The sequence below is a fragment of the Rhodanobacter aciditrophus genome, assembly GCF_042679525.1.
Lineage (GTDB): Bacteria > Pseudomonadota > Gammaproteobacteria > Pseudomonadales > Marinomonadaceae > Marinomonas > Marinomonas aciditrophus.
In genome coordinates this window covers 346,029-461,371 of record NZ_JBHTMN010000018.1, presented here as the reverse complement: position 1 = coordinate 461,371, position 115,343 = coordinate 346,029, and the positions used below count along the sequence as shown (strand labels likewise).

Sequence of the window (115,343 nt, the reverse complement as noted above, 5' to 3'; positions counted from 1 at the left end):
AATAAAATACATCACTGGGCACAGCAGCGATGCCTTGGTCCAACAACCTATACGCTAAAGCCATGGTGTCGCAATCGGGTAAGGTTAACCAAACAAACATCCCCCCTTGTGTCGGCAAGGTACGACAGCCGTAATCTTCCAGAGCGGATAAGGCTTTCGCCAATACTTGGTAACGCCCTTGATACAGGTCACTTACTTTTGCCACATGGGCGTCAAAGTCTGGGTGTTCTAACAAGCCTAACAACATGGCCTGAACGGGCACACTGGAATGCAGGTCTGCCCCTTGCTTAACCTTGATTAAGGCATCCACCCAAGCCTCTGGCCCGGACACAACCCCCATCCGCAACCCAGGAGAGGCTATTTTAGAAAAGGAGCGTAATACCAAGGACTGATCTGGACAAAAGCTCGACACCATAGGTAACGCATCGCCACTAAAGCGTAAATCTCGATAAGGGGCGTCCTCGATCAAGGTCACCTGATAAGCCAGACAAAGCTCCGCTACCTTGTGTCGCGTGGCTAAGGACCAAGATACCCCTGTGGGATTATGAAAATCGGGGACGCCGTAAAATGCCTTGGGACGTTGCGTTGCAAAGCATACTTCTAAGGCCTCCAGATCCGGCCCCTCGTCCGTTTGCGGTACTTCCAAAATGCGAGCTTGTACCAAATCAAACACCTGCATGGCGCCAAGGTAGCTTGGTGCTTCCATAACAATCTTATCTTCTGGATCAAAGAAAGCCCGTGCGATGAGATCCAATCCTTGTTGGGAGCCCGTTGTTACTAATAGTTTATGATGATTCGGCACCTCATAACGGGCCGTTAAATGTTTCACCAAGGGCCCATAGCCTTGAGTTGGGCCATATTGAAACAATGAGACATCCTCAGGGATCTTAGTCATCACAGGCTTGAGAATATCGAGTGGGAAGGTTTTTTCGTCCGGCAATCCGCCTGCCAAAGAAATCACATTGGGATCGCTGGCCGCCGCTAATATTTCTCTGATAAAAGATGATTTCATGCGCAAAACCGGTGTCGACAACTTCATTGTATCCTTCCTTCGTTGGGTTAAGGGAGGCTTTATGCTACGGTTCTACCATCTAAAATAATTGTCCGTTTATGCTATAACTAATGTCCATTTATGCGATATACGTTGTCCATTTATGCTATTTTAGCGTTTTAACTTTTTTCAATTTTTAACAAGGCCATAAAGCGGATGTCAAAGCAGCACCTAAGCCGTATCAACGAAGTTTTGTTTTACATCCATCAGGACATCAGTCGTCCTTTGTCCGCAAAACAGCTTGCTGACATTGCCGCCTACTCTGAGCAACACTTTCACCGCTTGTTTAAGCAGATCGTAGGAGAATCCATCCACCAGTACATACGACGGGTGCGAATGGAATACGCTGCCAATCAGCTTATGTTTGATACCAGCTCTTCGGTGTTGGACATCGCCAATCGCTGTGGCTTTAGCTCAGCATCCTCTTTTAATAAAGCCTTTAAGAGCACCTTCCATTGCGCCCCATCCGCATGGCGCCAGCAGGATGAGCCCTCCACCGATAAGCCTTATTTAACGGACCCTGACGTGGCCCTTGGCTATCAGCGCATCAGTCATCAAACTTTACCTTCCCCTAAAATTATCGAGGTACCCTCTCGCTTGGTGGCCTACAAACGCCACCTTGGCTATGGGCGCTCCATTAAAGAAGCGTGGATGACCTTATTTGCTTGGGCCAATGCGGAACAGCGGGACACCTCTGGGCAATTTGGTTTGCATCACTCTAATCCAGCATGGGTGGAACTGAGCAAATGTCATTATGTGGCTTGCTTAGAAATCGACCGCCCTATCGGTCGCCAATCCCTCGTCAGTCAATTGACCATTCCTGCGGGACTGCACGCAGTGTTTCATTTAACAGGCAAGTATGGAGAGCTGCTGCCCCGCATTAGCCAAGTATTCGAAACCTGGCTACCAGCCTCTAAGTTCAAACTGCGTTCTACGCCGGGTTACGTGCGCTATCATAAAAACCAATTTATCGAAGCAGACGAAACCTTTGATCTTGAGTTCTATCTACCGATCAGTGTGTTCTAATTAGCTTTTCTTAACTTATCTAAGATTAATTAATTTTACTTACAATAACACCCATTGCATCATGCCCCCAGTTCATTGATTCAACTAGGGAACCTACATGCTTATTACCGCTATGCTATCGGGCTTTACCGCAGGCGCTGGACTCATTATCGCCATTGGCTCGCAAAACGCCTTTGTTCTGCGCCAAGGACTGCTAAGACATCACGTGGGTGTCATTGTCGCCATGACTTCCCTTAGCGATATGCTGTTGATTACTCTGGGGGTGGCAGGCATAGGCTTTTTAATCACTGAATGGCCCCAGTTGATAATAGCCTTGCAATACGGTGGTGCGGCGTTTCTCGCTTGGTATGGGCTGCTCGCCGCAAAACGAGCCATCACAGGCTCAGGGGCATTAGAAGCCAGTCAATCAGAAGCTCAAGCCTCCTTATCGAAAGTAGTACTCACCTGCTTAGCCTTCACCTTTTTAAACCCCCATGTGTATCTAGACACCATGGTGCTGTTGGGCAGCCTATCGACCCACTATATAGGATTAGGACAAATCGCATTTGCAGTGGGGGCTTGCCTCGCCAGTTTGGTGTGGTTTGTGGCGTTAGGTTATGGTGCGCGCTTATTGCGCCCCCTGTTTGGCAACCCTAACGCCTGGCGAGTATTAGACGGTTTTATCGCGGTATTTATGTTGCTGCTTAGCAGCTGGATGGCCTTTGGTACTCTTTAGCTAGTAAAACCAAACTAAATGGATCACCGCACGAACGAGCAATCCCAGTAACGCACCCAATATGGCATAACGAAACACCTTACCAATACGTGGGCCAATGGCTGAAAACAGCGCCAAGCCCACTAAATCCAATGGGTTACTGGCTAAACCAGCAATGATGTTTAAATCCCGTGGGGACAAGGTGCCATGTTGGGCTTGGTCAATGATCACACCTAGGTAAGCGGTCCCTCCCGCTACATATTTAGTGATAATGGGCAACACGGCTGCCCCAGGTAGACCAATGGCCTGAAAAGCCGGAGCCAGTAGATCCGTCAAAAATGCAATGACGTTTAAGTCTTTCAAAATGGTCAGAATAAAGATGGTAATGATCAACATCGGCAGCATACCGATGGCAATCTTCATCCCTTCCATGCCCCCGTCTGACAAGGATTGAACAATGGTTTTCTTAACAGCTGGCCCCTTTTCCACCACATCAATACTGTTGGCAGACGGAGACACATCACGCATCAGCACATAATAGGTAAACGCCGACGCAATGATACCGCCCACCAAGGACGAAAACAGCAATACCCAGATATTCAAGCCGTAGGCAATCAAAGGAAAGGAGATGTTACCCTGAGTCATGGTCATGACCAGAGCGATGGTAGCCGCCACTTTACGCTGATCGGGCTCCATGGCGTCCACTTTAATTAAGGCAGGAAACGGTGCCACAGAACTGACAAATAAAATCTTGATGGACGCGATAACCCCAATCCCTGATGCGCCAAAGGAATGGGTTACTTTCGACAGCTTAACTGAGAGCCAGGCCAACAGGCCCTTGTTCTCAAGCACCTTCATTAAGCCTCCCATCACCACAGTGATAGGTAGCATCAAATACAACACAAGATCGATGGCCAAACGACCTGAACTTTCGATGTTTGTAATAAATTCCATTTCGTCCTTCTTACTGCCCGCGCCACATGACTCGTTTAACAAGAGTAACAGTATACGCCAACCTTATTGGCAATACTTGTATCACGGCGCCAAACGAAAAAAAGCGCCCGATTACTCGGACGCTTGGTTAACGAAGGAGCGGAATAACTTCGTTAGAAAATCAGTAGGCCAAGGCCGATTACGACACCTGAACCTAACAATGCAAGTAAGCAGTAGCCCATCACGTCTTTCGCACCAAGACCTGCGATGGCTAATGCTGGCAACGCCCAGAACGGCTGGATCATGTTAGTCCAAGCGTCACCCCAAGCAATCGCCATGGCGGTTTTCGCCGCATCAACACCCAGCTCTGCCCCTGCTGGCATCATCACCGGTGCCTGTACTGCCCATTGACCACCACCAGACGGTACAAAGAAGTTCACAATGCCCGCACTTAAGAAAGTGAATAGTGGAAACGTAGTTTCATTAGAGATGGCCACAAACCCTTGAGAGATAAGACTGGCAAGACTGTCCCCAGTGCTGCCCACTGCCGTCATCATGCCCATGATGCCCGCGTAGAATGGGAATTGAAGCAAGATTCCAGAACAGTTTCTCGCACCGTCCGATACCTCTGACAACAAGCTCTTAGGTGTGCCATGAAGTAAAATGGCGGTGAACAAGAACACAAAGTTAACAATGTTTAGGTTAAGCGCGAAGCCATTTTTTATGAAATACACCACCACAAACACATAACCCATTAGACCGATCAAACCAGACAACACACGGCTGTTTTCCATGCGCTCTGCGGGGGTCATGTTAGCCTTGTCTAAGGGTTGCTCAGGGTTCTTGTCGATCAGCTCAGAGGTATCAAACTCGATGGTATCCTGTGGCGCTGGGTGCATGAAGCGGTTCAACACTGGGATGGTCACCAACATCACCAGCAAGATGGTAATGTTCATGGGAGAGAAAATGGTTTCCGACGTCGGAATGGCAGAGGTTACCGCACCATTGGTAACGGCTTCAATGTTTGAGCCACTGGCAATGGCTAATGGAATCGAGCCTGATAGGCCAGCATGCCAAAATAAGAAACCGCTGTATGCGGAGGCAATCAATAGACGGTAATCCACACCGCGTACTTTGGCGGCTAATTCACGGGCAAAGATGGCCCCAACAACAAGGCCAAAACCCCAGTTTACCCAACAGGCAATGGCACTGGTAACAGTGACGAGTAAGATGGCTTGGCTTGGGGTTTTGGCAATGCCTGCCATCATGGCAAGTTTGCGCTTAAAGGCGGGCGCGCTCGCCATAGCATGACCTGTTACCACAACCATAGCCATCTGCATGGAAAAGCTAAGTAGCTTCCAGAAGCCACCGGCCCATGCTTCAACCACCTGAACGGGGCCTTGGCCAGTACTTGGCATCACCAATGCAAACACCACAAGGGTCAGAACGATGGCAAAGATAAAAGGATCCGGCAGGTATCTTTGCAGGAGCGTCACGAAGAAATAGCTTAACCGCTGCAACGCAGTTTTTTGTGTCGTCAATTGAGACATGGTTTTTCCCTATTTTATAGTTATTTTAGGCAGGGCTTGTGGCCCTTTTTTAGTTTTTCATTTTTAGTGCTTAGCGCTGAACTGGCTTAATGTGCTTGGCTGATCAACATGGCAACACCCATGCCACCACCAATACACAAGGTCGCAAGTCCTTTTTCTGCTTTTTGCTTTTGCATTTCATGAATCAGTGACACCAACACGCGGCAACCTGAGGCACCGATGGGATGTCCTAGGGCAATCGCACCGCCATTGACGTTGACGCGATCAGCGGTCAGTCCTAACTCTTGGCTGACACATAGAGCCTGTACCGCAAAGGCTTCATTGGCCTCAATGAGATCCAGATCTTTTACTTCCCACTGGGCTTTGCTTAACGCTTTTTGGCTCGCAGTAATGGGGCCTGTACCCATGATTTGTGGATCAACCCCTGACGTGGCTGAGCCTTCGATGGTGGCTAAGATTGGCAAGCCCAAACGTTTTGCTTCTTCATCCGTAGTGACCACGACCATGGCTGCGCCGTCGTTCAGGGTCGAAGCGTTGCCTGCGGTCACCGAGCCAGTTTTAGTGAACGCAGGACGCAGACCACTCAAGGACTCCGCACTGCTATTGGGACGAATTTGTTCGTCTTCGCTCACTACAATGGGATCCCCTTTTCGTTGGGGGATAGCGATGGGCAAGATCTCTTCTTGAAAGCGTCCTGAGGCTTGAGCCTTGGCAGCTCTTTGCTGAGACATGGCCGCAAAGGCGTCTTGTTGCTCTCGAGTGATCTGCCATTGATCGGCAATGTTTTCGGCGGTTTGACCCATATGGTAATCATGGAAGGCATCCCAAAGGCCATCACTGATCATGGTATCAATCATGTTCCAGTGGCCCATTTTTTTGCCACCGCGGCTATTAGGTAATACATGAGGCGCTTGGCTCATGCTTTCTTGTCCGCCCGCGACCACCACTTTAGCGTCCCCATTGAGCACCGCTTGCGCCGCCAATTGAACCGCTTTAAGCCCTGAGCCACAGACCATGTTCACCGTCATGGCTGAGATATGATTAGGCAAGCCAGCATTTAACGCGGTTTGTCGAGCTGGATTCTGGCCACAGCCAGCGGCTAACACTTGACCTAGGATCACCTCGTCAATCTGCTTCACTAGGGCTGGATGCTTTTTCAGTAAGCCTTGCAATACTTGTGTGCCGATCTGAACCGCAGACAGAGGTGACAATGCCCCTTGAAATGCGCCAATAGCACTACGACCTGCTGCAACAATCACTGCTTTCATGGTCGATTCTCCTTGTCTCGTTGTCTTGTCAAAAGACGCTGCTTACGCAACCGCCATTTCTGGGACATGATCTGGGATCACCAGCTTGCCCGCTGTTTTTTCTTGGATCTCTTCAACCGATACGCCCGGTGCTCGCTCTTTTAGTACGAACGCCCCGTCTTCGATTTCGATCCATGCTAGATCCGTTAGCACTTTTTTAATGCAGCCTTTGCCGGTCAAAGGTAAAGCACAATCCGCCAAAAGCTTAGATTCACCGGTCTTTGATGCGTGGGTCATGGTCACAATGATGTTGTCCGCACCAGCCACCAAATCCATAGCGCCTCCCATGCCTTTCACAAGCTTGTTGGGAATCATCCAAGACGCAATATTGCCGTGTACATCCACTTCAAATGCGCCTAATACGGTGAGGTCCACATGACCACCGCGTATCATGGCAAAGGATTCTGCTGAGGAGAAAATCGATGCACCCTTGATCGCCGTAACCGTTTGCTTACCCGCGTTAATCATGTCTGCATCCAGTTGATCTTCGGTTGGGAACGCCCCCATACCCAGTAGACCGTTTTCTGATTGCAACATAACTTCCATGCCTTCAGGCACATAGTTGGCCACCAAAGTGGGGATGCCGATACCTAGGTTTACGTAAAAACCATCACGTAACTCTTGGGCCACACGTTGTGCCATTTGTTCTCTTGAAAGAGCCATAGCCACCTCTTGTTTTTGTTTAAATGGATAAATCGTTATGAGCGTACTGCGACTTTCTCAATGCGCTTTTCAAATGTGCCTTTGATCACACGGTTTACGTAGATACCCGGCGTATGAATTTGAGTAGGTTCTAGCTCCCCTACTTCTACGATCTCTTCCACTTCTACAACGGTAATCTTGCCTGCGGTGGCCGCGAGAGGGTTGAAGTTCTGTGCAGTATGGCGATATACCACGTTGCCAAAGCGGTCGGCTTTCCAGCCTTTCACAATGGCAAAATCACCTTTAATGGCGGGCTCAAGCAGATACTCTCTGCCATCAATTACACGGGTTTCTTTGCCTTCCGCCACTGGGGTACCCACACCTGTTGCGGTGTAAAATGCAGGAATACCTGCGCCGCCAGCGCGAATCTTTTCGGCCAATGTGCCTTGAGGGGTCAACACAACGTCGATCTCGCCGCTAAGCAGTTGCTGCTCGAACAGGTTGTTTTCACCCACATAGGACGCGATCATTTTTTGGATTTGTTTGTCTTCAAGCAAGATACCGAGTCCGAACCCGTCGGAACCACAGTTGTTGGACACTACGGTCAATTGCTTAGTTTGACGACGCTTAATCTCTGCGATTAAGTTCTCTGGGATACCGCAAAGGCCAAAGCCTCCGGCGATTATGGTCATGCCATCTTCCAGGCCATCCATGGCCTCTTCGTAAGATGTAACTACTTTGTCAAAACCTGCCATCACGACTCCTAATTATTATTGTGCGATGAATACTGTCTGGAATGTCTATGGCAAACAGTTTGACTTATCAGTTCGGATTAATTAATTTTATTTTTCATATATATTGATAAATAAATCAAATGAATATCAAGCAAATCAAGGCCTTTTTGGCGGTGGCTGAGTCCCTTAGCTTTGCCCAAGCAGCCCATCAATTACACCTTTCTCAACCTGCTCTAAGCCTTGCTGTTAAAGGCTTGGAAGACTCCTTGGGAGGCAAGTTACTGACCCGCACCACACGCACTATTTCCCTGACTCCAGAAGGGGATGCCCTAGTCCCCATCGCAAGGCGGCTGTTAGCACAATGGCAGGATGCGGAAGACGAAATGAAGCAACGCTTCGCTTTGCAGCTAGGCAAAATATCCATTGCAGCCATGCCCTCCTTTGCAGGCTCTTTGCTTCCCAAAGCCATCCAGCAATATCATCAGCGCTTTCCAAACATTCAAATCGCCATCGACGATGTCCTGTCAGACATGGTGGTGGAGCGAGTGGCAAACAACAGTGTGGAATTGGGGGTGACCTTTGAACCCAATCAAGCGGAAGGTCTAACGTTTTACCCCCTTTATCGAGATGAATTCATCGCCATTCTGCCTCAGGGACATGTGTTAGCAGAGCAAACGGAACTCACTTGGCAGGCGCTGTTAGCATACGATTTTATTACTCTGCAGCGACCATCGAGCGTGCGTACCATGATTGAAAAAAGCCTGAAAGACGCCCAGATTGATTTAGCCGTGGCATTTGATGCTCACCAACTTACGACGGTAGTGAGAATGGTCAGTGAAGGAATGGGGGTAGCGGTTGTCCCCGCAACCTGTCGTCAGCAAATCAGGGAACAGGGGGTACTGGAACGCCCTATTACCCATCCGACGATTGAGCGAACCGTGGGGGTCATCTGTAAACCTCGATCCATGTTATCCATCGCTGCTGCCGCTATGCTCGACACGCTTGTGGATGCCTACGCTCATACTCAACAATAAGCTGAGATGGCAAATCCTGGCTGGAAAACTGAAAATAGCAGAAAGCATCAATCCGCCTGCTTGATCGATGCTTTTTTGCTTTTGGGGCGCACTTCACTGAGCAATAACCCCGCCACCACAAACACGCCCCCAAGCATGGCAATGGCAGGCAAACGCTCCCCTGCAATACGACCCACAATGCCCGCCCAAACAGGCTCTCCCGCATAAATAATAGCGGCGGTAGAAGACTCCACACTGCGTTGCGCCCAGTTCATCGTGAGTTGGATCAAAGCACTGGCAAGCCCTAAGCCCACAATTAATCCCGTCAACTCCCAGGAAAAATCAGGCAACTGGGTTTCCCCCACAAACGGCATGGCAATAAAGGCAAAGATCCCTGCAAATAAAAGCTGCAGGATGGTGACATTTTTGAGATTCACATGGGGCGCGAAGTGGCTAATAAAGATGATTTCAAACGCCAACGCTATGGTGCCAAACGCTGTGATCACATGACCAAAATTCAGAGTCTGAGCACTGCTACCCACCCCAGATAACAGCATCAAACCTACAAATGCCACCAAGGCTCCCACACAGGTCATGTAATGGGGCACCTTTTTAAACACCATAAAGACAATCATTGGCACCAAGGGGACATATAACGCCGTAATAAACGCCGATTCACTACTGGTAATGTATTGCAAGCCCGTGGTTTGAGAGCCATAGCCCAGGGTAATGGACGCTCCAATGGCCATGGCTGCAACCACATCTGCACGACTGATGCGGCGCAAGGAATGATAAGAGATTAACGCAATGGCAAGAGAGGCTGCGGTAAAACGACTGCCCACAAAAAACATCGGCGTACTTAATGTGAGACCCACTTTAATCACGTAAAACGTGCCACCCCACACCATAGTGACTAGCACCATGGCTAATTTTGGGCCCAGCAATCTAGCCATTAAAGGGTGAGACAACACAGAAGACATAACCAACAACCTTGCCGAAAAGGCTCCTATACTGCCTGAGCGCGGCCTGAAAGGCTACGCCCTCACCTTTGAATCCAATTTTATAGGGGGTCAGCTAGGGTCTTGGCCAGTGCACATGGTGTTCGTCAATGACAAACTTATGCCGGTGTCGTTGCTTACTGTGATAATGGGGATGAATATGGGGCTCAGGGCCTTCCCAGCCTTGATGCTCATGCTGATGATGTTCATCGTGAACGTGGGGGTGTAAATGCTCCATGGCCGGATGTTCATGCCATAGGGTCTGTTGATCATCATGACGCCAAACCACCCATGCCAAAATGGTCGCGGCACCCGCTAACACAGCCAAACCTAAGAAGGCTCCGTTGATACCAAAGCGACTACCAAACCAGCCAGCTAGAAAATAGCCCAGCAACCACATGCCGTGAGTTAGAGCGAAATTTGCGGAGAAATAATCATTGCGATCACTCTCTTTACAGGAATGTCGAACCACCCGCCCCGTGGGAATCAAGATCAAGCTAGAGCCGAAACCAATGACCGCCCATAAGGGCATCATTTGCCAATAATTCGGCTCCCCTAGCCCAGCGAGTAAGGCCACTGTCAATAATCCAGCGCCACTAAGCATGACCCTTCGATCAGACCAATGATCTAGCACACTGGGCAAGATAAATGCCGCCAACATAGAACCCACACCCGCGGCCAGCATGAGCATAGGGACAAACTCCTCTCCCATGCCAAGCTTTACTCGCACATACACGACACTGTTGACGATCACCATAGCACCTGCTGCAGATAACACTAGGTTAAGTAGCAACACACCCCGTAAGCGTGGCGTCTTAAGGTAACTTTTTACGCCAAAAGTGACCCGTTGCCAGATCCCACCACTGCGATCACTTAAGGCCCCTTTGGGCAATGCTGCTGACAACAAACAACACGCCGCTAACACAAAGGCGATGGCATTTAATTCAAATAACAACTGATAGCTGGTGAACAATAATAAAAAGGCCGCCAATGCCGGGCTAAACAAGCTCTCCATCTCCATGGCAAGGCGAGATAAGGTCAACGCACGAGTGTAATCTTTGTCATCGGGTAAGACATCTGGCAGCAGGGCTTGATACACCGGGGTGTAGCCCGCCGCCATACTATTCAGGAGAAACATTATTAAGAAAAATTGCCAGACCTGATCGCAAAATGGCAGCAGTGCCACCAAACAAGCACGCCCCACATTCAGACCCGCAAGCCAAGCCTTGCGGGGCAACTGGCTGGCGTATCCCCCAACCACAGGCGCCACCAGTAAATAGGCCACCATCTTGATGGACAAAGCGATGCCCAATACCCAACCAGCCTGACTGGGGTCCAACTTAAAGGCAAGGAGCGCCAGCGCAACTGTGGTCAAACCCGTACCTAATAAAGACGTCACTTGTCCTAAAAATAGCCACCGAAACGTGGCGATTTTAAGTGGCTGAAGCATCTCCATTTCAAGCCTCCAAAACTAAAGTATGAACGATTAACGTCTTTGATCAACCAGCTTTCCGTCGACCAAGGTAACTTCCCGAGTGGCAAGTTGAGTCACCAGATCTCCATCGTGGGAAATAATCACCATCGCTTGAGGTAAGCATAGCAAGGTATCAATTAAACGCTGTCGTGCTTGGGTATCCAAGGCATTGCTCGGCTCATCCAGCAGTAACACATCAGGCTCCATGGCAAGCACAGACGCTAGGGTGATCATGCGCTTTTCTCCCCCAGAAAGCTGATGAGTAATACGCTCCTCAAACCCCGCCATCCCCAAAGAGGCCAACGTTTGCTTAGCAATCTCTAACGCTTGATTACGGGTTTTACCCAGATTCAATGGCCCAAAGGCCACGTCTTCCAACACCGTGGGACAAAACAACTGATCGTCAGGATCCTGAAATAAAAACCCGGCCCGAGCGCGCACTTCAACGAACTCTTTTTCCACATTGCGCTCTGCACCAAAGGCCCAAACCTGACCCGCCTTCGGCTTTTTCAACCCTACCAGAAGATGCAAAAAGGTGGTTTTACCTGCCCCATTTGGCCCAGTCAACGCGACTCGCTCGCCTTTCTTTAAGGTGAAATCCACCTGATCTAACACCACCCCACGTCGTGGATAACGATAACTAAGACCCATAACACTGATTAAAGCATCTGACTCAACCATAAAAATTCAGTCCAATTAAAAGGGTCAATAACACACTAAAAAAGCCACTAAACACAACGTCTGACCGTGTGACTCTCATGTCATCATAGAGGTAAAACTTGCCTTGATAACCTCGGCACTTCATGGCGTCCATGATACGTTCCGAGCGCTCAATGGAGTGCACCAACAGCATGCCGACTAAATAACCGATGGAGCGCCAAGTATGGCGATTGGTCGAAAGGACAAAGGCTCTTGCCTGCATGGCACGGCGCATGCGCTTATATTCTTGCCCAATCACATCCAAGTAACGCACAGTAAAAAGCATCAAATGCACCAGTTTATCTGGCACTCGCAACCGCGCCAAGGCATGACCTAGATGACTAGCACTCAAGGTTCCCAGCAAGGCTAATAATGCCAACACCACCGCATGGGCCTTAAGTAAAATCATCAAAGCATGCAAAAAACCGGCTTTGCTGGCAGACAAGCCAAGCAGGGTAAACCATGTTTCTCCTGGAGTCGTAAAAGGCAACAGAATGATCAAAAAGATCATAAACATGTCCATGGCGATGACCCGTCTCAAGGTACGCCTTAGATTTAACCGAGCCATCAAGGCCAATATCAGTGCCACACCCACCCCTGCGGTGAGTGCTATAAAGCTATGGGACAAGACCACGGTAAGGGCAAAAGCACACACCAACACCACCCGCACTCTGGGATCCAGACGGTCAATGGGAGACGGTCGATGTTTAACGGTCTGCCCTTGCCATGAGGTACCACTGTGCTCAAGATACTGAGGCATTATCCGTATCCTGCTGAGTGGTTTTTGGCTTGTTAGCGTTTAATTGTTGCTGACGGTGTCGCCACCAAATGCCTAACCCACAAAGCCCAAAAATGTATCCGATTCCCCCAATGATATCCTGAAGACCCGCTTTGGCTTGGTAAGCGGCCAATTCTTGGCGTAGAGGTTTTACCTGCTTGGCTACAGCGGCTTCAATCATTTCTGATAATTGAGCGTGATCAGTAGAGTTCACCGTTCCCCCTTGGCTGCTGGAGACGGGTTGAGATTGCCTTTTAGCCCCGCTCCCGCCCCCAAGAGAAGCCGGAAGCTGATCTGCAGGCAACAGCATCTCTGCCACATGCCCCGCACTCAGATTTGCATAAAATGCATAATCCATACGCTCAGAGGCTTGATAGGAAAACAGCCCCTCTCCATCGGTCTTAACACGATCTAGCTCATTTCCTTGTGCATCCGAGACAATCACCTCGGTGCCTTCAGGGGCCATATCTCCATTGGAAAAGCCAATCTCACCTTCGATGGTTGAGCCAATGGCATACACCCCACTGATGACGTTATGGGCATGAGCATTGTAAGACAGGCATATGAGCATCAGACAAGCCAGCCTTTGGCCCGTTGCAATCAATCCCTTAGCCATACACACGCTCCTCGTCTAGACCGAGGAATTCAGGCTTCACCTTACGAATCAGCAACACCGCCGCCGCGGTCACAAAACCTTCCACCACCATCACCGGAATATGAGCAACAAAGGTCGCTTTCGCCGCCAACACAAAGGCTTCCCCTGACATCATCAATGACAAGGCCACCATTAGGGTCGTGACAATGATGGCGCCCGCCCCGCCTATGGCTCCCCACACAGCAGCCACTTTGGGAGAGGACGCACTGATCCCATGACGACACAGGTAATACATCAACACCGCTGGCAAGGCGATATTAAGGGTGTTCACACCGAGCACCACAAAACCGCCAAAGCCAAAAAACACGGCTTGTAAAAACAAAGCTACTAATAACGCAGGGAACGCCGCCCATCCCAGAGCCAATCCAATCAAGCCATTTAAAATCAAATGCACACTGGAAAAACCAATGGGTAAATGAATGTAAGAAGCGATAAAAAAGGCAGCGGACAACACGCCAACCTGCGGCAAATGGTCATAGTCCATCTTCTTCAGACCCAAGGCGACGCCACCCAAGGTCAGTATGGCCCCTGTCGCCACCACGGGGATAGACAAAGCCCCATCAACTATATGCATGATGTCTTTCTCTGGTTAATTAACAGGATGGGCTTGCACCCAGATGACCGCATCTTGCGATAACTCTTTTCCTTGGTATTCGGTATCAGTGCCTACCCCAAGGGCAGCAAAGCCCCACTGCCCAGCCTTAGGAATGCCAAAGGTAAAGGTGCCATTGGCATCGGCAAAAAGAGTCATAGTGATAAAGGCATCCGCAGGAGGCTCAATTTTTGCCTCTTGAGCAAAGCCATTGGTCGCCATATCAGGCTCGTAGTTCACGTATTCCACTTCAATCTCTGCAAAAGGGACAGGTTCACCTTCGCTTCTGACGACACCGGTAAACGTGCCTCCTTCGTAAATGGCATAGGGCTTAGTCAAAGGCACGATTTCAGCCTTTAAGCCAAAATCTTGATTCCAGTCTGTTGGCAAACTGCCCACGTTGACGATGGATTTGGTGATCTGCTGGATATAGATATCTTCCGACGCTTCGTAATACGGCGCCATCTCATAGATGAACACGTAATCCCCCAAGCCACGCAAGCGTACATCTGCCTCATAGGCATCACCTGTATTGCTTGCACTGGTCCATTTGGCAGGCTTGACCGAGTTCAATAGATCCGTGGTCTTGCCTTTTTTAACCATATAAAAGGCCTGCGGCGGATCCACCGCCATCACATGCCCGCTTTCGGACGGATGGGTAAAAGGCAACTTTAAGGTGATCTGACCGCCGCTATCACGCAGTAGCTCCGGGGTATAAAGCATTTGAAAATGCGCTGACGCAGCACTGGCGTACACGCCCGCACCGGCCATCAAAGACAGGGTAAATTGTTTAAACAAAAGTACTCTCCAACAATATAAAACGTCGGAGTTGGGAGGATAAGTATTCTCAGCAGCGATGCATCCTTACTCGGTGAAGCCCTCCGCAACACCATGGTAAATCCTCATCAGGCTGGTATCCGGACTCATCAGCATGAGACTTAAATGCTCACAGTCCCCTCACCTTCCCATGACGAGCACAGTGGTCTTTGAAGGGGGCATAACCGATTTACCGTTGCGGGGGCAGTGTTGGGATAGCCACTAAATAGCGCACCAACTTCCCGAGTCTAAAAGACTTGTACAAAGTACGACCTAACGAATCCTAATAAGGTACGTTTGGCTCAAGCAAATTGCAACTGCGCGGTTTTGTCATTGGGATGAGTAGAATGCATACACCCGCCCCAATGTCCCGAACCCCTAAGGAAACTCTAAACTGCCTAAATACTCCTGAAACTCCCCAATCACCCTTTTCATTTCCACCTTAACATTATTCAGCAAGGGGGATTCCCGCCCTATTGCTTGGCAAAGGTATAAATCAGAGGTAATACCCGGAGGCAGATCAATGGCACGGAAACACAGATTTTCCATTCGTTGAGCACAGGCTGACATGGGCACTAATGCCAACCCAAGTCCCTGATTTACCATGGCCAGCATGGTTTGGGTCTGGGAGACTTCTTGGACAATGGTAGGCTGGGAATGGGTTAAAGCAAACAGAGCTTGATGCACCTTATGCAGCACCCCGCCTCGATACCATGAATACCCCACAAAGGGTTGTCCATCTAAATCCTGCATGGTCACTTTCGGCTGCACCGCCAAAGGATGATCCTTATGCACCACCAAGATGAGGTCTTCGGTCAGTACTCTAACGGACTCAATATCCTTGCCTGATTCATGGCTGCGGGTTAAACCAAAGTCAATTTCCCCACGGCGCAGCCCTTCAATGATTTCATAACTCATCATTTCCACCGATCGAATGGAAATGGTAGGCAAGGATTTATTCAGCTCAGACACCACTTTGGGCATCACGTCGATGGCGGAAGAAGGCACTGCCCCCACATGAACTTCTCCTAGTTCGCCACGCTCGGCCTGTCGGGCTTTAAGCACAGAATGCTCAGTACTGAGAAGAATTTCGGTGGCACTTTTGTACAGGCTTTCCCCTGCTGGGGTGAGTGTGACATTGCGGTTGGTTCGCTCAAATAAGCGACAACCAACGGCGTGCTCAAGCAGCTGAACCTGCCGTGATAAGGGAGGTTGCGTCATGTTTAATCGAACAGCCGCTTTGCGAAAATTCAGCTCTTTCGCCACCGCAACAAAGCAACGCAATTGATGTAATTCAATGTTTCCACTGGCCATGGTGTGATCCTTTTTTTGTTTTTATCCAAGCCTTGATTCAAATCTTATATCAAATCAATCCAACTTTGAAATATACACCTTGGCAGAAATTGCTAACCTCAATATCGCTGTCTCAACCACCTTATGCAGGCGTTGGGGGCAACAAGGCTACCTCCCAACGTGTAGGGAACCTGAAACGAAAAATCGAGGAGAATAAAAAAAATGAATTCGAAACGTATCATGCTAGCCACGGCGATTATCGCCACTACGACTTCGGGCTTCACCCTCGCAGCCAACCCATCTGATCTAACGGTTGTGCTGTCAGAGGAGCTGGATGTGGTAGAACCTTGCATGGCCGCACGCTCAAACATTGGTCGTGTTGTCTTGCAGAACATCTCTGAAACCGTGACTGAAATGGTACCAGGTGAAGGCCTAAAACCTCGCTTGGCCACTCAATGGGAAGATCAAGGTAATGGCACATGGCGCTTTCACTTGCGTAACGACGTGTCATTCAGCGATGGCACCCGCTTTGATGCAAAAGACCTAGCGCACACCTTGACCCGTCTCACCTCTGGCAAAATCGTATGTGAAACGGGTGCCAAGTACTTTGGGGGATTTGAACTAACAACTCAGATCCTTGACGACTACACCATTGATATTAAAACCGTTCCAGCCCAGCCAATTTTACCGCTGCTGATGTCAACCGTCGCCGTGGTGCCTAACGAAGCACCAGAGGATAAATTCATCACCAAACCAGTGGGAACAGGCCCTTACGTGTTTGACGAATACGCTCGTGGTCAACATATCAAGCTCTCTGCCAACCCTAACTACTGGGGCGAGCAACCTGCGGTGAAGAAAGCGACCTATGTATTCCGTTCAGACAGTGCCGTGCGTGCGGCTATGGTGCAAACGGGTGAAGCAGACATTGCGCCAAACATCGCCCTTCAAGATGCCACCAATGATAAAACAGACTTCTCTTACCCTAATTCAGAGACCGTCTACCTTCGCATCAATAATGGCACGGCACCGCTAAACGACACTCGCGTACGTCAAGCGTTAAACTATGCCATTGACCGCGAGGCCTTCATTGGCACCATCTTAGCGGATGGCACCTTGATCGCGACAGGCATCACACCTCCTTCAACCCTCGGTTACGACAAAGATTTGAAGCCTTATCCCTACGATCCTGATAAAGCTCGGGCGCTGCTTAAGCAAGCCAAAGCGGATGGGGTTAAAGTGGATACAGAAATCACCATGATTGGCCGCACAGGTAACTTTGGCAACGTGCTTGAAACCTTAGAAGCACTCCAGTCTATGTTCCAAGAAGTGGGCTTCAACGTGACCTTGCAAATGTACGAAGTGGGCGAATGGAATAACTTCTTCTCCAAGCCGTTTCCTACGGACAAAGGCCCCATGATGGTCCAAGCCCAGCATGATAATGCCAACGGCGATCCAGTGTTCTCGATGTTTTTCAAATACGGCAGTGACGGCCTCCAGTCCGGTGTAACCGATGCCAAATTGGACAAGATGATTGCCAAGGCAACGGCCGAGTCCGGTGAGACCCGTGAAGCCCTGTGGGGCGAGGCATTCCGCTACATCTATGAGGATGCCAAAGACGTGCTCTTGTTCCACATGGTGGGCTTCACCCGTGTCGGCGAAAACCTCGACTTTGTACCGACCATCAAGACCAATAACGAGCTTCAGCTCTCTCAAATTTCGTTTAAATAAATTTGTGGTCTAGCAGGCAGAGCGCCATGGGCTCCATGGCGCTCTGTCCTCACCCACTTGGTTAGGAAACTCTCATGAAACACGTTTTTTTAAAACGCGCCCTGGGCAGTGCGCTCTCACTTTTGGGCTTGGTTGTGCTGGTGTTCTTTTTATCCAGACTGACCGGTGACCCAACTGCTCTGTATTTACCGATTGATGCTTCCATGGAAAGCCGTGAGCAATTCCGTGAGTTACACGGCCTAAACGACCCGATTCTGATGCAGTTTGGCCATTACGCCACCGACTTATTGCAAGGGGATTTTGGGGAGTCTATTCGCCGCTCAGCGCCCGCATTAGATGTGGTGCTTGAAGCCTTCAGTTGGACCCTTCAACTGGCCGCTATCACCATGGTGCTGGTGATCTCAGCAGCCATCATCGTGGGCTCCCTTGCAGCGTTTCACGTAGGTGGATTGTTTGATCGTATTGCTACCTTCTTCTCTCTAGTCGGTGCTAGTGCCCCTGATTTTTGGATCGCCATTGTTGCAATTGTGGTCTTCTCCGTAGGGCTTGGCTGGGTGCCTACCTCCGGCACAGGGTCCATCCTTCACTGGATCTTACCGATTGCGGTGCTCTTCATCCGCCCCTTTGGTTTGATTGTGCAGGTGGTACGCGGCTCTATGATCAGCGCCCTTGGGTCTGCTTACGTTAAAACTGCCAAAGCCAAAGGCATTAAAAATCGCTCTATTATTTTCGTTCATGCCTTGCGCAATGCCATGTTGCCCGTCATCACGGTAGCAGGTGATCAGGCCGCCGCATTACTAAACGGTGCCGTGGTCATCGAAACCATCTTTGGCTTCCCTGGGGTTGGCAAGCTGATGATCGATTCCATCATGCAGCGAGATTTCACCGTGGTGCTTGCCGCCATCATGGTCACGGCGTTAGCGATTTTCATCATGAACCTCTTGATCGACATCGTTTACGCCATCTTGGACCCACGGATTAGGTACTGATTTATGACGACTTTAGTAACGCCTGCACAGGCGACTCCGACTCATCCTGCGCTGACCACATTACGCATGTTGTGGCGCAATAAAGTAGCCACCGCTGCCGCCATCTTTGTTGTGCTGGTGGTGATCACTGCAATATTTGGCTCCAGCATGCTGGAGGATATCGCCACCAAGCAGAATCTGCGTGGCCGTAACTTACCACCATTCGACTTTTCTAAGGATTGGTTGTACTGGCTGGGCGGGGATGCTCTGGGGCGTCCGTTGCTCGCACGCATCATAGTCGCATCAGGCAATACCATCCTAGTGGCCAGTGGCGCGGTATTTTTCTCATTGACCATTGGTACCCTGTTGGGATTAATCGCTGGCTATACCTCGAAGAACTTAAGCCAAGCCATCATGCGTCTGGCTGACGTGATCATGTCCTTCCCTTCATTGCTGTTGGCAGTGATCGTGCTGTACATGCTGGAGCCATCGGTTACCAACTTGATCATAGTGTTGGCAATCACGCGCATTCCGATTTACCTGCGAACCACCCGCGCGGAAGTACTGGAAATTCGTAAACGGATGTTTGTGCAAGCGGCACAAGTGATGGGGGCCTCAACCCTACGCATCGTATTCCGACACATTTTGCCAGTGGTGTTTCCAACCATTGTCACCATCGCAACCCTCGATTTTGCCTTTGTGATGTTGGCGGAATCTTCTTTGAGCTTTTTAGGTATCGGCATTCAGCCCCCTGAAATCACTTGGGGATTGATGGTGGCACAAGGTCGCTCTTATCTAACGACCGCATGGTGGCTGTCGTTTTGGCCAGGGCTTGCAATCATTTTAACCACTCTATCACTCAACCTACTGTCCAACTGGATGCGCATTGCCTTTGATCCAGTACAACGCTGGCGTCTTGAGATCGAGAGGAAGTAACCATGAATCATCTTTTAGAAACCAAAAATCTGTCAGTGGACTTTCATACCGCTGGTGGCACTGTGCACGCAGTACGTAATGTTAATTGGCACTTGGACGCTGGTGAAACCCTCGCCATTCTTGGGGAATCCGGTTCGGGTAAATCTGTTTCTGCGTCCGCCATCATGAACCTTATCGACACGCCTCCTGGGGAGATCGTCTCAGGGGAGATTCTTTACCAAGGTAAAGATGTGCTGAAAATGTCCACAGAACAAAGACGCCAGCTGAATGGACATAAAATCGCCATGATCTTCCAAGATCCCCTCAGCCATTTGAACCCTGTCTATACAGTGGGATTTCAAATCAGTGAAACCATGATGGCTCGTGGGGTTTCCAGGGCCGAGGCCCAGGAACGTACCCTACAGCTCATGGAGCGAGTCGGCATCATTGAGCCCCATATTAAGATTGATGCTTACCCCCACCAGTTTTCTGGGGGGCAACGTCAGCGCCTCATGATCGCCATGGCATTGGCCTTTGAGCCCGATGTCTTAATCGCAGATGAACCCACCACGGCATTGGATGTGACCGTACAAGAGCAAATTTTGAAACTGCTCAAAGACCTGCAACAAGAAACAGGCATGGGCATCTTGCTGATTACCCACGATCTGGGGGTGGTTGCCGAAGTGGCGGATCGTGTGGTGGTGATGAACAGTGGCGAAGTGGTCGAGACAGGCTTAGCCAATGATGTGTATCGTCGCCCTTCTCATCCTTATACACAAAAACTGATCAGTGCCATTCCTGGCAGTGGCGAGTTGGCTCAGCCCCTGCCCGATTCCACACCCAATATTTTGGAAGTGAACCAGCTCTGCAAAAGCTATGGCAACTTTCATGCCCTGCAAAACGCGTCCTTTACCATAGGTGAAGGGGAAAGCGTGGCCATCGTAGGAGAGTCTGGTTCAGGAAAATCCACCCTAGCTAAGTGTTTATTACGCTTAGAAGACACCAGTGAAGGCACAGCTCTGTACCGTGGCAAAGACCTACTTTCCCTCAAAGATAAAGAATTACTGAAGATACGTCGTGATATCCAAATGGTGTTTCAGGACCCTACCCAGTCCCTTAACCCACGTATGAGCATCTTTGACTTAATCTCAGAAGCCTTTGTGATTCACCCAGACATCTTGCCTAAAAGTCAGTGGAAATCCCGTGTGGCGGAACTCTTAGAACAAGTAGGCTTATCTGCTCAGCATATGAGCCGCTATCCCCATCAGTTTTCCGGTGGTCAACGACAGCGAATTGCCATCGCTCGAGCCCTCGCCCTAGAACCTAAGTTAATTGTCTGTGATGAGGCCGTTTCGGCATTGGATGTGTCGATTCAAGCCCAAGTAATCAACTTGCTCACGGACTTACAACAAAAGCTTGGCATCAGTTATCTGTTTATTGCCCATGATCTGCCATTGGTTCGAGATTTTGCCCATCGCGTGATCGTTATGCGCGGTGGACGAATCGTGGAACAAGGCACAGTCGAGCAAATTTTCGAACACCCACAAGAAAGCTACACCCGCAATCTATTGGCGGCTTCCCTTCATCCAGATCCAGAAGTCCAACAACAACGCCGCCAAGAACGTCTATTGGAGACCGCCTAATGTTAAAACCCAATGTACTGGTCATGTACCCCACTCGTCCAAACGCTATGGCGCAATTGGCTCAGACTTATCAGCTTCATCGCTACGATCTAGCAGAAGATAAAGACGCCTTCCTGCAAGCCCATGGACCAGATTGTGTCGCCATCGTAACCAACGGTCATACGGAATTGACCCGTGACCAGCTGGAATACTTGCCTAAGCTAGAAATCGTCTGCTGCTCTTCGGCTGGCTTTGAATACATTGATGTGGCCGCCCTCACCGAGCGCAGCATTCCTTTTACCAATTCTTCTGCGGCGTTATCAGACGATGTGGCGGATTTGGCCTTGCTGCTGGCTTTGGCTTGTCGACGTCAATTAGTCAAAGCACACCAGTATGTCACGTCGGGTGAATGGGGCAAACAGGGCATGTACCCCCTATTAAGTTCCATGGGTGGCAAAAAGGTCGGCATCGTTGGAATGGGGCAAATCGGCAAAGCCATTGCAACCCGATTCTCTTGTCTAAATGCCCATATCGGCTACACCGCCCGTTCCGAAAAGCCATTGGATTATCACTACTTCTCGGACGTCACAGCCCTTGCCGATTGGAGTGATGTCTTGATCGTGATCGTCCCCGGTGGCGCTGCCACAGATCGCATGATTAACCAACAAGTATTACAGGCTCTAGGACCAAAGGGTACTTTGATCAACGTGGCTCGGGGATCTGTCGTGGATGAGGCGGCACTGATCGATGCCCTATCGAACGGTACGCTTGGGGCAGCGGGGTTAGACGTTTACCAAAACGAACCCAACCCTGATCCGGCCTTAACCCAGCTCCCTAACGTGACCTTGTTCCCCCACCATGCGAGTGGCACCACCGAAACCCGAGATGCCATGGCTCAAACCGTTGTCGACAACTTGGCCGCCCACTTCGCGGGGAGCCCACTGCTCAACCAAGTGTCATAACACCCCATTCAAGGTGTCCTGTAGAGCGAATGACTGATTCGTTCTCGCTTCGCCCGAATGAGTCATTCATTCGGGCGTTTTTTTAGTTACCAGTCTCCTATTGGATTATGGCCAATCAGAAAATCCTGCTTCTGACAGCTCATTTTGTTCAGTGGTTTTGACCGCATAGTGACGCTTAAAATGACTGGGAGAATGTCCCATCTCTTTTTTAAAAAAATGACTGAATTGACTCGCGTTGGAAAAACCCAGTCGATTAGCAATCACTTGAATCGAGTCAGAAGACTTTTTTAATCGAAGAGTGGCTTCCATCAAGATGCGATGATTGATGAGCTGCAAAGGCGATTTTTGTAGGTTTCGTTGGCAAATAGCATGGAGGCGATCATAGGTCATCGCCATAGCTTCACAATAGAATGAGACCGTCCGACGATTGCGGTACTCCACTTCCACTAACTGGCGAAACTGCTGCAATACCAGCTCATCAGGAGAACGCACAATGGGTTTTGTATCCATATTACTCAAACGATAAATGCAAATCAGCAACACCCGTATTAATGAACAGATCACATTTCGAGAGCGCTTATTCGCCGTGGCAATTTCCACTTCAATCAAACGCAACAGAGGCAAAAACTCCTCTGTAATACTCTGCTTGTTGCATTGAGTGATAGAAAACTGGCGCATGAGCACATCCAACTTTACGCTGTCATGATCTGCTCCTGTCACCAATGCGGTCAGATCATCACTGTATCCCAGTATCCAAATTTGACTGCCCGGCGGCACAACGACCTTGGCGGATTTTTTATGGGGAATACAGAAAATGGAGGATTCAGTTACCTGATGGGTCTCATCCATGACGACAGACACCTCCCCCCATTGCACCCAGCCCATAAGGTTAAAATCCCTAAAACTGTCTTGCCCAGTACTAAAGGTACGAGTTTGTAGACTCGACTTAATGGACTCAAAACGCACCATCGAACCAATGATATTTGCCAGCATTCGGATACCTTTTGGGTTATTTTCGACTCAAAAACCAGAAATCAACAACATTAAACCATTTTTTGACATATCGAGAACAATAATTGCTGTTAACCTGTAAGAAATCACTCAGCTCGTTGACAATAAATTTAATAATAATCAGGGTGAAAACTTGAACATGGCATACACCAATATCGACCTAAATGACGCGCCTAAAGTGGATCTGTTTATCAATGGACAGTTCACTCCTGCCAGTGCAGGAGGCTACTTTGAACGACTTGATCCAAGCACGGATTTAGTGGCTTCAAGGGCTGCCTGCGGACGCCGAGACGATGCCGAACACATGGCAGCCGTCGCCTCTGCGAGCTTTCCAAAATGGTCGGCTATGCCAGTCACAGAGCGAGCCAAAATTCTACGCCGAGCGAAAGACCTCATACCAAGCTACCGGGATCGCTTTGCCACCCTCATGCTCCGAGAAATTGGCGCCGTGGAACAATGGGTCGACTTCAACATCAGAGTGGCCACAGAAGCATTAGAAGCCGCTGTGGATCTAGCCCTCAAATACCCAACCGCACCCAACGACAACGAGAACGAACACTCTTTTATCACCCGTCACCCAGCGGGAGTTTGCTTGGCTATTGCCCCTTGGAACGCCCCTATTGTATTAGCGGTAAGAGCCATTGCCTTTCCGCTGGCGTTTGGTAACAGCGTCATTTTAAAAGCATCCGAACTGTCGCCTGCCACCCATTCATTGATCGCCGAAGTCATGCAAGAAGCGGAGTTACCGAATGGTGTTCTGTCCATCATGACCAATGCGCCAGAGCATTCCGAAGAAGTGGTTGCGACCCTGATTGCGCACCCTTCCATACGTCGTATCAACTTTACTGGCTCCACACGAATTGGCCGCGTGATTGCGGGGTTGGGCGCACAGCACCTCAAGCGGTGCTTGCTTGAGCTTGGGGGGAAGTCACCACTCATCGTACTCAAGGATGCGGACCTTCAACTGGCGGCAAAAGAAGCCATCTATGGAGCCTTTTTAAATCAAGGTCAAATTTGTATGGCAACGGATCGGATCATTGTTGAGCAAGCAGTAGCCGATGAATTTATTGGTATTTTAAAACACTTGGCAGAAACATTGATCGCCGGTGACCCACGACACGAAGGGGTAAAATTAGGACCTGTCGCAAGCCCCTCCATTGCTTCAAGACTGTCCGCTCTGATCGAAGATGCACTGGATAAAGGAGCAACCCTAGTCTCTGGCACGCCCCGTCGAGGACAATTCATCGATGCCACTTTATTGGATCACGTGACCCCCATGATGCGTATCTACTCAGAGGAATGCTTTGGCCCCATCGCCGGAATCTATCGAGTAGATTCACCAGAAGAAGCCATTACGGTTGCGAACAATTGCGAATATGGCTTAGCCGCTGCGATTTTTACCCGCGACCTGACCCTAGCTAGACAACTGGCCAACCAGATTGAGTCGGGCATTTGTCACATCAACTCAACCACTGTCAAAGATAATCCTGCCATGCCATTTGGCGGGCTCAAATCGAGCGGCTATGGCCGTTTCGGTAGCGATGCATGTGTCGACGAATTCACCGAAATTCGTTGGATTACTTGCGCTCCACCCTCGTAAAGCTCTCCGTTTAAGACATTTCTAAAACAAAAATAACGCCAAGAGGTTCTTATGAAAGCACGTCTAATAGCCCCGTTCGCCCAAAATTTGGGAAAAACCTTGCTCTGCGCGGCAACTGCAACCGGCATGTTGTGGTCAGCCAATATTGTCGCCGCAGATGAGGACACCATTCGAATTGGCTTTATCAGCCCCAGAACAGGCCCACTCGCGAGTTTCGGTAAAACAGATGGTTTTGTCTTGGAACAAGCGCGCAAGTCTCTCGCAAAGGGTCTGACAATCGATGGCAAGCACTATCAGGTGGAAATTCTAGACCGGGATACGCAATCTGATCCCGCTCGGGCTGCACAACTGGCCAAAGAGCTGATTAACCAAGACATAGATTTGATGCTTGCTATTTCGACACCTGAGGTGATCAACCCAGTGGCTGATGCCAGCGAAGCAGCAGGGATTCCTTGTCTATCCACGGTGATGCCTTGGGAAGCTTGGTACTACGGCCGAGGCGCCAAGCCTGGAGAACCTAGCCCCTTTAACTGGACCTACCATTTTGGGTTCGGCACAAACGAGTTCTATCAGACCTATTTGTCCCAATGGTCCTTGCTTGATACCAATAAAAAAGTGGGGGTCATGTACCCCAATGATGCTGACGGAAATGCGATCCGCGCCGTATTAGCGCCACGCATAGCCGAAGCGGGTTACACAGTCATTGATCCCGGCGCTTATGAAACAGGTACATCTGACTTCTCTAGTCAAATCGCTCTGTTTAAAGCCGAAGGGGTCGATATCATTAACTCCTTCCCTATTCCGCCAGATTTCGCAGCATTTTGGCGTCAAGCAGCGCAACAAGGACTACATCGTCAAATCAAAATCATTCAAATCGCGAAGACCGGATTATTCCCATCGGACATCGAGGTACTGGGTTCCCTTGGACCTAAGATCGCATCTGCCGCCTATTGGCATAAAACCTTCCCTTACACCTCGCCACTTACGGGCTTGAACGGTGAGCAGCTAACGGACATGTGGGAAGCGGAAACCGGTGAACAGTGGACGCAACAGTTGGGAGCCACCCTATCCCTTTTGGATGCGGGGACGGAAGCACTTAAGCACTCAAACAACCCCAAATCCCATGATGCCATTCGTGATGCCATCGCAAGTCTCAATGTCACCACCATTGCCGGCAAAGTGGACTTCACCTCAGGCCCCGTTCCAAACGTTGCCTCTGGCCCTATTATCGGCACCCAATGGATCAAGGGAACCGGCAAACACAAGCTGGACTATGTGGTAACAGAAAACGTCACCGATCCGAATGTCGAAGTGTCTCACACCCTGCAACCTTATAACCGCTAACAGGACCCTATTGTGCAAAAAACGCCCTATTCACAATTAAAAGCAACGGGGATTCATAAGTCCTTTGGGCACGTTCAAGTGCTCAATGGGATTGATTTCACCATGGATACCAGCGATGCCATTGGCATCGTTGGACCCAATGGTGCAGGAAAATCAACACTCTTGAGTGTGCTATCAGGTGCTCAACCACCATCAAAAGGACGAATCCACCTTAACGATCAAGACATCACCCAACTGCCCGCCCGCCATAGAGCAAAACAAGGGCTGGTCAGGACCCATCAAATCCCTAAACCATTTTCGGGTATTAGTGTGTTTGAGAACGTCTTTGTCGCCGCGATCCATTCTGCGACCCCAAACCGTAGCGAAGCTTATGACATCGCCTTAGAGTCACTGGAACTGTGCGGCATGATGCACATTGCAAATCGTGAAGCAGACAGCATTGGCTTGTTAGATCGTAAACGCTTGGAGTTAGCCAGAGCGCTCGCCACCCAACCAAACCTGTTATTTTTGGATGAAATTGGTGGCGGCTTAACCGATGGCGAAGCGCTCCAACTGGTCGACACGATTCTCACACTGCGCGCCCGAGGGATTGGCATCGTATGGATTGAGCACATCGTCCATATACTGCTTCGGGTGGCAAAAACACTCATCTGTATGGACAACGGCCGGATACTCGCCCAAGGCCTGCCCAGCCACGTTATGGCCAACGAAGAGGTGATGCGCGCCTACATGGGAGGTTCTCAGCATGCTTAATATCTCTGATTTGGATGTTCGATATGGTCAATTTAGAGCGGTTCAGGGTGTGTCTTTATCGATTATAAAAGGGGAAACAGTGTCTCTCATTGGAGCGAATGGTGCGGGAAAATCTACCTTTCTTAGGGCCATCGCGGGGGCACTTCCCTGTCATCAGGGACGCATCACCTTTAAAGATGAAAATATCACCTTAAGTTCTGCCAGTCACCGGGTTCAACGTGGTTTAGCACTGGTTCCAGAAGGGCGTCGCCTATTCAGTGACATGACGGTGGAAGAGAACTTGTTATTGGGAAAAACCACCAATCGTGACGGGGAATGGACCCTTGAGCGCATCTTTGAGACCTTCCCAAATTTGGTCAAACGTCGTACCGCAAAAGCCGGCAATCTCTCTGGTGGGGAGCAGCAAGCCACAGCAATTGGCAGAGCCCTCATGTCCAACCCTGAGCTGTTGATTTTAGATGAAGTCAGCCTGGGTCTTTCACCATTAGTGGTCGATCAGGTCTATGACTCCATCGAAAAGCTTCGCCAGACTGGAACCACCATTGTGCTTGTGGAGCAAGATCTAGCTCGCGCCATTGCTTTTTCAAACCGCGCCGTATGCATGCTCGAAGGTCGCATAGTGCTTGATAAACCCTGCGCAGAAACAAACCGTGATGAAATCACTCAAGCCTATTTTGGTCTCGATCCATCACAGACTCAGGAGGCCATATGATCAATAGCTTAATTCAAGCCATACTGCTTGGGGGCTACTATGCACTGGTCGCCTGTGGATTAGCCTTTATGTTTCAAGTGATGCGCATTATTAACTTGGCCCATGGTTCCTTGGCGATACTAAGTGCCTACATCGTATGGGAGATCACTGATCTATTAGGCTTATCGCCGTTTATTTCAGTACTTATGGTGCTGCCCATCATGGCTATCATCGGGCTGATTTTGCAGCGCATCATTCTTGAACGCGCCGCAAAAGGTGGCGAATTGCTCCCGGTACTGACCACCTTTGGCCTAGCCATTGTGATCGATAACTTGTTGTTCCAACAATTTGGTGCCAATACCCGCTCCCTCTCCCCGTACTTGGGTGATTTAAGCTGGGAATCCTATGAAATCATGGGACTATGGATTGGCAAGCTACCGATCATAGTTTTGCTCACGGCGGTGGTTGTCATTGGCGGATTGGATCTTGTTCTGCGCTTTACGCCACTGGGGCGTCAAATCCGAGCCACGGCTTTTGATCCAGATACCGCGGGCTTGGTGGGCATTGATGCCAGAAAAGTAGCAGGCATCTCCGCTGCCATTGCCATGATGACTGTTGCCATATCCGGTACGGCGCTGGGGTTACGAGGGACATTTGACGCCTATGCTGGCGGGCCGCAATTACTGTTTGCCTTTGAAGCAACCATCATTGGCGGCGCAAGCTCCCTATGGGGGGTGTTCATTGGCGGAATCATTCTTGCCATGGCGCAAAGTCTTGGAGCGCTTATTCACCCTCAAGGGTTCTTATTAGGCGGCCATTTCGTGTTTCTCGTCTTTCTCTTTGCACGTATTTATCTTGGCAATCATGCATTGCTGTTTAAACACTGGCTCAGTAAGTGCTTTGCTAAAGGAGGTGTCCTATGAAGGTGACTCGTTCAAATGTGTATTCTAGGGGTGTCATCTTGAGTGTCGTGGTCATCACTCTACTCATGACAGTCCTACCCTTATGGGTCTCTAATAACGCCATTGAGCGCCTTACTGTGCTCTTTATTTATATTACCCTCGCGGCCATGTGGAACACCTTGGCTGGCTTTGGCGGACTCATCTCCATTGGGCAACAGCTGTTTTTTGGCTTAGGTGCCTATGCCACCATTAGACTTTCAGACCTTGGCGTTACTCCCTTCGTGGCCTTAGTGTTAAGCGCTCTTATTGTAGGACTGTTAAGTTGGCCTATCTCCCGCTTCATGTTGCGCTTGCGAGCTGGTGAGTTTGCCATCGGCATGTGGGTACTTGCGTCCATTGGTCACTTATTAGTGAACCTTGATCCGCTGATTCAAGGGGAAACCGGGATATCCCTGATCGCGTTGAATCAATACCCAATTGAAACCCGTCGTACGCTTATTTACTGGTCCGCATTAATTGGCATGCTGGGGCTGCTGTTAGGGCTATTCTGCCTATTGCGTTCCCGAGCAGGGATTGCCATGCAAGCCATCCGCGATAACGAAGAAGCAGCGGATTCCATTGGCGTCGATCCCGAAAAGGTAAAACGCTGGTTCTTCCTATTTGCAGCCTTTGGCACCGCTTTAGCGGGCGCCTTGTGGCTGGCCCAAGCGTCCACTTTTCAACCTAAAGCCTATTTCTCTGTGCAGTGGACAGCCTACATGATCTTTATGGTGTTGGTGGGCGGCATTGGACGTTTTGAAGGGGCAATTTTAGGCGCCTTATTGTTCTTCGTCGTAGAGACTTGGTTTGCAGCCACAGGGGTCTGGTATCTGGTTGGGTTAGGAGCTGTGGCTATGTTGTGCTCGCTATTTTTACCAAAAGGCTTGTGGGGTTTCATCGAGCAACGCCTCGGCATCCAGCTGATCCCCGTTGGCTATCAAGTGACCTCTCCAACCTCACAAATAGCAAAGCCCTCACCTAAGGAAACCCTATGCCGCCACTCGGAAAAACCCTCATCGTAACGAAGGGCTTGAAGCCTCAGTCACCGTTAAACTTGTAAAATAAAAAGGACATAAAATCATGACCGTACTATTAAGCATTGGGGGGCAGGATTGCTCCGCTAGTAATCATAACGTCTATGAGCGCACTGACCCGGTAACAGGTAAAACTGCTTCTACCTGTGCCGCAGCAACCCTAGACGATATTAAAGCCGTCACCGAAGCCGCTCAATCTGCCTTTGGCCATTGGGCTAAAAGTTTACCTGCTGAGCGCCGCACGTTATTGAATCGTGCTGCGGACATTATGGAGACCAAGCAAGCAGACTTTATCCAAGCCATGATCACGGAAACAGGTGCAACCAAACCCTGGGCGCAATTTAATGTGATGCTTGCAGCAGGCCATATTCGGGAGGCGGCAGCGCTCACCACGCACGTGGGGGGCGAGGTACTCCCTTCCAACAAACCTGGCACACTGGCTATGTCAGTGAATACTCCCAAAGGGGTTTGTCTGGCGATGGCACCTTGGAATGCGCCAATCATTTTAGGCTCCCGCGCCATTGCAACACCCTTAGCCTGCGGCAACACCGTCATTCTTAAAAGCTCTGAGTTTTGCCCATTAACGCACCGTCTTATCATTGATTGTTTCTTAGAAGCCGGCTTCCCATCGGGTACTGTGAATCTTATTTCAAATGATCCAAGTGATGCCCCAGAGATCGTCAAAGCCTTAATCGAAGCGCCTCAGGTGCGACACGTCAACTTCACTGGCTCCAGTCCAGTCGGTCGTATTATTGGTCGTTTAGCAGGTGAAAACCTGAAGCCAGCGTTACTGGAACTGGGTGGCAAAGCCCCCTTAGTGGTGTTGTCCGATGCGGACCTAGAGGGGGCGGTCAATGCCGCGGTCTTTGGCGCCTTTATGAATCAGGGACAAATCTGTATGTCCACAGAACGAGTCATTGTTGAACGCTCGATTGCAGATGAATTCGTTGAGCGTATGGCAAGCAAAGCGTCTAAATTACCTTGGGGGGACCCGCGTGATCAGGTCGTGCTGGGGTCTTTAGTTAACCCAGACGTCGCCGAAAAAATGCATGAGCTCATTCAGGACGCTACCAGCAAAGGAGCGACGCTTCTCTGTGGCGGCGAAAATCGTGGCACCTGCTTTGCCCCGACGTTATTAGATGGTGTCGACAGCTCCATGCGAATCTATAGGGAGGAAAGCTTTGGCCCAGTGAAGTCCATTATTCGAGTCGACAATGAAGAAGAAGCCATTCGTGTCGCCAATGACAGCGAGTATGGTTTATCCTCTGCGGTCTTCTCACAAGACATCAACCGAGCCATCAAATGCGCCAATGCGATAAACAGCGGCATCTGCCATATTAATGGCTCGACCCTTGCCGATGAACCCCACATGCCTTTCGGAGGTGTTGGTGATTCTGGTTATGGTCGATTCGGCGGTAAAGCGGGCATCAGTGAATTTACGGATATCCGCTGGATCACCATTGAAGACCCCAATCAGCACTATCCTTTTTAAATACTGACTAGTGAACGGCCCATTTGCCCGTTGGGACAAATGAGTCGTTCACTGAGTCCCCTGCATCCATATTCAGAAATATCACTATATTCATGACAAATGCCTTCACGGATGTGTACCGTAAGCTGCGCTACGACCACCAAAGATCTGAATCTCGATACTATTTAGAAAAGGTCACTAAAGCGAAGAAGAATTACCAATAACGAGAAGAACAATAGGGCAATAAGGAATCTATTTAAAATTAGATTTTCAAAGTAAAAGAGAAGAATGACCAGAAAGTGGTGGGTGTGGAGAGGTTCGAACTCCCGACATTCGCCTTGTAAGGGCGAAAAATCAAAAGAACTTTAACTTATCTCAACCAACACTTTGGGGAATTTCAAGTAAATCAGATTACAAATCAACAACTTATAAAATAACTTATTGGTTAAAACCGAAATAGAAAAGACTGCTCATTGCTGATTGTGACCAATTTTTTTAAAAAAATTGGTCACAAATCTAGGCATACCAATTATCAGAGTTTACACCAGTTTATGAGCTTCGCTCAACAACGAGCGCAGGTGATACAACATTGAATTTTTATAACTAGCTTTGAATAACAAATTTTTGAAAAAACTAACTCGTTGTTAATAAAGTAGAGTAAATTATTTTGGGAGAACTAGTTGCTACCGCTAAACCACCTCCCCAATGAAGAGAATGAGTCAGAGACTTCATTATTTACCTTAAGTAGAAGATCTCTCTCACCCAGGCGGTTTTTTATCAAGTAACGATTAGTTCTACAGCTATCACAATGTAAACTAAATGTACTATTAGCTTGGCTTTTTAGTGGTATATTTCTTGAATCACACACTGGGCATTGTTGCAGTACTTTAATCTCTTCTATTCGTAATATTAAAGAATCAGCTTGTTCATGAGCGTTATTTTCTCTTAATAGTTTTATCAACGCTGAGGAAAAATCATTAGAAACATCCTCAAGAACACATAAACTTGGCGGAATATCTCCAGTTAACTTCAATGACTTTTTATGTTTACTATTTGATGCACTTAAAAAGTCTAATAATTCCTGGGGGAGTTTCTGTATCGGCTCACCGTAGTTTGCAACTAAAAATTGGGTCATGGTGCGATCAACAAACCACCCCAACCTCTCTACACCGTACAAATCCATTGGTGATAGAGGTATTGCATTGTCACGATCAATAGAAGGCTTTAGCTCTTGGTCTATTGATGAGAAGGCAATCAGCGAGTTTGATTTTTCATAATTATGGTCATGAAAACCTAGCCATGTTTTGATCCGCAGCACATCAACCTGCTCTCTATTTTCTACTAATGTCCAGTCAAAACCTTCTCTGGTTAACTTAAACTCTCGTCCAGCCCAAACAAACACCTTCTCTTGTGATTCATATTTACACTCAACCTCAGCACTATAGGGTTTCAATGCATGCTGAAAATGGAGCCCAACATAACGACAATAGTATTCTGATAACTCTTGGTTACGGACAAATTGTTCTGCAGGTGAACTCTTTAATCTCTGTTGGTTTTTACTTAGCATTTCCCAAAGTATTGATAAATACCGATAGTGAGCATCGTGATTAAGGATGTTGGTACGGTGTAGTGCACCACCGATTTGCGTGTTACGGTTGATCAATAGATACAGACCGCTTTGTTTGAGGTTACAAATGCTGTGATGCATGGCCCGCAACGTGGTAAGGGTTTCTTCCAGTAACGTCAGTGTTTCCAGTGTGGCTTCTTCATCAAAAGTTTGTCCCCAAAGATCACATACTTTGTAGGACAAACGATGGTGAATATCACGGTTGTCGTAAAACCTGAGTGCCTTGTCCAGTGTGTCGTTCAGTTGCTCAACAGTGCGGATACGCTGGGTTAAATGAGTATCAAGCTTATCTAGCAGGCGTGCATACACCCGGTTCTCGTAGATGTGGAAGTCATCTTCACTAAAACGGGCTTTTACTTTTTTGGGAACGACGCCACTCAGGGTTTGGCGTTGCCAGCACTCTGAGTGGGATGCTAGGTGTACCAGCGCACCTTTGGCCAGTCGTTTGGCGCGGGCTACATCGGTGATTTCTTCTTCATAGCGAATATCCAAACGAGGCCGATGAGATATCTGATGCAGGTGGCCTTTTTCAAGAATAATCTGCAGTTTTTTTTCCAATGGCAACAGGTGAGAATCAGCATCAACGACTGCAGAAGGCAGCATGGGGGACATTAGTTTGCTATCATGCTCCAGTTGTCTGCCAATGGTGGCAATAGCGTTTTCAAACAGGCTGATGTCCTGCTGTCGGTTTTTGTCTGGCATCAAAAACTGATGGTTTGTCTGATTCAGGCTGCAGCGCTCTGAGCCATCGCTGACCAGTATCTCCCCTGGATAAATATCGGAGTGCCCGTTCAGACACTCGGCATGCTTTCCTTCCCAGACATAACGCCCGGAATCGATCTGCATTGGCAGATCGAAGCATTTGGTATTGGTGAATCGATCAAACCACATTAGCCACCGCGCTCCTTGCGTTGACGGTCTGTTTCCAGCAGTTGCAGGGACTTGTCTGGATCGCCCTTAAGGTCGGTTTTGCTCCAGAAATCCTGCAATGCATCGCTGAGCTTACCCACATCCTCGGCGGTAACATCGTAGCGGCCAGTCACCTTGCCATTACGCATCACTCGGGTAGACAGCAGGTGGTCGAGTGCTTCACCTTCTGTGGCTCCACAGGCCAGCATGACTGGAATAAAGCGCTTGGCCTGACGCTCAAAACGGTTGCCCCAGCCAAGGTCAAAGGTCTCAGCAAGTTGAGTGGTGATGTCGTGATCTGCCAATTGCTTGAGAAGCTCTTGCACTTGCGGCGTGTGCTGTTGGCTAGCTTGTTGAAAAGCTCTCTGTAAGGATGTGAATGAAAAGCTTGCTGAATCGTACTTGGTGATTTTGAATCGATTGTCCTGCTTCGGCAGCGTCATCACATGGGCGCGGTCGTAGGTCTTGTCGGCTAGCTCGTTGGTGGTTTCGTCGTGGTTGGCGGTGCCGATAAACCAGACGTTACTTGGCACCAAAATCTGGCGGCCTTCTTTCAATCCTTTAGGCGCATTGGGCAGCGCGGTTTCGGCCAGACTGATTAATCGTTCCTTGCGGTCGTTTTTCTCCAGTGCTGATAAAAACTCAGAGAAATACTGTTCCGGACGTGAAAGGTTCATCTCATCGAGCAGAATCACGTTGCAGGTATCACTCCAGCGTGGAGTCTGCGCCTGATACAGGGCTTGCAGGCAGTCCTTTTCGTAAAACTTGCGCTCAAAGGCGTTGTAATGACCCAGCAGATCATCACGATCGCGCCAACCAGCCTGAACAGCAATATCGGTACAGAAACCGCCCATAGCTTTGGCGAAAGCCTTGGCTAGGCTGGTTTTACCTGTGCCACTGATGCCCTGGAATACGTGTAACTGACTCATGGCCAGGCCACCGAGCAGTGTGCGGATATCCTCGATTGGATAGTAGAGTTTTACACGCTCGGCCAGGGCAATGCGGTGTTGGAGCTCTTCGGCAAAGGTGGACAGATCCGGGATATCTTCCAATTCCATAGTGGCCTGGAAATCCTTGCCAGTATCCATACCAGACATTGCTGGGAATGGTGTCTGGGTCTTGTGAGCATCGGTCAGCTGGCTGATACGGCTTTCAAGGTCATCGATATGAACCTGCAAGGTATTTTTATGCTGGGTCAGAAGTCGGTTTTCCTGCTCTTTACTGTAAAGCTCGGTTGCTGCAATTCGTTTATGAGCCGCTTCTGTTTGCGCTTGTAAGAGCTGGGGGCGCAGCTGGGAAAGTTCTGTTTCCAGATCAGACACACGACTACGCAGGAACTCGTTGGTTTCTTGCAGTTCGGCAGTGTCGGATTCATTCAGCTGACGTTCTAACTGGCGATTTTGATCTTTCAGGTTGTCCAGCTGCTGCAAAAACTCTTCTGCTGTTTGGGAGCCAAGCGCGTTTTCCAGATCTCTAAAGCTGGATAGCTGGTCTTTAAGGTCGTCGATTTTTCCCCAGTTGTCATCTAACTTGGCGTTTAGCTTGTCCAGCGCAATTGAGTGTGACTCGCGCTCACGCTCCATAGCTTCGTCTACCAATGCATCAAGGTTTTCTTTGGCTTGACGAAGATCCTCCCATTCGGCATCGATTTTTTGACGTTCAACAGACAGTGTGAACTCAATTTGCTGTCGGTCGTTTTCGATACGTTGTTGGGTAAATTCGTTGCCAAGGTCCAGATCCAGTTTGTAGGTCTGTTTATCCTGTTTCAGCGCTTGCCTGGCGTTTTCAAGCAAGGCTTTTTCTTTGGCAAATTTGGCCTGTTCAGTTGCAAGTTGAACGCTACTTTGCTCCAGCTGTAAGTCACGTTCATCCAAGGCTCGTTTACGTTCTTGTTCTGCCGCCGTCAGTTCTATTTGGGCCTTCTGAATCGCCAGTTCCAATTCGTATTTCTGTTTTTGCAGCTCTGCAAGAGCCGTCTTAAAAGTCGCTTTTTCATCTTGATGCTGCTGCTTCAGCTTTTCCAACGCCTTACGGTTTTGCTGTTCAAAATCGGCTTCAGCATTTAATTCGCGTGCACTGATTTCTCGCTCGCGTTTGGTCAATTCACCTTGTAGTTTGGCTTGTAGGGTTTGTTGTTGTTGAAGTTCTTCTTGTTGTTCTGAAAACTCAGCTTGGGCATCAGCAAGTTCCTGAGAGAGCTTTGCTTGCTCGCGTTCTTTGCTTTCGGCTTCTTGCCATTTTTGATTGCAGGTATCCCAGCGAGCACTGTATTCCTGCTCCAGGTTTTGCTGGTACCTGCCAATCTCCTTGCAGACGTCCGCAAACCTTTGAATCCATTTTCCGAACTCATTTGCCTTATCGGCGGGAATGGCGTTGATCAGCGCTTTCAGATATTGCTGATCAACATTAATGTTCAGTGAGTTATTGGTGCTTTGATAGATCTTGCTGGCGCTCTCAAAAGATGCCGTCCACATGGGCACCTGTTTTTCGAGGTTCATAGCAGGCGTTGGCTTCAGGGCTGCTGCTGTACTTCCCTGTGGCGGAGGGGTTGGACGATTTTGTTTCTTAGCCATTAATCCATTCCTTGAAGTGTTCGGTAAATTGCAGCGCGTAGTCGATATGTTGCTGCGCAATTTCCAGTGTTATTTCTGTGTACTGTTTGCCGGTATAACGGCTATTACCATGGCTGGTCTGATTGCGTAAATCCGCCAGATCGAGCAGTTTGCGAAGTTGTAGCCGTTGGTTGGTGAGCTGTTTAAACGGGTGATTGTCGTGGCCGAGTGAACCTAAGGCAGCGGCGAATACCAGGCCTTTTAAAGAGCTGGATGGTGTTCGTAAGGTACTGATGGCCACCTTCAGGCTTTGTCGTGACAAAGGCTCGATTACCTGATCGGTAAAAGCAGGCAAGGCCAATGCGGTCAGGAGCTTTTTATTCAGCTCGTGATTGTTTTTACTCTGCTTAGGTAATGAGCCTGTGTTGGCAGGAAAGGTTTTGATCAACCATTGCATCAAAACCTCCAGCAGTTTCTGGCTCTCGGTAACCGCCGTTTCCAGGTCATTTTTGTGATCCTGGCCTTGCTCGAGTGTTTCTTTACGGGTGAGCAGCACCGCAATGGCCGCAGCAATGTCTGGTTCTTTTTGTGCCCATGGATAGTTCACTAGAACATGCAACTGAGATTGCTCCTTCAAGCTCTGTAGCCATTCGGCGACTGTTTGTGTATCTGGCTCGGCTTGCCCAATCAGCTTCGCGAGCTGTTTAAGCAGGTGGTTATTGTTTTCCAGCAATTGGGGAAGGGTATCCTTCAGCCACCAGGCTTCGTCGCGAATATCGAATGGGTCTTTGATGCTCCAAAGATTTGAATCATGGCTGGGGGTCACCCAAACCAGAATCCAGGCAGACTCCGGTTGTTCAGTTTGAAAACGGATACCTGATAATTTGATCTGCTTTGGAATACCGCTACCGGAATGTAGCTGTTTGGCTGCCCGGTAATCAGCCCGGTAATCCTGCCAGGCATTCAGTGCGCCTTTGGTATCTGGCTGTGAGCAGTCTGATTTTGGGGGAGCTGGCTTAAAGGGTTTCAGGGTATATCCGGTCTTACGATCCTGAACAAATTCGGGGTATTTGGATTGGGGATTACTGGCTTCCATCACCTTGAGTTTGTTATCAATCCGTGGCCATAGTTTGCCGGTAACGGCATCCTGAAACAAATAACCGCTGGCCAGCTGCTCACTTTGATTGTCTTCCTCAGTGATGGCTTTGATGCCGTTATCAGTAAGTTCGGTTGCTTGATCATTAATCCAGCCACGACTTACTAGCTGAGCCTGAATCAGCTTGATCAAGTTGGTGTGTAGGCCAGTCAGCTGTGCAATGTCTTCGGCGTCGTGGTTTTTGGCCCGAATCAGGCGCAGCACGGCTTTCTGAAACAGGTTCATCGTGGGCTGTTTTACCTCTGGGTACAGCACTCGGTGAACCATAACTGGCCATAACACGGCTTGCACTTTATCGTGCTTGCCGGGCGGACGACGCCCATATTTCAGGTAGGTTGAGGAATCAACGAAGGCTGCCATGATCACCTCCACACAGTTGATAGAAGGCCTGCAGAGCAGGAACACCTTCTTCGGCATCCGGATTGGTGGCTAATTGAGCGTCGCCCACACAGATCAGCATCTGACGTTGACGGCTCATGGCCACGTTCATACGGTTAGGCAAGCGCAGGAAGCCAAACATACGGTTGAGTTGGGTTTCGTGGCTTTCCTCTGCCGACTTCTCTGATTCGTTATTATTGGGATGTTTTGCTGGTTTGGGTTTGTGCCAGGTGCGTACACAGGAGAGCAGTACAACGTCGAATTCTTTGCCCTGGAAGGCATCGACGGAACCAACGCGCAGTCCTTCCTCGCCTTTGGATGTCGTTGCAAACTCCGCTGAAGGCTCATATTGGCCATTCACTTTTTTCATCAAAGGTATGTCGTTGATACGGGTACGAGCGAGCTTTTCCATGATCAGCTCGCGCTGGGGAGCATAGAAGGTAATCACACCAATTGAGAGATTGTTTCCTGCGGCTTCAAATAACACCTTCACTTCTTCAGCAATTCGCTCGGCTTCTGCCTCGCGAATCCGGCTGGTGCCTCGTTTGGTCGATTTACCCTCTGATGCTGGTACATCAATCCATTGGCAAACCTTGTTCTCGTAGCTGGATTTGCGATTGCCAAGGGCTTTCAGAAACTCGGGCTTAAAGGCAAAGTAACTTTCCGGGCGACCGGATTTCACCTTGTCCATACCAATGGATTCGTAGAACTGCTGGCTGACAAAATCCCCCAGTATCGGATGCATACGGAACTGCGTATCGAGCATCACCACACGCTTGGTTTCATCCTGTTGCTGCAGTTTGCTCAGTAAGGAACGCATACGCTCGAACATGCTGGTGCGATAAGCCTCGAGTTGCTGTTCTGTCAGCTGGTGCTCTTCCTGAAGCTGGCCCTCGATATCAGGTTCCAGCATATGTGGAAGCTGGCGATCATCCCCGACCAGAATGATTCGGCGCTTCGCCATAGACATAGGGATGAACAGGTCCAGAGGATTGGCGCGAGCGGCTTCGTCGATAACGACGGTATCAAAGTCGATTTCTGAGCTGTCCAGCCCAGCCACGGACTTCAAGCTTGCCATCTTGTTGCCTGCGGCCTGCTGGCAGGTTGCGCCGACGACCATGGCGTATTCTTCTGTTGTCGTCAGCGCGGCCTGGCGATCTGTTTCGATACTGTTCGCCAGTTCCTGTAACGCCCAGGCAACGCCTTGTTTGTGTTGCTGCATCTGTTGATCAAGAGCGCTTTCGATCTGGTCGATCAGCTTTAGCCCAGCGTCATCCAGAGACTGTTTCAGCTCCGGTGGGCGGTAGTCGGGCAGATGCTGATCTAGTAATCGGTTTTGCAAATCTTCGAGTAATTTCAGTAAGCCGTCGTCTGCCTGTTGAGTTTGAGCAGCTTGCTCCAGTACCGCTTGGTCTTCGTGCTGGAAGCGGTAGAGCTGACGCTTCAGTTCTCGCAACAGGTCATCGGCACGCAACGATCCATCATCAGCAAAGCTGGTGGGCGTAATTCGCAACCCTCGGATAAACCGCAGCGTGTTTTGGTTATGTTCGATATTGCTGGTTTTTGGGGCTTTTCTTTTTTGCTCTGCAACATAGTCTTCAAATTCACTGATCAGCCGGGATGGCAATCTGACTCGATGCTGCTCCAGTTGCTGTAGCTGCTTAAGTAGCAGGCTCAGTTGCCTGACATATTGAGCAGGTGAATACTGGCTTACCCGCAACAGCGCCAGATTGGCGTTGAGTTCATCCAGTTGCTTTAGCAACGGCTGTTGTTGGTATTGCTGGTCAATTTGCTCATTCAGGTATTGAGCCTGAGCATCGACCCAGCGACCAAAACCGCTTTCTTCTTCGGCACTGCCTTTTTTACCACCAACTCGTGTTGCGGGCAGGTTAAAGACCTGGCTTCGATCCAAGGCGTTATCGACAGCATCGTGTTGAAAGCTGCTGACCAGCACCTGACCGCTGAGGTTTTGTTCCTCAAACTCTTCTGCCAGTCGGCGTTGAAGCGCGGCGATTACCTGGGTTTTCCCTGTGCCAGGTGGGCCAATAATGATCGCGACATCCGGTGTGTTCAGAGCGGTTTCCAGGGCAAGCAGTTGCTTGTCGGTAGGCTTGCCACCCTTGAACGTTTCTTTGGCGTAGGACGTCAGCCCTTGGATTTTGCGGCGACGATCCGAAGGGATCGATACACCTTCCAGTAACGATTTGAGTTGCGGCATGCGTTTGCCAGAATCGATCGCCTGGCGCGCAATCATACGACGCTTGGCAATGGTGCACTGACCCGCTAGGGAGAGATAAAGCCAGCCGTCTTTGGGCTTGTCGTTTTTATCGGCTAACTTTTGTGGCAGGTCAAAGCGGGGAATATCTTTTTTGCGGTCTAATGCCGGTGTAAATACCAGATGATCCTCTTCAAACCGTATTTCACCACGAGCATTTTCTTGCTGCGGTTCGGCTTTATTTTCGGTTCTCAGCTCTTCAGCCCAATCGGGGGCTTGATGTGATAAATCCACTTGCTCGGATTTTCCAATGTCGAGTGATCGCCAGCGTTCCTGGAACTCTTTGAATGCATCACTGGACTTGGGCCAGATCCGCCAGCGGTTGGTACGACCATCTTCAAAGGCTTCTGCATGGGTAAAGCGTAACGCTTTCAGGGTCTCTGCCTGTTTCAGGGCAATGGCCCACTCCTTGTCGTTGTACAGATTCCAGAGCTCCAGATAGCTGCCGTTGTCTCGCAGGGCTGCGTCCAGAGTTGCTTTGTGGGTTGCGCTATTCAATGCAGCTGTAGCGCTAGCATCCTGAAAAGAGAAACTGCCCGAGAGCAGAGAAAAGCCATTATCGCGACGAGGATGTCGGGTAATACGACGGATCAAATGACGCCCGTCTTTTTCGGCTTCTACGTCAGCACGCCAGCCTTTGCCCAGCAGTTGGAAACCCTTTCCTGAACCAGAGTTGCTGAAGCGGGCTATGGCCAGCCAGTGTTCTTCAGTCGCCTCGGGAGACTGGCTTGTTACCACAAAGTGCTCTTGCAGCCACTGACCCGCCAATTCAATGTCGTTTTCTTTGATTTCCTGTTTGGTGAACAAATCATCGGAGATCAGGCCGTCGACACCCAATTGCAGATCCAGTGCAGTGACCTCGACGGGTGCCAGATACTGCAACTGCAATGTGTTTTTTTCTACTTGGGCCAGCATCCAGCGAGTCTGATCGCGCAGTGTCAGGCTGGTTAAAAATGGCCAGTCCTGAGCGGAGCAGGATACCTGAATATGTTCCATCTCCTGTTGGAGCATCCAGCCATCGTTGTAGGGCATCAGGCTGACAGGCTGGTTTTCCCGAAGCCCGGAAAGGTCTTCGCTTGAGCGCAGATTAATCAGATCACTGGCAAAATAAGGGAATTCATGTAATTGCATAAATCACCACCGAAATTGCCAAAAAACGTGGGTTTCTGCCGGGCTGTCCAGGTGAATGCAGTAAGGCTCCTGGTTCTTTCCACGGGTTTCTGATTTCAGAGGGATCTTTTTTCTGAACTCTTTCATGTTGTCGTCACCACGGGAAATGTGTAGAGGATCAACAGGCGTGATAACCAGCTTCGTTTCTGAATATTCAATCTGAATATGGTCGCTGGGAACTCTGTCGTAACTGAAAGACGGCATCAGGCGTTTCAGTTCTTTCTGGTCACCGGGTTGCAGGCAAACCCTCCTTCCTGTGGCAATCTGGTTACCATCCAGCTCCGGGTATTTATCCTGCTTTTCGGTTTCTGAAACCCTGATGAACTCCTCGAACAATACCAGTTTCGGGTCGACCGGTGAGTCACAGAAGAAACAGCAGACGTCATCCATACACTCAGTGTCAGAAGGCAGTATCGTTTGGCCGTTGCACTCCTTGCACTTAAACAAGTGCTCATCGACTTCTGTCAATGCTTCCAGCCATTCCGCCATGGATGGGCGTGACAACGGGGTTTCTTTACCTACGCCGAAGGTTTGTTGGAATAACTCCGGCAGTTTGCTGTTGTCGATCAGTTGAATCGGCAGATTGGTGAAGCACTCGTTATCCGGGTTGTCTGGATCATTGATCCAGGGATGCTTACCACGAAGCGCTTCGTCTTCTATCTCGGGTTCGCCGTCGTTGATCATTTCGCCCTTTAACGGATGGTTATGGGTGAGCAACTGATAAGCAATGACTGCAAAGCTCCAGCAGTCTGTCAGGCTGGATAGCATGGCCTCGCCACGAACGACTTCCGGGGCACCGTAATCCGGCGTATGTACGGTTAAACTCGAGTGGGATTCATAGCTGATGTTGTCGCAGTCAATCAGCCAGGTTTCGGCATGGTTCGGGTCGTCTGAAACAAAGATATTATCGGGAGAAATATCACCGTACAGCATGCCACGGCTATGCAGTTGGTTAAGAGTCCGGGCCAGTTGGCAAAGGATACGAATGCGACGACGTAAGCCGCCCTGATCCAGATAGTTCTGAATATGAGGGGCCGGGTTCTCTTCCGTTGCGTTATCATTGGCCTGGATAAAGCTATCAAGGATGGATTTTAATGGGACCAGACCATCCATCAACTCCATGGCGTAGGCCATGCGCGGCTCTTTCATCAATGTCAAAGGCCGCGCCAGTTTCAGATCGGCGATGTCCTGTCGTATCAGCCATTCAATATGGCCGCGCCATTTCTTCTTCGCAGTCTCATCTTTATTTGTGAAGCCTTTGATGAGTACTTGAGGCCGGTCGGTGGTGAAAACCACACCCTGACCGCCTTCAGCCAGTTTTTCTTTGAGCTCGTACTTCATGCCCCGCACATCTTCCAGTGGCGGTAGCTTCTTCTTTTTACTGCCTGGGTTACTCATGATCTATTCAGTCCTGAATATGCCTGCAATGCTTTTGTCATCCCCGTGTCTTGGGGTGGTCCATTCGTTCAGCTCTTTGGTCAGCCAGCGTTTGCAGCGGCGTTTGTTACTGCGCTTTAACTGCTGAAAAATCGCATCAAAAAAACCTTCCAGGTGCTCTGGAATCAAGTCATCTGATATGCCATCAGTCATCAGCAGTACGCCGTCACCAGGCTGGGCCAGAGTGAACTCAACGCTCGTCCAGTCATGATCTTTGGCCTTGGAGAGTGTTTGTGTCTGATTGCCAAAGCCATCTCTCAAGGAGGTAACCACTCTGAGCTGCCCCTGGCTCTTGATAAGCAGTAATCCATCCCCCACCTGGGCGGCCATGCCACTTCCAGCTGGAGTGACAGAGGCCCAGAGGCAAGTGGTCTCAAACGCTGAGTGACTATCGCCAAAGTGGCTTAGCCAGAATTGCTGTATCTGTTGGCTGATCTGCAACGGTGTTGAATTGAAACCAGCCTGCAGCTCTAGCGAGCGTTGAACACTCTGGACGCAGTAACGGGAGCCTATGTAGCTCAGTGGTCGACTGCCCAGTCCGTCGGCAACAGAAATACACCAGCCCTTTTGGATGCCGCGCACGAGCACGGCATCCTGGTTAGGAATGTGTTCGAAGAGGTGAGCCGGGCCGATTACTGAGCTACCGGTTGCAGCCAGTTTCATCAGAAGTCTAGCTCTTCGTATTCATCATCTTCGTTTTCCAAGCTGACAGAAGTCGCTGGAATCACTAGAGGGGTAACTTGATTCGGCGTGGTTGAACGACTTCTCGTAGTTACACTCATAGTGACAGCCTTAAAGAAGCGATGAATATCCCGTGCATTTTCTGCTTTGAAAACTGGTGCTTCAATGTCATTAGCAAAATCGTTTAATAATGAAATATCTGCATCAGCACCAATGCCCATAGCAAAACGGGTTGCTTTACTTGAGCGCTCTCCGCTCAGTAATTGTTCAAATGGAGCTTTAATATCATCTGTAGGATGACCATCAGATACTAAAATAATCACTGGTTTATAGGCACGAGAAGGAATTTTATCGATATCTTCAATTAGTTTTGATACCAATTCAAAAGCTGCGCCCATCGGAGTCCCCCCCATTGCAGGTAAAGGCTCGAAAGACTCTATTTTATGAGCAGCTATAAGAGGAAGGTGAACTTCTGCGTTACCACCAAATGTTATTAAGGAAACCTGCAACTCGGCACGCAAACGACTTTCACCAGAAAATGTACTAATCATGTCTTTCAGCGCAGAATTAAGCGCTTCAATTTTTCCATTAACGGACATGCTTCCACTGGTATCAGCCATTACAATTACAGGTAAAGGGCGGGCAGTCTGAGTTTGGAATTGTTTTAGGCTATGAGCCATAGTTTTTCTATCCTTGTCTTAAATTAAAACAGTAGCGTCTCGATAAGAAAGTTATCTAAATTAATTCACCTAATAACTTAATATACGGAGAGGTTAGCTATATCCATGCCAAGATTCTTAGTTATCTATTTTCACCCTATGTTTTTCAATCCAATTATTTAATGTTTGATAGTTTTTTAGGCCCAAAAGCTTAGCTGCATCGGACTTATTGCCTTGGGATGCTAACAGTGCTCTCGGCACATAGTGACCTACCAACTCCGAAATAATATCTTGTATATCAACACCTTGAGACACATCCCTATCTAGCAGGCCATCTTGTTTTTGTGGCCGATGGAAAAATGCTTGCTGCATTTCCTCACCACTAATGAGTTCATCACTACTCCATAGTGATGCTCGTAGTATCGTAGAGCGTAGTTCGCGAATGTTGCCAGGCCAGAGATGCAGTAGGATAAGATTTTTTGCATCAACAGAAAGTTTTTTATCTTCGAGCGCTTTATCTTGTTTTGCTAGGCCTGCAAGCAGCGTTTCAGAGAGATGCAGTAGATCTCCTTCACGACTTCGTAAAGGAGGCAGTGTTAGCACGCCAACCGCTACACGATAAAATAAGTCTTCTCGAAACCCCCCATTGGCGATGTCTTCGATAAGATTTCGATGTGTCGCAGTAATAATTCTGACATCAACGGATTCTTCTTTTTGAGAGCCTACTGGCGTGACTAAGCCCTCTTGTATCGCGCGAAGTAAACGCACTTGAGCAGCTGTTGTTAATTCACCAAATTCATCCAAGAATAACGTACCACCATGGGCTTGCTGAAAAACACCCGCTCTATCTGAGGCTGCCCCCGTAAACGCTCCTTTTTTATGGCCGAAAAGCGTCGTATCGATTAATTCTGGCGGTATTGCTCCGCAGTTCAATGCGATAAAGGGCTGATTAGCACGCCGACTAACGTTATGTATAGCTCTGGCAAATAGCTCTTTGCCGGTACCCGTTTCACCTTGAATCAAGACTGGCACTTCACGTTCTGCCAAAATCTGCGCCTGTTTCTTAAGGCGCAACATATTAGGGTCTTGTGTGATGATGTCATCAAATGCAGCATGAACGAGTGCTTGGTCATTGATCAGATTCGCTAAATGTTGGTCATTCACTGACACCGCACTAGGAATGTATTCAGCAGCAATATTGAACGGAATCTCGACCTGCTCAACCCCTTGCTCACGACTAGATTGATAAAAGGTCACCGGGTACTTAGTTTTACCTAGTAATATCCATACCGCCTGCATTGCTGGCGTGCCAGGCGAAAGTAAAATCGAGAGATTTGATTGGTCAGAGTGAAGACGCTGGAGATGTCGGTCAGCCACTTGGTAAATGCTGGTAAAATCTATTGGCGAATTGAGCGGCTCATGGTGAGATTCAATCGAAGGTGCAGAGTCCCTTAAACGTTCAACTAGCCAGGACTTATACTTTCGAAGTTCACTCGATGAATAAGAACTTAAAAGAACGACCCTGCTAAACTGGAAGGCCTTCAGGGTACTTAGAACTGGGCCTTGATCAGTACAGGTAATTGCTTCAAGGTCACGCTTACCTACCCAGGTTAGTAAAACTGCTTCCATACACCCCACTTTAAGTTTTTCCCTGCAACTACCAACAATCCAATAACCAATAAAACCTATCACAAGCTTCAGTAATAAGAAATCACCGGGACTATATAGATACGGTATCGAACCGCTACATTTTAGCTAGCCAATTTAAACAGTATTCAATTTAGAATGCTTGCTAATTAAAAATACAGTTAATTAAAGTAGCGTATTACTACTTATATATTTCTTCGACAGAAGTGCTTGGTTATCATTTTTTGGTTTCACTCTCTACTAAACCAAACTCAGGCATTTCTTGCGCAGCATGTAATATTGACTCAGTAAATCGTGAAAGTGACGCATGGGGTCTAGTATTTGTTGGATACGATATTCCATAAGGGTAGTAAATTGCTGGCTCAAATGGTCGGGTGATTACGCCATTAGCCTTCCATACATTTGCTGCAAACGGCTCGACTACTGCGACCGCAAGACCTGCAGCAATCATCGAATATCCTGTATGAGAAGTGTCAATCATAATCGCTTGGTTGAGCTTATCTTTTACCGAGCTCAGTACCCCACCCAACTCACTCCAGTAAACTGGTGAGCTGTCTACAACCTTAAGAACAGACTCTCCAATTAAGTCTTCCGCACAGATAACCTTTTTCTTTGCCAATGGATGATCATATCGCGCAGCAAAAACAAAACGAACTTTGCCGATAGATCGCCTATCGATCCCCGTTAGTGATGGAAGCTCCAGCCCTACCGCGGCATCGACCTGATTACTTTGCAGTTTTGCCACCAATTCAGACATACCATCGGTGTGAATAGTAATCCGTTCGACCGGGTAATATTTTAGATGTTCTTTAAGCGCCATAGGCAGTAAGGTCGTGGCAATGGCCGATGTACTGGCAATTTTTAACTCAGTAGGCGCCTTCGCACGTATTTTTCCTGCCACAACTTCCAGTTTTTCAAGCCCTAGAAAGCTTTCTTCAACGGAACGAAAAAAGTCTGTGGCCTCTAAAGTAGGCAGTAAACGCCCTTTTTTCCTTTCAAAAAGTCGAAAACCCAAATGATCTTCCAAATCTGCTAGCAACCTACTCACAGCTGGTTGAGAAATATGCATTTCTGCTGCGGCAGCGGCGGTTGTTCCTCGTAGCATGATGAATCGAAACGCTTCTATTTGCCTAAATTTCATTCTCAACCCTTTTCAATAACATTCAGTTATCGACTATGCATTAATATAAGTGGATGTCATTTAATTTAATACACATTATAGAAATCAGTAAAGAATAAGAATGATCACAAGGAGTACTTTGCTATTGCTTAACACTTCACAGCAATCACACCAAGGCTATAAGGAACACATCGTGCCAGAGACTGCCAATACGCCAATTCTGAGCGTGGATAATTTGTCAGTAGAGTTTGACGGTCATCGCGTAATCGAAGATTTAAGCTTCACCGTCGAAGCAGGAAAAACGCTTGCTATTGTTGGTGAGTCTGGATCGGGTAAATCGGTTACCTCTCAATCCATAATGCGCCTAGCTGAAGGCGTTGGCGCTCACTACCCAAGCGGCCATATTTGGTTTGAGTCCGAGAGCTTCGGCACCATCGATTTACTCCAAGCACCATTAAACACTATTCGCAAAGTGCGCGGAAAAGACATCGCCATGATCTTTCAGGAGCCGATGACATCCCTAAACCCGGTATACACCATCGGTGATCAGATTTGTGAATCATTAACGTTACATAAGCAAATCAGCCAAGATGTTGCACGTAAAGAGGCTGTCGAGCTCTTAAAAATGGTGCGACTGCCCGACGCCAGTGAAATGCTTGATCGTTACCCGCATCAATTATCAGGCGGTATGAGGCAGCGTGTCATGATTGCTATGGCGCTAGCATGTCGCCCAAAAATACTGATTGCTGACGAGCCGACCACTGCATTAGATGTCACGATTCAAGCTCAGATTTTGGCGATTCTGAAAGAGCTTCAAAAAGAGCTCAATATGGCCGTGATTTTCATAACTCATGATATGGGCGTGGTTGCAGAGGTAGCAGATGACGTTGTGGTTATGTGGCAAGGTAAGAAAGTCGAGCAAGGCCCTGTAACAACGATTTTCACTGAGTCAAAGCACCCCTACACTCGAGCTTTGCTTTCTGCTGTGCCAAAACTCGGCACCATGGAAGGGCAACCCTACCCTAAGCGCTTCCCCATAACTATCGTTGAAAATAACGAACCAACTGTGATTGGCGAAGAGTGTATTCAGAATACTGCTGATTATGAATCAGAACCTTTATTGTCTGTGCGCAATCTTGTTACTAGATTCGACACTAAAAAGAACTTTTTTGGTAAAGCAACTCATCGAGTCCACGCTGTTGAGCAAGTAAGCTTCGATATCTTCAAAGGCGAAACCCTAGCATTGGTGGGCGAATCAGGATCTGGAAAATCCACGATTGGACGCACCATTCAACAACTTCAGAAAGCCACAAGCGGTGATATCAGCTTTAATGGCAAGTCATTTGACAAGCTATCTAAAAGCGAGCGCAAGAAGCTTCGCCAAGAAATTCAGTACATTTTCCAAGACCCATTAGCCTCTCTTGATCCTAGAAAAACCATTGGCTTTTCCATCGCTGAACCGATCAGAACACATAACCTTATTCAAGGGGAAGGTAACATTCAAAAGCGCGTAACGGAGCTTCTTGAACGAGTGGGATTAACAAAAGACCACGCAAATCGCTATCCGCATCAGTTCTCGGGTGGCCAGCGCCAAAGGATTTGTATCGCCCGAGCACTGGCCTCAAACCCCAAATTAATCATTGCAGATGAAGCGTTGTCTGCACTGGATGTCTCCATCCAAGCACAAATCATCAATCTATTCATGGAACTGCAAGAAGAACACGGGATTTCTTATCTCTTCATTAGCCATGACATGGCAGTAGTTGAAAAGATGAGTCACCGCGTCGCTGTCTTATATCTCGGACAAGTAGCAGAGCTTGGTTCTCGCCAGCAAGTACTGGAAACGCCATCTCATCCTTACACCAAGCGACTTCTAAGCGCTGTACCGGTCGCCGATCCATTTGTGCAGCGCGACTTTAGCAAGATTGAGGGCGAAATCCCCAGCCCTGTTCGGATGGTTGGTGATGAACCAATGATCTTGACTCAGCTGGAAATCGCTCCAGGGCACTTTATTGCCCAGTCATAAAACAACAACACTCATCACAAAAGAACGGAGAATATCTTATGTACAAAGCATCTTTAAAAGCGATGTTACTGAGCGGAAGCTTCGCCTTAGCGCTACCCGCTTTAGCAAGCACGCTGACAGTTTCATCACCGCAAGATCCAGGCAGCTGGGACCCAGTAGACACCTTCTTGGTAAACTGGTCTTCGGTAGCGACCAACATCTATGACGGTCTCACCTACCGCGCCCCTGACCTGACGCTACAACCTGGACTAGCAACGTCATGGGAGCAATTGGATGAAGGCAGCAGAATCCGCTTTCACCTGCGTGAAAATGTAACCTTCCATAACGGCGAATCATTTAACGCAGAATCCGTTAAATTTACTTTTGATCGGCTTATGGGCGAAGAAGGTAAAAAGGGACCTCAACGTTCTAACTATGCTGCGATCCAGTCTGTTGAAGTGATCGACCCTCTAACGGTTGATTTTCATCTAAACGCCCCTGATCCTGTTTTATTAACTAAATTGGCAGGCTACGGTGCGATGATTGTGCCGCCGAACTACATAAAAGAGTACGGCGAAGAGTTTTTCAACACGCATCCTGTTGGTACTGGTCCATTTAAATTTGAGACCTACGAGCCAAAAGTGCGCATCGATCTAAGTGCTTACGAGAATCACTGGGGCGGTGCTCCAAAGCTTGATCACTTGAACTACCGTTTTATCAGTGAGCCTTCTACTGCAGTCGCCGAATTGCAATCTGGACGTGTTGATTTGGTGATTCCACCGACTATCCCGATCGGCATGATTAGCACCATCGAAGACGATCCAAAGCTAGACGTTGTAACTACAGCAAGTCCAACTGTATTTGCTCTACGCTTTAACACTCGTGATGGAATCACGAAAGACGAACGCGTACGTAAAGCGTTAATTTATGGGGTCGACCGACAAGCAATTATTGATTCCATCCTAGGCGGTCAAGCGGCTCAAATTTCCAGCTTCCAGAGTGATATTTCCTTTGGTAATGACCCGGACATGGCGCCTCTTCCTTATGACCCGAATAAAGCAATGCAGCTATTGAAAGAGGCTGGCGTTAAACCCGGCACAAAACTGCAAATCGACATTCGTGGCAATGACGCAACGTTCAGCGAAGTGGCTCAAGCCGTCGCAAGTTACCTGCAAATCGTAGGCATTAACGCAACGATTAAGCCATACGAAACCAATGTGCTGTTAAATGACATCATTCCGTCTGGTAAAACCGGTGCAATGTTCCAACAAAAATGGGGCGGCTGGACGCTTGATTATGACAACACAGCGTACTTCATGTACCACACTGGCGAAAAGTGGAATCCATACGACAGCGATAGCGCACTAGACGAAATGCTGGAGTCGCAACGCTCCATTACCGATATGTCAAAACGTGAAGAGATCTTACAGTCGATCGCTCGATACACTGCTGATCGAGCGCTTGAGATGCCGCTTTACAGTCAAGATGCCATCTTCGGTATTTCGAAGAAAGTTAAAGACTTTACACCAGTCCCAGATAATCGACTTCGCCTAAATGAGGTCTACGTCGATTAAATACCACCTTGTCTACGGCATTAGTACACGAAGAATGCCGTAGACAACTTTTAAAAAGAACGCCATCAAGCATCACTCGCTTGAGTCATCACTGTTAAAAGGATTAAGTATGGGAAGCTTTTTATTAAAGCGCCTATTTCAAGCAGTCTTTGTACTGCTTGCTATTACTCTAATTGTCGCTTACGCAATACGCCTAACGGGCGACCCAGCATTAATGCTGACACAAGGCGCAGGGAGCGTTACTGAGGCGGATTTACAAATGATTCGCGAATCACTTGGCATCAATAAGCCCTTTGTGGCTCAGTATTTAGAATTTTTGCAAAGCTTGCTTGTTTTGGATTTTGGACGCAGCTTTTTAGGCGGTACCCCTGTATCCACCCTCATAGCTCAATCTCTTCCTGCAACACTTGCACTTGCTACCTGCGTAATGTTTGTTTCAATTGCCATCTCAATTCCATTAGGCATTAAAGCAGCAGTATCAAAAGGCAAATGGGCTGACCAAGTCATCCGTATCGTGTCTCTCATTGGCTTATCATTTCCGAACTTCTGGCTAGCGCTAATGCTGGTCTTAGTGTTCTCAATTTGGCTACAGTGGCTTCCACCTAGCGGCATGACAGACTTCACAAGCTTCATCATGCCGGCGTTCACTATGGCGATCATACTCACCGCAACCAATGTGCGCTTGGTTCGCTCGTCAATGTTAGAAACCTTGCAGTCTCAGTACATCATGGTCGCGCGCGCAAAAGGCCTAAGTGAAAACAAAGTCCTCTACAAACATGCATTGCGCAACTGCGCCATTCCTTTGATTACGTATTTTGGCCTTCAATTTGGTGGTCTCTTAGGCGGCATCGTTGTCATCGAGCGAGTGTTCAACTGGCCTGGCCTTGGCACCTTGGCGTTTGATGCCGTTGGCTCAAGGGATTACCCCGTTCTCCAAGCCGTGATTACCGTACTGTCCATGCTCATCGTCGGAGTAAACCTGTTAGTGGATATTGCTTACGGCCTTATCGACCCTCGAATTCGCACGGAGTCTTAACATGTTGTTTAACCGTTTCAGCAGCAACTTATCAAATTATAAAAGCTTAGAGTTCATACTGGGGTTCCTACTTACTGGCTCTATCTGTCTACTCGTGCTTCTTTCCGATTTTATTTTCCAAGGTGGAGACAAGATCAATCTGAGCGCGCGCCTGTTAGAGCCGTTTAGTAACCCAGACTACCTGCTTGGCACAGATCCTCTGGGCAGAGACATTATGGCACGGGTTATTTCAGGCGGAAAAATCTCTCTACAGGTAGGGTTTTTATCGGTTGCAGGCGCTGTCGTTCTTGGTGTCATCATGGGCTTGATCTCTGGCTATTACCGAGGTTTTTGGGATGTTATTGTGATGCGCTTCGCCGATGTCCAGCTGGCGATGCCCTTTATCCTGCTTGCCATCACATTCATCGCCATCATAGGCGGCGGGCTCACTAATATGATCATTCTGCTGATCATTTCCCAATGGGTGCAGTACGCACGATTGGTTCGAGGCTCGGTCCTGTCTCTTCGTGATAGAGAGTTCATTCAATCCGCAGAAGCGATTGGTGTGAGTCATTTAAATATTCTATTTCGTCACCTCCTGCCGAACCTGATCGGTCCGGTGATTGTGTTAATGACACTGAACGTCGCCAACAACATTTTGCTTGAGAGCAGCCTTACATTCTTGGGCTTGGGCGTTGACCCCTTGACCCCTAGCTGGGGTGGCATGCTCGCTGATGGGCGTACTTATATACAAACCGCGTGGTGGGTGAGCGTTTTCCCAGGACTGGCAATTCTTCTAACTGTACTTGGCTTAAATCTACTCGGTGATTGGCTTCGAGACAGCTTAGACCCAACAGGTAGGACCGCAAAATGAGTATTACTTTCACAAAAACGTTTCAATCTACTGGAAATCATCTTATTGAGCGATTCTCAACTGAAGCCAGCAAAGGACGACTCATTGAGGCTTGGATCTTTGCTGACAGAGAGAAGCGCCAAAGTATCGAAAGAAGCCTTCTAAACGCAGGCATCAAAGCCAAGGTGCGCAGTGCTTACAAGCCACTGCTGCACTTTATGCTTGAGGACTTAAACCTCAATGACAGCAACTTAAAAAAAGTGGAAGTGTTTTATCCTGTTCATCAAAAAGCATCGGATAATAGGTTTCTTCTAGAAGCCTACCCGCTTGCTGCTCTAACAGGAAAAGCAGAAATCGCATTTCATCCAGATAACAGCAGTGACCATCAGTACCGAGTGATACTTCACTCCCGGTCTGGAATGTACACTGAACATAAAGTATTTGCGCCAAATCACACTCACACTGATGTAATAAATCAAGAGCATCTATCCCCTACTGGCTGGTTAAAAGTACACGACGAAAATGGCGAACTCGAGACTGATGAACGACTCGAAACAGACTACGAACAATTATTCAACTGCGTGTTAGAAGTCGTTACTGAGCATAATTGGACAGGTCAAGAGCCATTTTTTGAAACGTTGAGCATTGACGTCGAACTGCCGTGGCCAGACCAGCCAATCGGTTACGAACAAGAAAACATTAGCCTTACAGAGGCCCTTCATGAAGATTTGTACTTCTCTTTGCAAGAATGGTTTAAGGTCAAAGCGGGCTACCAGCCCAAAGACCGTGAAGGACAGCCTGGGCAAATTGTCCCTTCAGTCATTCACTCACATGCAGATGAGTTAACCCTGAAAATGCGCACTCAGCCCTACAATATGTCAGAGAGTGGGCATTTACAGCCAATCGACTCTGCCACCAAGCCACTGAGTACCCACCAAATTGCTCAGGAGCTGGCGCAAATCTCGGGCACAGAGCTTGACGCTCACTCTATCTCAGGAAGAAAGGTAGCCGCTCGTTATCATCATGGCTCGGACATCCCTGTCATGATCAGTGGGGGCCAACACGCAAATGAAACGACAGGAGTCATCGGAGCACTTCGTGGCGCCTTAGAGTTGTCTAAAAAGCAAAATTCTAACTTTGTCATTTCTCCATTAGAAAACCCTGATGGCTATAGTCTTCATCAGACACTCATCAAAGATAACCCTTTCCATATGCATCATGCTGCAAGGTATACCGCGTTAGGAGACGACCTCGAATATCGTAAAAAAGGACCGATGTATGAGAAAGAGATTCGCTTTAAAGCAAGAGAAATAAGTCAGGCTGAACTCCATATTAACCTTCATGGCTACCCTTCTCATGAGTGGGTTAGACCCTTTTCAGGCTATGTTCCATTAGGGTTTGATATGTGGACTATCCCTAAAGGGTTTTTCTTAATATTGCGCCATCACCCTACTGACTTTTGGAGAGAATACACACTCAAGTTCACCGAGCGTTTAACCGAAAAGCTCATGAGCATTCCTGGAGTATCCGAGCTTAACCAAAAGCAAGTGGACCTGTATAACCAGCATGCTGGTATAACTAACTTCGAACTGATCAATGGTTTTCCATGCCTCATCTCTGAGAGCAAAGAAACAGATATTCCTTTGCAACTCATTACAGAGTACCCAGATGAAACCATCTACGGTGAACTATTCATACAGGGTCATGAAGTTCAAAAGCATACCGTGGTATACGCTTATGAAATTCACCAACAACTTATGAGCGAATTAAACCTCCCTTCCTAAGCGCTCTCAAGCACCTCAATGGTCTCCCCCATTGAGGTGCCGTTTAATACATATGGCAATGGATAGCTGTAAGTCCACTTCATCACATCACAAACAATAGTGTAATTGAACCGTTCGAAGGTTCGCTGGCCCAAAGCCGAAAATACGCTGAGATCCGTAATATGTAGGTAAATATACAACTCTTTTTTCTTATTCAGTTGGTATTTGTATGATTTTTGAGCGAAAATAATCTTAATTAATATGTGGCGTATCAGAAATTAGTTTTAGAGGGAGTTACAGGGATGAAATCAGTAAATGTTGACCCGTGGAAGGATGGAAGCGCAAACCTTTCAAGTGCGAAAAAGTCACATCGAAACTCTGACGAACCACATATCCAGCATGCAATAGAAAAAAGCAAAGTCTTAGTGGCTCTAACGCTTGTTTTAACCATCGCTCTTACTGGCGGTGTGGCTGCGTATTTAGCAGGTGGAATACCTCTGGAATATATCGTAGCTTTTATTATTTCTGCTATGTCTCACATCTTTATCTGTGCGTATCCAAACACCAACCTAAGCTCCAAAAAATTGTTTGGTGGTCATATTGGGGCTGTTCTAGCGATGGTTGTTGTATTCGTAAGCCTCAAAAAAGTCGCTCAAGAATTGGGGGCCAACTCTGTTAGTCAAACTCTTGAATCATTTGACTTGGCTGGCTTCGTGTTCGCTTTAGTGCTTGTAACTATTGTATTGAAAGTGGGTATGAAGTTTTCAATTGCTCTTATGAAATGCAAGAGTGTATCAGGCTTCATCGCTATAGCATCAATACAGGCTGTGCTTGCGCTGTTCGGGGGAGAGGATTACTTCGGTGTGACATTCATTTTCACAGCGTATGCAAGTGTTATGGTAGGGATTGGAGAAAAGATTGGTTTATACGCTAATAATCCCAAAACAGTGCTAACGTTTCGATTTGATAACCACTATAAAGATGATCAAGCAACACGATTGAAGGATGAGTATGTAGACCCCTCTTATTCGATGTATTCACATAACATGCATTATCGTTATCGTAATCGCGATCTATAAACAATAGTAACGGCTGCTACTAATTGGTAGCCGCCGTTGAATCCAGAATATCCCTATCTACTAATAAATTTAAGCGAACTCAAAATGGGAATGTTAAAAAGCTTGAAAGGATTTAATAACAAACTAAATAGCGCTTCAACAGCAACTAGCGCGTATGCGGGAATGCTACTTTGGGGGGGATACCTTACTTTGTTTGTAGGAGCTAATACCTTCAATGCTGCTGTAGTCCTATACGCAGGTTTTGGCTTATTTCGTGTTTACACCCCGACTAGTGGGCTTTCTAAACTGGTTGGTAAGATAGGGTTCATTGGTAACGCATTTTTAGTTCTGGTTCTTAGTTTTCTTCTGGCAGCTTTGGAAATCGATAACACTCTTGCTATTGTTGGGGCGCTGTTTGTTGCAATGGTTCTAGGGGTGATTTCAAAGGTGTTTGTGTCTTTTGTGCCTTCATCTACAGCAACTGGTGCGACTCTATGGGGGGTAATTGCTCTATTTTTAACTCCTGTTCTAGGTATCATCTGCCCTTTCAGCTTTTCGATCGCATTGTCTTGGATGAGGATAGCAAACCAAGAAAAAGCTTATGGAAAGCTTCATCCTAATTATGCTAAAAGCAAAGCAAGGATTAAATCAGAGGAATGGAGTCACTACAAAGCAACGCCAAATGTTTCGGTTTCGTCTGAAAGTGACGCTGGTGAAGCGGTATTAAATAAGCGAAATAGGGGAGCTTTTGATTCTGACCATAATATCTACAGCGACTTAAGTTTTGACTTTGGTCCTCGATAGCCAACAATAAGGCAGCTTAAAAAAGGCTTTCGGTTGAAAGCCTTTTTTATGATCTCAATAACTCTCTTTATTGTTTTGAGTCTTCGATTGCCTCACGGTCAGCTTGAAGAATTATTTCATTCACGCCTTCGTCACTTCCATTGTATCCCCTGTCGTAGCTATTGTTCAGCATTGCAATGCTTGCAAAATGGCCATCTTGGAAGGACGAACGTAATTGGCGATTAAATTAGCTTAAACCTTATTTCTTCGACGAAATCTCTTTTCTCCGTTATAAGCTGCTCTCCAACGCAAATATGCTTCATCAAGACCAGTTATTTTCGGCGGAGATTCAAGCGCTGCCACGAAACGATCCATTCCCTTTGCCGTTAGCCTGATCTGTTTATTCAATGCCTTTGAAGTCATTAGTATGCTCCTCTCAACTTAGCTTGAGCTTATTCTGGTTAGCCTTCCTCAATATCAGCCGTAATTAAAATGATGCTCCAAGGAAAATTTCAGATGGCACCCTCGACCTAAAGCTAATTCTTCGATCTGTTTCCATAAGAGCGGCAAGTAAGCTTTGAGAATTTCCGCATGCGATTGGTGGTAATCGTCGTCACAATTTCCGTCTGCCGCTTTAAGCCACTCAGAAGGAGTTAAAAGAGTTAGCCCTTGTTGGAAGTATTCAGGAATAAATTCCCGAATTGATTCTTCACTACCACTAGCGACAAAAAGTGTTGCGCCCTCACCTGTGGCGAAATAATACACAACCCCTACATAAAACATTTTCACTCCTAGACACTTTGTCATAGCACCATAACATCAGTTGAAAGTCTGAAAAGAAGCCCTCATTGAAATCCTCCCAACTCTCGACCATCCACCCACTCGTGAAGGGCTTCGATTCCTCCATTATGGTACGACTTAACAACGTCAGAAGGGGTCAAACCATTGAACGGCGCCAATGGTTCATTGATGAACCATTCCCATGTTGCTTTATCAGAGTTAAACCATGGCCGAACTCGACACAGTAATTTATGGATATCGAGCAATCGAGTATGAGTGAGCTCAAGGCTTTTACTATCTAGCGACTTCAAAGGATTTAATGGTAGGCCGACATGCTGCGCGACCAAATCAACAGAAGTTGGAAACGCCTCAGCCCATCTCTCCAGAAGTTCAGTTCCTAGCTCAGGGGTAGACTCAATTTCAAACATAGTAATAACCCCCATTTAGAGCGCCCTACTTTTCTTCAGGCAAATATTCAGCAATTTCAGACAATGTACACCCAAAATAAGCACATAATTTATCAAGGTTGTCTGTGACAGTGCTGTAGCCTTTTTGATTTGCCATTTTTGACAAGGTAATACGGCTTATCCCTGTCTTCTCAGCAACCTCAACCATCGTAATACGGCGCCCTTCTTGGAACGACTTTTCTGCCAGCATCTCTTTAAGCTTGAATCTTAACAAACCTTACACCATACATATGTATAAATAATTTAACATTAATATCTTGACAGGTACTTTAATGCCTATTAAGCTAATTCTAAATGTTAAATTATTTTAACATTTGAACAAGCATAAATACTAAAGGATCTATATATGAGCACTTACCTTAGCACAGAACAGTTGTCAGAGAGAATCCATTACACTCCACGCACGATCCGCAATGAGCTTTTGGATTCATGTTTATTCGAGGGACGCCATTACATCCGTCCATTCAACCGCCGCAAAATCCTTTTCATCTGGGAGAACATCGAAGCAGATATGGTGAGCCAAGATGATTCTCTAGCTTTGGCATTTACAGAGGAGGCTTAACATGGCTAGTGTCAGTATCCGAAAGGAAACCAATACGCTATATCTTGACTTTCGCTACATGGGAAAACGTTGTCGAGAACAAACAACTTTGAAACCCACTCTGGCGAATCGTAAAAAACTCGAGCGCACTCTAGTGCAAATTGAGTCCGAGATGATCTCAGGGACTTTTCGCTACAAGACTTACTTTCCAAGCAGCAAAGTTGCGGAGCAGTTCACGGAACTTGAGCTACAAATCCATAGCCCTGAAGAGTGGAAAGCTCTTAAAAACCAAGGTGAAATACCCACTTTTGAAGTATTCATTGAAGGCTGGATTGATCGCAATAAGATCTCATGGCGCAGATCACATATTGTGAACATCGAGAGCATCGTCAAGAAATACTACTTGCCTTTCTTTGGAAAGCTAAAGGTCGACGACATCACCCGTAATGACATTCTTAAATTTCGAACCTCACTCGCCAAAGTTCCGGGTCGAAATGGTAAAGAAAGCCTAGCCAACACACGCATAAACAAGATCATTAATCCATTAAAACGCATATTTGAGGACGCCGCCGACGAGTACAACTTTACCACGCCATACATTCGTATCAAGCCTTTGAAGAGCCCTAAAACTGATGCATTCCCATTTACACTCGAAGAAGTAAACCTCATTCTTGATACCGTTCGACCAGACTATCGAGACTACTTTCTAATTCGGTTTTTTACCGGTATGCGTACTGGCGAGATAGATGGCTTGAAATGGAAGTATGTCGATTTTTCACATCGAGTCATAAAAATTCGTGAGACCATTGTTGCAGGTGAAGAAGATATTACCAAAACTGAATCGTCAGTCCGCGACATTCACATGAGTACTCCAGTCTATAACGCCCTACTCCGCCAGAGAAAACACTCAGAGCATTTTGAGAAATTTGTGTTCTGTAATCGTCATGGTGAAGCGATCAATCATAACAATGTAACGCAGCGTATCTGGTATCCACTACTAAAACGTCTAGGTCTAGAGAAGCGTCGCCCTTACCAAACGCGTCACACCGCAGCGACTTTATGGCTTGCTTCCGGCGAATCCCCTGAGTGGATTGCTCGTCAGATGGGCCATGCCAATACATCAATGCTCTTTCGAGTCTACTCACGATACGTTCCAAACCTAACACGTATGGACGGCTCAGCCATTGAAAAGTTATTACAAAGCAAACTGGGGGCGAAATATGCATAGCTTGAATGCTCAACCTAACCTATCAGAAGCCATGACTCACCAACGCTTCAAAGGCTGTTATTTGCTAGCGTCCGTACAAATGAAAATCACAGCATCAGGCTGGCCCGTTCGCATAGCGACGATTAAAGATGTACAGGATCACAACACCTTAGAGCTACGTTTACTCGGCAATCATTTTTTAGCGATTAATCACTTCATTGGGGATTACGTCCAACTGGAAGCAGCAATTAAACGCTTTCGAAATGGCCACTTCTATTATTTAGCATGGTACGAGCCCGTTGTTGAACCTCTAACGACACCAAAGGCGTTAGGTCAAGCTACGGCTAACTCCAAAACAGATCGCGAACGCTTCCTACAAGCCATTAGGCAACGCATACAATTTTTACCGTCACAATCTGAACAGTCATTTTGTTTTAATGTATTGAGCAATCTCAGTCATGAGACTTCAACAGACGTGATGAAATGCTTATCCGAGCAATTACACACACTTGATGATGACACGTTCATTCTAGAACTTGCTTATCATGTGAATAAGCAGAATGATGATGTCGGTGCGACTGGCGAACTATTGAGTCAGCTTATTAATATGCGCCCTTATGAAATCTGGGAGCATCGGGTACTTGGTTTCTAACGAATTAGGTCGCTGTTTGAATTTCCAAAGCAGCGACCTAACGAGTATATTTTCATTTGAAATGCTCTAATCCCCGCTGATAGAAGGTAATGCAATGCTCGATAATGACATGACAGGTATCGAAAGAACCGCAATCGAATGGTTGGAAACAATGCGCTCCGAAGATAGGTGGAATCTTACAACAGATGAAATGTGCATTTTATTAGCCACTTCAATAGAACAATATCAAGCATGGTTAGAGCTTGCAGCTGACGAAGTAGACTTCAAGCTCGATGAAAACACTCTGATGCGAGCCAGTGTATTAGCAGGTGTTCACAAGGCATTGGCTTCAACAGCTCCATCGGGACAGGAATATACTTTTTTTAATAGAGCAAGCAAGGCTTCACCATTCGACGGGCGTACAGCGAAGGAATTGCTGCTAGACGACCCCTCTATCGAAAATTTATTTCTTGTCAGAAATTATTTTGGATCACGTATGTAACCACCAGCCAGATCTCAGCGAGTGATGTTTACGTTACCCACTAGATCATTTTCAAAATATCACTAGCGATACTTGCAGATACAGTACGTTATTATTGACGTGATAGTTACTGCCACAAATATAGCGATTTCAATAAACATTATTACTCACCTCGTTTCTTGGAGCTTTGTTAGCTCTCGTGATTTAGAGTCTTCATAGTACTCATTACTATAATCTTTCATTGCGCTTCTGCAATCATCCATATAGTTTTATCATTCAAGCCATTACCTCTAAATGAATGCTAGGACGCAATATGAATTACACGGAGTTAAAAGCACGCCACCGTTCGGAACGCGAGAACTACGCGTCAAACGCATTATCCTTGAGACTTCATCGAGCACTTAGCTGGCTCAATAAAGCCGAACAAGTGGAGGATGATGACTCAAAATTTATCTTTCTGTGGATTGCTTTCAACTCTGCGTATGCACAAGAATCAGGTCAAAAGCACTACGATACTGAACGAGAACGTTACATCGCTTTCATCGAGCGTTTGGTCTCATTGGACTCTGAGAAAAAGCTCTACAATCTAGTTTGGAGCCAATACTCCAGTAACATTCGCTCTATACTTAACAATCAATTTATTCTTGCTGATTATTGGCGATTCCAGTCTGGAGACATCAAAGAAAACGCTTGGATTGAAGCAAAAAACAAAGCAATGAAAGCCGCGCACACCGCTTTAGCACATAATGACACGACAACCGTGCTGTCTATCATCTTGTCTCGCCTCTATGTTCTAAGAAACCAAATCATGCACGGTGGAGCGACTTACGGTAGTGGTGCCAACCGTCAGCAACTGGCGGACTGTTCGGCATTGATGTTTGATATCGTTCCGCTCTTTATCGAACTTATGATGGCAGGACAGCATCAAGTATGGGGCGATGCCGCCTACCCTCTGATTGAGCATTAACACGCTATGAATCACTTCGATATTTGATTAACAAAAAGCACAACACGAAAGCTGGGGGTATCCCAAACACTAAACCCGCTGGTCAAATCTGCATAGCTTGATAACTGTTCATGAAGCGCTTCATTGATCTCTGCATAATCAGCGAGAGTGAAAGACTCAGGCGCCCAAATATGCATCAGAATCTTGGTGATACTATCGTCATCTTCTAAAGATTGGGCGTCTTGTAGCAATGGAAAGTCAGTAATCTTCTCAATGATGGATTCAGAGTCCTCGGCTTCGATAACGCTGCCTCTCCCTACTCCATGACCCGACAAAACCGATAGCAAGTGAGCAAAATCAATCCGTGCAATCGCCTCACTATCAATGGTTGCCAACAATCCCGAGACCAGTTCATTGATATAGTGGTTTGCGGCTTCCAAAGCATCGTCGAGCCTGACGTCCGCACCTAACGCCTGCTGTAGCTTGGCATTTTCTAGAACAAAGGTCGTTCCCGCTAGATTGCGACAACGCTCAATTAACGTATCAGCTAAGACTAAACGTCGCTTACCTTCAAAGCTGAAAGGGCGCACGATAAATGCAATGGTCGGCACACGAAGCTGTTCACATACTTCTAGTAATACTGACGTAGCCCCCGTACCAGTCCCGCCACCACCTGCGCTAACAGTGATGACTAAGTCTGCGCCTTGAATCAGTGCTTCGAGACCCTGGATTGACTCACGAGCAGACTGCTCGCCAACATGAGGCATCGAGCCGGCTCCAAGGCCTTTCGTAAGTACCTCTCCTATTGGGATCTGTACTGGGGCTTTTGTTAACTTGAGCTCTCGTTGGTCTGTATTGATTGCAGCCAAAGTCACCTTTTCAGCTATGGCAGAATGCATCATTATTTCCACTGCACTGCATCCACAGCCTCCAATCCCCACCAATAGAATATTAGGTACTCGATCTTCGGCCAGCGCAAACATCATTTCGGATTGGCTTTTACTCATAACCCCTCTCCTTGCTCTAATATCATCCAATCCTGCTCTCCATTGGCTACTGCAAGCCACCATTCCAAAAAATCTGTATCATATTGACGTCGAGTCCCATCACGACGGACGGCATTAATCACTTCCCAACGACCATCGCCCAAACACTCAAATTCAATCACGCGTTCTTTACCTGGTTCGTCCACTCGATAGACATAACGCTCACCATTTCGAATCTGCTCAATAGTGCTTTGAATATGCCCATTCATATAACGTTGCTCGTTATGAAACATGCCCTCCGTTTCGATGGCTGTCATACGTCCATCTGACTCGTACGGTGGCAGTGGAAAGAACACATCATTAGGCTTTGCAATTAGAGCTCGACGACGCTTTTGATAAGTCGCCAAAGAACCTTCATATTGATCAAACCAATCCTGTACCGCCTTTAACGTTTCCGGTGTCGCCTCGGCATTTTCACGGCCTTTGATCTGCCCTAGATTCCAGACACCGTTCAAACAAGTCAGCTCTACCGTTGCACGCTGTTCGCCCAAATACTGATAGATATAACATTCACATTGTTTGATTGCGTCACTGTAACTGGCCACACAATGCTTCATCCGCTCACTCTCTTCGATTAGGGCGAACCCTGTACGGATCGGCTTAATCAACTCAGAACCCTCTAAAGGCGGTTTAGGAAAGACACTATACAACCCTGCTTCGTTGGGTAGCGCCTTAATCAAGCGTTCTGTCCATTTATCATGACGCTTTTTAAGCCCAGCAAACGAACACAAGCGATCAAAGTGGCTGCAAGCAGGAATGCCTAGTGCCTTACCAATACGCTGAGTATCTACAGCAATATTCTTCACTTCCCACAGCCAACTGCGAATATCTTTGCCTGAGAGCGATTTGACCTCTTCTAAGTCTTCTTTCCATTGGCGAATATCCACCGGCAAATCAAACAAAGTCTGAATTTGTAAGAAAGACACACTCGCTTGCCCGAAACCATTTAGATAAGCGACGTGCTGCGGATCACGTAACCATTTTTGCAGTCGTTGCCAATCATGCACATCACCTACATTGGCGCTCACTTTTCGTAGCCACTTGAGCATCCATTTCTTACGATGTCCTGCCACAAGCTCTAATAAATCTACACGCGGGCGTGTTAACCAATGCTCGACATCATCCTTTGCCAACTGCGCTTGCTGGGCATGGTCCAAGAACAGCCAGGCCAAATTAAAATCTGACTCACACAGTTGTTTAAACGCATCAGATTGATGGCACATATTGAGCATCGAGATCTGTAAATACCGAACCGACAGAGCTATCTTTTTTACGTCATCAGGTAAGAAGCGCACTACTTCAGCCAAGATTGGGCACGTTTGTGCCCAAGTCAGCAATGGCAAACCCGCGTCCTGCTCGATCTCCTGCCAGCGGTCGTCATTAAGCTTACTGCGCTTAATGACTATGCCTTCGTGAATCGGTAGATAGGGTTGAATCAGTAGCCTCTCTTTGATTGGGTAGGTAATCTCCCAAACCAGTGCTGAGCTCTCTAAGTAGAAGGCCTCATCGTGAGCTTGCAAAGCGACGAGCTCTGATAATCGCTTGTCACGGGTTTCTATGTGTTCACGTAAGATCGCCATATCAGTGCTCCTTACTTCTTCGACTTACGTGATCCATTACGGTTGATTTTGCGGGGCACCCACTCGTCAGACGATCGTGGCACAGCCTTTAGCGGCGCTTTCTTTTCGCCTGGTTTATCGTGCAGTTCAAACGTAATCGATTTAACGCTAAGACAATCCGAGCGATGACCAACGATCTTAGCCAGCATGTGTTCTAATATCTCATAAAGCTCGGCTTGTGCGTGCTGCTCATCACCGTACGCCACCATGGTACGATCGCCATCTTTCAAGATGTTCTTACGAGAAAGTTTTACCTTGCCATCTTTCTCATCGAAACAACCAAAGCTACCGCACTCAACACTTTCGCCGTTATCCCATAGGAACCACTTCTGCTGTTGATCTGGATACCAAATTTGGCTGCTCTCCACATGAAACCAAGGCTCTACCTTCGAGGTACCTTCTCGCCAAGTACGCACATCGACCGCACGTAGGAATCCCGTCTCATTGATTAATTCCTCAAGTTCGAAGTACTCCTCGAAGTCCTCTGCTAGCTCCTCAAAGTCGATCCACTCTTCAAGGTCCTCCACCGAAGCAATGTAAATAGGATCTGTCGCGAAGGAATCCAAGACACGCTGACGCGATACCCAGAACGTCGCCGCCAAGTTAGCGTCGTTATAGACGCGTTCTTCCAAAGCATCGACTATGGCTTTTTTAAGGCGCTGCGCCGCACTGCCCATTAAATAATTAGCGTGATCATTGCGCTCATCAAAGGTGTACAAGTCAAACTCATACACATACTTCACACGGGGAATATAGAAATCCGGCTCAATCTTACCCATATTGTGAACTGGGTTTGAATCCGGAAAAAATCGTAAATTGCGAGAATGAATAATCATAGAAAGTGTCCTTATGTCTGTCGTTCAACAAGGACTACTTTAACACTACCAAGCGACAGAATAAATCGATATATATCATTGATTTTAAAGGAAAAGTTTAACTAAAACCGTAACCATAACACACCGCCTAACTCAATAAACGTCAACTAAAAACGGCACCATTTTTGACGCTAGAACTTAGCCAGACGAGACTATAAATACCTACAATCCTCCCCTCAAAATAAAGGTTTAGCGCATGAAATTCGGACAGTGGCAGGGTTATAAAATGCGCTAAAGGGACTTAGCGGCAACACAGCTGCAAGCAAAGAGAATCTATATGCCCAATATCGGAATATTTTGGTATTTCAATGGAAAGATCATTGGTCGTAGCCGACCTTTTCAGGAAGGAGAATGCAGCCTACCAGGCCTGTGGGACACACCGGATAATCATGTCAACCTATGGGAACACGCCCCCGATATCATCCAACTGCCAAATGAACTTAGGCATTTGGAATATCAGTCCATACCGAAAGGGAGAGTCCTTTACAACCAGCATAGCAAAACAGCCATGGTGTATAAGGATAGAACGCTCTTCAACGATGGCAGTAAATCAGCTATTCGTGACTTCTTCGAGCTACAAGGCAACAGAATAAAGTGGTGTCGAGACCCTCATTACCAAGTGTTCTAGATTGACTCAGTACCAACAGAGCAACCACCAAAAAATCAAGTTTGAGTAAACATGAGCTTGCTTTGCGACAAGCTCTGCTAATCGCTTGTCACAGGGTGCTATGTGATGTGTTCACGTAAGATCGCCATATTCCACCGTCTTATTTCTTGGGCTTACGGGAAACGCTACGGTTAATCCGTTGTTTATGCACCCATTCGTCTGAAGTAGTCGGTATCGCTTGTAACGGCTGAGTTTTTTCCTCTTCCGTTTGATGCAACTGGAACTTAAGTGACTGTACACTGATTTTACCGACCGGATGATTCACGATCTTGGACAATAAGGTTTCAATGATATAAAACAGCTCGGCCTCTGTGTGCTGGGTATCACCATACGGCATCATGGTTCTATCATCGAGATCCAACGACCAAAAGTAACACGGCATTGTCTGTCATCTGCGAATGGCACAGGGTTTGTAGACATAGAGATTAGAACTTCTTGGCGTGTGTTCTGACAGTCTTTGTTCTCATCATCCCAGCCATGTCCGAACTGATCTCGACTGTACGTAGTTGCTTTTGAAGAACTTGATGTTGTGTCTTTTGCAGGGCTCTGAGAAGGGCTTAAAGACTGGCCTTTAGGTAATCTCCCCCCGCTGGCAAGACAGGCTTCAATCGTCTCATACGCAGTGAAATTCTTTGTTCGAAAGTAATACTCAGTGTTAGGCCTGTGGCAGATAGAAGACTGACTTCTTTACTGGTTGGTCTGCCCAAGCAGGTTGGAAGAGGCATAAAAGGATGAGTGATGTTAGCAGTGTCTTCATGAATTGCATTGAGTGGCGCTCACAGTTGTCCATAGGTGATGCCTGAGTGTAACCAATTGAGGGGCTTTGAATAAGCATTGAGAGTGCCTACTGGTAAGACACTCCCAATTCTCTTGAGTGACCTAATGGATGATTGGAGGTGCTGGAAGTGGCTGACCTGTCGCACTAAACATGGCAGTAAGACGCTCTGGAAGATCGTCAAAATTGACCACTAGCAGGAGTTGCTCTTCTTGTGGTGAATATTACAAAACCAAAAGTAGACATGACCTAAACCCCATTACAGGTAAAAATGGTCTTAATCTTAATATCTTCGATCTTTCGCGTTGGATTACGCCTTAGCATTTGAAGTCGCTGAGTACTTTCGTTTATCTGCGACAGAGGCTACCCGCATTTATGATGAAGTGTTGGGTGCGGTGGGAGGCTGTAGCCAGCAAGATATTAGTCACAGGGAGCAACTTCTAAAGCTGGTTGCGTTTAATGTATGAGTGAATATCAATTTATTAAATAAGTATTAAAGTTCAATAAATCACTTAATGGTTTTTATATCTGATTTAAATAGATTGTCCACTTATAATGTCGTACTTGAGTGCTACTGAGGAATCTTCCCCTTGGAAGGGGTTGATAATGAAATGCGAAGAAAATGAATGTTAGATGTCGAGTACGCTTCAGTAGCTTTTCAGGCATAAGGAAAAGTGTAGAATCAAAGGTTAAGTAATTAGAGCACTCTCCTGGCGACTGATCACGGTGTGTGGGAGAAGATCAAGAAACCATTTAGTTTTAAAGGAAAAGGAGTTCAGTATGTCTTCTATCGAGGCTCGTGCTGAGAAGATGCGATCTAAAGTGCATGACACGCTAAATTCAAGCGGAATGCATGAACACCAGCGTGAAGCGGCTAAAAAAACATTCAATGCGTTTGATGGCAATACTCGAGCTGTAGTCCTCGCTGCTGAGATGCAAGCGGGTAAGTCGGGTATATCAGTAGCTTTAGCCTGCCAACAACGCCTTAGTCTGTCAGATGAGGCCATTACAGATCGATCCCAGTTAAAAGATACTCTGTATATGCTGACTATGGTTGATACAGCACTTCTACAGCAAGCTGAGGATGATCTCAAGTCCGCTAAAAATGCTGTTGTCACCAACTTCAACCGATTTGAAAACGATATTGAATCCAACTTCAAAGGTTGTCCGCCCAAGTTGATCATTATTGATGAGTGTCACTATGGTTCCAACATAAGCGCGGTGCGCTACAACCGAGTATTTGATTACCTGGAAGAACACACCGACTGCAAAATAGTCTTCATTTCTGCAACGCCATTTGGTGCGCTCTACGCAGCAGAACAAGCCTACGATGAAGCCATAGAAATCGCAGAAGAAGCCGATTTGGATGGCGATGTGGAAGTAGCCCAGGAGGCGCAACAACTGGCCGAAAGAGCGGCACAGAACTCGATTCTGCGCAGAAGCTTTGGCACAAAGCTAGTTTTTCATCGTACCAGTGATGAGTACTTTGGTGTTCGCGAGATGCTGTCTGCAGACCTGGTTCATCCGTTAGTTGATGAAGAACGAAACTTCTCCACACAATCTTCAGCTCGCGATCGTTTCATGGAGAAATTTAACGCCTATGAAGGAGATGGTTGGGCTTTGGTCCGTGTTCCTGCTGGTACCGTAAATGACGCTAAATCATTCTTTCTGGAGCAGGGTGTTTCACCAGATAACATTTTTATTATTGGTAAGTCCCTCCAAGGGATTCCAAAAGACGATCAAACCGAAATCGAGCGATTCAAGCGTGAGTACGAAAATGCAGAAGGCTTTGATGAAAAATTCATCGCCATCACTGTTGCAGGCTGTCGTGCCGGTATCAACTTCGGTGGTATGAAAAACACTCTGATCTCTACTTGGGATAGTACGGTTGCCAGTGTTGCGGCTGTCGTCCAGGCTAATATTGGTCGTGGCTGCGGTTATCACAGCAACCATGAAGCCTTGCACTTTACCAACCTTCCAGCTGTTAAAGCCTATGCCGAATCACTCGACTTTTTAGAAGACAATACTAACGAGTTGGGGGCGTCGAATTTCGAGGGTTTACGCGAGTTTTTTGATGAGTTGTGCGATGAATACAACGTCCAAGGGTTGGATGTTGGACTGACAGTCAAACGAAAAAAACGTCGTCCGATTGGCGACGTGGACACCTATCATACGGGAGAATATGCAGTCGTTCCATTACAGCTTTTTACTGAGAAGCCAGACTACTCACTGTATACGAAAAACCAAGATTTCATTAGAGCACTGGAACTGATTACTGAAGAATATCTTAAGGATTCAGGCCCACGCCCTAAAGGTCATCGTGCCATGCGTGGGAAACAGAAGAATTGGCTTAAAGCTCAATGGGTTAACGGCGATAGTTATGATAACCCAGAGAAGGCTGGTCGCTTGGGTACAATGAAAGAGCGAACCTTGAAGTTTATCAATAGGTTGGAGAACAACGAACGAGTTGAGTACAACCAGATTGTTGCTCCAGGTAATGGTGAATCCTCTGCTGCAAAATCGGTTACCGCAACCATATTCAGTCGCTACAACCAATCTCGTAGGAATGTCACAAAAACTCAAATGAGTAACAGTGACTTGCAAGAAATTGCAGACCTGCTTGATGTACCACAAGACAATACGATCGTGGTCTTGTATGCACAAGGTGAGTTCGATGCTAAAACCACTCAGGCCAAAATCAATCACAACCAGCTTCCTGAGTCAGAAGGAACAGTAAATGATGAAAGCCAGTTCAGTGGCATTCCGGATGTAGTGTTTTAATGGCAGAGCTAATTGTCGAGCAAGTGAGCAAACACCGTCAGCGCGTTCTCGAAGCGCTGACGGAGCATACCTTTGAACATCAGCGCCAAGCAGCTGAGAGAACGTTTGAAAAACTCAATACCGGTTCAAGAGCGGTGGTACTGGCAGCCGAGATGCAATCCGGTAAGTCAGGCATTGCACTGGCGCTGGCCTGCTTACAACGCAACAGCCTAAGCGATGAGCAAATATGCGACAAGCAACTGCTGAAAGACGTGTTGTACCTGGTTACCATGGCCGATACTGCCCTGCTCGATCAGGCCCAGGAAGACCTGTTGCCTGCACGCAATGCCGTAGTCAGTAACTTCATACACTTCCGTTCTGCTATCGCACGGGATTTTAAAAAGCACCCACCAAAACTGATCATCATTGATGAATGTCACTACGGTTCAGCCAAATCGGCGATTCGTTACCGGGAAATCTTCAACTACCTGGAACAAGAAAACCTGCAAGGTAAGGTGGTGTTTGTATCGGCAACACCGTTCAGTGCGCTGTTTTCCAGTGGTGAAGACTCGATTCTGAAGCATAACTTCAACACCTCTATTGTGTTTCATAAAGCCAGTGCCGAGTACCGTGGTATTAGGCAAATGCACCGGGACCGCCAAATCACCAAAATCGCGGCCGATCAGCGCAACTTCTGCAATGACTCCCTGATGCGGCGGCAGCTTTTCCAGCACCTGGAAGACTTCGATGGCCCAGGCTGGGCCCTGATTCGTGTGCCACCCAACAACGCCAACGAAGCCAAACAAATCTGCATCAAGGCCGGATACTCCGCCGATCAGGTTTTTATCATTGGTCAGAGCCTGAAAGGGGTAGACGAAAACGAATTAACCTCGCTGACGGAATTCAAGCGCGAGTGTGAAGCGGCCATTGAGTTTGACGATAAAGTCATTGCCATCACGGTCGCCAGCTTTCGTGCCGGTATCAACTTTGGCCAGGATCTGAAGGCGCACTTGCTGGCAACCTGGGACAGCACGGTTGCCAATATCGCCGCCGTTGTTCAGGCAAACATTGGTCGTGCCTGTGGTTACCACCACAACACCCAAGCCATCCATTTTACTAACCTTGATGCCATCAGCGCCTACAGTGAGATCCTGGCTCACCTGGAAATGGCGAATACCGAACCCGACCTGCTGGCAATTCGCAGCACATTCGAAAGCATTTGCGAGCGTTACGACATCCAGGGCTTTGATCGCGGTTTAACGGATATTCCTGATCCGATCAGCCCGCAGAAAAACGATAAACCCGTTATACAGCAGAGCTACGAAGCCGGTGACTTTGCGGTGGTGCCCCTGCAGCTTCACGCAGACTCATTCTGCCCGAATCTGTTCACACCCAACGCCCAGCTGCAACGAGCAGCGGAGCTGATTCGAGATACTTTGCTAGATGATGAAGGGCCTGTGATTAAACCTAATCGTGCTTTACGTGGTAGTGACAAGAACTGGATCAAAGCACAGTGGGTGAATGGTGTCACTTTTGATGACTACAGTAACAGCATGAGCTCTGCTCGCTTTCGAGCCTTGCACTATCTGAGAGAACTGAAAGACGGTGCCAGCGTCGACTACGAAACCCTGGTGAATCTAGGCGGTGGTGAGAGTGTTGAAGAAAAAAGCGTGTATGCGGTGATTTTCAGCGTTTATAACCTGTCGGCTCAGGTCGACAAATTCAAGCGAGCAATTGACCAATACGAGATGGACGACCTGTGCCGTGAGCTTGATTTATCAAGCGATGACAGTGTGGTGATTTTGTTTGAACGCGGTAAATCAGCCACCAGCTCCCAGGATACAAAACCAACTACAACAGCTCAGTCACGCCAATCGGGCAGCTCCGTCTTCGACTGATTGAAAACGTCGGTAGTGGCTATTTTACAACTGACAAGCCACTACCGAAATTCAAAGCGCTCTCAGCGAATATCAATCACAGGCGTTAGACACTCCTGCAAACTCAGGCCACCGTGGTCGTAATGGGAACCTGCTCGGAAGGCTTTGATGCCTGGAGCAAAGGCAATATTAACATGGTTGTTCCAGTACCAGGGCGCCGTAATATGTTCACTGCTCGCGGCACTTTTCATCATAGCGCAACGCAACGTTTTATCGATGGTGGCGTTTTTGTTTAACGTGGCTTTTGGCATGCCACCGGGAACCCATAACCAGCCATGGTCGGTGACAATACGAATATGTTGCCAGCCTGCCTGCTTCAAACCGTGAACGCGGGCGATGACTTCATCGAGGATATCTGCGATGCGGCTTGGTAAGCGCAGCTGCTCTTTATGCCCCGCCTTATCCAGATCACCGGTTTGCACCCAGGCAAGGCCACTAGGATCACCGGTTTCAACTCCATCCAGATATTGCCAGCCTTCCTGCTCCAGCAACTTTTTAAAGCTGGTGGGCGACAGATCACTACCACTGCTTTTGACCCGAGGGATAAAGTTGCTGCTATCGACATCGCCATCAAGCAAGGCCTTGATCGGCATCACCGCTGCTTTGGCAGTGGCAGTCAGCGAAGGCAAGGCTGACCACTGCGTTGACACCGCTACGGAATAATCCACTTCCAGGCTTTTGGCAAATTCCCGCGCCACATCAAAACGCAGCCCGTCGACGAAAAACACCACCTGACTGGCGGTCTGGTAAGAAGCTGTAGCGCATTCCCTGATTTGATAGTCGCTGCTGTTGTATCCATTCTCTTTGATTAGTTTCTGGAAATATTCGGCGCGGCTTTCCAACCAAGGCGTGTAAATCACCTTCAGTACACCTTCGATCGCCTGACGATGGCTGTCGTGTTGAGCGCAGGCCATGGCTTGCAAAGCCGCGTAGTCCAGTTGCCAAAACTCACGTTCATAGGCACTGGCCATAATATCAATATCGGGCCCGCCAAAAGGTTTGTTTTTCAGTTCAACCAGTTTGTCAAAATGCGGCAACGCGCAGGCATAAGGGGTGTAACCCAAACGAGACCACAGGCTTTCGTTTCTACCTGCGTGTTCTGACTGCAATCGAGTAATCTCAGGCTCAATTTCCAGATCACTCTTGTTGGCCATATCTGCAAAAGTTTTGGCCAGCACCTGCTCCTCTTTCAAAGCGAGCGACAAATAGCATTCGGAATTGAGTGCCAACGCCAGCGGCTCAACTGTTTCCAGCTGTTTGAGCAACCCTGGCAGTCGTTCAGCCATATCCTCGAAGCGCGCCCACAGTGCCGACCAAACTGGCTGAGGCTGTTCACACAGGTTGGCTAAAAACGTGCTGCGATTGTTGGTATCGGCATTCAGGCCATATTCACGCTGGCAGTATTGCTGCAGCATGGTTTGGCGCATGGGCGACCAGCTATCTGCATTGGCTGGGTTATCCAACCAATGCAACAGATCACGAAGCGGGTCTTCTACCACCAGCGCACCCAATTCGGCAGAGGTAATGCGCTTGCCTTGCAGCGTATTCACCTCGGCTTCCAGCAAGGGCTCCAATACCTGTGACAGTGTCTCCTGGGTCACTTTGTCTTTGGCGATATCCAGTTCCAGGCCAATGGTGTTATTGGCCAAAAAGCCGGAGACCGTCCAGTCACGATTATTGTTGGGGGTGGACCACCAGCGGGAGCGATATTGCAGCTCGGCCAGCATGGCTAAATGGCCAGGGCAGGATTCAATGGCGCGAAGCTCACTGCGAGAAATACCAGGCAGATAAATCACAGGCACTTTGTCTGTTTCAAGCGGGCTAGCAAGACCTGCAATCACGCACTTAAGCCACACTGCCGGGCCGGTACGCTGCTCCGGGTTGTAGTCGCCCAGTTCCAGCAGCTCGGGCATGGCGCTTTTTAGCAGCGGCATGGCGGGTTGCCAGGCCGCGTCTTTATCCGTCCATAAAATCGCCGCCGGAGGCAAGGCCAGTAAATCGGCCTTATCCCCGAGCCTGCGAATATGTTTGATCAAGGCGTCAATAATCTTCATGCGTTGTTGCCGCCTTCCAGCTCAAGTGTGTCAGCACCTGCATCAACACCAGCGGCTTTGGCCTTTTCAGCCTGGGCTTTGGCATAGGCTTCACGCGCTGCCTGCTTTTCGGCTCGGGTCAGGTGGTGGTCATTAATGCGGTCACCCTCTTTACCACCGTATTCGAGGCCAAGGTAATACCAGGGGGCACTTGGCACATCCGAGCCCCGGTCTTTTTTCCAGTGGATATTGGGTTTGGCACGCAGAATACCCGCGCCTTTTTTAGCCACGTCTTTGGCGGTCATAAAGGGGCGAATATTCAGGCGTACACCGTCATTCAGGTCTGGCTGCCAACCGATCGGTTGTTCGTGTAATGGCTTCCAGCGAACGAAAATATCGTAACCGCCAGCACCATCATTGGTGGCCTCACCCTGTTTGATGGCTTCCAACTCGGTTTTCAGGGCCTGGGCGGCGCTTAACCGAATGTCCGCCCCATCCACACCCTGTTTAACCCCTTCGGCTTGCTGGCCAATCCAGTCGTTCAGGTAGGTATAAATCAAGCGGTCGAGGTTATTGGCATCAAGCTGATGGTAGTTTACCAACGCACTGAAACCGTCTTTTAAGCCATCCCAAACCTGCCAGATAAATGGGCGATGTTGGAATAGTTTGCAGTGCTGCTCAAAGAACTTATCGCGCAACCATACTTCCAGAGACTTGGCCCCGACGCTGGCCAATAACTGCTCACGCACAGTGTTTGACCAGGCATCGCCATAAGCGGCTTCCAACATCAGCTCCAGACGATGGGCTGCGGTTGCTTCACCACGCAGCGCAGGCAAACAGACGATGCCATCGTCATCAACCAAATCACCCAATAATTCATCGCAGCGATTTACCCAGGCGCGTTGTTCTTCTACCAGCTCCATCTCTGGGTCCAGCTCCGCAGGCCAGCGGTAACCTAATAAGCGTGCGGTAGCGATTTGCAACACCGAATCGTCGATACGCAGTTCACCTTCCTCAATCCATTTGGATTCGTCGCTCCAGATTACTGAGCCACAAGGGTGGCCATGAAAAATCCATTGAGTGGGATCGTTGGTGTAGGGTTGCGGGAGACCGTTGGGGTATTCTTCTTCGGCTACTTTTTCCCATCGCTGTTTGTCATAAACAATTTTTACTAATGTTGAATTTGTCACTTTTAAAGATTGATCAATTTCACGAACCGAGTCGTTGAAAAGCTCTGAAGCACAAAAACACCATATAGCTTCCATGCTTAGAGAGTCATCAGGAATTAATACTGCGGTGTTGTTATCAAAACGACATCCAGAGTAAATAGCTACAGGGAGATCTCCCATACTGCTGACAGCCAATCCAGGGTGCCCCCAAACATCCTGACCGCGTTTCCAGTTTTGGACGGCGTGATTCGTACCCTTCATTTCTTCAGCAAGAGAGTAAAGAGCTCCCTTGCCCTTTTGCCAAAATATGACTTGTTGCAATCCTGCAAAGTGCTGAGTTTGGGATACTGTCGATTGTAGAAACTCCCAGTTCTCTTGAGTAAGAATTTGCTCCCAAAAAAACCTATAAAAACGCTCACTATCACTTGTTAAACAGCCTGATCTATCAATTACACATTCTGAAAGCAACGCTTCCCCTCTAGATAAATCAAAACTCACTCTGAAATCTGGGTTTTCCAGCTGTACAGCCTGACTAACCGACTTCACTTCCTCTACCAGCAAGGCCTCGGCTTTATCCGAAGCTGTTTTGTAATCAGCAACATCTAAGCCACGCAGTTTATGGGTGTTTTTCTCGTCAGTATTGCCGAGCGACAGCGCTGGCTCTTTTTGGCCACGGGTAATTCCCAACAAGATGGCCTTCACTACTTCGCCAGAAATAGTTTCAAACGCACCACTCCCCATACGCGCCACCATATTCCAGGTATCCTGGGTCAGTAGCTGTTCGCGGAATTTTTTATAGCTAGTTAAAAATAGCCAGTTTTGTGGCAGCACCACACTGGTATGGCCTCCCTGGGTATTCATTTGAAGACAACGATCAAGGAACACCGTAGCTAAATCTGCCTTGGCACCTGAATGAAATGTTTCCGAGAAGTTTTTAAGTATCTCGTTCTGCTTACCACTCTTTAAATACGGCACATTGGTAATTACCCAGCTGTATTGCTGGCTAAGTAATTGCGCGGCCTTGGTCAGGCCCTGAGCGGCGACCTGGGCTTCAAAGGTAGTTGCATCGCTGCTGCTATCCAGCGCCTGGGTTAACGCTTGCTGCAGGGTTGGCCAGTCGACAATTTTCGCGGCGTCGCTGCGGCGTGGGTTAATCAGGCTACCCAACACCGGCGCGTGCTCGAAGGTTATTTGTAACCAGTCGAGGGCAATACTGAGATTGTTCTTTTTCTGCTCGGCGCTGTCTGCGATGGCTGTACTTTGAGCGGCAATTTCTTTTGCCAGTTGCTTCCATTCACCTTTAGCTGAACCAATAGCGGTGCCACTGCAGGCCAGTTGTAGCTCGGGCAGTTTGCGATAGCCCAGTGGCTTACCGGTTTCATCCGGGTAGCGCCAGGCTTCCAGGGCGATGGCGAAGGCGGCCAGTTCCACACAACGCTGATCCAGCTCCAAACCGTGCAGGTTCTGGCTCAGTACCTTGTTTACTGCCTCTTTGGCACTCAGGCCTTCGTCGGCCATACGCAGAGGTACCAACATCAAGAAGGCGGCCACCAAGAAGTGCCCCGAACCACAACAAGGGTCGATCACCGTGAGGTCTGGCAGCTGCTCTGGCCACTGTTCAAACGTGCCTGCGGCGGGTGCCCAGGCGTTGTTTTCGCTCGGTGGCTGGTCGGCGTTGGGTTTTACAAAGCGCAGATACTGCAGCGGTACACCCGGTAAACTGGCGGCTTGGCGCAGTTCGGCTTCGGTGGTGGTGGTGGTGATATCGTTTTGCGTGAGCTTGCGATTAGCCCACCAGGCACCCAAAGCGTTGTCGAGCAGAAAGCTCACCATATAGGGCTCGGTAAACAGCTGAGTCACCGGGCTCAGTTCTTCAGCTCCGATTTTGACGCCCGAGGCGTTCACGGCGTTTTTGCGTTCGCTCTGCCAAAACTGATACAGCCAGCCCAGAGCATCCTGGGCCTGAAAGGTGTCCGGGTGCAGATTAACAATCAGCTGTTCCAACTGACGTACCGCATCGATGGGCAGCACGATTTTGAGCGCAGGTGAGCTAGCACGGAATACCTGCGGCAGCATTTGAGCCGCCAGTACACCAGCCGCTTCCCAGCCATTACGAGCGTCCAGTTCAGAAGCCAGCTCGTCACATTCTTCCATTGTGACGGCATACCCTTCACATATCAGCAGGTTGTTTTGTGCCAAAAAATAGGCGAACAACATGCGGTGCCAGTGTTCGTAAGCGACTTCGCCCACCAGATGCTCAATTTGCTGGCTGTCGTCACTGTTTTTAATATCACCCAAAGTGCGGCCATGGGCACGCAGCTGGACACGCAGTTTGGCATCTTTGGGCTGCAAATAACTGGGCGCACTGCCTTCGCCAACACCCAGGCGTTCGATTTCTTCGCGTGCCGCTTTTTCGACCAGCGCACGGGCCTGACCAACGGTTTTTTCCAGCTGGCCACGCAGGGTTTTGTTCAGTGGTTGGCGCATATGAGTTGTTGTCATGTGATTACCTGTTGATTCCTACTCACTGCCGTTAAATAACGGAGACTGGGCCATTGGAGAGCTTGGCGCGAATGCTGGCTTCAGACTCTGCCAACCATTGTTTCAGCTCATCTTCGTTACTGATCACTTTGCGTGGCGCATGCAGGGACTGTACACGTGGCTGCAGACGACGGACGGCCTCGGCCCGTGCGCGATCAAATTTGGAAATCAGCGAGGCGGTGCGGTCTTGCCATTGCCCCAGGGAGCAACGCTCCAGACTGGTCAGCACCTTGTCGTTACTGCTCAGATCCAATGGTGGCATGGTAGAAACACTGAACTGCTGCAGCACCTCTTGCTGCTCGTTGGCCTGTAATTTTTGCCACTGTTCATCCGATTCCAGCTGCAGTAAGCAGCGGTCATATTCTTTCTGATACTCGCTCTGGTGATGAACAATGGCATCACGCAGTTTCGAAATGGCATCGCGAATCAGCGGCTTAACCGGGTTAGGATCAGCCAATAGGCTGCGGTTACTGATAATGGCCTGTTGTTCTTTTTGCAGATCGACATAAAAGGCCATATCCCGGCACAGTGGCATCAGGCTAAGGAATTCACTCCAATCCTTTTGGCGTTCTTTAATCAGCTCAATTTTGCCTTGCCACTCTTCCACATCCGCTTTGATCTTTTCCTGATTAATGCAGATTTCTAGCAGCAACTCGTTACCTGAGTACTGCATGATGTCATCCAGGTAACTCGGCACCGGACTCGCTGGCAGTGGTGCATCCCCCCCCGCCTGTCGGGCAATGGCCTTGGCTGCCTGCAAAGCAGGCATTGCGGCACTGGCTTCTTCGCCAGGCTGCACTTGCTGCCCTAGCACCTGCAATACGCCCTTCACCTTGATCAGCTGCATATTGGTCAGCTGTACCTTTTCTGGCTTAAAGTTGGCTTTGGCAATATCACGGCGTTCCAGGTTTTTGGCATCTACTGCCTGACCATTGATATTGGCGTTCAACTGGCTGCTGGCCAGCATCGCGACCAGGGCACCGTCAATGGCATCAGATGGCCAGCCGTAAGGTTCACCCAAGAAGTTCTGTTGAATTTCCTTGCCGGTTTTGCCAACCCCCAGATAACGGCTGATCGCTTCTGTTACCGGGTGACTATTACCCTTACTGCCGCTTAATAAATCGAGAGCAGTTTCGCCTCCGGTTTTACGGGCAGCGTTGTAGACCTGAGCCCACTTTGGATCGTCCGCTTTATCAAAGTCCGTGTACAAACGCTCAATCGCTTTACGACCAGCACTTGTCAGTTGTTCGGCGGTGGTATCGCCATCAACATCGCTGCCACCGGCCATCTTGATTTGAATGCCAGCAAAGATTTCTTTGTTGATGACATCGATTCGGCCTTGGGCGACCGCCATACGGTGCTCCATGGCAGCTTTGGCATCACGTCCCGCTTCGGTTTTAGGTGTACCTTTATTGCTTAGGGTCTGCTCTGCAGCTTTCAGCTCGATCATGGCGTCAACCAGATCGCTCTTATGCAGATTCGGCACATACAGCAGAATAGTCGCCTGATCAGAAGTGGCTCCTCGAGCGGTGTGAAGGAAATTTTTCTCTGAATCGTTGTGAACCCAAACATAGAGCTTGTCTTTCGCATCGGCTGGCAAAGTCGATTCGAAGCAGGTACTCAGTGGGCGCGGTTCGGCACACTGGCCTTGAGTCAGGCGAGTTTGACCGACCATTCGGCGAATGTGAGTTTGCACCATCTCCAAACGCATGTTTTCAATGCGATTCAGGTTGCCATTCAGCTGGTTTTGTTCTGATTTAAAGTGGTCGTACCACTGGGCACTTTCAGGCGTTTGCAGGCGATATTCGTTGTGACCGTGCTTGTTCTGGAAGGTCATCAACAGACCTTCTTTCACCAGCTCATCCAGCAAAGCTGGCACCTGTTGACGCATGCTGTTTTTCTCGCCCGCCAGATCTTCGATCATCAAATCGGCAAGGTAGTCAGCTGTCGCAACAATGCCGTGGTCAACGTCGGTTGGAAGCTTACCAATCAACAACACCAGTGCCAGCACACGGGCCTGCTGTTGCTCAGTTGAATCACCGTCTGCTTTGCGGCTGATAGTCTCGTGAATGTCTTTCGAGATGACCTGTGCTTGAACCAGCTGGGTTTTCAACTGGTCATAGATGAAGTCTGCAGGCAGTATGTTACCGAGCGCCTTGTCTGCGGTGCTTTTACAGGCATCGTGCACAATTCTTAGTTGGGTGCGCAGCTGGGAAACGGTACCGGTGGCATCCAGGGCGTGTAGAACACGGTCCCAGAAGCGACGGCGAACTGGCAGCAGTGGATAATCGGCCACCATGTTCTTTTCATCAACCGCACTGTGTTCAATGACAGAGCCATGTAAGTGGCGGGATATTTCGCCCAGATGGCTGTTCAACTCAGCCTGAATCTCTGCGCGGGCAGATTCTTTCTTCTGCAGGATCACTTTACGGATTACCGAATCCACGTCGGTATCTTCCAACTGTACTTTCAGCTGGAAACGCCCCATCAGGCGCTGCAGGTTTTCGTTACTGCTCAACGCGCTCTGACCGGTTGCGACAAAAATTACTCGTGACTTTAGCAAAGAGGAGGAACAAAGCTTCTCAACCACGTGCTGTACATCGTGAGCGCGGTCTACTTCGTTACCAATAAACTGCTGAACTTCATCCAGCACAATAAGAGTCAGTGGTATTTCACCGTTTTCTTCCAACACATCAAAGAAGGTTTGCTGCAGCTCAGCGTCGCTGATTTCTTCCGTTTTTTGGAACTGACTTGCGAGGAGCTTACCAACAGCAACCGGAGATTCTGCCAAGTCCGGGATGTGTTTAAGCAGTATTTTATGGAGGTCTGGGGCCACATATAAATTACGTAGAGCTTTGGTCCATTGCTGCTCACCCAGCTCTTGTTTAATGGTGTTTAACAGACCTTGCTGTTTCAGCCAGATGCAAAAACGTGCAAGGTGGTATTGCTCAGGCATCCCCAATGAGCGAAACAAAATAGCGAGTACAGCCAAACGAACGTTTTTGGTTCCTGCGCTACCGATGGTACCAGATGCATGATGTTTGCCTGGCGTTTGTACTGCGATGCTATCCAGCTCGTTAAAAAGCTCGATAGTACTGTAGGGTAGATCTGCCAGTGATCGTGCGCTTTGGTCAGCAATATTCTCATTGGACCAAAGGGCCGCAAGCATTTTCGCCAGATGTGATTTACCCGAACCGAAGAAGCCCGAGATCCATACCCCTTGCTGTTCTTCTCGGCCTTTAAAGCAGCTAATGAACTGCGACAGTATATCTTCAACGCCTTCCTGGTAACGGCCATCACAAACGAAGGTTTTTAGCTCGTATTCCAGTGTTGCCAGGGATTCTGCATCACGGCTATCACCAACTTTAGCGACCCCCTGGTTTTTCAACAGGTGAGTGGTCGGATCGTTTTGGTAGATGTCTTTGTTTAACATGAGAAGTCCTTATCCTTTTAATGCAGTTGCCAGATAGCCCCAGCCGTTTTTTGCATCGAGTAGTCGATAGGTGTTGCCGTCTTTTTCTCCTGGGAAGAAGACCAACAAGCGACCTTGAATAACGTCAGCTAACTGGCGAACCAAATCGGAGACAGAAGTAATACCAAACAAGGTGCCACAACCCAGTAGTGCCACTGCGGTTTTGCTGGCGTCACTTTCATTGTTTGCTTGAATTTTTTGACGTAATTCCTTCACCAGGTCTTCAGCGAAGAATTCGTAGTTTGCTTCCAGGTATTCTGGATTTTCGTAATAGGCCTCAGCGTAGTCTTGCTCAGTCAGCCATTTTTCAAATGAATGGGTTATATCGAGTAACAGCCACTGGTAGCCATGCCAGGTGGTGGCCTGTTCAAAGGCTTCAACACGAGCGCGCAGTTTTAGTTCATCTTCCGGTTTGTAAATGGCAAAAATAGAGCGCTCCTCACCGGAGGCAACTACGGGCCAGCTGAGACTAATGTGACTCTCATACTCTTTGAGAAGGTTGCTGATGCGATCAGCCATTCAGAATTTCCTTTTCGTGTTCGTTTAACCAATTTGGGAAACGTATCTCAACAACTTCCCCTGCATGGGTGAATTTAATCAGTCCGCGGCTATGTGCATTATGTGCCTGTGCGACGATCTCATCTTGATTTAGGCCAAGCAGCTTCACCCACTGACTCTTCAACGCGATGCTACCATCCTCACCATTCAAATGAGCGATGAACAGAGCAAAAGCCACATTAGAAGCACCAACGCTTGGCTGACTCCTCACCTTCTTAGTACGGCCTTGTAGAAAACCAGCTTGGGTCAGGCTGCCGTTGATGTTTTGGGCAAACGAACTCAGCGATGATGGACTATAGCCACCTGGATTATGTTGCTCTAGCAACTCTATAGTATGTTCTTTGCTGTAAGGCTCACCAGCGGAGATTGAGCTCAACATCGGTAGCGCTAGACGAAGTAGGGGGTCGCGGCAAAAAGCCAGCTGCAACGCCAATATAGGCCGTTTTTGTGCGTCTGTCTGCTCCCACAGGGCTAGAAAGTTGCGGTACAGACAAACGTCCGTTTTCAGGCTGTATAAATCCACTAAGTGTCGATACGTTAGTTTACGGCTATTCGCGGTACTTTTATGCAACACGTTACAGTGAATGATGTCATCTTTAATCGTTTGCAAAGGCGAACCATGAGGGTGCAAAGTTAACAGTTCGTTGAGTTCTGTAATCATCATGCTTCGCGCAGAGTGCGCACCACTCATGCCAAACTTGAAGCCTAGCTGTTCTAATTGAACTTTATCGGAATGAGCCGCCATATTTCTCAAAATTATCTCCAGACTTTGCGTCTCAGCCAACAGTAGTTGGCAATTATAACCTTCAGCATATACACGTTGCCAAGTTGTTGTACATTATATATTTATGAGAAATATAAGTGGCTTACAGGGCTACATTTCTTCAAGGTAGATATAACGATAGTAAGCCCTTCAACGCCTTTGAATTTACGGTTCAACAAGTGTTCTGAAATATGGCTGGGGTGTCAATAGAGGCTGTCCACCACTTGGTCTTTTCGGATGAATTTTACCTTACTTGATGATACCGATGTAAGCCAAGCTTATGTGGCTTATTTACGTGAGTTACGCAAGCAGGCAAAACTGTCACGAGCGGCGCTTGCTGAGCGAAGCTGCGTACCTGCGGCCACCATTAAGAAATCTGAGCTGACCGCGCAAATTTCATTTCGCCAATTGCTTTTGCTATGGCAAACCCTTGATTCGCTAGATAGACTTTATCAGCTCACACAACCTAGCAAAGAACGCGCTGCTATGCCCATGAGTATTGATGAGGTGCTAAAAGATGAGTTTTAAACCCATTCAAAAACTCGCCGTAACTCGCACCTTAAGCTCAGGTGAGCAGGTTGCTGTAGGGGTCTGGCGCAGAATCGGCAAGGTGTTTTTTCCAGTATGCAGACGGCTATTTGCAGCAGTTTGGTAATTTATCGCTTTTTACCTTGCAACCGAATACGCAAGTTCAAGCCGCACCTAAAGCGCCGCATCAAGGTCTACAAACTGTTACCTGTGAAGTCACTTTGTGTAGACCTATAACTGCTGAATTTCCCCGTTCGGTAAAACGTATAGAGGAGTACTCAACTCGCATTGCACACTTTTATGCGAGTATAAAGCAGTCCCTCAATAGCTCCCTTTCTTCTTTGCTGATGCCCGCTTGTTGAGCAAGGGCTTCCCATTGAGAAACGGCTTTTAACAATCTTTGGTGGATGGCCTTGGCTTTACTTTCAGTAACGTGAAAATACGCTGCAACGTCAAATGCTAAGTCAATCGAAAGCGCGTTGCTTACGTCATCAATATTAAGGTGTAGACCAGTAGCGTATAACATAGGATTGATATCGTAAGCAGGAGATAGCCGCCAACCAGAGGGCTCCAGAATGAATCCATGATTTCTAAGATGATCATCACAATTAGATACCATAATATTAAACAGTATTCTGGTCCAAAGTTGTTCAAGATCTGCCTGAGTATTCGAGCCGTGTTGGATCAAAAACTCAGCCAACTCTAAGTAACTTGCCCCTTCATCCTGGCCATCAAAGTACTCTAGTTGAGTCATCGCAGAGCTGAAGTGTAACCGCTTCCCTGTTTCGGTACGGTCGAACCTTTTTGTTAAAAAAATATGATAAATCCTCAGCAGAGGGCCTCATAGTGCAAGGTTTTATGGCCTTTCATTAAGCCAAGATCGTAGCCATCTAACAGCCAGTTAATCTGTTCGCCGGTGAGAGATAGCAACTCATCCGATGCTTTGGGCCATTTAAACTTTTCTTCTGCCAAACCTTTGTAATAAAGCACGAAGCCATTGTCTTCCCACATCACGCACTTGATCTTATTACGATGCCGATTAGTAAAGGCATACAAGGCCCCAGAAAATGGGTTATGTCCAAGTTCTTGTTCAATCAACACCGCTAACCCATGAGCCTGCTTTCTAAAATCCACAGGGTCTCGGTACAAAAATATCTGGGGTAGATTTAAAGCAGGACGCAGATAACGGGGTTTCATAAAGCAGCGACGAAGCGAGCCACTAATGAAATATTATCCGAATCAATGCCACGTATGAGCACACCATTGGGGAGCTTGATTTCTAAATCACTAGCCTGCTTGGAAGGCGGTGCCAGTACTACCGATACTAATTTCGATCCGTTTGGCGAGTCACCGGCAGGAGAAAATTTCTGCCGCCAATAGCCGAACTGGTGATACACCAAGCCTTCTTGTTCACAGAACGTTTTGGCGGATAATCCAGATGACCGCCACTTTTCGATATGGGCAGCCCAAGCTTGGTTTAATGCAGTGTTTGTGCTCATGTTGATTACCTCGTCGATTATTTATTGGGACGAAGCACAGTGTGTAAGGGACTAAGTACGAAGGCTAGAGGCGGATTTAGTGACGCTTACGCACAGCAAAGTTATCAAATTCACGAGCAACTGGATTCAGACCTAGTGTTCGTCTTCGTCTTTGAGACTCTATTTTATCTGGCCCCAATAATCCCCATTCCATGTTTTATTCGATCTCCCCCAAAATTCATCTAACTATTTTGTACATCTTGCTCATTGAAAAAATATTATTACCACTATTTCTACTAGAAATAGAAATTTAAAAGGTACAAATCATTAGCTTAATTAAATAACACCACCAAAAAATGTTGGATTGTAGCTTTTTACATCAACTATATTCTTTAAAGCCTCTGAAACTCACTTCATAATTGAAGACTAGAGGGTTAAGTTTACAAAACTCCTCTACAACGTCTTACGCCAATCTAAACTCGCTCTTGCTATGCCATAAATTTGCAGCACTATTACGTGCTATCTGATACGCCCAATCCGCTACAGCCATGGATTTATCTTTATCGCATTCAACGTAGCTGGCAAGTTCCTCAAAGATCATGTTGGCGTGGTTGGCAAGGTTGTTTTCCTCCCATTTATATTTGTGTTCATAACTGGCGAGGTAATCTCGTTTACTGTTGTTGCAGGTACGATCCGCCAACACAAAGTTGTGGCCAAGGTCGAATGCGTATTTGGCAAATGGGATAAAGTGATCCACTTCGGCATGTTGGTCGAGCTTTTTGCCACAGTAGAAGCAGGTATTTTTCTGTATCTCTTGAAGTAGTGGCTTGGCATAGGCTAAGGCCTTACGGTCTTGGCCAAACAGAAATTCCGGTAAGTTCGCTTGTGCACCCACGAGGTATTGGTTGTGCTTAAAAGAAATGATTTTGTCGATCCAAGCGGCCCGTGCAAGATAGGTGATCAGGTGATAAAACTCACGAAAATAGCCCGCGATGCCAGCATTCAACTCGATATGGTTCTGGCTTTTATCATGCGGATATAAAAAGCATTCTTCTTTTTTTGCCAAAATCTGCAAGCGCCACAACGGACCATTTTTGAGGGCTGTCTTGGCTACTCTATGCACAGTTTTATAGTGTGGGCTTTTATATAGCTGATTGATGTTGTACAAACCTGTTTGCTGGATGCTTTGCACCGCCGTGATAATAGCGATTTGCTTTTGAGAATCACTGTTTTGATGCAATTGCATTGTTTGGCTAGAACCACCAAACGGTCGGGCCTGATTCCAATACAAACGAAGCATTTTGTCCGCTAAAACATCTAACTGGATAGGGAGTTTACTGTTGCCGGTCACACTGGAACTTTCCACACATACATCCGCAATCGCATGTAGTAACGCATACTTGTACGTCGCGGTAAAATCGCCTTCTACCAACATCCGTTGAATGTAAGCAATAAACTCGATGGCCGTTTTCATCGATAGGCTACTCTTGTTTCTCAACGATTACATTGAGCCACAGTTCGGACGAGCGACCTTCTCTCTGATCACCTGTGATCCACATATCTTTGACGTCGAAGCCTGCCAAATACTGGTTGATCGTTTGTTCATTTTGGTCACAAAAAAAGCGCCCTTCTTTGATACGCTCTTCATCACCATACTTGAACGACATATACAAAACGCCATGCTGTTTGAGCGCCCTACGTAATCGAGAAATCGCATCCATAAGCTCAACTTTGGGGACATGCAATAAACTCGCACAGCACCAGATGCCATCATACATATCGGACTCATTAAATGTTTGAAAGGTGAGCACATCGACGTTGATATTCAGATAATTCGATGCCATCTGAGCAAGTTCAGAGCTCGCATCAAAAGCCGATACTTCATACCCTAGTGATTGAAAATATTTCGCGTCGCGACCACTGCCACAACCCGCATCGAGAAGATGACCGCTTGGAGAAATAAGAGGGAGAAAACGCTGATACAAATCAGACATATCGACTGACAATGTACTCTGTGCAAAATCTTCAGCGTACGTGTTGTAATACAAGGTCGTGTTAGCTTTCAAATCCATGTTGCACCTTAGCCAAAAAAGAATGATAAAACTTAAAATGACGACTATCTATCAAGACGTCAGCCCCAACACTTCCCTCGCCTGTTGATGAATATGCTCGCGCCATTTTTGTGGTTCATGCACATCAATCGCTGAGCCATAACCTTGTATCCACCATAGTGTTTCTTGGTCATTTGGTACCGTGGCAGTCAGTTGAAACCAGCCTTCGTCGTCCGGCTTTAATTCTTGATCTTCGCTTAAAGGCGTTTCGGACAGCAGCCAAGCGATCTCAGCTTTCACCCGCGCTTTAAGCACAACTAGCCCTGAGGATTGGCGATAGCTAAAGCCGCCCTGTTCGATGTATTCGGTTAGATCAAACCCTTTAAGCGGTCGGAACTGTTTATCCGAACGCTCAACAGTTTGAATTCTATGTAACGCAAATTGGAGTATGTCGTCGTAGTCTTTTACGGTTGCCAAAAGGTAGCTGACGCTATGGCGAACAACGCTGGCTTATGGGTGAAGTGTGTAGCTTTTGGGCTCATTATGCTTTCGGCTTAGATACGTCACTTCAATGGCATATTCTTCTAGCGCTGCCTCCGATACCGCTTCCCAAATGCCCGCTTTGATTTGTGCTGGTATTAGGGTTTTACCATTGGGTATCGCTTTGACACGGTTGGCCCAACCGGAATAATGATTGGAAGGTAAAGCATTCAGATACTGCTGCGCCGCTTTGAATTGAGACGAGATCTGATCAACGGCGATTTGAGGCAATAGGTCAGAAAGATATTCGTGAGCCAACACTAAAGTCAGCGCGGTAGGTGTATCCAATCCCAATTTAGAATCATTAAAACTTGCCGACAGACTCCAGCGACGCTCTCCATCGCCTTCAAGGCATATCAAAGGCAAGTGTGATTCCATCGCATTCAGATCACGCTGAACGGTCCGCAAAGACACCTGAAAACCTTTTTCTTCTAATGCGGCATGAATTGTTGAGGTGGCTTTGTAACCAGGCTCTTTTGGAATGATTTGCAGCATCGAGAGCGTGCGAAATAAGGTGTCGTGCTTAGCACCCATGAATGATCCTTATTCAAAAATCCGTTAATCTTCAGACTGATAGCTTCTTTACTGAAGGCTTACATTACCTGATTTGAAACACAACCTCTACGCCAAACACCTACAATTCATAATTTACGCTGTAGCGTTAACAAGAACAACGCATGACTAAATTGCGGAATGGATATGGGAGCCCTCTTAATACTCAGTTGCTCAACCGGTAACGAATCACGAACCACTCCTCCTGAGCGTCTATTAATCCCTTCTTTGCCTGTCTCAAATGCGAGTAGACAATTTGCAAATGCAGATTTGGCCTCTTGCACTTGATTTGATGCGATATAAAGCTTCTTCTTTGCGTCGTACCATCCATGCGCCCATTGCTGTGCTAGCGCCATAAATGCTTCCTCATTGGATTCTCTGCATTTTATCAAGTGTGCGAGCAGACTATAGAAAGCCGATTCTTTGAAATAGTTTCTTGCTTCATATAGACGAGGCTGTCCAATGAACGCTACCCCTTGCTCATTAGAAGGAATCTTATAAGCCCTGTAGGAAACATGGTTAGAGAGAACAGCCTGGTATACATTTCTAACACTCTCCACATAAGACTGTGTCAGCCCATATTGGACGCTTGAAGGCGATATAGGTGTGGAATCTGAATCAATACAAAGCTGCTTTTCTATGTCTTCATGGTAGCGAAGAGCTTTTTCAATCTTTTGAATTTCGCTGATAACTGGAGTGATATTGTCTTTCTCTTTCAAACTTAGACGAGGCGCAACATCACTGTCTTCGACTTGGTAACCAATGACCTCGGGCAACATGTTCTTTTTTAGTCTCTTTAATACAGCAAAGCTTGCGGACAAACCCCATTCGCTTTTCATTTCGGTGAGTCGCTTACGTGGTATTGAAGATAATTCTGATAAAACTCCATCCAGGTTTTTGATCTTTTTAAATTCAGCCTCAACTGATAACAAACGCCAATACTCCATTAAGTGTGTGTATGAGGACAACGTAGTGGTCGCATTAGAATGCCCCACCATAAGAGCCAATGCAGGGAGTAAAGCATGACGTGTCGACGGCGCCGCCACACATGTATCAGCAAAACGATCTCGAAAGTCTGTAAACGAATCAACTCGCATCCATTCTTTAACAACTTTAGATATTGGGTCCTTCTGTTGATCTTCGAGAACAAGGGACGTAGCAGTAAAGCTGATAAAAGTATGACGCCCATCATGAAGACGCATGCTTGGGTCACCAGTAATAAGCTTCAACGCCTCAATAACTCGGCTAAAGTGGCTATCCATATAGCGAATTTCGCTCGGATTCATCGAGTCAAAAAATAATGGTGTGGATTGTTTATTCTGAGCTTCCGCCTGCTCCATGCACCAACTAAGTAACCGCATTTCTGTGTCATTAAGGAACAAAAAGTAAGGAACGCGACGATTGCCGCTTTTTGACTTAACTCGAACCGTTTCGTTTGAAATACGATGAGTCCTTATGTGGAGCACCTGATCTTCAAGCGAGAAATCTCTCAACTTTAAGCGCCTCACTTCTTGCCGCCTAAGGCCCAAACGGCAACAGAATATTAATATTGCTGCATTAATATACTGCTCATGCAAATTAGCATCTTTGTCAGTCAACAACATGGTCAGGGCTTGCTCATACTCCCAAGGCATGACCACTCTTCCCGTCGTTCTTGTTTCATGACTTCCTACATCCAGATCTCGAAAGTCCAAATGAACAACACCAAAAACCTCATGAATTTGAGTATGGAAATCAGCCAATATCTTAGCCCTTTCTGAGCGGCTAGACGCATCTCCCGAATCAATGACATCCTGATAAAGATCCAAGAAATCTTCGTAATCAAATGTCGTCAATGATTCGTTCGCAGCAAACTCACACAAGCTTGGCGCTATTTTAGAAAAATAGGTCTGAATCGACGAAGGGGCCAAACCGCCCGCTCGCTGCCCTTTTCTGCCTGACGCCCTATACAGCCAAGTAAGGATCAGCAACAGAATTTCAGGTAGTTCGTGAGATGCTTTTACTAAATCAGCGAGCTTCTTTGCGCTTTCATTGGCGATTAGATCCTGCCAAAACCTAACAATTTTTTCATTTGATGTTCCAGAGTAACGCTCAAACTTCTGACGAAAATCCGCCATAAACTTTTTGTAGTACTCATTCGAGTGCCGTGATTTTTTGAAGAATGTGCGTTCAGGAACAATCTGCATTGCCGTCTCTGTATTAGAAGGCATAACATAACGATGCTTACGATCTAGCATACGTATGAGCGTATGATTTGATAACCCTTTCACCCGTAACGTGCCTTGACGTAGACCGTATAGACTCCCAGATTCAAATCGCCTAGGTGCATGTTCAATAAGTCTAAAAAGCATACTGAACGTCATTGCCTTGTTATGCACTCTCGCGAACCACGCAGAAAACTTTTTATAGCTATTCGCTATTGATTTATCTACTTTGTCTTCCTGACACTGACCACTCATCAACGCCGCCAGGCCTTTCGGATTCAATGTAATCGTTTGAGAGTCTTCCCTTTTAACCAGCATAGCCAAAAGAATCGCAGACAAACCACCGAAAAAAGTTGTACCGCCATCATCCATTTCAGCATTCATGTAACCGTTAATATATTGGGCAGAGTTAATCGCCACTTGTTTCTTTAATGTCTGAGGAGATAGATCCCCCGTACCATCAAGCACCATAGAAAAGAGTAACGCACTGCCCAATGTCTCTTTAGACACTTTCTTTTGATGTGCTAACAGCGTTTGCACGAACTCATAAAACAAGGCTGTTAAGTCGTGGTAATGCCGCTCTGAAAGCATAGCGTTATATGGCAAAATTGCGGTAGTAACGGGAGGCTTCTTGAAACTACCTACCAACGCTGACTTTAAATCATCAATACTGACCACTTCCTGACTATCAGAGCTGTTGCTACCTGCTTTATTAACTAACTCCAGCACTTGCTCATGCAGATAAGGATCATCACAGTAAAACTCAGACAGCAATTCGTAGAAATCTTTATTTGATTTAATCGCTTTATCAATCAAAGCCCTTAAGTCAGCCTGCAACGTCTGCACTATATTCTTTGACTTGAGAGTAGTTTTTGATCTTATGGAACAGGGGACAAACTGACCGTTATTGCGCTTTCCAGAGTTAGAAGAACTCATTCGTCCAAGCACCTCGAACTCCAATTCTTCAAGGCATTTAGAAATTACATTTCGGTGAGTATCAAATTCGGAACTATTTCGAAGCATCACAGATGTATTTTGAAATGAATGCATCTCAGAAGAAATATGTCCCATTTGATGATCTAAGTACGGCACAGCTTCTCTGTAGCCAAATAATGTATGATACGAAAGGTGGCGCATGACATTCTGTGGCAAGCTCCATCCCTCCCCCATAAATACCTCGATCTGGGACGTACTGGGCGTGTCCAACGAGCCATCACTTTGCCATAAACCTAAAAACGGGGAATTGCCATCACGAAGAATGGATGCACTAAGCTTCTTTGCCATTTCCGTATCCAACAAACGAAGACGCTTAACAGTTTTCTCAATCCAGCCCAAAGTGTTGAGAATCTGCCTAGTCATAAGCTCAGGCACTGGAATAATTCGCGTTGCGCTTTCACCAAAGTGTATTTTGTCGGCCACAAGCACACACGTATAATCGTCATTCCAGCAGTAATGCTCAATGAACATGCTCTTACTGCGTCGGTGACTGGTTACAATGGAAAACATTAATACCGTATAAGAAACGAGCTGATTATAGGTTTCTCGTAACGTACTTATAGAACGACTTTTCGATACTTTTTCTAACGACGCTTTTAGAAGACTTACGCGCTCAGCCAACTGCTGAGAAAAAGTCTCCCTACATAAGGCTAATCTTGTTCCCACCACAAGGTCTCGATTCGAGTCGAAAACATCGCTTTCAAATTCGAATCTCAACTCTTGCGCACAGGTGTCAATAAACGCCGCCTGCAAATCACACACTTTAGATGTCATGTAATAATGCCAAGTTGACAACCCAAATTCGTTATTGGCAAACATGAGAGCAGCTTTATGTCTTCCGTACTTGGATACCACACACCCATATAGCAAATAACGAAGCGCTTTATGGGTCAGGCGCCTATTAAAATCATGGGAATGAACAATCTCACGACAAACCGTCGTCAATAAGGCGAATGCATTCCCAACAACCTCTGAAGGCAATATCTGCTCAACCAAACCAGCCTCAAATGAATTAAAGTAAGCCCTGAACAGGCACAGAAACGGTTTTGGTATGGGTAACTTAAGCCAATTAGAATGAGGGCTTAACCACCGCTCATCTGAATCAGTCGGCTGATAACGATCACTGATATCTAGCTCTTTACGCCAATACACGCCTGACTTTAGGTTAATAACACCATAGCTATCATCTAGTTGCTTAAATGCATCTTGATCACTGTCTGACAATGCTATGTGTAAACCGAGCACCTCATGTAACTTCAAAGCGGTCAGCATTGTTAGAAAGGCCAGTGCAGAACCGTGCGAAGGAGATGCACTATTAATCCACTGAATAACTTTTCTCAGCTCTGAAGGTGTTAGACGATAAGTGACATATTGAAGACCAAATTGCTCTTTAGATGTGAGAATTTGATTTCGAAAGATCTCACGCTCTGCCCTTATTGTTGGACTAATTGCGCTAGGATCCAGCTCGACCGCATTGACGTCGGGAACGTCTTCGATATCTAAATCGTTGCCGTCAAAGGGAAATGGCTCAACTTGGATAGGTGATTTAACTTTGGGGTTAGGGCGTCGCTTCTGGATTCTTGGTTTTTTGATTAAAGGCTGTTCATCTTTGAAATTTGAACAAACGTTCCAGCCATTACGGACCATTTTTAAATAGACCTGAGAGATCGTGTATCGTCCTGTAATTTCATTGCATAGATAACTTAATGTTTCGACCGTTGAAAGATGCTTAGGGATAGACTTAATTTTAGATACGTATGCAGTGCTCGACAATATTAGCCGAATTTCCTTAGCAGCCTCCGTAACAGAAGTAAAATTGAAGGTGGAATCTTCACAGACCAATGCAAAGTACATTGAAGACTTCAGTTTTTGAACGACGAGCTGCTCTGACTCTCCATGTAGCGTTGCATCATAAGATAAAAGAGAAAGTAAAGGATACTGTGAAAGGCTCTTATGACAGCTATATTGAACACGGTCTTTGAGTATATACAGTTCTTCATTGTGTAATGGCTGATAGTGGTGAAGAACATCCAGCTCGAGGTCATTAGCTCTAAAAAGGTTAAAAAGCAACAGCCCTAGACCATCACTACGCAACAATAGCGTCGAGCGCTCCTTTGCCCAACGTTCTTGTAAACGCCCCTCAAACAACAAACTCAAATATCAAAACCTGTCTGAGCACTAGCGCTTTTTACATCAAGCAGTTTAAACAGCTTTGGCTTAATCTGCGTGACAGTAAAATTGTAAAGCTCGTAAGCTCTGAATGAAAAACACCTATCGCAAAAAAAAGCAAACTGTTCCGCAGTCAAGACTATTTTCTTCTCGCCTTTGCCTGATTCAGAAACAACAAGAATACTACGATCTTTATTAAGTCCCCCTATTATTTCATAGCGTTCCCAGTACAAATCCCGATCATCTGGTTCAAATTCAGGCCTGCCAGGCGTAACCTGAAAATTGATTTTTCGAGTTTTATCCAGCCCTGGAAACTTAATAGGAACTTCATCAAGGCCCTCTCGGACAATAAGATCGTCAAAAACCCTCATCATTTCATACGCATCTTTTGGATTAGAAAACCCCGATGCTTCATATGAGCGATTTACTGGCTGCTTCTTCGTATTAAGTTCGAAAGCAGAGGTCTCGATTCCAGCAAATTGGCGATCTAAAACATCACGCAATACGTCCATTCTTGAATCAAGCAAATCAGAGGTATCATCCTCAAAATCATAGAGCACTTGAATACTATTAGGTAACGCATAAGCAGAGAATTTTTTAGCTTTCAGTTTAAAGCCTTTTTTCTTTTCTGCTTTATCTGCAGAGCCTTTAGCATTCGCCACCTTTGCAGATATTTTAAACAGCTTCGCTAATGCTTTGAGCGAGGGGTTACCACTCTGAGCAAATTCAGTGATATGAATGGCCTTTGTTTCTTCGTCAACGGCAATCCCGCGAAGCCCTATTCCGATTTCAAAAACGCTCTCTCTCATTCAAACTCCAATCATGATTTAAGAACCGCAGATACGATAACTCGTTGTTCCTGATTAGAATTTACACAGAAAAAAATGATAATCAAAATAAGTGCGTCAAAGAATGTACCACAAACACAATAACCATCATAAAAATTACATTTTGTAACAATCCTATTCCATCTTTGCTTTCAGCCCTCCCAAGCTGTCTGACAACTCTTTTATAGACGCAACCTCTTCAAGCAATGAGCTTTTTAATGAAATAGGCTCTCGCACGATGAGCTCAGCTCCCCTACTTAGCAACCAAGATCTTGTATCCCTATCATCTGGAATGACAGCCCTAAGGAGCCGCCACTTCTCATCATCAGTTTCCAAAATAATTTGAGAGTCACTTAATTTTGTTTCGCTTAGTCTTTTTGCTAAGTCTTTGCTAATCAGAGCTTCTAGTTGAATAGGCTCATCGGAGTATTTAACCCCCGGTTCACCAGCATCTATGTATTTCTGAATGGTGAATTCTGGACGAGGTCGAAAGCCCCCAGAGGATATCTTTAAGGACGTGAACCGGTGAAGAGCATACTGCCTTACATCATCATAATTATTGTAAGAGCCCAAAATATAAGTGGCGCTCTTGCGAACCATCACTCCGTATGGATGAAGAACGAACTTCTGGGGTTCATCTTTAGAATGGCTTTCATACACAACATCTAATGCCTTGTTTGACATAATTGCCTCACAGACACTCTTCCAGAAATCTGGGTCGATTGCAGCTGGTCTAAGCACCTTCCCTTCGGGAACAACCGCAACTTTATCCAACCAATTCAAGTACACACCATCGGAGTGAGACTGCATAAAATCCCTTGCTCGATTTAGCTGCGGTGTAAGTTGAGACAAAAGTGGTGCAGGCACAACCCCAGCAAGGTATTCATGTGCAAGAATGGCATTCACTGCAGTGGCTGGATCCATAGCAACAAAGCTACCTTTATACCCAAATTCAAAGCTCCACCGGTAAGGTCGAGACTTATCATTACATTCAATTGGGTAATACATTGATAAGCTCGTTAAATCGCGCTGAAGCTTGCGCGAAGAGATTGAAAACCCTTTTTCGCGTAGAGCCTTAAGTATTCCTGTTGTTGAAACAGCATTGTCTGGCCCGATAGGTATCAGCTCAAGTATGCTGATATATCTAATTATAGAATCCATTTCTGACTCTCATCGTATATTCAGAGCAGATTCTAGTCTAAAGAGTGCCTCGGTTGACCTATAGCTTGTCATTTTTCGCAACCTAAGAGCATCACAGCTCAAATGAAAGCCAATTCCCCCCCTCTATCGAGACACATCAGTTCGAATAGAAAAACTTTTACACTAGAACAGACGACAACTAACACGGCAAACATATTAAAAATAATCGAGAAAGAAGAGTCACAATAAGGTAAATCAAGGTACATGAAATAGCGAAATCAGAGAAAATGTGGCGTTTTAAAGCGAAATGCAAAAACGCTAGAAAAATGGCAGATATTTCAAATCATAAAAAATGCGAATCGCTGACTTGGTCACAGGTTGGTCACACCTGGGTCACAACGGAAAAAGTGAAAAGTCTTGGTGGAAATGTGATTACGAATTACGAGTAAAGAGTTTTAATTAAAAAACTTTAAAATCATGAAGTTAGGGGAAACTGAGAAAGATTTATGAGTGGTGGGCGTGGAGAGGTTCGAACTCCCGACATTCGCCTTGTAAGGGCGACGCTCTCCCAACTGAGCTACACACCCATCTTGAAGATGGCTACTTACTTTACTGAAGAAAGTAAGTGGCGGAACGGACGGGACTCGAACCCGCGACCCCCTGCGTGACAGGCAGGTATTCTAACCAACTGAACTACCGCTCCTAACCTCAACACAAACAATCGTCTGCGTCAGAAGATGGAGCGTATTATAGGGAAACTTTTCTCGAACGCAACAATTTTATTAAAAATAAATCGTTAATAAACAGTAGGTTAAAATACAACCAGATAATCGTCGTTTCGCTTCGGTTTACACTCTACAGCAATGAATCTAACGATTTCTCAAAAGTTAGGTAATCCCATCATTTTGACAAACAAAAAGCCAGTATGAATACCATGCTGGCTTTTTATGACCTAAAGAACTGTTCGGGTTAAAGAGAAGTACGCAAACAGGCTTCGATCACCTTTTGTAGCTGCTGTTTGATATTAGGCAACTTATCCTTATCCAACTGATAGATAGACTGCTTTGCCAAGTCATCATCAAGATAGGTCGCTTGGGACAGCTCAAGCTGAATCCCATGTATGCCTTGGTTTGGCTGACCAAAATAGCGAGTAATGTAGCCCCCTTTGAAGCGGCCATTTGTGACCTGAGAATACTCTGGTGCAATCACATCACTTACCGCTTGCGTCAGTGCTCCATGGCAGGCGTCGCCGTTGTTCGTTCCCCAATTAAAGTTCGGCAGGGTTCCTTCAAACAGCATGGGAACTTGAGCCGCAATACTGTGGGCATCAAACAAAATAGCGTAACCAAACTCCGCTTTCATGCGAGCTAATTCTGAAGCAATGGCCTCATGATAAGGCCGCCAGATATGCTCTTTACAAAACGTCTTATGGGCATCAGAAGGCATCTGGCCAGTTTTAAAAATGGGCGAGTCTTCAAATAAGATGTCAGGAAACAATCCCGTTGTTTTAGTGTTGTACAAAGGCTTGTCGTCATAGGGACGATTCAAATCAATCACATAACGGGAGTAATTTGCCTTGATCATCCCTACCCCTAATGTGGGCAAGAAGTCGTATAATTCAGGAATGTACCAATCCGTATCCGGCAACTTGGCCGCTTGATCCGTCAAGCCAGCTTGCACTTCAGGTGTTAACGCCAAACCGGAATGGGGCATGCTCACCAACATGGGCACACGTCCTTGGCTAAACTCAAACGCCGGTAAAATTAATTCATTGGCAGTCATACGACCTCCTCTACCCCTTGGTAAATGCGTTGTTTAATTAACTGACCACCTAACCAATAACTTAGTTCACCGGGGCTTTCTACGTCCCAACACACAAAATCCGCCACTTTACCCACTTCTAAAGTGCCATGGGAATCTTCCATTCCTAATGCTTTTGCCCCATGGACTGTCGCTCCCGCCAAGGCTTCTTCCGGTGTTAGTCCAAACAAAGTACAGGCCATATTCATCATCAAACGCAATGACAAGGCAGGAGAGGTTCCCGGATTCGCATCTGTCGCGATCGCCATGGGCACCTTGTATTGGCGCAACCAATCAATAGGCGGCTTTTGTGTTTCTTTTAGGGTGAAAAATGCCCCGGGGAGTAACACCGCCACCGTGCCGGATTCCGCCATGGCTTTCACATCCGCTTCTTCAATGAATTCAATGTGATCAGCGGACAGGGCTTTGAAGGAAGCTGCCATGCGAGTGCCCCCTAAAGACGAAAGCTGCTCCGCATGGATCTTCACTGGTAGCCCAAGTGCTTGGGCAGTTTTAAAGTAGCGCTCTACTTGCTCGGTACTGAAGGCAATGCCTTCGCAAAACGCATCCACCGCGTCCGCCAAACCTAAAGCCGCTACCTTGGGCAGTACGGTGTCACACAGGTAATCAATATAGGCGTCTTTGTCGTCGTACTCGGGAGGCATGGCATGGGCAGCCAAACAGGTTCGCTTAATACTGACGGGAAATTGGTTTTCTAAAATAGACGCCACCCGCAGCATTTTCAGCTCGTCCTCTAGACTCAAGCCATAGCCGGATTTGATCTCCACCGTAGTGACCCCATCCGCCATGAGGCTTTTTAAGCGACGGGCAGCACTGGCGACCAGATCCGCTTCACTGGCTTCACGGGTCGCCTTTACGGAAAAGGCAATCCCTCCACCCTGCTGGGCAATTTCTTGGTAACTGACACCGTTTAAACGCTGCTCAAACTCTCCCGCACGATTGCCACCGAACACCAAGTGCGTGTGGCAATCGATCAGCCCCGGCGTTACCCAACCGCCACCGAGGTCGTGCTCCCGAAGAGCCTCATAAGCAGGCAAATCCGCGGCTTTACCAAGCCAAGCAATACGCCCACCTAGGACACCGATGGCGGCGTCTTCGATGGTGTTATATTGACCATTTACCATGGTCGCGACCTGTGCACCGCGCCAGAGACTGTCAAACTGTACCGGCGAATCAAGGGTCATTAGATCAGGCTCCTAAGCTCGGCAACAAGCCTACAGGCATTGCGCTATTGTGAACCGCTTCTGCTAGCAGCTCATTGGCTTTTTCGATATCGGGTGCAAAGTAGCGGTCTTTGTCATAAAACGGCACTCGGGCACGTAACTCCGCACGAGCATGCTCCAACGCCTTAGTGGATTTAAGGGGCGCACGGAAATCCAACCCTTGCACGGCAGACAAAATTTCGACGGCCAATATGCCTCGGGTATTCTCTGACATGTCTTTTAGACGACGTGCAGCATAAGTTGCCATGGACACGTGGTCTTCTTGGTTAGCAGATGTCGGTAGACTGTCCACGGACGCAGGATGGGCGTGGCTCTTGTTTTCACTGGCCAAGGCCGCAGCCGTCACCTGCGCGATCATAAAGCCCGAGTTCACACCGCCGTTATCCACCAAGAAAGGTGGCAATTTGCTCAAGTTGCTGTCGATTAATAAGGCCATACGACGTTCTGACAAGCTGCCAATTTCAGCAATCGCCAGGGCTAAATTATCCGCCGCCATGGCCACAGGCTCGGCGTGAAAGTTACCACCAGAGATGATATCGCCCTGTTCTGCAAACACTAGGGGGTTATCAGAAACCGAGTTGGCTTCCACACACAGCACGCTCGAAGCACTGCGAATCTGCTCTAAACAGGCTCCCATTACCTGTGGCTGACAACGTAACGAGTATGGGTCTTGTACTTTTTCACACCCTTGGTGAGAGTCGCCCAACTCTGATGTTTCGCCCAATAAATGACGGTATGCCGCCGCGGCATCGATTTGAGTCTTATGTCCGCGAACTTCGTGAATACGAGCATCAAATGGACTACGGCTACCCAATGCAGCCTCTACGGACAAGGCTCCGCATACGGTGGCTGAGGCAAACAAATCCTCCGCCTCAAACAAGCCTTCTAATGCAAACGCAGTGGATGCCTGAGTACCGTTCAGTAGGGCTAGACCTTCTTTCGGTGCCAAAGAAATGGGCTCCAATCCTGCAATGGATAAGGCCGCTTGTCCTGAAATCACTTCCCCACGGAAGCGAGCTTTACCTTCACCCAAGAGAATCGTGCTCATATGAGCTAAAGGCGCCAAGTCACCGGACGCACCAACAGAGCCTTTTTTCGGAATGCATGGGTAGACTTCTTTATTAATCAGCGTCAGCAGTGCTTCGATGACTTCTAAACGAATGCCTGAGAAGCCTCGCGCTAAGCTGTTTACCTTGAGAGCCATGATCAACTTAACGGTTTTGTCATCCATTAACTCACCAATACCCGCCGCATGGGACAACACGATACTACGCTGTAGCTCATCTAAGTCCTCTGGTGCGATGCGAGTATTCGCCAACAAGCCAAAGCCCGTATTAATACCGTATACGGTGCGGTTCTCAGCAATCACATCATTCACTACCTGAGTACTCGCTTGGATCGCTGGAATAGCGCTCTCATCAAGGCTTAAATTTACTTTGCGACGGCTAATCTGACGCAATTGATTCAGGGTTAATTGCCCCGGTTTAATAGCTAATTCAAACATAATGTGTCTCTCTAAAAAGTTGCGATGTTCTGCGGTGATACCACCCAACCTCCCCCAAGTTCCCTCCCCTTATTTAAGGGGAGGGTTAGGGAGGGGTTTAAGTTATTTACCTTGACCACCCGTAATCATTGGCAAGTTAAGCCCCTGCTCTTTCGCACAATCAATAGCAATATCGTAACCCGCATCCGCATGGCGCATCACGCCTGTTGCTGGATCGTTATGAAGAACGCGAGCAATACGCTCTGCCGCGGCATCGGTTCCATCACACACGATCACCATACCGGAGTGCTGGGAGAAGCCCATACCCACACCACCACCGTGATGTAGAGAGACCCAAGTTGCGCCTGAGGCAGTGTTCAATAAGGCGTTTAGCAGTGGCCAATCGGATACCGCATCCGAGCCGTCTTGCATACCTTCCGTTTCACGGTTTGGACTGGACACTGAACCCGAGTCTAGGTGGTCACGACCAATCACGATTGGGGCAGACAATTCACCACTGCGCACCATTTCATTAAAGGCTAGGCCAAGCTTGGCCCGTTGACCAAGACCCACCCAAAAAATACGTGCTGGCAAACCTTGGAATTGAATACGCTCTCGAGCCATGTCTAACCAATGGTGCAAATGCTCATCATCAGGAATCAACTCTTTCACTTTTGCATCGGTTTTGTAGATGTCCTCTGGATCACCAGATAAAGCCGCCCAACGGAATGGACCAATACCACGACAGAACAAAGGACGAATGTAAGCAGGCACAAAGCCTGGGAAGTCAAAAGCGTTTTCGACCCCCTCTTCCATTGCCATTTGTCGAATGTTGTTACCATAGTCAAACGTTGGAATGCCCATTTGCTGGAACGCCAACATGGCTTCAACGTGCTTCGCCATGGACTGCTTCGCAGCTTTGACAATGGCTTGGGGCTCCGTTTGCCCTTTGTCCCGGTACTCTTCCCAACTCATACCAAGGGGCAAGTAACCATTTAATGGGTCATGGGCAGAGGTTTGATCAGTCACCATGTCTGGACGAATGCCACGTTTGACCATTTCAGGAAGAATTTCGGCGGCATTGCCACACAATGCGATCGAAACAGCTTTGCCTTCCGCGGTGTATTTCTTAATTCGCTCCATGGCATCATCAAGGTCTGTGGCTTGCTCATCCACATAACGGGTACGCAAACGGAAATCGATACGACTTTGCTGACATTCGATGTTTAAAGAACAGGCCCCCGCAAGAGTGGCTGCCAATGGTTGAGCACCGCCCATACCACCTAGACCTGCGGTAAGCACCCAACGACCCGTTAGTTTGCCATCATAATGTTGGCGACCTGCTTCCACGAAGGTCTCGTAGGTTCCTTGCACGATACCTTGGCTACCAATGTAGATCCAAGACCCCGCGGTCATTTGACCGTACATGGCCAGACCTTTGGCATCTAACTCGTTGAAGTGTTCCCAGTTTGCCCAATGGGGCACTAAGTTTGAGTTGGCAATTAAAACACGGGGAGCATTGCTGTGGGTTTTGAACACGCCCACGGGCTTGCCCGATTGCACTAATAGGGTTTCGTCTTCTTCTAGAGCTTTTAGGGATTCAACGATTTTGTCATAGCTTTCCCAGTCACGGGCGGCACGACCAATACCACCATACACCACCAATTCTTCAGGGTTTTCCGCCACATCTGGATCAAGGTTGTTCATCAACATGCGCATAGGCGCTTCAGTCAGCCAAGATTTTGCTGAGAGTTGTGTGCCGGTGGCGGCTTTCACGACACCTGGACGGTAACGATTTGGAGTGTGGGCTTGCTTAGTCATCGTCTTCACCTACGTAAAAAAGAATTAGTTAGAATTACTTTGTCTTTAAATGTATATACAACTTAAATTTAAAATAAAACCTAACTCACCAAGATGCAAGCCATTTATCTAATAAATTCTTTTGAATGGCTTAAATAAAAGGAATAAACCGTTATTAATGACGCATTTAAGAAATTTGATTGTATAGACAGATAAGTATGGTAACGACTGGATTGGACTTTTAAGTGACAAATAAAAACGCCGTAGTAAAGACTACGGCGTTTTATCAAATAAGCAGACGATCACCCCCCACAAGGATGATCAGATCTCCACTAGCGGCCGAAATGACCGAACAGTTGGAAGCGGGAACCCGGGTGCAACAAACGGGCGGCGGTGACAATGTCGTCACCTGCCCAAGTCCGACGTTTAATTTGCAAACAAGGTTCCGAGGACTCTATAGCTAAGCGCTGGCACTCTTCAGGGGTAGGCAGTACGGCCTCCACCAGATGTTCACCTTCGGTCATAGGAGCAACGCTGGTTAGGTATTCATATGGGGTATGTTTATCGAAATCTTGCTGGGCGTAGTCAGGTGCCAGTTTTGCGTTGACGATGCGCTCTTCGATCTGGATCGGCAGCTCGTTTTCATAGTGCAGTACCACGGATCGAAATATGCTGTGATTGGTTCTCACCCCTAGCATCATGGCTTCTTCTACGGTGGCTTTCGCTGGCTCTAAGATTAATAGCTGAGAGCGATGTTGATGGCCACGGGCGGCGACTTCTTCTGCAATATTGTGAACTTCAAACAGCGCGGAGTGAGATTTTTTCTCCGCCACAAAAGTACCCAGCCCTTGATGACGAACCAGTAATCCTTCTGCCGTTAGTTCACGCAGGGCACGGTTGACTGTCATGCGACTAACAGACAAGGCTTTTACAATCTCTGCCTCTGAGGGCACACGCTGATTAGCTTGCCACTCACCAGAGCGTACTTTTACCGTAATGGCGTGTTTGAGCTTGGCATAGATGGGTTGAGACGTTTCTGGCAAATCATCTAAAAGTTCCGTCAAGGCTGACGACATTACATCTGACACAAAACACTCCATTCCCAAATTAAGCACAATAACGGGTGATCCTTTGAACACCGCCCTTCATCATAGCGTTTTTTGTCTGATTCGATCTAGCAGATTGAGAACACCAATCACCGAATCGAGGCAAATATTCACAAAAAAAGCCGGTTCAATAGGCTTGAACCGGCTTTTTACGCTTTATGAATCTAACCCATACCTTTCACTACAAGGTATCCACCACGGTAGGAGTTAGCTTCATATACCCTTCCGCGTACTGAATAGTTCGCTTAGCCGTAATACCAATATTGCGCTTTGCTTGAACACCACGCTGCAGGGCCACACGCGTGTAATATTCCCAAAGGTGCTCCTGACCTGCCATACACTGAATGGCTTTTAACTTCGTATCCCAAACATCGGTAATATCGAGGAAAGTATTCGGCTCCCAATGGCACTGTTCCGTTTGATGAGGTTCAAAGGCGTAGACAGGTGGTGCACCAAGGATCTGTTCTCCAGGGTTATGCCCCTCTGCCTGAGCAATGATGCGTGCTTCTTGGGCTGCCCGCATGGCCAATGGATGATCAAAATTATAGGGATCTCGCTCTGAGTGGCTTAATACAAACTCTGGCTGCAAACGGCGATAGACATCCACCAGCTTGAACAAAATGTCATCTGAGATGCGCATGGGGTAATCCCCAATATCCCAAAACTCCATATCTGCACCAAGAATCTCCCCTGCGGCACGGGCTTCTTCTTCACGAACGGCTTTGACCTTGTCTAAGGTCATATTAGGCTGGCGCCACAATTTCGCGGACTCTCCTCGCTCCCCATAGGACAAGCAAATCACTTTCACTTGCCAACCTTGTTGCACATGGCTGGCAATGGCACCCCCAGCTCGCCAAACAAAATCTGCGGAATGGGCACTCACAACCAATGCTGTTTTTGGATTGGACATAAACTTCTTAATCCTTAGTCTTTTTATTTATTGAGGTTATGTTATAACATAACAGATAGTATCAAGATCATTGAAAATAGAACCATACCTATCGATTTTTGAGTAAAGCCACCCGTAACCCCGATCAGGATTTACCCCTTGTTATGACCATCCCAACTCCACTACCAGATGTGGCCAGTAACAGCACCACTCACTTGCCTATTGATCAAGTCGGTATGGCTAATATTTCCATCCCGATTCTCCTTGAAATAGACAAACAGACACTTAGCTGTCCCGCCTCTGTTAGCATTCAAGCGAATGTTGTGAACGATCAAAAAGGCTTACACATGTCGCGCATGTACCAATCCCTCCAAGGATTAGTACAGACGCCCCTCACTCCAAGGAATATTAAGACCTGTCTCATTGAAGCTTTGCAGCAACAGCGAGAGGTGGCCTCATCGGATATCCACATGACCCTAGAGTCTAAAGTACTGAGAATTCGACATGCCCTGCATACGGATCAATTTGGCTGGAACTCATATCCAATCCAGCTCACTGCCAACTACAATCCAAGCCAAGGGTTCAAGTTAGAACTGTCCGTGACCATCACCTATTCATCCAGCTGTCCTGCCTCTGCCGCTTTATCAAGATCAGCGTTAAAGGAAGCCTTTCTGGATCAATTCCATTACGCCCCCAACAAATTGGATAAACAGCAGCTTGCCGCTTGGCTTGACCAGCAAGGTACCTTAGCTATTCCCCATAGCCAGAGAAGTCACGCCGTGGTGACGGTTGTGGCAGATCAAGACAATTTAGAAATCGAAGCACTCATAGACCTCTGTGAAACCACCCTTGGTACCCCAGTTCAAACCTATGTAAAGCGTAAAGATGAACAACAGTTCGCCATTAACAATGGCCAAAACCCAATGTTTGTTGAAGATGCCACACGCCGCCTGATGGAAGTTCTAAGCGCCCACGGCTATCAAGGATCTTTAAGTGTGTCCCATTTCGAAAGCCTGCACGGCCACGATGCTGTGGCCCATTCCACTTTTCCTCAGGAGGTTGCCCCAGCATGACAAACATGGATTTACTGATTAAGAATGTCTCCGTTTTTCTCCCTACAGGCCTTACAAACGCCCATATCATTTGTCATAGGGGCAAAATTGTCGCCATCAATACGGAAGTAGAAGACATAACCGCAAAAGAAGTACTGGATGGGCAAGGTAAGGTATTGTTACCCGGTATTATTGATTCCCAAGTGCACTTTCGGGAGCCCGGTCTAGAGCATAAAGAGACCATCGAAGCTGGCACACGGGGAGCAGTATTAGGTGGCGTCACCAGCATCATTGAAATGCCCAATACAGCGCCTCCGACCACCTCAGTTGAGGCGCTACAACAAAAGCTCGCCATCGCCGAGCAAACCGCTTGGTGTCACTATGGGTTCTACGCGGGGGCCAGTGCAGATAACACAGCACTGCTACCGACACTGGAGGCGACCCCTGGATGTGCTGGCATTAAAGTCTTTATGGGGAGCTCCTTTGGCTCACTACTGGTGGACGATGATCAAGTGCTGCGCAACACCCTATCGACCTGTAAACGCCGCATTGCGGTGCATGCAGAAGATGAAGCCCGATTAAAGGAACGCAAACACATAGCCGAGGCCAGTGGCATCGTATTATCCCACCCAGAATGGCGGGATGTGGAAAGCGCCTTAATTGCCACTCAAAAAGTGGTTTCTATCGCCGCAGACACAGGCGCAAAATTACATCTATTGCATATTTCGAGTGCAGAGGAAATGAGCTATCTAAGGGAACAAAAGCGCCGCCTACCCGAACACCAAGTAACGGTAGAGACCTTACCGCAATACCTGCATTTTCACGCCCCCTCCTGCTACATCGAGCGGGGAACCCGAGTACAAATGAATCCCCCCATTCGCGAACGCTATCACCAAGATGCCATATGGGATGCCATCCATGACGGCACAGTGGATGTGATGGCCACAGACCATGCTCCCCATACTCTCCATGAAAAGCAGCAAGCCTACCCTACTTCCCCAAGCGGCATGCCGGGGGTTCAAACCTTGCTGCCCGTACTACTCAATCAAGTCCATCTAGGCAAATTGACTCTAGATAAACTGGTCGACCTAGTATGTGAAGGTCCCTGCCGAGTCTTAGGCATTCAAAACAAGGGCCGCATCCAAGTTGGCTACGACGCAGACTTTGTATTAGTAGACCTAGAAAAACAGCACACCATTGATGACCAGCAGATTGCCTCGCAATCCGGTTGGACGCCCTACCACGGGGATACCGTCACGGGCTGGCCCATTGCCACCGTTATTTCAGGGGAGGTAGTGATGCAAAATGGCCAGTTAATAAAACGGCCACAGGCGATGCCACTTTCTTTCAAGACACAAGATATAAACCTGATCGTGTGATCAGGTTTCACTTTAAAGTGAATGTTTTGATGAGACTTTAAATAAGAATCGTTCTAACATTCGCCTCGATTTTAGGATTATTAAACCTAAGGACAACGGTTAAATGAAACATTTTTTTTCTCTCTCATGGCTTAGCGCCGCATTACTCGTTACCACCAATGTGTCGGCCACTGATTACCCGCTCACCATTGAAAACTGCGGCTATACACACACTTATCAGCAAGCTCCAGCCAGCACGGTGACCATTGGCCAAGCCGCAACAGAAATACTCTACGCCCTAAAGTTGGAAGACAAGGTCAAAGGCACCTCGGTTTGGTTTAACGAAGTCCAGCCTAAATACCAAGACATTAATGCCAACATTCCACGCCTAGCAGATAATGACCCAAGCTTTGAGTCGGTACTAGCGAAACGACCAGAACTCGTCACCGTGCAGTATGAATGGCACGTGGGTCCACAGGGCATTGTTGCCACGCGAGAAATGTTCCACGATGTGAATGTGCCAACCTACATTCTACCGACGGATTGCGACGCTAAGGATAACTCTGTCGGGCTGGATGGTACCCGATTAGATCAGTTCTCTACTGCTTCCTTGTATAAGTCTATTGACCAGTTAGCGGATATTTTTGACGTATCTGAACGAGGTGATGGGTTAGTTGCATCACTTCAAGATCGTGAATCCGACGCCATTGCGCGAGCGAAAGCTGCAGGCAGTCAAGGTAAAACCGCCCTCTATTGGTTTTCCAGTGCTGCCATGGACATAGACCCATACGTTGCTGGGCAAAAAGGCGCAGCAGGCTACCAGATGAAAATCCTAGGCTTAGAAAACATCGTCCAGTCCGATGAAGAATGGCCTACAGTGGGCTGGGAAACCATTGCCAAAGCTAATCCAGATATTCTAGTCCTCGCTGAAATGAACCGCCGCCGTTTCCCCGCTGACGATGTTGAAAAAAAACTTGAGTTTTTGCGCAGCGACCCAGTGACCAAAGAAATGGATGCCGTAAAAAACAACCACATAGTGATTATGGATGCCTTAGAAATGGATGCGACAATTCGCATAATCGATGGGCTCGAAAAACTCACTAAAGGGATTGAACAGCTTTAATCATGCCAGTTCGCTTTATTACCAGGGTGATGTTTCATCACCCTCTGCTGTTTATATCTGTCAGTCTCGCCATGCTGTTGTGCGCGATCACCGCGGGAGTAGTCATAGGTGAAACCAATATCCCTTTCACCACGGTTATCCAAGCAGTGGGCAATGGTATGCTGCAAATGGATTATCCTATCCACCCAATTGATCAAGGCGTGATCTGGAACTATCGCCTGACTCGCACACTTGTAGCAGCTTGCTGTGGTGCTGGTCTTGCCCTAACTGGGTTAGTTTTACAATCTCTGCTACGCAACGCCCTTGCCGATCCTTACCTACTTGGCATATCCGCCGGCGCCTCTACCGGAGCTGTGGTAGTGACCATTGCTGGCGTTGGCATTGGGGTCATCAGCATGTCTCTCGGTGCACTTTTGGGTGCGATTCTGGCGTTTGGCTTCGTGGTTCTGTTATCTCTATTAGCATCACGCCGGCGTATGGGACAGATTTCAACACATATTATTTTGGCAGGTATTGCTGGCTCACAGTTGTTTAACGCCATGACGGCCTTTGTCATCGCCAAGTCTGCAAATGCGGAGCAGGCACGAGGCATTATGTTCTGGCTTTTGGGCAACCTATCAGGTGCTAGGTGGCCTGTAGTCACCCTTGCGTTCCCTGTTTTGATCACCGGTTTTGCCATTGTTATTTGGCACGCTAGAGCGCTAGATGCCTTTCTGTTTGGCACGGATGCGGCTGCTTCCATCGGTATCCCAGTTCGCAGAGTACAAGTGGTGTTAATCTTTTGCACCGCTATGATGACAGCTGTGATGGTCTCTATGGTGGGTGCTATTGGCTTTGTGGGTCTGGTCATTCCCCATGCGGCCCGTTTCTTATTTGGCACCTCACATCTAATATTGGTACCAGCCTGCGCCATCATCGGCGCCCTGTTTATGATTTTCTGTGATATTGGTTCTCGAATTGTTATCCCGGGTCAGGTGCTTCCGATAGGGGTTGTGACCGCATTAATCGGCGCTCCCTGCTTCGCTTTGATTCTTATTCGAGGGCAAAAACAATGAACCTAACGGTGACCAATGCCCATTTCCATGTGGGTAAGAAATCCCTTATTAAGGATGTCTCTTTCCATCTAAAAACGGGTGAACGAGTGGCTTTAATCGGCCCCAACGGCTGTGGTAAGTCTACGCTTTTGCGGTTGATTTGCGGTTTAAACAAACCCAGTTCCGGGGAGATTTTACTGGATGATAAAGCAGTGCACGCCTACCCCAGACGCAGCTTGGCTCAGCGCTTAGCTTATGTACAACAAAAATCCAGCACAGAAGAATTAGTCAAAGCAGAGGATGCCGTCGCCTTAGGCCGAACCCCTTGGATCAGAGCCTTTGAGAGATGGGGCGACAACCACCAAGCCCATGTTGATAAAGCCCTCAAACAAGTAGGAATGCGCCATAAGCGCTCCCAGTATTGGCACACTTTATCTGGCGGAGAGCAACAACGCTTGCACATTGCCAGAGCTTTGGCCCAGAGCACACCTTTTATCGTCATGGATGAACCCACTAACCATTTGGACATTAAACAGCAGTTGGTGGTTTTAGGCTTGATTGAGCACATCGAGCGAACCCTATTAGTGGCGGTCCATGATCTGAACCACGCCATGCGCTTTGATCGTATTATTGCCATGAAAGAAGGCTGCCTCGTTGCTCAAGGCACACCGGATGAGCTCATCAGCGAAGCCTTTATCCAAGATGTATTCGAAGTGCGATCTCGAATTATCCGCTCCGAGGGGCATCCACCTCATATTCAATTATTGTCTTAAATAGGTTAAAAAATATGCGGAACCTTTTTACAGCCCTACTACTTATGTTTGCTATAAACAGCCTTCAGGCCGCTCATTACGAGGTTCAGATGGTGAATCGTAATGCCCTAGGTGCCATGTCGTACGAGCCCAGCTATTTAAACATCCAGCCGGGGGACACGGTAAAGTTCATACGTACGGCCCCTGGACACAATGCTGCCGCCATCGTCAGTATGTGGCCAGCGGATGCCAAGCAATACCGTGGCAATATCAACGAAGAAATTGAAATGACCTTTGATAAAGCTGGTATTTACGGTATCGAGTGTACGCCTCATATGGCCATGGGAATGGTCATGGTGATTCAAGTGGGTAAAAAGGATTTACCTGCCATCCAAGCCCCAAAGTCACTTCCCTCAAGGGCCAAACAACGCATTCAGACAATTAAGACTCATTACAGTCAACAGTAACCTCCTTCACTTGGCCGCCAGAGGCGGCCTCTCTTCTCTTTTTTAAATCCATATTTATTTCTTAGATTTGCGTTATTAGGTCTTCTGCCACTTGGTAAAAAGTGATAAATTTCGCCGTTACATTATAACATATCAAAACGGCTGCATTTCCTGTGATACCTGCGCTCTTAGCGGTCCAAGGTTTGACCATTTCATCCCAAGAAAAAAACCTGTTTCAAGACATCTCTTTTTCCGCTCATGCGGGAGAATTGATTGCCATTATGGGGCCTTCTGGCATTGGTAAATCCATGCTCACACGGGCCATTGCAGGCTTTTTACCCAGCGCTTTAACGGCTCAAGGAAGTATTCGCATCAATGGCTCAGAAGTGGCCAATGTACCTTTGATTCAACGGGCAGCTAGCCAGCGCCCAGCGTTTATATTCCAAGATGCCCTGCAAGCACTTAACCCATTAGTCAGTGTAGGAGGCCAACTGACACTGGCACTTACATCTAGCCGGACCCGTCCTAATAAAGCTCAAAAACAAACCATTGTGTCTCTTTTAGAACAACTAGGGTTTGAATCACCAAAGGACACTCTAGGTAAGCTTCCCAGTGAGCTGTCAGGGGGGCAACGGCAGCGTATTTGTATCGCCGTTGGACTCCTCAGCAGCACCAACCTACTTGTGGCAGATGAACCCACTAGCGCATTAGACCCTATTACAGAGCGAGAGATTTTGCGTTTGCTCAGCCAAAGCGTGAAAGATAACCAACTAGCTGGACTGCTCATCACCCATGATCTTCATACCGCCTTGGAGTGTGACAAGTTACTGCTGATAGACGATGGACAGATGCTGGCATTTGGGCCGCCAAAAGAAGCACTGGCGGGTAGTACCCATCAGTTTTGCTGTTCACTAAGGGATCTCATTTCATGAAGGTACCTAATACACTCATGCTCGACGGTAAAGGAATTCAGTTCGATGACGTCTGCGTTTCTTTTTACAATCGCCCAAAATGGCTTGGTGGCAAAGAGTACAAAGCCCTAGATAAGATTACCCTCAACTTTGGGCAAAACAGCCTAGCGGTTGTTGGTCCTTCCGGAGCAGGCAAATCCACTTTGATCGACCTACTCTTTGGCTCGAAGAAACCCTCCAGTGGACGTGTCACCGCATTTGGTCAGACTTTGCCGTTAACGTCTAAGTGTCATCAACGGGCCATTTGCCGAGCCATGAGCTTGGTTCCCCAAGAACCTCATACCAGCTTGAATCCATTTTATAGTGTCCGCCAGATCTTAGCAGAGCCCCTTAACAATATGGGGATCGGCGGCGACCATGAGAGCCTCATCCATGGTGCCCTAGAAGATGTTGGGCTTTCCCAAACACTGCTCGACTTTAATGCTGGGCAGCTATCCACGGGCCAAGCCCAGCGGGTGGCCATAGCGCGGGCATTAGTGCTTGAGCCACAAATTCTTGTAGCAGATGAGCCCACCAGCAGCCTTGACCCAGTCAGTCGTCAACGACTCATCGACCTGCTCAATTCACTAAAAGAACGCCGCAATATGAAGCTATTGCTAGTGACTCATGACCTTACCGCAGCACAAGCCTTATGCGATGAAATGCTGGTACTCAGTCACGGCAAAGTCATTGAACACAATCAAACAACCAAGGTCATGCAGCAACCGAGTCATACCACAACTCAGGCACTGATTGCTGCGCAACCTTGCTTATCTCTCAAACATCACCCCCTACCAACCATTTAACGAAGGATCAATTCATGGGCACCACTTATAAACTAGCGTTTGCTATGGCTCTAGCATTGCCTCTTGCGGGCTGCTTTGACTCACCAGAAACCGCTGAAGAAACCAGCAGCACAGCCGCGGGCAAAAGCTCCCAAATTCGGGTTGCAATGATGCAGCCTCCGCGCACAGGGCTGTCACCCTTGTCAGATGATGCGTTTAAGCTGTCTCGTTGGAGCACTGCCGAGACTTTAGTCAACCTCTCCCCGGAATCGGAAGCACTGCCAATGCTGGCGACAGCCTGGGAACAAGTAGAGCCCTTGGTCTGGCACTTCACCATTCGTGAAGGCGTAAGCTTCCACAATGGCGCACCATTAACAGCAAAAGATGTGGTGAACTCACTGCAAGCAGCCATTGATGCCGCTCCTAAGCCTCGCATTTTAGATGGCATCGACCTTGAAGTCAGAGCATTAGGTGACTATCAAGTGGAAGTCAAAACCCAATTCGTTGACCCCCTATTACCAAGTCGTTTGTCCAGTCCGCAACTGGCGATCTTGGCTCCCAGCGCCTATCAGGAAGACGGCCGAGTAGTACCAATCAGTGCCGGTACGGGTCCCTTTGAACTGCTAGAAATCAATGGCACCACAAGCGCCAAATTAGAGCGAAACGACAATTACTGGGGTGAAAAAGCCAAAATTGAAACCATTCTTGCTGAATACGTACCAGATGGTTTTGCCCGAGCAGCGGCTTTAAAAACAGGGACAGCAGACGTGGTAGAAGCCGTGCCCGTGGCTCAAATCGCCACCATAGATCCAGCATTGCTAACAGAAGTAGCCATGCCCCGTACCAACACCCTATACCTAAACAGCCAATCTGGCGTATTTGATGACATTAAGATGCGCAAAACCGCTGCGGCAGCCATTGATCGTGAGCAGATCGTGAATACCGTTTACGAAGGCCATGCGGACATTGCAGAGGGTTTATTAGGACCTGCCCTCGCCTGGGCTGCGCCTATCCGACCTGAGCGTCCTCAACTGACAGAGGGCTTAAAAGCGAATGGAGAATCCATTGTCATTGGCACCTTCACCGACCGAGCCGAGTTACCCGAAGTGGCAGCACTCCTCAAGCAACAGCTGGAAGCCGTTGGGTTTGCCGTAGAGTTGGATATTCGTGAGTACGCACAAATCGAAAATGATGCCCTTGCAGGTAAGTTTGATGCCTTTATCTTGTCCCGCGCCACGGTATTGGATTCAGGGGATCCAGTTGCTTATATGATGAGTGACTTCAGCTGTGCTGGCTCGTTTAACATTGGTCAGTATTGCTCAGAACAAGTAGACCAAGCTCTAAAACACGCGGACCTACAACCGCTTGGTGCGCCACGTAATCAAGCCATTATTGCAGCGGAACAAGCGATTTTGAATGACTATGCAGCCATCCCTATGCTGCATGAGCGAGTGATCCAAGGGGAAACTAGCCGTGTTTCCAACGTGGTACGTGACCCAAGTGAACGTCGTTTGATTAACCAATTTACGGAAATTAATTAACCGATGCGTTCTGTAGAAGCCCTATTTCCAGCCATGTCTGCGCTAACCCCTTGGCTATCTCGCATCGCAGCACTTGTGATTGTGGTGATTATCCTAGGTCTCATGCCAGATATCGCGGGCATTGACCCCAGCCAGACCATTTTGCGTGCTCGGGCAGGTCAATCACAACTGATGACACCTGAAGCCTTGGCAGCGGTGCGAGCAGATCTCCAGCTGGATCGCACTGCCAGCGAGCGTTTATGGGACTGGGCCAGCCATGCATTACAGGGAGATCTTGGGCGATCCTGGATCGATAACTCCCCTGTGGCAGAAGGGCTTCTACACGCTATGTCCACTTCTTTGCTGTTAATGTCTAGCACCCTAGCGCTTACCTTTGTGCTATGTGGTTTGGCCGTTTTGCAGCGTATGTTGGTGTGGCGCAAGGGATCTAACACCGCTAACCATAACAGTCTAAGCACTGTACTCATTTCATTACCTGAGTACGTGGTCGCAACCGTCTTAATACTGGTCTTTGCGGTGTGGTTCGGCTGGTTTCCGCCCTACGGATGGCAGGGCTTGGAAAACATCTGGCTGCCAAGCCTTGCCCTTGCCCTACCGGCTACAGGTCTCTTCAGTCGATTACTTGGGGACAGTTTAAGACGCGTCCTCAAAGAGCCTTGGGTCATTACCTGGCTAAGCGCCAACGTCGCGCCAAGCTTGATCATTCGAGGGGCACTTAAGAAAGCCATCAGCAGTTTGATCCCACAAATCACCATGATCATTATCGGCCTCACCGGAGGGGCCGTGGCAGTAGAGCAGATCTTTTCGATCCCAGGGGTGGGTCGTCTGATTTTAGGGGCGACCAAGGCTCAGGATTTGCCTATGCTCCAAGGGGGCTTGCTCATTCTGCTAACGATTTCTATTGCTATCAGTTGTACCGGACTTTTCATTCAGCAACTTATTTTGGGAAAAAGCTTAAAAGCAGGAAAGCTTATCAGCAGCCCTTCCAGCTTTCGCTTCACCCAAAGTAAAATCAAGCGCAACACAGGAATAGGAATACTCGTTTGCCTGATTGGAATCGTGATCTGGTCAACGTTTCGTGACCCTTACCTGTCCCAGTTTTCGCGTTTGGCCGCACCTAGCCTAGCAGCGCCCATTGGTGGCGACGGACTCGGTCGCGATTTATTAGCCCGTTTAGGGGCTGGTATGATCTCGACCTTCCAGGCGGGGATCTTAGCAACAGCACTAAGTTTGCTTGTGGGGCTAGTAATGGGCTTTTTCGCACGCTATACCCAAGGCTTTATTGAAGTCACTAAAGCCATTCCCTATATCATTGCCGGTCTATTGATCGCTGGACTCTTTGGCATGACCCCTTATAGTGCTTTGATCGCCATTGTATTGGTCTCTTGGGCGCCACTAGCAGCCCATTGTTCTAGCTTAATCATGGAAGCCAAAGCGCAACCCTATACACACCTAGCCCCAGTTTGGGGGGCCAGCCAATGGAGAGTCTTACGCCATTACCTATTGCCATACATACTACCGCCCTTACTGCGCCATGCATTGCTGCGTTTGCCTGTCACGACCCTGAGCTTGACGGCATTAAGCTTTATCGGACTAGGCGCTAAGCCACCCGCGCCTGAATGGGGGCTTATGATTGCCGAAAACTTACCTTACATTGAACGGGCTCCCCAAGGCGTACTTAGCCCTATCTTTGGTCTGGTTCTCTTTGGTGTCGCTATCAATCTGCTATTCGATGATTAACCAAAAATAAAGCCCACTCTGGGCTTTATTTCGTCTCTCCTAAGAAAAGTACCTCTTCAGAAAAGCACCTCCTCAGAAAGCACCTTCACAGTTTTTGAACACTTAATATTTAAGCCATACCACTTACGCAAACAATAACCATTATCATTTTCGTTAGTATTTCTTTATACTGACATCTTCTTAACATTTGCATTTAATTTAAAGAGATCAATCGCCATGAAGGATAATTGCTTTTCCCTTTCAATAATTGCGGCCGCTGTACTTGTGTCTAATTATGTTAATGCGGCTTCCGAAGGGGCTTCCACACAACTTCAACCGATCACTGTTGAAGCCGAACAAACCACTGAACAAACAAATCTAGGCAGTTCTCAAAAGGAAATTGAGGCAAGTCAGATCGATGCTCAGCTCGCTCGAGACCTTGATGACCTATTGCGCTACGAGCCTGGGGTAGACGCCTCCCAAGACTCACGTTTTGGCATCAGTGGTGTGACGATCCGAGGCCTTGATGGTAACCGCGTTAAGATCAGTGTCGATGGCGTAGATCAAGCGGATGGTTACGCTCCAACAAGCACTTATTTACGCACTGGGCGCAATACCCTCGACATTGATGCCCTTCAGGCAGTACAGATCGAAAAAGGTGGCAACGTCACTGCAGGTAGCGGTGCCTTTGGTGGCTCAGTCCGTTATGAGACCAAAGATCCGGACAACTATTTAAATCCTGAAGGCAATGACACCTATGGGGCCTTCAAACTCGGTTATAAAAGCGCTTCAAATGAGCTGAGTAAAACCGTTACGGCTGCCAACCGCACTGGCAAATTAGAGTCTTTATTGGTGTACACCAGAAGGGATGGCAATGAAGGGGAAAACTACTACGGTGATGCTGGGTCTGATCAAACCACGGGTGCCACACGACAGTCAGTGGATCCGAGTGAACAAGACAGCGATAACATCTTAGTAAAAAGCATTTACAACATTAATCCAGCCAACCGGATTGGTGTTGTCGCAGAACATTACCACCAAAGCTTCAACGCCGACCTTTACTCAGAGAGCTCAGACAGCGCAATGCGCCGTGCCGATGACGACAGAGAACGTCAGCGCTTCGGGATTTTCCAAGACTATGAACAAGCCACTCCAATAAGCGACAAACTCACTTGGCAATTGGATTATCAGGTCACTAAAACCACCAACCGTACCGATATCGAGACCACATCGTTACGAGAAGTGGATCGATACTACGAAGAAAAGGCACTTTCGTTATCCACAGACTTAGTTAAGAACATCGGTAATCACCGCCTCGGCTACGGCTTTAACCTAGCCAATAAATCTCTTGATAATCTAAGTGAAGATACCAGTAACTCTACCTCTCGTTTTTCTCCGAAAGCGGACGTTAACATGGCAGGCATCTACCTAGAGGACACCTGGAAGATCACAGACCGACTCACGTTAGTGCCTGGAGCGAGATACGACAGTTACGGTTATTCAACCGATGGGGACGATTTATCCGACGATTATGCCGACAGTAATACTGAAAAACTCACAGGACAACTGGCAGCAGAGTTCGCGCTGACGGAACGAACCAGCTTATTTGGGAAGTATGGAACAGGCTTTAGAGCGCCCAAATTGGACGAATTGTATTACTACTACAACAGTGGTCGTGGCTACGCCATCATCCCTAACCCAGACCTTAAACCAGAAGAAAGCACCTTCACAGAGCTAGGTATCCGAGTGGAAGGTCAAGCAGGTAGCGCTGAAGTGGTTGCCTTCTATAACGATTACACTAATTTCATCGAGAGTAATTACTCCCTTGGTGCCACCGCAAGCAATCCTTGGGGCGAATACACCACCGCCAACTTAAGCGATGTAGTGATCAAAGGGGTAGAAGCCAAAGGCCATCTAAATCTAGATAGCACCTTAGGCCAAGGGTGGTCTGCCATGGGCGCCATGGCCTACGCTGAAGGTGAAGACAAGGAAAATAACGAGCCTCTCGCCTCTATTGCGCCATTTAGCCTTGTGGCTGGCTTGGGTTACGATGCGCCTTCAGAAGTCTGGGGTGGCCAACTTAACCTCACTTGGGTAGCAAAGAAAAGCAGCTCAGACTTAGCAGAATCAGATCAATGGCTAGAGACATCAAGTTATTCTCTGGTTGACCTAACGGCCTATGTGAAGCCTTTAGAGAATGTCACCATTAACGCCGGCATTTTTAACGCCTTTGATGAAAAATATGTGGTCTGGAATGACGTGCGAAATCTATCAGATACCAGCACCAATCTTAATCGCTATACCCGCGCCGGACGCAATTTCGGTATCGATGTGACGGTTTCTTTCTAAGTTCCTGCAAAACCTTTCTGCTCGTCGCCTCAGGTGGCGAGCGGATCCTCCTTCTCTCCCCGCCTGTATATCAAAAAATAATTCCAAAGCCATTAATGGTAATAATTATCATTTACTTAAATAAATAAAATGTTATGATATAACACAATTAACAGGAGGTACCCATAATGCGCAACAACATACATCCGGAATACAGAACAGT

At 47.6% G+C, this 115,343-nt stretch carries 96 protein-coding genes, 2 tRNA genes and 1 riboswitch (2 of these 99 cut by a window edge); of the genes, 43 read left to right on the top strand and 55 right to left on the bottom strand.

What is annotated here, in order from left to right; all coding sequences use genetic code 11:
• Positions 1-1,039: the 5' portion of an aminotransferase-like domain-containing protein gene (locus tag ACFQ45_RS17180; protein WP_377369921.1), read on the bottom strand. Its footprint begins 134 nt before the window's first position; the window shows 1,039 of its 1,173 coding nt (coding positions 1-1,039); the start codon lies at positions 1,037-1,039; the stop codon falls past the left edge of the window.
• Between the two features lie 168 nt (positions 1,040-1,207).
• On the opposite strand from ACFQ45_RS17180, the gene ACFQ45_RS17175 reads away from it, so the two are divergent.
• Positions 1,208-2,077 carry an AraC family transcriptional regulator gene (locus ACFQ45_RS17175; protein WP_377369919.1) on the top strand — a complete coding sequence of 290 codons (870 nt, stop codon included), beginning with the start codon at positions 1,208-1,210 and terminating at the stop codon, positions 2,075-2,077.
• A gap of 97 nt (positions 2,078-2,174) precedes the next feature.
• Positions 2,175-2,792 carry a LysE/ArgO family amino acid transporter gene (locus ACFQ45_RS17170; protein ID WP_377369917.1) on the top strand — a complete coding sequence of 206 codons (618 nt, stop codon included), beginning with the start codon at positions 2,175-2,177 and terminating at the stop codon, positions 2,790-2,792.
• Here ACFQ45_RS17170 and ACFQ45_RS17165 read toward each other — a convergent pair whose 3' ends face one another.
• The 5 genes from ACFQ45_RS17165 to ACFQ45_RS17145 all read right to left on the bottom strand — a co-directional run bounded on the left by ACFQ45_RS17165 (position 2,793) and on the right by ACFQ45_RS17145 (position 7,958).
• Positions 2,793-3,725 carry a nucleoside recognition domain-containing protein gene (locus ACFQ45_RS17165; RefSeq protein WP_377369914.1) on the bottom strand — a complete coding sequence of 311 codons (933 nt, stop codon included), beginning with the start codon at positions 3,723-3,725 and terminating at the stop codon, positions 2,793-2,795.
• Between the two features lie 152 nt (positions 3,726-3,877).
• Positions 3,878-5,254, bottom strand: a complete 1,377-nt coding sequence (locus tag ACFQ45_RS17160; protein ID WP_377369912.1) for a short-chain fatty acid transporter — start codon at positions 5,252-5,254, stop codon at positions 3,878-3,880.
• Between the two features lie 86 nt (positions 5,255-5,340).
• A complete protein-coding gene (locus tag ACFQ45_RS17155; RefSeq protein ID WP_377369910.1) occupies positions 5,341-6,522 on the bottom strand; it encodes an acetyl-CoA C-acetyltransferase in 1,182 nt (393 codons plus the stop codon).
• A gap of 42 nt (positions 6,523-6,564) precedes the next feature.
• Positions 6,565-7,224 (bottom strand): CoA transferase subunit B, encoded by a 660-nt coding sequence (locus ACFQ45_RS17150; RefSeq protein WP_377369908.1) that lies wholly within the window; start codon positions 7,222-7,224, stop codon positions 6,565-6,567.
• Between the two features lie 35 nt (positions 7,225-7,259).
• A complete protein-coding gene (locus ACFQ45_RS17145) occupies positions 7,260-7,958 on the bottom strand; it encodes a CoA transferase subunit A (RefSeq protein ID WP_377369906.1) in 699 nt (232 codons plus the stop codon).
• A 119-nt stretch (positions 7,959-8,077) separates the two neighbouring features.
• Here ACFQ45_RS17145 and ACFQ45_RS17140 point away from each other — a divergent pair, with 119 nt between their 5' ends.
• Positions 8,078-8,971: a LysR family transcriptional regulator gene (locus tag ACFQ45_RS17140; RefSeq protein WP_377369904.1), complete on the top strand. Its 894-nt coding sequence runs from the start codon at positions 8,078-8,080 to the stop codon at positions 8,969-8,971.
• A 47-nt stretch (positions 8,972-9,018) separates the two neighbouring features.
• Here the strand turns inward: ACFQ45_RS17140 and ACFQ45_RS17135 are convergent, their stop codons facing one another.
• The 8 genes from ACFQ45_RS17135 to ACFQ45_RS17100 all read right to left on the bottom strand — a co-directional run bounded on the left by ACFQ45_RS17135 (position 9,019) and on the right by ACFQ45_RS17100 (position 16,276).
• The gene (locus tag ACFQ45_RS17135) at positions 9,019-9,930 is read right to left on the bottom strand and encodes a DMT family transporter (RefSeq protein WP_377369902.1); all 912 of its coding nucleotides are present in this window, start codon (positions 9,928-9,930) and stop codon (positions 9,019-9,021) included.
• 94 nt (positions 9,931-10,024) lie between these two features.
• On the bottom strand, positions 10,025-11,404 hold the full coding sequence (locus ACFQ45_RS17130) for an MFS transporter (RefSeq protein ID WP_377369900.1): 1,380 nt from the start codon (positions 11,402-11,404) through the stop codon (positions 10,025-10,027).
• Between the two features lie 30 nt (positions 11,405-11,434).
• A complete protein-coding gene (locus tag ACFQ45_RS17125; protein WP_377369898.1) occupies positions 11,435-12,103 on the bottom strand; it encodes an energy-coupling factor ABC transporter ATP-binding protein in 669 nt (222 codons plus the stop codon).
• Positions 12,096-12,881, bottom strand: coding sequence for a cobalt ECF transporter T component CbiQ (cbiQ, locus tag ACFQ45_RS17120; protein ID WP_377369896.1), 786 nt, complete (start codon positions 12,879-12,881; stop codon positions 12,096-12,098). Before cbiQ ends, ACFQ45_RS17125 begins: the two co-directional genes overlap by 8 nt.
• Positions 12,865-13,515 (bottom strand): hypothetical protein, encoded by a 651-nt coding sequence (locus ACFQ45_RS17115; protein WP_377369894.1) that lies wholly within the window; start codon positions 13,513-13,515, stop codon positions 12,865-12,867. Before ACFQ45_RS17115 ends, cbiQ begins: the two co-directional genes overlap by 17 nt.
• Positions 13,508-14,128: a cobalt transporter CbiM gene (gene cbiM / locus ACFQ45_RS17110; protein WP_377369892.1), complete on the bottom strand. Its 621-nt coding sequence runs from the start codon at positions 14,126-14,128 to the stop codon at positions 13,508-13,510. The genes ACFQ45_RS17115 and cbiM overlap by 8 nt, the downstream gene beginning before the upstream one ends.
• Before the next feature lie 15 nt (positions 14,129-14,143).
• Positions 14,144-14,944: a DUF4198 domain-containing protein gene (locus ACFQ45_RS17105; protein WP_377369890.1), complete on the bottom strand. Its 801-nt coding sequence runs from the start codon at positions 14,942-14,944 to the stop codon at positions 14,144-14,146.
• Positions 14,945-15,037: 93 nt separating this feature from the next.
• Positions 15,038-15,254, bottom strand: a riboswitch (cobalamin riboswitch).
• Between the two features lie 86 nt (positions 15,255-15,340).
• Positions 15,341-16,276 (bottom strand): LysR family transcriptional regulator, encoded by a 936-nt coding sequence (locus ACFQ45_RS17100; RefSeq protein ID WP_377369888.1) that lies wholly within the window; start codon positions 16,274-16,276, stop codon positions 15,341-15,343.
• Between the two features lie 201 nt (positions 16,277-16,477).
• Here ACFQ45_RS17100 and ACFQ45_RS17095 point away from each other — a divergent pair, with 201 nt between their 5' ends.
• From ACFQ45_RS17095 to ACFQ45_RS17075, 5 genes are all read left to right on the top strand, one after another.
• Positions 16,478-17,983: an ABC transporter substrate-binding protein gene (locus ACFQ45_RS17095; protein ID WP_377369886.1), complete on the top strand. Its 1,506-nt coding sequence runs from the start codon at positions 16,478-16,480 to the stop codon at positions 17,981-17,983.
• 74 nt (positions 17,984-18,057) lie between these two features.
• Positions 18,058-18,972 carry an ABC transporter permease gene (locus ACFQ45_RS17090; protein WP_377369883.1) on the top strand — a complete coding sequence of 305 codons (915 nt, stop codon included), beginning with the start codon at positions 18,058-18,060 and terminating at the stop codon, positions 18,970-18,972.
• Positions 18,973-18,975: 3 nt separating this feature from the next.
• Entirely contained in the window at positions 18,976-19,887 is a 912-nt protein-coding gene (locus ACFQ45_RS17085; RefSeq protein WP_377369881.1) for an ABC transporter permease, read from the top strand.
• Between the two features lie 2 nt (positions 19,888-19,889).
• Entirely contained in the window at positions 19,890-21,509 is a 1,620-nt protein-coding gene (locus ACFQ45_RS17080) for an ABC transporter ATP-binding protein (RefSeq protein ID WP_377369879.1), read from the top strand.
• Positions 21,509-22,450 (top strand): 2-hydroxyacid dehydrogenase, encoded by a 942-nt coding sequence (locus ACFQ45_RS17075; protein WP_377369877.1) that lies wholly within the window; start codon positions 21,509-21,511, stop codon positions 22,448-22,450. Before ACFQ45_RS17080 ends, ACFQ45_RS17075 begins: the two co-directional genes overlap by 1 nt.
• Positions 22,451-22,555: 105 nt before the next feature.
• On the opposite strand, the gene ACFQ45_RS17070 is transcribed toward ACFQ45_RS17075, so the two are convergent.
• Positions 22,556-23,443: a helix-turn-helix domain-containing protein gene (locus ACFQ45_RS17070; protein WP_377369875.1), complete on the bottom strand. Its 888-nt coding sequence runs from the start codon at positions 23,441-23,443 to the stop codon at positions 22,556-22,558.
• Between the two features lie 157 nt (positions 23,444-23,600).
• Here ACFQ45_RS17070 and ACFQ45_RS17065 point away from each other — a divergent pair, with 157 nt between their 5' ends.
• From ACFQ45_RS17065 to ACFQ45_RS17035, 7 genes are read left to right on the top strand one after another with little or no spacing between them, the layout of a single operon-like run.
• The gene (locus tag ACFQ45_RS17065) at positions 23,601-25,061 is read left to right on the top strand and encodes an aldehyde dehydrogenase (RefSeq protein WP_377369873.1); all 1,461 of its coding nucleotides are present in this window, start codon (positions 23,601-23,603) and stop codon (positions 25,059-25,061) included.
• Between the two features lie 51 nt (positions 25,062-25,112).
• Entirely contained in the window at positions 25,113-26,405 is a 1,293-nt protein-coding gene (locus ACFQ45_RS17060; RefSeq protein ID WP_377369872.1) for an ABC transporter substrate-binding protein, read from the top strand.
• Positions 26,406-26,417: 12 nt separating this feature from the next.
• A complete protein-coding gene (locus ACFQ45_RS17055; protein WP_377369870.1) occupies positions 26,418-27,158 on the top strand; it encodes an ABC transporter ATP-binding protein in 741 nt (246 codons plus the stop codon).
• Entirely contained in the window at positions 27,151-27,870 is a 720-nt protein-coding gene (locus ACFQ45_RS17050) for an ABC transporter ATP-binding protein (RefSeq protein ID WP_377369868.1), read from the top strand. The genes ACFQ45_RS17055 and ACFQ45_RS17050 overlap by 8 nt, the downstream gene beginning before the upstream one ends.
• Positions 27,867-28,772, top strand: coding sequence for a branched-chain amino acid ABC transporter permease (locus ACFQ45_RS17045; protein WP_377369866.1), 906 nt, complete (start codon positions 27,867-27,869; stop codon positions 28,770-28,772). The genes ACFQ45_RS17050 and ACFQ45_RS17045 overlap by 4 nt, the downstream gene beginning before the upstream one ends.
• Positions 28,769-29,812: a branched-chain amino acid ABC transporter permease gene (locus ACFQ45_RS17040; RefSeq protein WP_377369864.1), complete on the top strand. Its 1,044-nt coding sequence runs from the start codon at positions 28,769-28,771 to the stop codon at positions 29,810-29,812. Before ACFQ45_RS17045 ends, ACFQ45_RS17040 begins: the two co-directional genes overlap by 4 nt.
• A 58-nt stretch (positions 29,813-29,870) precedes the next feature.
• Entirely contained in the window at positions 29,871-31,316 is a 1,446-nt protein-coding gene (locus ACFQ45_RS17035) for an aldehyde dehydrogenase (RefSeq protein ID WP_377369862.1), read from the top strand.
• A gap of 655 nt (positions 31,317-31,971) precedes the next feature.
• Here ACFQ45_RS17035 and ACFQ45_RS17030 read toward each other — a convergent pair.
• The 9 genes from ACFQ45_RS17030 to ACFQ45_RS16990 all read right to left on the bottom strand — a co-directional run bounded on the left by ACFQ45_RS17030 (position 31,972) and on the right by ACFQ45_RS16990 (position 46,927).
• Entirely contained in the window at positions 31,972-33,813 is a 1,842-nt protein-coding gene (locus ACFQ45_RS17030) for a hypothetical protein (protein WP_377369860.1), read from the bottom strand.
• Positions 33,813-36,404 (bottom strand): AAA family ATPase, encoded by a 2,592-nt coding sequence (locus ACFQ45_RS17025; protein WP_377369858.1) that lies wholly within the window; start codon positions 36,402-36,404, stop codon positions 33,813-33,815. Before ACFQ45_RS17025 ends, ACFQ45_RS17030 begins: the two co-directional genes overlap by 1 nt.
• Complete coding sequence (locus ACFQ45_RS17020) at positions 36,397-37,899, bottom strand: hypothetical protein (RefSeq protein ID WP_377369856.1); 1,503 nt, start codon at positions 37,897-37,899, stop codon at positions 36,397-36,399. The genes ACFQ45_RS17025 and ACFQ45_RS17020 overlap by 8 nt, the downstream gene beginning before the upstream one ends.
• Positions 37,883-41,323, bottom strand: a complete 3,441-nt coding sequence (locus tag ACFQ45_RS17015; protein WP_377369854.1) for a DEAD/DEAH box helicase — start codon at positions 41,321-41,323, stop codon at positions 37,883-37,885. The genes ACFQ45_RS17020 and ACFQ45_RS17015 overlap by 17 nt, the downstream gene beginning before the upstream one ends.
• Before the next feature lie 3 nt (positions 41,324-41,326).
• Positions 41,327-42,760 carry a protein kinase domain-containing protein gene (locus ACFQ45_RS17010; protein WP_377369852.1) on the bottom strand — a complete coding sequence of 478 codons (1,434 nt, stop codon included), beginning with the start codon at positions 42,758-42,760 and terminating at the stop codon, positions 41,327-41,329.
• Between the two features lie 3 nt (positions 42,761-42,763).
• Positions 42,764-43,462 (bottom strand): PP2C family serine/threonine-protein phosphatase, encoded by a 699-nt coding sequence (locus ACFQ45_RS17005; RefSeq protein WP_377369850.1) that lies wholly within the window; start codon positions 43,460-43,462, stop codon positions 42,764-42,766.
• Positions 43,462-44,160 (bottom strand): vWA domain-containing protein, encoded by a 699-nt coding sequence (locus tag ACFQ45_RS17000; protein WP_377369848.1) that lies wholly within the window; start codon positions 44,158-44,160, stop codon positions 43,462-43,464. The genes ACFQ45_RS17005 and ACFQ45_RS17000 overlap by 1 nt, the downstream gene beginning before the upstream one ends.
• Before the next feature lie 117 nt (positions 44,161-44,277).
• Positions 44,278-45,768 (bottom strand): sigma 54-interacting transcriptional regulator, encoded by a 1,491-nt coding sequence (locus tag ACFQ45_RS16995; RefSeq protein WP_377369846.1) that lies wholly within the window; start codon positions 45,766-45,768, stop codon positions 44,278-44,280.
• 235 nt (positions 45,769-46,003) lie between these two features.
• The gene (locus ACFQ45_RS16990) at positions 46,004-46,927 is read right to left on the bottom strand and encodes a LysR family transcriptional regulator (protein ID WP_377369844.1); all 924 of its coding nucleotides are present in this window, start codon (positions 46,925-46,927) and stop codon (positions 46,004-46,006) included.
• Between the two features lie 124 nt (positions 46,928-47,051).
• Here ACFQ45_RS16990 and ACFQ45_RS16985 point away from each other — a divergent pair, with 124 nt between their 5' ends.
• The 7 genes from ACFQ45_RS16985 (at position 47,052) to ACFQ45_RS16955 (ending at position 55,978) form a co-directional block, all read left to right on the top strand.
• Complete coding sequence (locus tag ACFQ45_RS16985) at positions 47,052-48,932, top strand: ABC transporter ATP-binding protein (protein ID WP_377369842.1); 1,881 nt, start codon at positions 47,052-47,054, stop codon at positions 48,930-48,932.
• Between the two features lie 38 nt (positions 48,933-48,970).
• Positions 48,971-50,485 carry an ABC transporter substrate-binding protein gene (locus tag ACFQ45_RS16980; RefSeq protein ID WP_377369840.1) on the top strand — a complete coding sequence of 505 codons (1,515 nt, stop codon included), beginning with the start codon at positions 48,971-48,973 and terminating at the stop codon, positions 50,483-50,485.
• Positions 50,486-50,594: 109 nt separating this feature from the next.
• Positions 50,595-51,521 (top strand): ABC transporter permease, encoded by a 927-nt coding sequence (locus ACFQ45_RS16975; protein ID WP_377369838.1) that lies wholly within the window; start codon positions 50,595-50,597, stop codon positions 51,519-51,521.
• A gap of 1 nt (position 51,522) precedes the next feature.
• Positions 51,523-52,374, top strand: coding sequence for an ABC transporter permease (locus tag ACFQ45_RS16970; protein ID WP_377369836.1), 852 nt, complete (start codon positions 51,523-51,525; stop codon positions 52,372-52,374).
• On the top strand, positions 52,371-54,137 hold the full coding sequence (locus ACFQ45_RS16965) for a M14 family metallopeptidase (protein ID WP_377369835.1): 1,767 nt from the start codon (positions 52,371-52,373) through the stop codon (positions 54,135-54,137). Before ACFQ45_RS16970 ends, ACFQ45_RS16965 begins: the two co-directional genes overlap by 4 nt.
• Positions 54,138-54,418: 281 nt before the next feature.
• The gene (locus ACFQ45_RS16960; RefSeq protein ID WP_377369833.1) at positions 54,419-55,195 is read left to right on the top strand and encodes a hypothetical protein; all 777 of its coding nucleotides are present in this window, start codon (positions 54,419-54,421) and stop codon (positions 55,193-55,195) included.
• A gap of 36 nt (positions 55,196-55,231) precedes the next feature.
• On the top strand, positions 55,232-55,978 hold the full coding sequence (locus ACFQ45_RS16955) for a hypothetical protein (protein ID WP_377369831.1): 747 nt from the start codon (positions 55,232-55,234) through the stop codon (positions 55,976-55,978).
• Positions 55,979-56,209: 231 nt separating this feature from the next.
• Here ACFQ45_RS16955 and ACFQ45_RS16950 read toward each other — a convergent pair whose 3' ends face one another.
• From ACFQ45_RS16950 to ACFQ45_RS16935, 4 genes are all read right to left on the bottom strand, one after another.
• Positions 56,210-56,380, bottom strand: coding sequence for a hypothetical protein (locus ACFQ45_RS16950; RefSeq protein WP_377369830.1), 171 nt, complete (start codon positions 56,378-56,380; stop codon positions 56,210-56,212).
• Between the two features lie 54 nt (positions 56,381-56,434).
• Positions 56,435-56,740, bottom strand: coding sequence for a hypothetical protein (locus tag ACFQ45_RS16945; RefSeq protein WP_377369828.1), 306 nt, complete (start codon positions 56,738-56,740; stop codon positions 56,435-56,437).
• 62 nt (positions 56,741-56,802) lie between these two features.
• Positions 56,803-57,165 (bottom strand): hypothetical protein, encoded by a 363-nt coding sequence (locus ACFQ45_RS16940; RefSeq protein ID WP_377369826.1) that lies wholly within the window; start codon positions 57,163-57,165, stop codon positions 56,803-56,805.
• A gap of 25 nt (positions 57,166-57,190) precedes the next feature.
• On the bottom strand, positions 57,191-57,418 hold the full coding sequence (locus tag ACFQ45_RS16935; protein WP_377369824.1) for a helix-turn-helix domain-containing protein: 228 nt from the start codon (positions 57,416-57,418) through the stop codon (positions 57,191-57,193).
• Between the two features lie 132 nt (positions 57,419-57,550).
• On the opposite strand from ACFQ45_RS16935, the gene ACFQ45_RS16930 reads away from it, so the two are divergent.
• From ACFQ45_RS16930 to ACFQ45_RS16910, 5 genes are all read left to right on the top strand, one after another.
• Positions 57,551-57,766 carry a hypothetical protein gene (locus ACFQ45_RS16930; RefSeq protein ID WP_115466102.1) on the top strand — a complete coding sequence of 72 codons (216 nt, stop codon included), beginning with the start codon at positions 57,551-57,553 and terminating at the stop codon, positions 57,764-57,766.
• A 1-nt stretch (position 57,767) separates the two neighbouring features.
• Complete coding sequence (locus ACFQ45_RS16925; protein ID WP_377369821.1) at positions 57,768-58,973, top strand: Arm DNA-binding domain-containing protein; 1,206 nt, start codon at positions 57,768-57,770, stop codon at positions 58,971-58,973.
• Positions 58,966-59,604: a hypothetical protein gene (locus tag ACFQ45_RS16920; protein ID WP_377369820.1), complete on the top strand. Its 639-nt coding sequence runs from the start codon at positions 58,966-58,968 to the stop codon at positions 59,602-59,604. Before ACFQ45_RS16925 ends, ACFQ45_RS16920 begins: the two co-directional genes overlap by 8 nt.
• 94 nt (positions 59,605-59,698) lie before the next feature.
• The gene (locus tag ACFQ45_RS16915) at positions 59,699-60,085 is read left to right on the top strand and encodes a hypothetical protein (protein ID WP_377369818.1); all 387 of its coding nucleotides are present in this window, start codon (positions 59,699-59,701) and stop codon (positions 60,083-60,085) included.
• 292 nt (positions 60,086-60,377) lie between these two features.
• Positions 60,378-61,031, top strand: a complete 654-nt coding sequence (locus tag ACFQ45_RS16910; protein WP_377369816.1) for a hypothetical protein — start codon at positions 60,378-60,380, stop codon at positions 61,029-61,031.
• Positions 61,032-61,042: 11 nt separating this feature from the next.
• On the opposite strand, the gene ACFQ45_RS16905 is transcribed toward ACFQ45_RS16910, so the two are convergent.
• The 4 genes from ACFQ45_RS16905 to ACFQ45_RS16890 all read right to left on the bottom strand — a co-directional run bounded on the left by ACFQ45_RS16905 (position 61,043) and on the right by ACFQ45_RS16890 (position 65,557).
• Entirely contained in the window at positions 61,043-62,017 is a 975-nt protein-coding gene (locus ACFQ45_RS16905) for an FtsZ/tubulin family protein (protein WP_377369814.1), read from the bottom strand.
• On the bottom strand, positions 62,014-63,636 hold the full coding sequence (locus ACFQ45_RS16900) for a PcfJ domain-containing protein (RefSeq protein WP_377369812.1): 1,623 nt from the start codon (positions 63,634-63,636) through the stop codon (positions 62,014-62,016). Before ACFQ45_RS16900 ends, ACFQ45_RS16905 begins: the two co-directional genes overlap by 4 nt.
• Positions 63,637-63,647: 11 nt before the next feature.
• The gene (locus ACFQ45_RS16895; protein ID WP_377369810.1) at positions 63,648-64,511 is read right to left on the bottom strand and encodes a hypothetical protein; all 864 of its coding nucleotides are present in this window, start codon (positions 64,509-64,511) and stop codon (positions 63,648-63,650) included.
• Between the two features lie 806 nt (positions 64,512-65,317).
• Positions 65,318-65,557: a hypothetical protein gene (locus ACFQ45_RS16890; RefSeq protein WP_377369808.1), complete on the bottom strand. Its 240-nt coding sequence runs from the start codon at positions 65,555-65,557 to the stop codon at positions 65,318-65,320.
• 740 nt (positions 65,558-66,297) lie between these two features.
• Between ACFQ45_RS16890 and ACFQ45_RS16885 the strand changes: the two genes are divergently transcribed.
• From ACFQ45_RS16885 to ACFQ45_RS16875, 3 genes are all read left to right on the top strand, one after another.
• On the top strand, positions 66,298-66,459 hold the full coding sequence (locus ACFQ45_RS16885) for a hypothetical protein (RefSeq protein ID WP_377369806.1): 162 nt from the start codon (positions 66,298-66,300) through the stop codon (positions 66,457-66,459).
• Positions 66,460-66,772: 313 nt separating this feature from the next.
• On the top strand, positions 66,773-68,773 hold the full coding sequence (locus tag ACFQ45_RS16880) for a DEAD/DEAH box helicase family protein (RefSeq protein ID WP_377369804.1): 2,001 nt from the start codon (positions 66,773-66,775) through the stop codon (positions 68,771-68,773).
• Positions 68,773-70,650, top strand: coding sequence for a DEAD/DEAH box helicase family protein (locus tag ACFQ45_RS16875; protein WP_377369802.1), 1,878 nt, complete (start codon positions 68,773-68,775; stop codon positions 70,648-70,650). The genes ACFQ45_RS16880 and ACFQ45_RS16875 overlap by 1 nt, the downstream gene beginning before the upstream one ends.
• Positions 70,651-70,712: 62 nt before the next feature.
• On the opposite strand, the gene pglZ is transcribed toward ACFQ45_RS16875, so the two are convergent.
• The 5 genes from pglZ to ACFQ45_RS16850 are packed head-to-tail and all read right to left on the bottom strand — an operon-like array spanning position 70,713 to position 81,216.
• Positions 70,713-72,743 (bottom strand): BREX-1 system phosphatase PglZ type B, encoded by a 2,031-nt coding sequence (gene pglZ / locus ACFQ45_RS16870; protein ID WP_377369800.1) that lies wholly within the window; start codon positions 72,741-72,743, stop codon positions 70,713-70,715.
• Positions 72,740-76,393 carry an Eco57I restriction-modification methylase domain-containing protein gene (locus tag ACFQ45_RS16865; protein ID WP_377369798.1) on the bottom strand — a complete coding sequence of 1,218 codons (3,654 nt, stop codon included), beginning with the start codon at positions 76,391-76,393 and terminating at the stop codon, positions 72,740-72,742. The genes pglZ and ACFQ45_RS16865 overlap by 4 nt, the downstream gene beginning before the upstream one ends.
• A 31-nt stretch (positions 76,394-76,424) precedes the next feature.
• The gene (gene brxC / locus ACFQ45_RS16860) at positions 76,425-79,865 is read right to left on the bottom strand and encodes a BREX system P-loop protein BrxC (protein ID WP_377369796.1); all 3,441 of its coding nucleotides are present in this window, start codon (positions 79,863-79,865) and stop codon (positions 76,425-76,427) included.
• Between the two features lie 9 nt (positions 79,866-79,874).
• Positions 79,875-80,423: a BREX protein BrxB domain-containing protein gene (locus ACFQ45_RS16855; RefSeq protein ID WP_377369795.1), complete on the bottom strand. Its 549-nt coding sequence runs from the start codon at positions 80,421-80,423 to the stop codon at positions 79,875-79,877.
• Entirely contained in the window at positions 80,416-81,216 is an 801-nt protein-coding gene (locus ACFQ45_RS16850; protein WP_377369793.1) for a hypothetical protein, read from the bottom strand. Before ACFQ45_RS16850 ends, ACFQ45_RS16855 begins: the two co-directional genes overlap by 8 nt.
• Positions 81,217-81,462: 246 nt before the next feature.
• On the opposite strand from ACFQ45_RS16850, the gene ACFQ45_RS16845 reads away from it, so the two are divergent.
• Positions 81,463-81,753, top strand: a complete 291-nt coding sequence (locus tag ACFQ45_RS16845) for a helix-turn-helix domain-containing protein (protein ID WP_377369791.1) — start codon at positions 81,463-81,465, stop codon at positions 81,751-81,753.
• A 298-nt stretch (positions 81,754-82,051) separates the two neighbouring features.
• On the opposite strand, the gene ACFQ45_RS16835 is transcribed toward ACFQ45_RS16845, so the two are convergent.
• The 18 genes from ACFQ45_RS16835 to ACFQ45_RS16750 form a co-directional block, all read right to left on the bottom strand.
• The gene (locus ACFQ45_RS16835) at positions 82,052-82,570 is read right to left on the bottom strand and encodes a type II toxin-antitoxin system HipA family toxin (RefSeq protein WP_377369998.1); all 519 of its coding nucleotides are present in this window, start codon (positions 82,568-82,570) and stop codon (positions 82,052-82,054) included.
• A gap of 11 nt (positions 82,571-82,581) precedes the next feature.
• Positions 82,582-82,950, bottom strand: a complete 369-nt coding sequence (gene tnpB, locus ACFQ45_RS16830) for an IS66 family insertion sequence element accessory protein TnpB (RefSeq protein WP_377369789.1) — start codon at positions 82,948-82,950, stop codon at positions 82,582-82,584.
• Positions 82,947-83,252: an IS66 family insertion sequence element accessory protein TnpA gene (tnpA, locus tag ACFQ45_RS16825; RefSeq protein WP_377369787.1), complete on the bottom strand. Its 306-nt coding sequence runs from the start codon at positions 83,250-83,252 to the stop codon at positions 82,947-82,949. The genes tnpB and tnpA overlap by 4 nt, the downstream gene beginning before the upstream one ends.
• Positions 83,253-83,694: 442 nt before the next feature.
• On the bottom strand, positions 83,695-84,705 hold the full coding sequence (locus ACFQ45_RS16820; RefSeq protein ID WP_377369785.1) for an HNH endonuclease: 1,011 nt from the start codon (positions 84,703-84,705) through the stop codon (positions 83,695-83,697).
• A 7-nt stretch (positions 84,706-84,712) separates the two neighbouring features.
• Positions 84,713-85,303 (bottom strand): class I SAM-dependent methyltransferase, encoded by a 591-nt coding sequence (locus tag ACFQ45_RS16815; RefSeq protein ID WP_377369783.1) that lies wholly within the window; start codon positions 85,301-85,303, stop codon positions 84,713-84,715.
• 51 nt (positions 85,304-85,354) lie between these two features.
• The gene (locus ACFQ45_RS16810; protein ID WP_452600507.1) at positions 85,355-85,759 is read right to left on the bottom strand and encodes a helix-turn-helix transcriptional regulator; all 405 of its coding nucleotides are present in this window, start codon (positions 85,757-85,759) and stop codon (positions 85,355-85,357) included.
• A 33-nt stretch (positions 85,760-85,792) separates the two neighbouring features.
• Positions 85,793-86,356: a helix-turn-helix transcriptional regulator gene (locus tag ACFQ45_RS16805; RefSeq protein ID WP_377369781.1), complete on the bottom strand. Its 564-nt coding sequence runs from the start codon at positions 86,354-86,356 to the stop codon at positions 85,793-85,795.
• A 107-nt stretch (positions 86,357-86,463) separates the two neighbouring features.
• On the bottom strand, positions 86,464-91,731 hold the full coding sequence (locus tag ACFQ45_RS16800; protein ID WP_377369779.1) for a hypothetical protein: 5,268 nt from the start codon (positions 91,729-91,731) through the stop codon (positions 86,464-86,466).
• Positions 91,728-92,552 (bottom strand): hypothetical protein, encoded by an 825-nt coding sequence (locus ACFQ45_RS16795; protein WP_377369777.1) that lies wholly within the window; start codon positions 92,550-92,552, stop codon positions 91,728-91,730. Before ACFQ45_RS16795 ends, ACFQ45_RS16800 begins: the two co-directional genes overlap by 4 nt.
• Before the next feature lie 153 nt (positions 92,553-92,705).
• Positions 92,706-93,731 carry a helix-turn-helix transcriptional regulator gene (locus ACFQ45_RS16790; protein ID WP_377369775.1) on the bottom strand — a complete coding sequence of 342 codons (1,026 nt, stop codon included), beginning with the start codon at positions 93,729-93,731 and terminating at the stop codon, positions 92,706-92,708.
• Between the two features lie 490 nt (positions 93,732-94,221).
• Positions 94,222-94,297: transfer RNA gene (locus ACFQ45_RS16785), tRNA-Val, on the bottom strand.
• Positions 94,298-94,336: 39 nt separating this feature from the next.
• Positions 94,337-94,413: transfer RNA gene (locus tag ACFQ45_RS16780), tRNA-Asp, on the bottom strand.
• 266 nt (positions 94,414-94,679) lie between these two features.
• Positions 94,680-95,492, bottom strand: coding sequence for an N-formylglutamate deformylase (gene hutG / locus ACFQ45_RS16775; protein WP_377369773.1), 813 nt, complete (start codon positions 95,490-95,492; stop codon positions 94,680-94,682).
• The gene (gene hutI, locus ACFQ45_RS16770; RefSeq protein ID WP_377369771.1) at positions 95,489-96,715 is read right to left on the bottom strand and encodes an imidazolonepropionase; all 1,227 of its coding nucleotides are present in this window, start codon (positions 96,713-96,715) and stop codon (positions 95,489-95,491) included. The genes hutG and hutI overlap by 4 nt, the downstream gene beginning before the upstream one ends.
• A gap of 4 nt (positions 96,716-96,719) precedes the next feature.
• A complete protein-coding gene (gene hutH / locus ACFQ45_RS16765; protein WP_377369769.1) occupies positions 96,720-98,258 on the bottom strand; it encodes a histidine ammonia-lyase in 1,539 nt (512 codons plus the stop codon).
• Positions 98,259-98,360: 102 nt separating this feature from the next.
• Positions 98,361-100,058 (bottom strand): urocanate hydratase, encoded by a 1,698-nt coding sequence (gene hutU, locus ACFQ45_RS16760; protein WP_377369767.1) that lies wholly within the window; start codon positions 100,056-100,058, stop codon positions 98,361-98,363.
• Between the two features lie 311 nt (positions 100,059-100,369).
• On the bottom strand, positions 100,370-101,125 hold the full coding sequence (gene hutC / locus ACFQ45_RS16755; protein WP_377369766.1) for a histidine utilization repressor: 756 nt from the start codon (positions 101,123-101,125) through the stop codon (positions 100,370-100,372).
• Between the two features lie 199 nt (positions 101,126-101,324).
• Complete coding sequence (locus ACFQ45_RS16750) at positions 101,325-102,053, bottom strand: PIG-L deacetylase family protein (RefSeq protein WP_377369764.1); 729 nt, start codon at positions 102,051-102,053, stop codon at positions 101,325-101,327.
• A gap of 143 nt (positions 102,054-102,196) precedes the next feature.
• Here ACFQ45_RS16750 and folE2 point away from each other — a divergent pair, with 143 nt between their 5' ends.
• The 12 genes from folE2 to ACFQ45_RS16690 all read left to right on the top strand — a co-directional run.
• A complete protein-coding gene (gene folE2, locus ACFQ45_RS16745; RefSeq protein WP_377369762.1) occupies positions 102,197-103,105 on the top strand; it encodes a GTP cyclohydrolase FolE2 in 909 nt (302 codons plus the stop codon).
• Complete coding sequence (locus tag ACFQ45_RS16740; RefSeq protein WP_377369760.1) at positions 103,102-104,463, top strand: dihydroorotase; 1,362 nt, start codon at positions 103,102-103,104, stop codon at positions 104,461-104,463. The genes folE2 and ACFQ45_RS16740 overlap by 4 nt, the downstream gene beginning before the upstream one ends.
• 103 nt (positions 104,464-104,566) lie before the next feature.
• Positions 104,567-105,565 carry an ABC transporter substrate-binding protein gene (locus ACFQ45_RS16735; protein WP_377369758.1) on the top strand — a complete coding sequence of 333 codons (999 nt, stop codon included), beginning with the start codon at positions 104,567-104,569 and terminating at the stop codon, positions 105,563-105,565.
• Positions 105,566-105,567: 2 nt separating this feature from the next.
• Positions 105,568-106,620, top strand: a complete 1,053-nt coding sequence (locus ACFQ45_RS16730) for a FecCD family ABC transporter permease (RefSeq protein ID WP_377369756.1) — start codon at positions 105,568-105,570, stop codon at positions 106,618-106,620.
• A complete protein-coding gene (locus ACFQ45_RS16725) occupies positions 106,617-107,372 on the top strand; it encodes an ABC transporter ATP-binding protein (protein WP_377369754.1) in 756 nt (251 codons plus the stop codon). Before ACFQ45_RS16730 ends, ACFQ45_RS16725 begins: the two co-directional genes overlap by 4 nt.
• A gap of 14 nt (positions 107,373-107,386) precedes the next feature.
• On the top strand, positions 107,387-107,818 hold the full coding sequence (locus tag ACFQ45_RS16720) for a pseudoazurin (protein ID WP_377369752.1): 432 nt from the start codon (positions 107,387-107,389) through the stop codon (positions 107,816-107,818).
• 182 nt (positions 107,819-108,000) lie between these two features.
• Positions 108,001-108,729 carry an ATP-binding cassette domain-containing protein gene (locus tag ACFQ45_RS16715; protein ID WP_377369750.1) on the top strand — a complete coding sequence of 243 codons (729 nt, stop codon included), beginning with the start codon at positions 108,001-108,003 and terminating at the stop codon, positions 108,727-108,729.
• On the top strand, positions 108,726-109,553 hold the full coding sequence (locus tag ACFQ45_RS16710) for an ABC transporter ATP-binding protein (RefSeq protein ID WP_377369748.1): 828 nt from the start codon (positions 108,726-108,728) through the stop codon (positions 109,551-109,553). Before ACFQ45_RS16715 ends, ACFQ45_RS16710 begins: the two co-directional genes overlap by 4 nt.
• A gap of 14 nt (positions 109,554-109,567) precedes the next feature.
• A complete protein-coding gene (locus tag ACFQ45_RS16705) occupies positions 109,568-111,073 on the top strand; it encodes an ABC transporter substrate-binding protein (protein ID WP_377369746.1) in 1,506 nt (501 codons plus the stop codon).
• A 3-nt stretch (positions 111,074-111,076) separates the two neighbouring features.
• Positions 111,077-112,813, top strand: coding sequence for an ABC transporter permease subunit (locus ACFQ45_RS16700; RefSeq protein ID WP_377369744.1), 1,737 nt, complete (start codon positions 111,077-111,079; stop codon positions 112,811-112,813).
• A 216-nt stretch (positions 112,814-113,029) separates the two neighbouring features.
• Positions 113,030-115,141 carry a TonB-dependent hemoglobin/transferrin/lactoferrin family receptor gene (locus ACFQ45_RS16695; RefSeq protein ID WP_377369742.1) on the top strand — a complete coding sequence of 704 codons (2,112 nt, stop codon included), beginning with the start codon at positions 113,030-113,032 and terminating at the stop codon, positions 115,139-115,141.
• 167 nt (positions 115,142-115,308) lie between these two features.
• Positions 115,309-115,343, top strand: partial view of a type B 50S ribosomal protein L31 gene (locus ACFQ45_RS16690; protein ID WP_377369740.1) — the start only. Its footprint extends 229 nt past the window's final position; 35 of the gene's 264 nt are visible here — the first part of the coding sequence; the start codon lies at positions 115,309-115,311; its stop codon lies off the right edge, out of view.

Bases quoted from the DNA above. Each gene is read 5' to 3' on its own strand.
- ACFQ45_RS17175 (WP_377369919.1), top strand. From the start codon at position 1,208: ATGTCAAAGCAGCACCTAAGCCGTATCAACGAAGTTTTGTTTTACATC.
- ACFQ45_RS17170 (WP_377369917.1), top strand. From the start codon at position 2,175: ATGCTTATTACCGCTATGCTATCGGGCTTTACCGCAGGCGCTGGACTC.
- ACFQ45_RS17165 (WP_377369914.1), bottom strand. From the start codon at position 3,725: ATGGAATTTATTACAAACATCGAAAGTTCAGGTCGTTTGGCCATCGAT.
- ACFQ45_RS17160 (WP_377369912.1), bottom strand. From the start codon at position 5,254: ATGTCTCAATTGACGACACAAAAAACTGCGTTGCAGCGGTTAAGCTAT.
- ACFQ45_RS17155 (WP_377369910.1), bottom strand. From the start codon at position 6,522: ATGAAAGCAGTGATTGTTGCAGCAGGTCGTAGTGCTATTGGCGCATTT.
- ACFQ45_RS17150 (WP_377369908.1), bottom strand. From the start codon at position 7,224: ATGGCTCTTTCAAGAGAACAAATGGCACAACGTGTGGCCCAAGAGTTA.
- ACFQ45_RS17145 (WP_377369906.1), bottom strand. From the start codon at position 7,958: ATGGCAGGTTTTGACAAAGTAGTTACATCTTACGAAGAGGCCATGGAT.
- ACFQ45_RS17140 (WP_377369904.1), top strand. From the start codon at position 8,078: ATGAATATCAAGCAAATCAAGGCCTTTTTGGCGGTGGCTGAGTCCCTT.
- ACFQ45_RS17135 (WP_377369902.1), bottom strand. From the start codon at position 9,930: ATGTCTTCTGTGTTGTCTCACCCTTTAATGGCTAGATTGCTGGGCCCA.
- ACFQ45_RS17130 (WP_377369900.1), bottom strand. From the start codon at position 11,404: ATGGAGATGCTTCAGCCACTTAAAATCGCCACGTTTCGGTGGCTATTT.
- ACFQ45_RS17125 (WP_377369898.1), bottom strand. From the start codon at position 12,103: ATGGTTGAGTCAGATGCTTTAATCAGTGTTATGGGTCTTAGTTATCGT.
- cbiQ (WP_377369896.1), bottom strand. From the start codon at position 12,881: ATGCCTCAGTATCTTGAGCACAGTGGTACCTCATGGCAAGGGCAGACC.
- ACFQ45_RS17115 (WP_377369894.1), bottom strand. From the start codon at position 13,515: ATGGCTAAGGGATTGATTGCAACGGGCCAAAGGCTGGCTTGTCTGATG.
- cbiM (WP_377369892.1), bottom strand. From the start codon at position 14,128: ATGCATATAGTTGATGGGGCTTTGTCTATCCCCGTGGTGGCGACAGGG.
- ACFQ45_RS17100 (WP_377369888.1), bottom strand. From the start codon at position 16,276: ATGGCCAGTGGAAACATTGAATTACATCAATTGCGTTGCTTTGTTGCG.
- ACFQ45_RS17095 (WP_377369886.1), top strand. From the start codon at position 16,478: ATGAATTCGAAACGTATCATGCTAGCCACGGCGATTATCGCCACTACG.
- ACFQ45_RS17090 (WP_377369883.1), top strand. From the start codon at position 18,058: ATGAAACACGTTTTTTTAAAACGCGCCCTGGGCAGTGCGCTCTCACTT.
- ACFQ45_RS17085 (WP_377369881.1), top strand. From the start codon at position 18,976: ATGACGACTTTAGTAACGCCTGCACAGGCGACTCCGACTCATCCTGCG.
- ACFQ45_RS17080 (WP_377369879.1), top strand. From the start codon at position 19,890: ATGAATCATCTTTTAGAAACCAAAAATCTGTCAGTGGACTTTCATACC.
- ACFQ45_RS17075 (WP_377369877.1), top strand. From the start codon at position 21,509: ATGTTAAAACCCAATGTACTGGTCATGTACCCCACTCGTCCAAACGCT.
- ACFQ45_RS17070 (WP_377369875.1), bottom strand. From the start codon at position 23,443: ATGCTGGCAAATATCATTGGTTCGATGGTGCGTTTTGAGTCCATTAAG.
- ACFQ45_RS17065 (WP_377369873.1), top strand. From the start codon at position 23,601: ATGGCATACACCAATATCGACCTAAATGACGCGCCTAAAGTGGATCTG.
- ACFQ45_RS17060 (WP_377369872.1), top strand. From the start codon at position 25,113: ATGAAAGCACGTCTAATAGCCCCGTTCGCCCAAAATTTGGGAAAAACC.
- ACFQ45_RS17050 (WP_377369868.1), top strand. From the start codon at position 27,151: ATGCTTAATATCTCTGATTTGGATGTTCGATATGGTCAATTTAGAGCG.
- ACFQ45_RS17045 (WP_377369866.1), top strand. From the start codon at position 27,867: ATGATCAATAGCTTAATTCAAGCCATACTGCTTGGGGGCTACTATGCA.
- ACFQ45_RS17040 (WP_377369864.1), top strand. From the start codon at position 28,769: ATGAAGGTGACTCGTTCAAATGTGTATTCTAGGGGTGTCATCTTGAGT.
- ACFQ45_RS17035 (WP_377369862.1), top strand. From the start codon at position 29,871: ATGACCGTACTATTAAGCATTGGGGGGCAGGATTGCTCCGCTAGTAAT.
- ACFQ45_RS17030 (WP_377369860.1), bottom strand. From the start codon at position 33,813: ATGTGGTTTGATCGATTCACCAATACCAAATGCTTCGATCTGCCAATG.
- ACFQ45_RS17025 (WP_377369858.1), bottom strand. From the start codon at position 36,404: ATGGCTAAGAAACAAAATCGTCCAACCCCTCCGCCACAGGGAAGTACA.
- ACFQ45_RS17020 (WP_377369856.1), bottom strand. From the start codon at position 37,899: ATGGCAGCCTTCGTTGATTCCTCAACCTACCTGAAATATGGGCGTCGT.
- ACFQ45_RS17015 (WP_377369854.1), bottom strand. From the start codon at position 41,323: ATGCAATTACATGAATTCCCTTATTTTGCCAGTGATCTGATTAATCTG.
- ACFQ45_RS17010 (WP_377369852.1), bottom strand. From the start codon at position 42,760: ATGAGTAACCCAGGCAGTAAAAAGAAGAAGCTACCGCCACTGGAAGAT.
- ACFQ45_RS17005 (WP_377369850.1), bottom strand. From the start codon at position 43,462: ATGAAACTGGCTGCAACCGGTAGCTCAGTAATCGGCCCGGCTCACCTC.
- ACFQ45_RS17000 (WP_377369848.1), bottom strand. From the start codon at position 44,160: ATGGCTCATAGCCTAAAACAATTCCAAACTCAGACTGCCCGCCCTTTA.
- ACFQ45_RS16995 (WP_377369846.1), bottom strand. From the start codon at position 45,768: ATGGAAGCAGTTTTACTAACCTGGGTAGGTAAGCGTGACCTTGAAGCA.
- ACFQ45_RS16990 (WP_377369844.1), bottom strand. From the start codon at position 46,927: ATGAAATTTAGGCAAATAGAAGCGTTTCGATTCATCATGCTACGAGGA.
- ACFQ45_RS16980 (WP_377369840.1), top strand. From the start codon at position 48,971: ATGTACAAAGCATCTTTAAAAGCGATGTTACTGAGCGGAAGCTTCGCC.
- ACFQ45_RS16975 (WP_377369838.1), top strand. From the start codon at position 50,595: ATGGGAAGCTTTTTATTAAAGCGCCTATTTCAAGCAGTCTTTGTACTG.
- ACFQ45_RS16970 (WP_377369836.1), top strand. From the start codon at position 51,523: ATGTTGTTTAACCGTTTCAGCAGCAACTTATCAAATTATAAAAGCTTA.
- ACFQ45_RS16965 (WP_377369835.1), top strand. From the start codon at position 52,371: ATGAGTATTACTTTCACAAAAACGTTTCAATCTACTGGAAATCATCTT.
- ACFQ45_RS16960 (WP_377369833.1), top strand. From the start codon at position 54,419: ATGAAATCAGTAAATGTTGACCCGTGGAAGGATGGAAGCGCAAACCTT.
- ACFQ45_RS16950 (WP_377369830.1), bottom strand. From the start codon at position 56,380: ATGACTTCAAAGGCATTGAATAAACAGATCAGGCTAACGGCAAAGGGA.
- ACFQ45_RS16945 (WP_377369828.1), bottom strand. From the start codon at position 56,740: ATGTTTTATGTAGGGGTTGTGTATTATTTCGCCACAGGTGAGGGCGCA.
- ACFQ45_RS16940 (WP_377369826.1), bottom strand. From the start codon at position 57,165: ATGTTTGAAATTGAGTCTACCCCTGAGCTAGGAACTGAACTTCTGGAG.
- ACFQ45_RS16930 (WP_115466102.1), top strand. From the start codon at position 57,551: ATGAGCACTTACCTTAGCACAGAACAGTTGTCAGAGAGAATCCATTAC.
- ACFQ45_RS16925 (WP_377369821.1), top strand. From the start codon at position 57,768: ATGGCTAGTGTCAGTATCCGAAAGGAAACCAATACGCTATATCTTGAC.
- ACFQ45_RS16920 (WP_377369820.1), top strand. From the start codon at position 58,966: ATGCATAGCTTGAATGCTCAACCTAACCTATCAGAAGCCATGACTCAC.
- ACFQ45_RS16915 (WP_377369818.1), top strand. From the start codon at position 59,699: ATGCTCGATAATGACATGACAGGTATCGAAAGAACCGCAATCGAATGG.
- ACFQ45_RS16910 (WP_377369816.1), top strand. From the start codon at position 60,378: ATGAATTACACGGAGTTAAAAGCACGCCACCGTTCGGAACGCGAGAAC.
- ACFQ45_RS16905 (WP_377369814.1), bottom strand. From the start codon at position 62,017: ATGAGTAAAAGCCAATCCGAAATGATGTTTGCGCTGGCCGAAGATCGA.
- ACFQ45_RS16900 (WP_377369812.1), bottom strand. From the start codon at position 63,636: ATGGCGATCTTACGTGAACACATAGAAACCCGTGACAAGCGATTATCA.
- ACFQ45_RS16895 (WP_377369810.1), bottom strand. From the start codon at position 64,511: ATGATTATTCATTCTCGCAATTTACGATTTTTTCCGGATTCAAACCCA.
- ACFQ45_RS16890 (WP_377369808.1), bottom strand. From the start codon at position 65,557: ATGATGCCGTATGGTGATACCCAGCACACAGAGGCCGAGCTGTTTTAT.
- ACFQ45_RS16880 (WP_377369804.1), top strand. From the start codon at position 66,773: ATGTCTTCTATCGAGGCTCGTGCTGAGAAGATGCGATCTAAAGTGCAT.
- ACFQ45_RS16875 (WP_377369802.1), top strand. From the start codon at position 68,773: ATGGCAGAGCTAATTGTCGAGCAAGTGAGCAAACACCGTCAGCGCGTT.
- pglZ (WP_377369800.1), bottom strand. From the start codon at position 72,743: ATGAAGATTATTGACGCCTTGATCAAACATATTCGCAGGCTCGGGGAT.
- ACFQ45_RS16865 (WP_377369798.1), bottom strand. From the start codon at position 76,393: ATGACAACAACTCATATGCGCCAACCACTGAACAAAACCCTGCGTGGC.
- brxC (WP_377369796.1), bottom strand. From the start codon at position 79,865: ATGTTAAACAAAGACATCTACCAAAACGATCCGACCACTCACCTGTTG.
- ACFQ45_RS16855 (WP_377369795.1), bottom strand. From the start codon at position 80,423: ATGGCTGATCGCATCAGCAACCTTCTCAAAGAGTATGAGAGTCACATT.
- ACFQ45_RS16845 (WP_377369791.1), top strand. From the start codon at position 81,463: ATGAATTTTACCTTACTTGATGATACCGATGTAAGCCAAGCTTATGTG.
- tnpB (WP_377369789.1), bottom strand. From the start codon at position 82,950: ATGAAACCCCGTTATCTGCGTCCTGCTTTAAATCTACCCCAGATATTT.
- tnpA (WP_377369787.1), bottom strand. From the start codon at position 83,252: ATGAGCACAAACACTGCATTAAACCAAGCTTGGGCTGCCCATATCGAA.
- ACFQ45_RS16820 (WP_377369785.1), bottom strand. From the start codon at position 84,705: ATGAAAACGGCCATCGAGTTTATTGCTTACATTCAACGGATGTTGGTA.
- ACFQ45_RS16815 (WP_377369783.1), bottom strand. From the start codon at position 85,303: ATGGATTTGAAAGCTAACACGACCTTGTATTACAACACGTACGCTGAA.
- ACFQ45_RS16805 (WP_377369781.1), bottom strand. From the start codon at position 86,356: ATGGGTGCTAAGCACGACACCTTATTTCGCACGCTCTCGATGCTGCAA.
- ACFQ45_RS16795 (WP_377369777.1), bottom strand. From the start codon at position 92,552: ATGAGAGAGAGCGTTTTTGAAATCGGAATAGGGCTTCGCGGGATTGCC.
- ACFQ45_RS16790 (WP_377369775.1), bottom strand. From the start codon at position 93,731: ATGGATTCTATAATTAGATATATCAGCATACTTGAGCTGATACCTATC.
- hutG (WP_377369773.1), bottom strand. From the start codon at position 95,492: ATGACTGCCAATGAATTAATTTTACCGGCGTTTGAGTTTAGCCAAGGA.
- hutI (WP_377369771.1), bottom strand. From the start codon at position 96,715: ATGACCCTTGATTCGCCGGTACAGTTTGACAGTCTCTGGCGCGGTGCA.
- hutH (WP_377369769.1), bottom strand. From the start codon at position 98,258: ATGTTTGAATTAGCTATTAAACCGGGGCAATTAACCCTGAATCAATTG.
- hutU (WP_377369767.1), bottom strand. From the start codon at position 100,058: ATGACTAAGCAAGCCCACACTCCAAATCGTTACCGTCCAGGTGTCGTG.
- ACFQ45_RS16750 (WP_377369764.1), bottom strand. From the start codon at position 102,053: ATGTCCAATCCAAAAACAGCATTGGTTGTGAGTGCCCATTCCGCAGAT.
- folE2 (WP_377369762.1), top strand. From the start codon at position 102,197: ATGACCATCCCAACTCCACTACCAGATGTGGCCAGTAACAGCACCACT.
- ACFQ45_RS16740 (WP_377369760.1), top strand. From the start codon at position 103,102: ATGACAAACATGGATTTACTGATTAAGAATGTCTCCGTTTTTCTCCCT.
- ACFQ45_RS16735 (WP_377369758.1), top strand. From the start codon at position 104,567: ATGAAACATTTTTTTTCTCTCTCATGGCTTAGCGCCGCATTACTCGTT.
- ACFQ45_RS16730 (WP_377369756.1), top strand. From the start codon at position 105,568: ATGCCAGTTCGCTTTATTACCAGGGTGATGTTTCATCACCCTCTGCTG.
- ACFQ45_RS16725 (WP_377369754.1), top strand. From the start codon at position 106,617: ATGAACCTAACGGTGACCAATGCCCATTTCCATGTGGGTAAGAAATCC.
- ACFQ45_RS16720 (WP_377369752.1), top strand. From the start codon at position 107,387: ATGCGGAACCTTTTTACAGCCCTACTACTTATGTTTGCTATAAACAGC.
- ACFQ45_RS16710 (WP_377369748.1), top strand. From the start codon at position 108,726: ATGAAGGTACCTAATACACTCATGCTCGACGGTAAAGGAATTCAGTTC.
- ACFQ45_RS16705 (WP_377369746.1), top strand. From the start codon at position 109,568: ATGGGCACCACTTATAAACTAGCGTTTGCTATGGCTCTAGCATTGCCT.
- ACFQ45_RS16700 (WP_377369744.1), top strand. From the start codon at position 111,077: ATGCGTTCTGTAGAAGCCCTATTTCCAGCCATGTCTGCGCTAACCCCT.
- ACFQ45_RS16695 (WP_377369742.1), top strand. From the start codon at position 113,030: ATGAAGGATAATTGCTTTTCCCTTTCAATAATTGCGGCCGCTGTACTT.